Origin of the sequence: Rhizobium sp. 1399 (assembly GCF_031455475.1) — a bacterium.
In the GTDB taxonomy this organism is placed as follows: Bacteria; Pseudomonadota; Alphaproteobacteria; order Rhizobiales; family Rhizobiaceae; genus Rhizobium.
In genome coordinates, this window is record NZ_JAVDSU010000001.1 from 720,688 (window position 1) to 833,930 (window position 113,243).

A 113,243-nucleotide genomic window follows, 5' to 3' on the forward strand; every position below is an offset into this window, starting at 1 on the left:
CGTCCCCGACGACGGCGCGTATTGCGATATTCTATCCATGAAGTATCCGCATGAATGTGGAAGCCGACGGCACTCTGCGCCCGGCAAAACAAAGGCTTTCCGATTTGCCGATCAGAAAGCCTTTTGCCGAGGCGCGGCGCGCCTGGAGGACATTTCGTCCATCCAGGCGCCAACTTCGTCAGACCGCCAGAAATTGTTTTTCGAAACCTGTATGGGCGCGGGAAACTTGCCGTCTCTCACCCAGCGCCAGAGCGTCACGTTCGAAACCGGCGCAATCTTCTGAACGTCGCTGGTACTTAAAAGCGTGTAGGAGATTGCGTTGCCAGTCATGCTCATTCCTCTGTTTTTCAGACTGGAGGCAGTATGCGCGACGACGGTTGTTTATAATAAACGCAATGCATTTCAATGCGATACGCGCCGATGCCGTTACGGTATCGCTATCCGCTGTTTGAGACGACCGTTCGCGGTAACGATCCGGGCGGTCATTGCCGCTGCAGTTCAATACGGCTTGTCACCACGGATCGGCCTGAGGCGGGGTCCCGATCAACGGTTTGCAGACGAAGCCCGTTCTGCCCCAGCTTTTCGATCATCAAGTTTGCTTTTCGGTCGCCATTGGTGATGCGAGCCCAGGTGACATTGAAGTTGAGGATATCGCCTTTCCTGCTGCCGACAAGCATGGAAGGCTGGCCCGATGGTCCCGTGTAGTTGCCGGTGTAGCGTTGACCGGCCGCCTTTACATTTGCCGAAAAGGTTCTCGTGACGATGGCGAGCGCGCGACAACTGCCGTTCATGGACACTGCGGAAGCACTCGCGTTGGATTTCAGATTGCAGGATACATTGACCTTCGTGCCGCCGATCTTGGTCAGGACCATTCCGCCTCCATCCCAGTCGCCTGCCAGCGAGTTCAGAAAGTCCTCGTCGGCCGCATTCGCGTTGGCAGACAGACATGAAAGCGAGAGCAATGTTGCGATCAGAAGAGGACGCATGAGAGCACCCAACGTTTCCCTGGGCTGACAACATCTGGCGTCAGAAATTGTTCCGCTGCGATCCGGAACTTGCGTTCTTACTCATGCCAGTGATCCGCCACCCAAGGTGTCGGGAGGATATAGTGGCGCAGGTAGCGGAAGGGTTGCTTGCCGTCGCGTTTGCTGACGTCGAAGACGCCCTTGATATGATCGAGCCTCGTTTCGGCCCGGCCTCTCGGGCCGAATTTCCCTTCGATGGCGTTCTGCGGGTGGAAGCCGCGCGGGAAGAGGACGACGCGGGCGCTGGATGGCAGGTGCGGTGCGAGAAAATAGTTCAGCGGAAAAGCCCAGTGGCAATCCTGCCGGAAATGCAGAACCCAGTTGCGCGGGAAGAATTTTACGCCTCCGGGCGCATTGCGGGTGACGAAACGCTGTTCATACTGATACTCATCGGCCACTTTCTGCGGGTTGGCCCTGAACTTTTCCTGCAGCGGCAGAAGCTTGCCGACGGGAAAGCGAAAGAGCGAGCTCTGGCCGAGCCTTTCGAAAGGCGTTGTCTGGTTGCGGGCCATGACGACATCATCAGGCCCTCCAACTTTGAAAAAGTCATCAAGGGAGGCAACGACGACCAGATCGAGGTCCAGATAGAGGACCGGCCCGCTCAGGCTTCCGAGCTTCGGTCCCCAAAGCCTCGCCTTTGGCCAGATGCCCCTCGTATTGACGGGCATTTCGACATCCAGAGGCGGCAGATCCTCGCACAGGATGCGGGGATTGAGATTGTCCCGGCAGTCGGTGAAACATGTGAAGGTAAAGGGCGGCGTGATGTTGCGCGCCACCATCGCATAGAGCCGGTTGATGAAAGTCGGCCCGTATCTTGTACCCCAATTGATGCAAATTACCTGTTTAACGCCGCCGCTCGCAGCCAAAACATGCGTCATCATAGCTCGCCATTTCCGTACCCGGAACCGAAACCCTTCGCAGCCGCGATGGAGCGGTTCACAGGCCTGCATCAGGTTTCAATTGGGAATAACCTGGCGGAAATGCAATCCTGACATCCGAGAGCCCTGGCAGCCTGCCAGATCTCTTTTTTCCGGCGGAAACCCACCGAAACTTCCTTCGCAGAATGCGTTGTATTTTAAATCTGCCAGGGCCGGAAGCGGTTTAAAGCGTCGACACAAAAGAAAGCATATCACTTACGCTTTACCTGCTATCAGCAGGAGCATAAAAGACTGCCGACACCACGCGTTGCACTTTGCCCCACTAGAGCGCCGTGCGTCCATTCGGACGCACAAAGGACGCTCTAACTTTTTGAATCTACGCATCAGGCTTTCCGAAAATCGATTCCGATTTTCGGGCCGATGCTGTAGCCGACAGCGGTTTTCCCGTATCACGGAGAAAGCCCGAGAGGTTCATCATGTCCGCTACATCGAAGCAATCCAACCGCACGCTCGTCGTTGCCACGATCATGCTCGCGACCTTCATGGTGGCGATCGAGGCCACGATCGTGGCGACCGCCATGCCGCGGATCGTCGGCCAGCTCGGCGGCTTCACCTATTACAGCTGGGTCTTTTCCGCCTTCCTGCTGGCGCAGTCGACGACGACGGTCATCTACGGCAAGCTTTCCGACATTTTTGGACGCAAGCCGGTGCTGATCGGCGGCATCCTCGTTTTCCTCGTCGGCTCGCTCTTCTGCGGACTTGCCTGGTCGATGGCCTCGCTCATCGTCTTCCGCCTGGTGCAGGGCCTTGGGGCCGGCGCGATCCAGCCGGTGACGATGACAATCATCGGCGACCTGTTCAAGCTGGAGGAACGCGGCAAGGTGCAGGGCGTGATGGCGACAGTTTGGGCGACCTCGGCGGTCGTCGGACCGCTCGCCGGCGGCATCATCGTCGATACGATCTCCTGGGCCTGGATCTTCTGGATCAACCTGCCGATCGGCATCTTCTCGATCATCGCATTCATGATGTTCCTGAAGGAGGATGTGGCGCACAAAGATGCCAAGATCGATTATCTCGGCGCCATCCTGTTTTCGATTTCCATCATCGCGCTTTTGACGATCCTGACGGAAACGGATGCGCGGGCCTGGGTTCTCATTGCGCTGGCGAGCGTCTTCGTCGTGACCGGCATCCTGTTCGTGTTGCAGGAGAAGCGTACGCCGGAACCGATCATTTCGATCGCGCTCTGGAGCCGCCGGCTTGTCGCGACCAGCAATGCCTGCATGCTGCTTGCCGGCATGGCGCTGATCGGCCTTTCGACGATCCTGCCGATGTATGTACAGGGCGTGCTCGGCCGCTCGCCAATCGTCGCCGGTTTCACGCTCACCATGCTCGTCGTCGGCTGGCCGCTATCGGTGATGCTTTCCAGCCGGTTCTTCAGGGCATTCGGCATCCGCAACACGCTGCGGGTCGGCAGCTTCATGTTTCCCTTCGGGGCCTTCTTCCTTCTGTTCCTCACGCCGGAAAGCCACCCGGCGGTTGCGGGCGCCGGCTCCTTCTTCATGGGCTTCGGCATGGGGCTCATCAACCTGACCAGCATCGCGCTGGTGCAGGACAGCGTGGAATGGTCGATGCGCGGAAGCGCCACAGCCTCGATCATCTTTGCCCGCAGCCTCGGCAATACGCTGGGCGCCACCGTGCTCGGCGCGATCTTGAATGCCGGCATCAATCACTATGCGACGGGGGATGCGGCAAACCGCCTGCACGATGTCCTGAACGAGTCGACCGGTCTTTCGGAGCTCGCGGGCGATCCGGCAGTGCGCGGTGTCTTCGATGCGGCGCTGCACTGGAGCTTCTGGGGTGTCGTAGTCGTGGCGGTGCTCACCTTTGCGACCACCTGGCTCATTCCGATCAGCCGCGGCGTGAAAGCCGGGGGCGCGAGCAGCACGGCCAGCGAAGCCGCGTCGCACTGATCAGGTGCCAAGTTTTCAGCCCGGAGCGCCTTCCGTGGAGCTCTGCGGGATGGATTGCAGCAGGGTCTGGCGAGCGGAGCGAAGGTGGATGCGACAGGCCGCCTCAATCTTCGCCTGATCGTTGGCTTCGAGCGCCGCTATATAATCGAGATGTTCATAGATCGCGCGTTCGTTGCGTTCGCGGGCGGCCGCCTTGTTCCACTGGTAGTGATAGTGGAAGATGATGGCGATCGCGTCATAGAAATCGGCGATGAAACGGTTCTTCGAGGCGCGGTGGATCAAGAGGTGGAAACGCTCGTCGAGTGCCGAGAATTCCTTGAAGCGGTTGTTGATGTCTGCGAGCACGGAAAGGTGCTCTTCCTTGATCGTCGCAAGATCGGCCCAGGCCTGATGGTCGGCAGGTAGCCTGCCGAATTCGGCCGCCGAATGCAGCTCGAACATTTCGCGCACATCGGCAAGTTCCAGCGCGAATTCACGGGTAAAGCCCTTCAGCGTCCAGTGGCTGTTCGGTCGTTTTTCGATCAGCCCGAAACGCGAGAAGCGGATGAGGAATTCGCGCACGCTGGTCGTGCCTGTGCCGATCTCGCGGGCAAGCTCCAGCTCGTTGATCTGCATGCCGGGGGCTGCTTCATCCGAAAGAATGCGCTGCATGAAGCTGCGCTCGATGATGTCATGCAGCGAATCCGTTTCCTCCGAGGGGAAGAAGTCGCGGTCGATCGGCTGGCGCAGCACGATCTTCTGGCGCTTGTTCCAGCGGATGATGCCCTCGTCGCTGAGACGGGTCAGAATGGCGCGCGCCGTGCTGCGGCTGACGCCGAGCTGGGCTGCGATTTCCGGCTCCGAAGGCAGCGCGGTATCCGTGCGCAATGCTGCCGCATACCGGTTGTAGGCTTCCTTGAAGACCGTATTCTGCCTTGCCATCAGACCTTGCTTTCTGCCCAAGCGACACGGGCTTTCCGCCCGAGCGACACGGCGATGATACCCGCCCACCAAGAACGGGCACAGCCGGACCAGGAGCCTCTTCAAGCGACCTCTATCTTATTTTCAGTCGCCTGCGGCTGTTTGCCTCCCTCGTCCACAGGATCAATATTCCCGTTGACTTGAAAATGTTTATTGTAGATAAAAAACAAAAGCAATGCGCATTCGTCTATGTAGCGGGCGTTTCGTCAGGGAGAAGAAATTGGACAGACAGCCTTGGATCATCCTGTCGGCCGGAGACAATGTCGCGGTCGCAACGGCGCAGATCGCCGAGGGATCTGATGTTGCGGGTGTGACGACGCGGCAGAAGATCGACCCCGGCCACAAGGTCGCCATAGCGGACATTCCGCTTGGCACACCGGTCGTGAAATACGGCCAGGCGATCGGCCGCACCACGGCTGATGTGAAAGCGGGCGATCACGTTCACAGCCACAATCTGCATTTCGAAAACGACCGCCTTGCTGCGACGGCCAACTCGGCTCCGGAACAAGCAAGTGCCGAGGACAGGGCGCGTACCTTCATGGGTTATCGCCGCGCCGACGGACGGGCGGCGACGCGCAATTATATCGGCATCATCGCCAGCGTGAACTGTTCCACCACGGTCTGTCGGGCGATTGCCGACGAGGCCAACCGTACGATCCTGCCGCATTATGACGGCATCGACGGTTTCGTGCCGATCGTTCACGATCAGGGCTGCGGCATGAGCTCGACAGGTGACGGCATGAACGTGCTGCATCGGACGCTTGCCGGTTACACCCGCCATGTGAATTTCGGCGGCGTGCTGATGATCGGCCTCGGCTGCGAGGTCAACCAGCTGACCCTTTACGGCCAGAGCGGCGCCGGCGCCTCCAAGCGGCACTTCAACATTCAGGACGCCGGCGGCTCCCGCCGCGCAGTCGAGCGCGCCATGGGCGTGCTGCGCGAAATCGCCGCCGATGTCGGCCGTGAAAAGCGAGTTCCGATGTCGGTCAGTGAGATCATCATCGGTCTGCAATGCGGTGGTTCGGACGGTTTTTCGGGTATAACCGCCAATCCGGCGCTCGGTGTTGCAGCCGATCTGCTGGCAGCTGCCGGTGGTACGGCAATCCTTTCGGAAACCTCAGAGATCTATGGCGCGGAGCATCTGCTGCGCAGCCGCGCCGTCAGCGACGATGTCGCCAAAAAGCTCGATGAGAAGATCGCCTGGTGGGAAGACTATGTCGCCCTGCATGGCGCTTCGCTCGACAACAACCCGTCTCCGGGCAACAAGCGCGGCGGCCTGACGACCATTCTCGAAAAGTCGCTCGGCGCCGTCGCCAAGGGTGGCCGCTCGCCGCTGACCGCCGTCTATGGTTATGCCGAGCGCGTCACCGCACCCGGTCTCGTCTTCATGGATACGCCCGGCTATGACCCGGTTTCTGCCACCGGCCAGGTTGCCGGCGGCGCGAACATGATCGCCTTTACGACCGGCCGCGGCAGCTGCTTCGGCTGTCGCCCCGCCCCCTCGCTGAAGCTCGCCAGCAATTCGGCGCTCTTCACCTCGATGGAAGAGGATATGGACATCGATTGCGGCACTATCGTCACCGGTGACGCGACGATCAGCGGCAAGGGCCGCGAGATCTTCGAGTTGATCGTCGATACAGCCTCCGGCAAGAAGACGAAAAGTGAAATTTTCGGTTACGGCGATAACGAATTTGTTCCGTGGCATCTCGGCGCCACGCTCTAAATATGACTTATTGATATCAGGGTCTTCACAAGGAGGAATGATGAAGACGAGGAGGATTGGCAAGACGGCGCTTGAGGTGACCGAAATCAGCTTCGGCGCCGCTGCACTCGGCGGCCTTTACCGCGCCTGCCCGCGCGAGCAGGCAATGGAAACGCTGGAGACGGCATGGAACCACGGCATCCGCTATTATGACGTGGCGCCGTGGTATGGCCTTGGGCTCGGCGAACGTCGCGTCGGCGATTTCCTGCGCGACAAGCCGGAAGGTGACTATGTGCTGTCTACCAAGGTCGGCCGCCTGCTGCGCCCGGTGCCGACGGGCACCGTCCCTGATTATAGCTATGTCGATCCGCTCTCTTTCGATGCCGATTACGACTATTCCTATGATGGGATCATGCGCTCGGTCGATTTCAGCTATGCGCGTCTTGGCCTGAACCGCATCGACATTCTGTTCGTCCATGACATTGGCGCCTATACGCATGGCGCCGCCAGGAATGCCGTGCATCTGAAGAACTTCCTCGATAGCGGCATCAAGGCGCTGGAGCAGCTGAAATCCTCGGGCGCGATCAAGGCTTTCGGGCTTGGCGTCAACGAAGTGCCCGTCTGCCTCGACGTGATGCGCAACGCCGATATCGACACGATCCTGATGGCCGGGCGCTATACGCTGCTCGACCGGTCGGCGGTATCAGAACTGATCCCGCTCTGCCGGCAGAAGGGCACCTCGCTCGTCGTCGGCGGCGTCTTCAATTCCGGCATCCTTGCAACCGGCCCGGTGCCGGGCTCGCATTTCGATTATATGCCGGCAACCGAGGAAGTGCTTGCCAAGGTGGGCGCAATGGAAGAGGTGGCCAAGCGCCACGGCCTGCCGCTTGCCGCCCCTGCCCTGCAGTTTCCGCTGCACGACCCGGTCGTCTCCTCGGTGCTGATCGGCACGGCGAGGCCCTCGAGCCTTACGCGCAACATGGAAAATTTCGAGCCGCGGCTTCCCGCCGATATCTATCCCGAATTCGAACCCTATACACTTGTCGCCGCACCGCTCGGCGAAGAGGCCGTGCGGGTCTGAGGAGACACCATGCTTAGAGGTATTCATCCGCTTCTCGGCCCCGATCTGCTCTATGCGCTGAAGAGCATGGGGCATGGCGACGATATCGTCATTGCCGACGCCAATTTCCCATCGAGCAGCATGGGTCCTGATGTCATCCGCGCCGATGGCGTCAGCGCGACAGCGATGGCCGAAGCGATCCTCACCCATATGCCGCTCGATACGTTCGTGCCGCAATCGGCATGGCGGATGGAAGTTGTGGGCGATCCGAAAGCCGTGCCTGATGTCTGCGCCGAATTTCAGCAGATCGTCACCCGGCGCGCCGGCGATTTTTCCATCGCATCCGTCGAACGCTTCGCCTTCTACGAGATGGCGCGGAAGGCCGCCTATATCGTCGCGACCACCGAGTTCCGGCTCTACGGCAACCTGATTTTGAAGAAGGGTGTCGTCCATCCGCACGAGGTGCAATTCGACTGAGACCGTATTTTAGGTCCTGATGTATTTAAAATAAAAACAATTGCTTGGCAGAGAATTTAGCGGGTAAAAAAGCGAATTGGGCACACTTGCAATTTGCCTGCGCCTCAGCTAGCTTCTGATCGTAAATGTTTTTTATCGATAAAAATCGTCCGCCTGCGTTCAGCGGTCCGGTTTCATTGGAGGAGAACGCACCCTGAGAGGAGAACCCTTATGAGCATCGTGAAATCCATTCTGTCTCGCCGCGCCTTTACGGCACTTGCAGGCGCCGCTGTCATTGCGACGGCAATGCCTGCCACGTCCTTTGCGGCCGAGGTGACGATCCCGATTATCGTCAAGGACACGACGTCCTTCTACTGGCAGATCGTTCTGGCCGGCGCGCGCAAGGCCGGCAAGGATCTCGGCGTCAACGTGCCGGAGCTCGGCGCCCAGGCCGAATCCGACATCAACGGCCAGATCAGCATTCTCGAGAACGCCGTTGCCGGCAAGCCGGCCGCCGTCGTGATCTCCCCGACCGAGTTCAAGGCGCTCGGCAAGCCGATCGATGAAGCCGCCAAGTCCGTTCCGATCATCGGCATCGACTCCGGCGCCGACTCCAAGGCATTCAAGTCGTTCCTGACGACCGACAATGTCCAGGGCGGCCGTATCGCTGCTGACGGTCTTGCCGCCGCCATCAAGGGCGCCACCGGCAAGGAAGAAGGCGAAGTCGTCATCCTGACCAACCTTCCCGGCGTAGGCTCGCTGGAACAGCGTCGCGAAGGCTTCCTGGATCAGGTGAAGACCAAGCATCCCGGCCTGAAGGTGATTGCCGACAAGTACGGCGACGGCCAGGCAACGACCGGCCTCAACATGATGACGGACCTGATCACGGCAAACCCGAACCTCGTCGGCGTCTTCGCCTCGAACCTCATCATGGCGCAGGGTGTGGGCCAGGCGATCGCCGAAAACAAGCTCGGCGACAAGATCAAGGTCATCGGCTTCGACAGCGACGACAAGACGGTCGGCTTCCTCAAGGATGGCGCCATCGCCGGCCTCGTCGTTCAGGACCCCTACCGCATGGGTTATGACGGCGTGAAGACCGCTCTTGCCGTCTCCAAGGGCGAGAAGGTCGCGGAAAATGTCGATACCGGCGCAAACCTCGTCACCAAGGCGAATATGGCTGAGCCGAAGATCGACGCGCTCTTGAACCCGAAGATCAAGTAAGACGACAGGCGGCCGCGCCGATTTCAAAAACCGGCGCGGCCTTTCTCATCCATGGTATGTTTCACCAGGGATGGAGCAGACGTGACAAGAGGAGGAGAGGTCCATGGTCGGACTGGAAGAGGTCAGTCATCGCCACGATGACAGCGCGACGCTGAAAGAAGCCAATCGAATTCCCGCCGGATCGCCCATCCTCGAACTGAAAGGCCTGCAGAAGAATTACGGTCACGTGCAGGCGCTGAAGCCTGCGACGCTGACCTTCCTTGCCGGTGAAATCCACGCCATCGTCGGCGAAAACGGCGCCGGCAAATCCACCCTCATCAAATTGCTCACCGGCGTCATCACACGCACGGCCGGCGAGGTGCTGTGGTGCGGCCATCCGGTGGGGCTGTCGACGCCGAACGAGGCGATCGCCCGCGGCATCAACGCCGTCCACCAGGAAGTCGTGCTCTGCCGGCACCTGACGGTGGCCGCCAATCTCTTCCTCGGCGACGAGGTTAACCGCTTCGGCATCATGCGCAAGAAGCAGATGGAGAAGATGGCGCAGGCCGTTCTCGACGATCTCGGCTTCGGCCTGCCGGCTGGCGCGCTTCTGAGCTCGCTGACGATCGGTCAGCAGCAGCTCGTCGCCACCGCGCGCGCGGCCATGCGCGGCACGCAGTTCCTGATCTTCGACGAGCCGACCGCCTATCTCACCCGCCAGGAATCCGCACAGCTCTTCAAGCTGATCCGCCGCCTGCAAGGCGAAGGCGTCACCATCGTCTATATCAGCCACCGCATGGAGGAAGTCTTCGAGCTTGCCGACCGTGTCTCGGTGCTGCGCGACGGCACGCATGTCGGCACGCGCCTCATCGGCGAAACCAATGACGCCGAGCTGATCGCGCTGATGATCAATCGCTCGATCGAGCAGATCTACCATAAGGAAGAGATTCCGATCGGAGAGACGATCCTCGACGTCAGGGGTCTTACTGGCCCGGGCTTCGAAGACGTGTCGCTGAGCGTCAAGGCAGGACAGATCGTTGGGCTCTATGGCCTGATCGGCGCCGGGCGCAGCGAATTTGCTCTCGGGCTCTACGGGCGCCAGCCGACAAGTGCGGGCGAAATCCACTGGATGGGCAAGCGCGTCGATATCAAGAACGAACGCACTGCGATGGAGCTCGGCATTGCGCTGGCTCCCGAAAGCCGGCGCGACCAGGGGCTCTGCCTCAACCTGCCGATCGGCCTCAACATCAACCTGCCGGTGTTCGGACGCCTCAGCCACGGCCCGGTCATCAATCACGCGCGCGAATCGACGAATGCCGACAAGCAGATCCGCGATCTCAGCATCAAGACGCCGAGCCGGCGCGTTCCGGCCTCCAGCATGTCGGGCGGCAACCAGCAGAAGATCGTCATCGGCAAGTGGCTGAGCCACGGCGCCCGGCTTTTCATTTTCGACGAGCCGACCGTCGGCGTCGACGTCGGCACCAAGGCGGAAATCTACCGGCTCTTCGCCAAGCTTCTGAAGGACGGGGCGGGCATCATCCTGATCTCCTCCTACCTGCCTGAGGTCTACGAACTGGCCGACCGGCTGCATGTCTTCCGCAGCGGCAAGCTTGTCGCGAGCCATGATTTCCACGCGGCGACGCATGAAGAAGTGCTCAGCGAAGCGATCGGTGTCTGAGCAAGAAGAATAAGAGGGAGAAAATTCATGACTGTAACCCCCACCGAAATCGTCGCGCCGCCGCCGCGCCGGAAGATGAACATCCTGTTCGGCCTGACGCTGATCGGGTTGCTGATCTTCCTCTGGGTCGTGCTCGGCTTCTCGACAGCCAGCTTCTGGACGCCGCTCAACATCTCCAACCTGCTGCGCCAAGGCGCGATGACGGCGATCCTGGCGCTCGGCCAGACCTTCGTCATCATCACCGCCGGCATCGACCTTTCTGTCGGCGCAATCGTCGGCTTCTGCACGGTCATCATCGCCTGGCTGCTGCAGGCGGGCGTACCGCTCTGGGCGGCAATCTTGCTGACGCTGGCAATCGGTGTCGCGATCGGCTCCTTCCATGGCTTCGGCATCGTGCATATGGGCCTGCCGCCGTTCATCATCACGCTGGCGACGCTGACATCGCTGCGCGGCATTGGCCTGCTGATCACCAACGGCTCTACGATCAGCATCACCGACGAGGGCTTCAGCAACTTCGCCCGCGCCGATTTCCTTGGCGTCCCAAGCCTGTTCTGGATGGTCATCCTGGTTGCGATCCCCTCCTTCGTCTTCCTGCATCTGAGCCGCTGGGGCCGCTATCTCTTCGCCGTCGGCTCGAATGCCGAAGCGGCGCGCCTTTCCGGCGTCAACGTCAAGGGGATGATCTACCTCGCCTACATCCTTTCGGCTTCGTTTGCGGCTTTCGTCGGCGTGTTGCTCGCCTCGCGTATCGCCATCGGTAACGCGACACAGGCCGACGGCTGGGAACTGCAGGCGATCGCCTCCTCGGTCATCGGCGGCACGTCGCTCTTCGGAGCCGTCGGTTCCGTGCATGGTCCGCTGATCGGCGCCTTCATTCTGGCGACCATCAACAACGGCGCAAATCTCCTGAACGTCAACTCGTTCTGGCAGCGCATCATCACCGGCCTGCTGATCATCGTCATCGTCTACTTCGACCAGCTTCGCCGGCGCCGGACGGGCTGAGCGAGATGCAAAACGAAGCCGGCCCAAAGGCCGGCTTTCTTCTTTTCAGCAATGCGAGAACTGTCATGAAAGCTGTCCTTTGCCGCGAACCCGGTGTACTCGATCTCGTCGAGCGCCCCTCCCCCGAAAAACCTGATACCGGCTGGGTACGGCTTGCCGTCAGCCATGTCGGCATCTGCGGCACGGACTATCATATCTTCGAAGGCAAGCACCCCTTTCTCGAATATCCGCGCGTCATGGGACATGAGATCTCAGCGACGGTGCTGGAGACCGGCGACGGGGTGGCGATGGCCGTCGGTACGCCCGTCATCGTCAATCCCTATCTCTCCTGCGGAAGCTGTGTCGCCTGCCGGCAGGGCAAGCCCAATTGCTGCACCAATATCAAGGTTCTCGGCGTCCATACGGATGGTGCTTTCTGCGAGGAAATCGTAGTGCCCGCGGGCAATCTCTATGCCGCCAAGGGCCTCAGCCTCGAGGCCGCGGCGACCGTCGAATTCCTGGCCATTGGGGCGCATGCGGTACGCCGATCCATGGCGCCTGCAGGTTCCCGCTCGCTTGTCATCGGCGCAGGTCCGATCGGCCTAGGCGCGGCAATCTTCTCGCGTATTGCTGGTCATGACGTGACGCTGCTGGATACGAGTGCGGAACGGCTGCAGATGGCGTCGGAGCGCTTCGGCTTTACATCAGGGATCGTCGCCAATGATGGGACAGCCGATGTCGTGAAAGCCAGGACGGACGGCGATGGTTTTGACGTCGTCTTTGACGCGACAGGCTTTGGACCTTCGATAGAGAAGGCCTTCAGCTTTGTCGCCCATGGCGGCGCCCTGGTGCTGGTCAGCGTCGTGAAAGACGATATCCGCTTCTCCGATCCGGAATTCCACAAGCGGGAAATGATGGTCATCGGCAGCCGCAATGCGACGCGCGTCGACTTCGAACATGTCGCGGATTCGATCGCCAAGGGTCTCGTTCCGGTCGACAAGCTGATCACCCATCGCACGACGCTTGCCGATGCGCCGCGCGATCTCGCCCGCTGGGCGCATGAGAAGAGCGGCCTCATCAAGGCCGTCATCAAGGTCGCCGCTTAAGCCGCGTCGACCGCAGCGCGCATCTGCCTGACGACCGCGACATCGGTGCGGTTCGAGCTCGGCACATCGAAGCCGAAAGAGACGGCGCGCGGATCGGCGCTGGCAACGGCAGAACTGCAGGAGCCGTGAACTTCGTGCGCGCCTGTTGCCCGCAGGATCTCGACGACATTGGCCGGTCGCACGCCACTGCCCGGCATGATGGAGATGCGGCCGGCAGCCTTGACGGAGATACGCTTCAGCGTTTCTAGCCCGTCCATCGCCTTCGGCACGCAGCCTGAGGTGAGGATGCGCTCGCAGCCAAGCTCGACCGCCTGTTCCAGCGCGGCATCCGGATCCGGCACGAGATCGAAAGCGCGATGCAGCGTCGAGCCGAGGCCGGACGCATGGGCCTTCAGGCGATGAATGAGCGGCATGTCGAGCGTGCCGTCCAGTCGGTTGGCGCCGATGACGACGCCGGCAAGGCCAGCGGCCCTGACAGCATCGATATCGGCAAGCATCGCCTTTTCGTCCGTCGCATCGAAGATGAAGGGGCCGGCATGCGGGCGGATCATTGCATAGACGGGGATCGGCGCTTCGGCGGCAATTCGCATCAGGCTCGGCAATGGCGTCAGCCCGCCAAGCTCCAGCGCCGAGCAGAGCTCGATGCGGCCAGCACCGCCCTCGATTGCAGCCACAAGGCCCTGAGCGCTATCGACGCATACTTCCAGCAAAACCGTCATATCCCGAATCCTTCTCGTTCCGCCATTTCGGCCAAAGTAGCCCATGCAGCCCATTTCACGAACGGCTTACCGCCGATAGCCGCCTTTCCCCCCTTCTGACGCTCCCCATCGTAACGTCAGGCGCGGCGGCGTAGGGCTATGGTGAGTCAGCAACACATTGATTGTCGAATAGCGTAAACAACCCTCAAACCCCGATTGGGTCCGCGCATGCCGATGATTGCTGTTCTACAAAGACGCGCCAAATCATGGTTCCCAGATTGGTGGACTTCCGATTGACGTCCGCAGCGCCTCGGTGAAGGCTCGCACCTTGGCACTCGCCTGCGGCAGGGCGCGCAGGAGGTAGATCCCGGCCGGCGCAGCGTTCCAGGGTTCATCGCCCGGCCGCAACCGGACCAGTCTCCCTGCCTTGACGTCCGGTCCGACGACCCAGCTCGACAGGAATGCGATCCCCAGCCCCTCCTGGGCCGCCGCGCGCAGGGCTTCGAAATCGTCTGAACGGAACGTCACCATACCGTTCCCCGCATGGCCCGCCGGGCCGTCGAGCAGGTCCCGCCAACCCAGAAGATCAGCGCCATGCAGCTTGTCGATCAAACGGTGCGATGAGAGATCGGCGACGCTATCGGGCACACCCGCCCGTGCCAGATAGGCCGGGCTTGCGACCAACAGTCGGGTCAGAGGCGCAAGCCTCGTGGCGATCAGCGTGCTATCGGCCAGCGCCCCCATGCGGATGACCACGTCGAGACGCTCGAGAACCGGATCGGCCAGCCGCTCCGTCAGGTCGAGCTCGACCTTGAGCGCGGGGTGCTCAGTTTGCAGCGCTGCGACGACCGGCAAGACATAGCGCTTGCCAAAGGTCGGGAAGCAGGCGATCCGGAGTGTGCCGGAGACGGAACCGTCGAAGGCGGCGATCTCTGCGTGGGTGTCGGCCAGTTCGTCAAGAAGCAGCAGGGCCCGTTCGTGCAGCCGCCGGCCGGCATCCGTGAGCGTGAGGGCGCGGGTCGAGCGGACCAGCAGGGCAACGCCCAGATCCTCCTCCAGCGTGTCGATCTGGCGCACGATCGCCGAAGGCGTCACCGCGCGCCGACGGGCGGCGCCGGAAAAGCTCCCCGCCCTAACGACATCGACGAAAGTTGACAGGAACACGGCGAAATGGGGTCTCATCTTTGCGATCCAGGCAAAGCCGTTTGCAGCAGGCTACGGCTTATCGCTGTCTTTCAATAGACGCACAATCCCCATCGTGAGGTCGGCGAGTTCAACAGCATTCGACGTGACCAAAACAAGGTAAATCTCGTCGAAGGCCCCCGCGCGTGGCGTGGGACTGCAAATATATACATAGGTATGTTCGATTTGACTCTGAATTACTGACCTAACACGAACGTATAATTTTCACGAAACGGTCCGGATAGCAGATTGTACCGGCAAAAACGGATGCTTCGCAGATCAAAAGTTCGAGACTGTCGCTGGATACGGGCCGCAAGGGTGGCGCGCACCGGAGGTGTGGCTGGCTCGTCGTCCGTGGAAAGCAACGTCGTCATCTAATCCGTGACACTCGAAAGGAAAAACCATGAAGATACTGACCGACAAGATCCTCTCCCTGTCCGCCTATTCCGCCGAGATCGACATCCCGCTGGACAAGGTCGATATTGCCGACTGGCTCTTCACCCTGCCGGAAGCCGAATATCTACGCTGCTGCCCGCCCGACCACATCGGTGCCGGCACCACGACCACGGATGACGGCCGACCCATGTCGATTAACGTCGAGATGATCGGCACCGCGCTGGTCGTGCAGCATTACGTCGCCGAGGAAGCAACGCCGAGTTACTGCCGGATGAACTCAATCTCGGACGTGTTCACCCCGGTCGGGCGCACACAGGTCAACGTGATCTGGGAGCTGATCGCCGAGGGGATAGAGGGCGGACGCACCCGCTACACCAATCGCGTCACCTCGCACCCCACCGACGTTTTCATGGACTTCATTGCCGCGCACGGCCAGACCTTCGAACAGGCGGCGGCCGCCCGACAGGAAGCGGGCGGTGACCACAACCGCAGGGAGACGCCACTCTTCGCCGCCAGCATCGCCCGCCGGGCGCTCGGCAAGGTCGCCGCGAAATGAAGGCGATCGCGTTCGATGATTTCGGCAAGGCGGAGGTTCTCCGTCTTGCTGAGGCGCCGATGCCGCAACCTCGCCCCGGTGATCTTCTGGTCAAGGTGAAGGCAGCCGGTGTCAATCGCGCCGACCTTCTTCAACGCCAGGGCTATTACGGCAGGCAGAATTATGGCGAGAGCGATCTGCTCGGGCTGGAAGTGGCCGGCGAGGTGGTCGCTGTCGGCAGCGATGTCGCCGATATCCTCCCCGGCGAGCGCGTGATGGCCATCGTCGGAGGGGGTGCCTATGCCGAATATGCCCGCGTCGACCGCGGCATGGCGGTACGTGTTCCCGATGGCCTTGACCTTATCGGCGCGGCGGCGGTGATGGAATCGTTCGTCACCGCGTGGGAGGCCGTCGTGCATCTTGGTGGTGCCGCCAAGGGCTTGGCCGTGCTCGTCCACGCCGCAGCGGGCGGCATCGGTTCCGCCGGCGTGGAGATTGCGCACGCCCTCAGTGCCAGGGTCTTCGCGACGGCCAATGCCGAGCGCCGGATTGATGTTTTGGGCTTGGGCGCAGAGGCCGTGTTTGATTACCGGTTGGAGGACTTCGAGCAGGGCGTTCGCGATGCCACCGGCGGAAGCGGGGTCGATGTAATCGTCGACTTCGTCGGTGGCGACTATCCCGCCCGCAACCTGCGCAGCCTCGCGCCGGGCGGGCGTCTCGTGCAGGTCGGCCTGCTGGGCGGGCAGGACGATACCGTCATCCCTCTCGCTCTCCTGCTCCACAATCACCTGCGCCTTATCGGCACCGTGATGAAGTCGCGCAGCGCGGTGGAGAAGCGCGCCATGGTTCAGCGCTTCGCCCAAGGAGCTCTGCCAATGTTCGCCGATGGCCGGCTAAAGCCGTTGGTCGGCAAAGTGTTCCCACTGTCCGAGGCAGCCGATGCGCATCGCTATATGGAAGCGGGTGGCGGATTCGGGAAGATCGTGTTGGATGTAGCTGCGTGAGGATGAGCTTTGAGAGTACGTCGCTGATGCTTGAACGCAGTGAGCGACCCCTCGCCAACAGTTAGGAGTTCTGTCATGGCGGACATCTCTACGTCGGCTACCGAACCGATGACCTCACGCTCAAACAGGCGGCTCTCGCCTCGGGCAAGGTGGACGAAGCACTGTTCGACAAGGTCGTCCAGCCGATCGAGATGGTCGGCGTCGGCCTCGGGGGCGCCTGATGGATGCCCAGCTCCGCGATCGACTTCCAGCACTCCATCTGCGTCCTGATCTCCATCAAGCTGGTTCGTGTTGTTGCCATTTTTGCCCTTCTGCGTAAACGGCAGGCAAGGGCTGAGCAATCAACGTGCCGAGCACTTTCCTGTCCTGTAGTCACACAATCGGCGGCGTTAGAGGGCTATAGCGTAGACGTAGTGCTCATCTTCATCGCGCGTGGCCCGCCGCAGCCTGTTTAAGCGAAGGCTTTGTTTTGCGCGACAGGCGCCGGGACAATTTTCGCCGCGGTCGCGATCAGCAGGTCACAAGCGTCAGCCGCGGCTTTCCGATGATTGAAGGCCACGTGATAAGACATGGGCATCGGCTCGGCGAGCTCGACGATGCGCACCCGGTCGGCAATCGGCATCGCGCTGACACGGCCGAGGAAGGAGACATAGCCGTGATTGGCGACGAGATCGACGATGACGGGCAGCGAATCCGCCGCAGTGATATCTCGATCGCGGAGGCGGCGATGCAGGGTGCGGTCATAGCCGAAGGTCATGGCGGCATGGCCGATGCCGGTGCGCGGACTCGGCGTGCAGATCGGATGGCTGGCCACAAGTTCCGTGGCGGTTGCTTCCACGCTGTCGAGTGGGGCGATCGCCACCATATCGGTGCGCAGCAATTCGCGATGACGGAAGCTTTCCAGGCCGAAGACGGAATCGAGGATCGCAACATCGATGCGCCCGGATTTCAGCGCCTCGCGCAGATCGTCGGCAGTCATCGAGACCAGCGATAGAGCATTCTTGTTGCGGCTGGCATTCCACTCGGCAACGAGGCTACCCAGGCAGCGCGCAACCCAGCTTTCCGAGCCCGTAGGGATGATGGCACCGATGCGCAGTGAGCGAGCGGTGCGCTGATAGCGTTCGTCCGCAGCGGATTTCAGTTCGTTCCAGGCGAGGCTGATGGTCGAAAAGACGGTATAGGCGAAGCGGCCATCCTCCGTCAGCGCCGAGCCCTGGGCCTGACGCTCAAAGAGTCTGCCTCCAAAGAATTTCTCAAGATTGGCAATCTGCAATGAAAGCTGCGGCTGACCAAGGCGCAGACGACGGGCGGCTCTGTTGATGCTGCCCTGATCGGCAACCTCCAGGTAACGCTCCATGGTGACGAGCTTGACGGGGATGCGGGCGGCCCATTGTCCGTAAGCTTCCGGTTCACGATGACCAAGCTTGTCGCCGAGCTGCCCTGTTGCGGCAAGGATCGGCGCCAATCCCTCCAGAACTCTGCCTCCGGCAAGCAGAATGACCAGTTCGCCCGAGGAACGTTCGGCGAGCTTCAGGGCGAGTTCCGTCTCCAGGTTATCGATCGCTGCCGACGCGGTCGAGACGGAGATGTTGAAGCGACGCGCCGTTTCGCGCATGGAGCCGGAAGAGAGGACATGGCTTGCGATGAAGAGGGCGCCGAGATGCAAGGCTTTCTCCGGAAACTACTGAAAAGGCGGAGGATATGACGTGTTCGTGAAAAAAGATATCCCTGCCCATAGAGGTGCAGGCTATCGTTCACTCAATAAGAAATCCGGGCGGCGAAAGAACCGACTGAAAGCACCGGAACATCGTGGAAACACGCAAGGGGACAAAAACAAATCGCGCCGCCCTTGGAAAAGGGAATGCAATTCCGCGCACGGACCTGCATTCGCCGCCATAATCGCGTCGCGAGAGCGAATACTGGAGGGGGCTGCTTCGATTTTCGGGCATCGATTTTTCGGGCATGCACACTATTTCCATGACGCACGTATTTCCGGCATGATGGCCTGATGGCTGACCATGCCGGCTGGTTTTATGCGCGCAGGCTTCGCGTCCGGGGCTTTCGCGACGTTTAACGGTGTTCAACCAAGGGGATAATCATGCTGAAGAAATTCGCACTTGCCGTTTCGCTTGCCGCCTTTGCGGCCGGCGCGGCCCACGCCGCAGACGTCGTCGTTTCATCGAAGATCGACACGGAAGGCACGCTACTCGGCAACGTCATCGCGCTCGCGCTGGAAGCCAACGGCATCAAGACGCAGGACCGCATCGCACTCGGCGCAACGCCTGTCGTACGCAAGGCGATCACCGCAGGCGAAATCGACATCTACCCGGAATATACCGGCAATGCCGGCTTCTTCTTCAACAAGGCCGATGACGCCGCGTGGAAGAACCTCGAGCAGGGTTACCAGCTGGCGAAGAAGCTGGACTATGACGCCAACAAGATCGTCTGGCTGACGCCCTCGCCCGCCAACAACACCTGGGCGCTCGCCGTGCGCAATGACGTCGCCGGCCCGAACAACCTCAAGACCTTGTCCGACTTCGGCAAGTGGGTTTCGGGCGGCGGTGCCGCCAAGCTTGCAGCCTCCGCCGAATTCGTGAACTCCGCCGGCGCCTTGCCCGCCTTCCAAACGACCTATGGCTTCACGCTGAAGCCGGATCAGGAAGTCGTGCTTTCGGGCGGTGACACCGCTGCAACGATCAAGGCTGCGGCAGACCAGACCAACGGCGTCAACACCGCCATGGTCTACGGCACGGATGGTGCTATCGAAGCGGCCGAGTTGACGGTTCTCGAAGACGACAAGAGCGTGCAGCAGGTCTATGCACCGACCCCGATCATCCGCGAGGCCGTGCTGCAGGCAAACCCGAAGATCCAGGAAATCCTCACCCCGATCTTCCAGAGCCTGACAGCTGACGAACTGCGCAAGCTCAACGCCAAGATCCAGGTCGATGGCGAGCCGGCAAAGTCCGTTGCCGAAGCCTATCTGAAGGAAAAAGGTTTCCTGAAGTAATTGCCTAGTGCCTAATTCCTTAAATCGGAGCCGATTTAAGGATAAAATTAGGCAGCAGTTTAAAGTGCTACAGCGTCCTTTGCGCGTCTGAAAAGACGCGCGGCACTGTAGTGCCCGCCCGGTATTCGGGCGGGGCTTTTTCCGGACAGGGTTGGATCGATGGAAGAAACCTTAGCGGTCCGCAAGCTGGACCGGCTCGGCGTGGTACTGGTGGCAGGCGGCATTGTGGCGACGGCCCTTCTGCCTTTCATCTATGTGAAGGCAAACCGTATCGCCGCCGGCAAGCCAATGCTGCTGACGCAGCTTCTTCCCCAGCCTTCCGTCGTCATCCTGATGGTCCTCCTTGTTGCCACTGCCTTGGCGACGCTTTTCCTGCGCAACGCTTTCATTCGCCTGGGACTTGGCACGCTCTGCCTTGCCGCACTGATTGTTGCAATCGGCCTTGTGGCGACGGCTGCGACACCACAAGGCAGCACCGTGGCGCGCATGACGCCCGGCGGCAGCTTCTGGGTGCTCCTCGGCGTCATCGGCCTCATCATCTCCGACGCGCTGGTGAAGATAAAGCTGACACCGTGGATGCGTGTTGCAGCACTGGCCGCTTACACAGCCTTGCTCGCCATCTGCCTCTCGTCCGGCCTGCTCGACAGCCTGTCGATCCTCCGGGAATTTTCGACACGCGCCGACCAGTTCTGGACCGAAGCCGTCTCTCACCTGCTCTTGGCGCTCGGTTCTCTCGCAATCGCCATCATTCTCGGGCTGCCACTCGGCATCCTCTGTTTCTGGGTACCGAAACTGCGGGCGATCGTGCTGCGGACGCTGAGCCTCATCCAGACCATTCCGAGCCTGGCACTCTTCGGCCTCCTGATGCTGCCGCTCGGCTATCTCTCGGCAAACGTGCCGCTTGCGGCCGATATCGGCATTCGCGGCATCGGCACCGCGCCGGCGCTGATCGCGCTCGTGCTCTATTCGCTGCTGCCGATCGTCGCCAATACGGTCGTCGGCCTCGAAGGTGTCGATCCCTCAGTGCGTGATGCTGCAGCCGGCATGGGACTGACACGCCAGCAGATTCTCACCGGCATCGACCTGCCGCTCGCCTTTCCCGTCATCCTCACCGGCATCCGCATCGTGCTGGTGCAGGCGATCGGCATGGTAACGATCGCCGCGCTGATCGGCGGCGGCGGCTTCGGCATCTTCATCTTCCAGGGGCTTGGCCAGACGGCCATGGACCTCGTCCTGCTCGGCGCCGTGCCGACCGTTTTCTTCGCCTTCTCCTCGGCCGTCATCCTCGATGCGGTCATCGAAAGCATTCAGGGGCCAGCCGCATGAGCAAGATCGAGATCAGAAACGTCACCAAGCGCTACGGCTCGGCAACCGTCGTCGACAATGTCTCCATGAGTGTCGAGAAGGGTTCGATCACCGTCATCGTCGGCACATCAGGCTCCGGCAAGTCGACGCTGATGCGAATGATCAACCGGCTGGTGCCGATCACCGAGGGACAGATCTTCGTTGGCGGGCAAAACATCATGGACGCGCCGGCGACCGAACTTCGCCGCAAGATCGGCTACGCCATCCAGGGACACGGCCTGTTTCCGCACCGGACTGTGGCGCAGAACATTGCAACCGTGCCGGAGCTTCTCGGCTGGCATACGGCCCGCATCGGCAGCCGTGTGGCGGAACTGCTCGGCCTCTTCAATCTCGACCCGGCGATCTTTGCCGAGAAATATCCGCACCAGCTGTCCGGTGGCCAGCAGCAGCGCGTCGGCGTCGCCCGGGCGCTGGCGGCCGAACCGGAGCTTCTATTGATGGACGAGCCCTTCGGCGCGCTCGACCCCGTTATCCGCGGCAAGGCGCAGGACGATCTGCTGGCGATCCAGAAACAGTTCGGCACGACGGTCGTCCTCGTCACGCATGACATGGACGAAGCCTTCCATCTCGGCAACCAGATCGCCGTCATGAGCGGCGGCAGGCTCCTGCAATGCTCGACGCCAGAGAAGATCCTGACGGAACCGGCCGATCCCTTCGTGCAGCAATTGACCGGCACCTCCGACCGGGCGCTGAAGCTGATGTCGCTCTCGCCACTGAAGGACAGTATGGAGCCCGCCAAGCCGGGCCTGCCCTATTCACTGGCGCAATCTCTGAGCCTTCGCGATGCTCTCGCCGAAATGATCTGGCAGGGTGTCGACGAGGCCGCCGTGCAGGATGCGAACAAGGCGCCTGTCGGTTCGATCTCGATGGGTCGGCTGCTCGAACTGGGCCGCAAGGCATGAAGTTTCTCGTCGCCAACCTTTTTCGCGCGCTGGCGCTGGTGATGCTGCTCATCCTGATCTTCAGGACAGAGTGGCTCTCCTTCATGCTGGTGCCGCTGACCAACAACAATGCACCGCCGGTCTACATGCAGAACAGCCTCGCTTCGCTGGCACTCGGGCACCTGGAACTGGTCTTCATCTCGATTGTCGGCAGCGCGGTGCTTGCCGTGCTTGGGGGCATTTTCGTCACCCGCCCGAGCGGAGCAGATTTCCTGCCACTGTCGCGCGCCATTGCCAATGCCGGCCAGACCTTTCCGCCCGTGGCGGTGCTGGCGCTTGCCGTTCCCGCCACCGGCTTCGGCGCTGCGCCGACGCTGATTGCGCTCTTTCTCTACGGACTGCTGCCGATTTTCGAAAATACGGTCGCAGGCCTCAAGCAGGTGTCGCCGCAGGTGCTGGATGCTGCCGACGGGATGGGCATGAACGGGACGCAGCGTCTCTTCAAGGTTGAGCTGCCGCTGGCATTGCCGCTGATCCTCGAAGGGCTGAAGGTCGCAACCGTCATCAATATCGGCACGGCGACGATCGGCTCGACGGTTGCGGCAAAGGGTCTCGGCGAGGTCATCATTGCCGGCCTGATCTCCGACAACACCGCCTTCATCCTGCAGGGCGGCCTGATCGTCGGCCTGATGGCGGTTCTGATCTATGATGTCGTTGGCATGCTCGAAGGCGTCATCACGCGCAGAATGGGCTTGCGTCCGGCTTGAGAGGACGGCTACCAAGGCTGCCGGAGATATCAGCGATTGGGAGACCGCCTTGGCCAAGATGATCCATTCCATGATCCGCGTTCTGGACGAGGCGCGTTCGGTCGATTTTTACAGCAAGGTCTTCGGGCTCGCGGTTGCCGACCGTGTCGATTTCGAGACCTTCACGCTGATCTATATGAGCAATGAAGAGACCGGCTTCGAGCTGGAGCTGACGGTCAACAAGGGTCGCACGGCGCCCTATAATCTCGGCGATGCCTATGGGCATCTGGCTGTTTCCGTTCAGGAAGTGCAAATCGAACACAAGCGGCTGACGGATCTCGGCCTCAACCCCGGCAAGCTCGTGGAACTCAACCGAGACGGCAAGCTGTTCGGTCTTTTCTTCTTCATCACCGACCCAGACGGCTACAAGATCGAAGTGCTGCAGCGCTACGGCCGTTTTCAATAAACATAAGAGGCTGAAATGATTGGGAGGAGAGACCTTCATAACGGCTGGACGCTTTTCTGTAACGATACAGGAAGAACCAGTCTGCCTGCTTCGATTCCGGCAACGGTGCCAGGCTGCGTGCATCTCGACCTGCTCGCAAACCGGCTGATCCCCGATCCCTATCTCGACATCAACGAAATCACCAATGACTGGATCGGCAAGACGGAATGGATCTACCGGCTGGACTTCGAAGCCGAGCCTGATGCGGGCCAAGTGCAGGAGCTCGTCTTCGACGGCGTCGATACGATTGCGACGGTCCGCCTGAACGGCGAGGAGATCGGCCGCACCTTCAACATGCACCGCACCTATCGCTTCGACGTTTCGTCGCTGCTGCGGGAAGATACAAACGAGCTCAGCATCACCTTCCATTCCGCCTATGCCTATGGCGCGGAGATGGAGAAGCATTACGGCTATCGCCCGAACAACTATCCGGGACCGGGCAACCTGATGCGCAAGATGGCCTGCAATTTCGGCTGGGACTGGGGGCCGACGCTTGTGACGGCCGGACTCTGGAAGCCTGTGCGGCTGGAGAGCTGGGATCGGGCGCGGCTTGCCGATATCAGGGTTTCCGCCGCCCTTGCCGGTGGCGATGGGCTCGTCAAGATGCAAGCGCGGCTGGCAAGGCAAGGCGAGGCAGTGCCGACGACGCTTGTTGCAGAAATCGGTGGCGTCACGCAGACCGTTGCGATCGACGCCGATACGGACGAAGTGTCCTTCGAGGTTTGCGTGCCCTCACCGCAGCTCTGGTGGCCACATCATCTCGGCGCGCAGCCGCTCTACCCGCTGGAAATCCGGCTGGAGGATGCCAGCGGCGATTTACTCGACCTCTATTCGAAAGAGATCGGATTCCGTTCGCTGCGGCTCGACACCGCGCCGGACGCACATGGCTCCGCCTTTACCTTCGTCATCAACGACGTGCCGATCTTTGCCTGTGGCGCCAACTGGATACCGGACGATTGCTTCCCTTCGCGCGTGACGGCGGAACGCTATGCGGCGCGGATCGATGAGGCGAAGGCTGCCAATATCAATCTGCTGCGTGTGTGGGGCGGCGGTATCTTCGAGCGGGACGAGTTTTATGAGGCCTGCGACCGGGCCGGCATGCTGGTCTGGCAGGATTTTCTTTTTGCCTGCGCCTCCTATCCGGAGGAAGAGCCGCTTCGCAGCGAAATCGTCGCCGAGGTGCGGGACAATGTGGTGCGGCTGATGCCGCATGCATCGCTCATCATCTGGAACGGCAATAATGAGAATATCTGGGGTTTTGACGAGTGGGGCTGGCGGCCGATCATCAAGGACGGTGTCAGTTGGGGGCTCGGCTACTATCTCGATGTCCTGCCAAAGCTCTGTGCCGAACTCGATCCCGACCGGCCCTATTATCCCGGCAGCCCCTATTCGGGCTCCATGGAGATCGAGCCGAATGACGACCGGCACGGCTGCAAGCATATATGGGACGTGTGGAACGACGTCGGTTACGAAGTCTACCGTAACTACATTCCGCGCTTCTGCTCCGAATTCGGCTGGCAGGCGCCGCCGGCATGGGCGACGCTGCAGGAGAGCGTGCATGACGAACCGCTGACGCCGGAATCGCGTGGCGTCTTCCATCATCAGAAGGCGACGCAGGGCAATGACAAGCTCATCAAGGGCCTTGCCGGACACCTGCCCGTGCCGCAGACGATGGATGACTGGCATTTTGCGACCCAACTCAATCAGGCACGCGCCATCCGCTTCGCAGTCGAGCACATGCGCTCGCATCGCGATATCTGTAAAGGCGCGGTCGTTTGGCAGTTCAATGATTGCTGGCCGGTTACATCATGGGCAGCACTTGATTCCGCCGGCCGGCGCAAGCCGCTCTGGTATGCGATGCAACAGGCGTTCCATCCCCGCCTGCTGACAATCCAGCCGCGTGGCGAGGGCCTTTCCGCGGTCGCGGTTAACGAGCAGACACTGTTCTGGCGCTCGAAAATCAGCGGCAAGCGCATGCGGCTTGATGGTACGGTGCTGGCGGAATTTGAATTCTGGCGGCTGCTCTGCGACCGGTTCGAAGCGAAGGAATTTCCGTTGCCGCAGGATATCGCGACTTCACGCGCGGCGGATGAAGAAGTCATCGTCGTGCAGATGCTGGACAAGCGCGCCTTCCACTATTTCGTCGAGGATATCGAGCTGAAGCTTCCGGTGCCAGACGTCAACATATCGCTGGCAAGATCGGACGATGGCTGGGATGTCACGGTGAGTGCAAAGAGCTTCCTGAAGGATCTTTGCCTGATGGCGGATCGGCTCGATCCTGCGGCGGTCGTGGATTCCATGCTGGTGACGTTGCTGCCGGGTGAAAGCCATGTCTTCCGTGTTACGACCGACAAGTCCCTGTCGGCCGAAGATATCGTGGTTGGCACAGTGCTTCGCACTGCCAATGATCTCGTCAATAAAAACTGAAAGGCCCCGCTCTCGCGGGGCCTCTACCGGCTCGTCCTCGCGGACGACGTTACATCCAGTAGGGCGGCACGCCATAATAATCATACACGCGGCGGCCATTATCGTTGTACCAGGTGTCATCGTCATCCGCGTAGCTCGGCGCGCCTTCGATCTGCTCCTTGGTGAGATCGATGCGATAGCCGTCCAGCTGGGTATCGTAGGTCAGCTTTTCCCACGGCAGCGGATAGTGGTCATTGCCGATGCCAAGGAAGCCGCCAAAGCTCAGAACGGCGTAAGCGACGCGACCGTCCTGCTTTCCGAGGATGAGACGTTCGATGGAACCGATGTGTTTGCCATCGGCGCCAAAGACACGGGTGCCTTCAACGCGATCGCTGGCGATCAGCGTCGGCGTATCCTTCACATTCGGGTCGCGGCGAGTGACGTCAGAATCCTGATTCAGCATTGTGCACCTCCTTTGTCGTTCCTCGTGGTTCTTCCACATCGAGAAAACGTGCCCTATGCTTCAAAGTTCCCTGTCACATGCTGTTCATATGCGACCACCGCGATATTGACGTTTACGTCAAGGTTATTGTAGCCTCAATCCGCTTGAACCGCTCAAGCAATGGCATAAGCTGCCTTGACGGAGGATGGAGGATCTTCCGATCGACCGGTGTCATCCGGTTTCGGCGGCCGAATGGGAGAGAGACACAATGAGCAGTATTTCCGTCCACCCTGGTGGTGCGAAACCGGAAAAACCATGGCTTGCCACCTATCCTGATATCGTTCCGGCTGAGATTCCCCCGTTGGAATTCGCCTCGCTTCCCGACCTCCTGGAAAAGAGCTGTGCCCGCTTTGCCGATCGCAGGGCCTTTTCGAGCATGGGCAGAACGATGACCTATCGCACGCTCGAGGCACAGACCCGCAAAGTGGCCGCCTGGCTGCAGAGCGTCGGCCTGCAGAAGGGCGACCGCGTGGCCGTGATGATGCCGAACGTTCTGCAAAACCCCGTCGCGGTCTACGGCATCCTGCGCGCCGGACTTGTCGTCGTAAACGTCAACCCGCTCTATACGCCGCGCGAGCTTGAGCACCAGCTTAACGATTCCGGCGCCAAGGCGATCTTCGTTCTGGAAAACTTCGCGCGCACTGTCGAACAGGTCATCAACAAGACGGACCTGCGCCATGTCGTCGTCAGCTCTCTCGGCGAAATGCTCGGCCCAAAGGGGCATATCATCAATTTCGTCGTCCGCCGGGTGAAGAGGCTCGTTCCGTCCTGGTCCATTCCGCAACACAAAAGTTTCAGGCAGGTGCTATCGGCGGGAGCGAACAGGACGCTTGCGCCCGTCGCGCTCACCGGCAGCGACATTGCCTTCCTGCAATATACGGGTGGGACGACAGGTATTGCCAAGGGTGCGATGCTGACGCATCAGAACCTGCTTGCCAACAAGATGCAGCTGCAGCTCTGGCTGAAATCCGCCTTCGACAAAAAGAAGCAGCCTGAGGTCCTGAACTTCCTCTGTGCGCTGCCGCTCTATCACATCTTCGCACTGACGGTGAATTCGCTGATGGGCATGTCGCTCGGCGCCCACAATGTGCTGATCGCCAATCCTCGCGACATTCCAGGGCTTGTTAAGGAATTCCAGAAGTCTGATATCCATATCTTCCCCGGCCTCAATACGCTCTTCAACGCGCTGCTCAACAACGCCGACTTCGCCAAGCTCGATTTCTCCTCTCTCGTCATGTCGCTCGGCGGCGGCATGGCCGTGCAGCGGCCGGTGGCCGAACGCTGGCTGAAGGTGACGGGCTCGCACGTGACCGAGGGTTACGGCCTCTCCGAGACCTCGCCTGTTGCGACCGCCAATCGCTTCGATTCACCCGAATTCACCGGCTCGATCGGCCTTCCCATCCCCTCGACGGAACTCGATATCCGCGACGAGGAAGGCAATTCGCTGCCGCTTGGCGAGATCGGCGAGATCTGCATTCGCGGCCCGCAGGTCATGGCCGGATATTGGAACAAGCCGGAGGAGACGGCGCGGGTGATGACGCCGGATGGTTATTTCCGGACCGGCGACATGGGCTTCATGGACGAGCGCGGCTATACCAAGATCGTCGACCGCAAGAAGGACATGATCCTCGTCTCCGGCTTCAACGTCTATCCGAACGAGATCGAGGAAGTGGCCGCCATGCATGCCGGCATTCTGGAAGCGGCTGCGGTCGGCGTGCCTGACGGGCATTCCGGCGAGGCGGTCAAGCTCTTCATCGTGCGCAAGGATCCTGCTCTCACCGAAGCCGATGTGAAGGCCCATTGCGCGGCCAATCTCACCAACTACAAGCGGCCGCGCTTCATCGAATTCCGCACCGAGCTGCCGAAGAGCCCCGTCGGCAAGATCCTGCGCAAGGACCTGCGCGGCTGAATTTGACGGTCTCATGAAATTGAGGGCCATCCGCTTGTCGCGGGTGGCTTTTTTCATATTTCGTCAGATGGCTGAACTTGATTTGACTGCGGGAAAGAGAATAGTTTCCGCAACCCTCTCCGCCTCCAAAGGAGTCTCCCATGAATGCCATCGTCGAACAACTGAAGAGCACCGCGGCTGCCACCAAGGCCACTGATCTGCGCGCCGCATTCGCTAATGATCCGAAGCGCTTCTCGCGCTTTTCCGTATCGCTTGACGACCTGCTGATGGATTTTTCCAAGACGGCCGTGAACGACGAGATCCTGAAGCTTCTGGTGAAGCTCGCCGAAGAAGGCGGCGTCGAGAAGAAGCGTGAGGAGATGTTCTCCGGCAAGGCGATCAACTTCACCGAAAACCGCGCCGTGCTGCATACCGCGCTCCGCAACCGCTCCAACACCCCTGTCCTGGTCGACGGCAAGGATGTCATGCCTGACGTCAACGCCGTGCTCGCTGCCATGGGCAAGTTTGCCGATGGTGTCCGCTCGGGCGCGCTGAAGGGCGCGACCGGCAAGAAGATCACCGACGTCATCAATATCGGCATCGGCGGCTCGGATCTCGGTCCGGTCATGGCGACACTGGCGCTCGCCCCCTTCCATGACGGCCCGCGCGCCCATTTCGTCTCCAATATCGACGGCGCCCATATCGCCGACATCCTGAAACTTGTGGAGCCGGAAACGACGCTGTTCATCGTCGCTTCCAAGACCTTCACAACGGTCGAGACGATGACCAATGCGCAGACGGCGCGCAAGTTCATCGCCAGCGCGCTTGGCGAAGCGGCCGTTCAGCACCATTTCGCCGCCGTCTCCACCGCCCTCGACAAGGTCTCCGCATTCGGTATCGAGAGCGAGCGTGTCTTCGGCTTCTGGGACTGGGTCGGCGGCCGCTACTCGATCTGGTCGGCGATCGGCCTGCCGCTGATGATCGCGATCGGTCCGGAGAATTTCGGCAAGTTCCTCGATGGCGCGCATGCCGTCGACAACCATTTCCGTAAGGCACCGATTACCGAGAACCTGCCTGTCCTGCTCGGCCTCATCGGCTTCTACCATCGCAATGTACTGGGTTACCCGACACGCGCCGTGCTCCCTTATGACCAGCGCCTGTCTCGCTTCCCGGCCTATCTGCAGCAGCTCGACATGGAATCGAACGGCAAGGGTGTGACCATCGACGGCACGCCTGTCGAAGGCAATTCCGGCCCGGTTGTCTGGGGCGAGCCTGGCACCAACGGCCAGCACGCCTTCTACCAGCTCATCCATCAGGGCACGAGCATCATCCCGGCCGAATTCATGATCGCTGCCAACGGCTTCGAGCCGGAGCTGCGCCATCAGCATCAGCTTCTGATGTCGAACGTTCTCGCCCAGTCGGAAGCGCTGATGAAGGGCCGCACCTTCGCGGAAGCCAAGAAGCAGCTGACCGACAAGGGCATGGAAGACAAGCAGGCCGATTTCATCGCCCCGCACCGCGTCTTTAACGGCAATCGCCCGTCGATCACCTTCGTCTACGACAAGCTGACGCCCTATGCACTCGGCCGCCTGATCGCACTCTATGAGCATCGCGTTTTCGTTGAAGGCGTGCTCTTCCGCATCAACTCCTTCGACCAGTGGGGTGTGGAGCTCGGCAAGGAGCTAGCGACCGGCCTGCTGCCCGTCGTCGAAGGCAAGGAAAGCGCTGCAGGTCACGACTCCTCGACTCAAGGGTTGGTCGCCGCGCTGGCAAAGCTCGCCAAGTAATTCGGCAATTGCGCTGCTATCGAAGCCCATCCGTCACGCGGGTGGGCTTTTTTATTTGACCCTGTCGAATTGCAGGGCATGTCGTCGTCTATAGAAGGACCGACAGAGGAGGAGCCCATGACCGCTGATGATGACGAACTGGTGAACTTCGAGGCAAACGGCGCACCGCCACTGCCGCCCTCGCATGAGCAAGGCCTCGTCGACCACGAAGGCGCGCGCATCTGGTACGCGAGCTACGGCGCAGGCCCGGCTGTCATCCTGCTGCATGGCGGCCTCGGCAATAGCGGCAATTGGGGTTATCAGGTTCCTGCATGCATCGAAGCCGGCCATCGGGTCGTGGTGATCGACAGTCGTGGGCATGGCCGCAGCACGCGTGACGATCGGCCCTATACCTATCAGCTGATGGCTTCGGACGTGCTAGCCGTCATGGATCACATCGGACTTCAGGAAGCAGCCCTCGTCGGCTGGAGCGACGGCGCCTGCACGGCGCTGATCCTCGCTGATCAGCAGCCGGACCGCGTCTGCGGCGTATTCTTCTTCGCCTGCAACATGGACCCCAGCGGTACCAAGGAATTCAAGGCAACGCCCGTCATCGAGCGCTGCTTCAGCCGCCACAGGAAGGACTATCAGGCGCTGTCGGAAACGCCGGACCAGTTCGAGGCCTTTGTCGCCGACGTGTCGAAGATGATGTCGACGGAGCCGAATTATACGGCCGAACAACTGGCAGGCATCAAGGTTCCGATTTCCATCGTGCTCGGCGAACACGACGAATTCATCAAGCCTGACCATGCCGATTATCTGGCAAGGACGATCCCGGATGCGGAATTCGTGCTGCTGCCCGGCGTCAGCCATTTTGCGCCGCTGCAGCAGCCGGACCTCTTCAATCGGGAGGTCCGTGCCTTTCTCGATCGGATCGAATGAGGCTCAGAGACGGCTTTCGTGCGCCCGGGTCCGATTGGCGTCGTCAGCAGAGGTTCCGGATGCGTTGACGCGCTTCAACCCTCGCCTTGGCACAATCGTGTGTGGGAGCTTGATTGCAGAAGCCAGGCCGAGCCTTGCCAGCAGCCGGATGAAATACCAGCCGAGATCCAACTGGCCCGGTTCGATGCCGAGCCGGGCGGAATCCGGAAAGGCGTGGTGGTTGCCGTGGAAACTCTCGCCGAAGGTCACCAGCCCGAAATGCGGCAGGTTATAGCCCTGCACCGCGACATCATCGACACTCCAGCCCTGATGGCCGTCGCGATGGGCGAAATGGCCGACCAGCCAGTGTCCGGTCAGCGACACCGATATCCGCAGGGCAATACCCCAGACCACCCACGGCAATCCGCCGAGCATGAAGAGCACGAGCGCCAGGGGAAGCTGCTGCGCCATCCATGTCGCCTCAAGGAACCGGTAGAAGCGATCGCGCTGCTCCCGCTCCCCGAGGACGAAACGCGGCGGATGGTTGAGCACCACTGCGCAATGCATCTGCCAGAAGGCATCGACGAAGAAGGACCGCCGATGGGCAAAGAGATCATGGCAGTCTCGCTGGCGTTGCGCCCAATCGCGAATATCGTGCGCATAGATCATGCCGAAAGGGCCGGACATGCCGACCAGCGTACCGAGATAGACGAGAAAGTGCTCGATCCAGATATGCGTGCTGAATGAGCGGTGAATCAGCAGCCGGTGCATGCCGACCGAATGACCGAGGCAGATCGTGATGGCGGTCAGGAGGGTGAAGACGGCGAGTGTGCTCCAGGTGAAGGTCAATGGCCCACCCACGATGGCAATCAAGGTCATGGCGGTAATCCAGATCGACTTTGCAGGCATCCAGACCACTCTGCCCTTCAGTGGATCGCTGTTGTCATCGATCATGCGTCCGGTGGAAATACTGTTCATGGCAAACTCCTTCCTCTCGGGCGCATCCAGCACTTGAACATCGTCCGCCAGTTCATTAATTAAGGAATTACCTAATTACTTTGTATCAACCGAGATAATTAAGCAATACGTTAATTGCTTAATTCATTAATGGATCGATGCAACGGAGCTGCAGCACGGAGACCGGACTTGGACGAAGAGACTTTCGATGATGCTGTAGAAGACGGTTCCGTCAGCGCCGCCCAGCGGGTATTCCACGCGCTCTCCAGCGCGCCACGCCGGAAGATTCTTGCCTATCTCTCGGCATCGGGCCTGACCGCCGGCGAGATTGCCGACCGCTTCAGCATGTCCAAGCCAGCCGTTTCACAGCATCTTTCCATTCTTGAGACCGCGGCGTTGATCCGGCGAGAGAAGCAGGGCCAGTTCGTCCACTATTCTCTGATCGAGAACAATCTCGTCAACACGCTCAACGGCTTCGTGCAGGAGGTCTGCCCGGTCGGTCGGCCGATTAAGAAGGAAAGCCAGGCGCGCGCCCGCGCGAAAGAACTGCCTTAAGCACCGGACAGATCCTGCGTTGGACTGGGCGCAAGAAAAGGGTGTTGAGACGTTGAGGCACATCCTCTTCTCCGGCTCGGGGAGAAGAGGAATCGAGAGACTGCAGCTCCGGCCTCAAAGCCCGATCTCTTTCGCCCAGGGCGGATTAGCACCTGCGCGGGAGACGGTGACCGCGGCAGCCTTGGCGCCAAGCGCCAGGGCGTTTCGCAGGGCCTGCTCATCAAGATTGGCGACCTGCGCCTTGGTCAACAGGTTATCCATCTTCAGCGAGGCGAGAACGCCAGCATCGAAGGTGTCACCGGCGCCGACCGTATCGACCACAGTGACGCGCTCGCTCGGGACCGTGACTTTCCGATCTTTCGTGTAACCGGTGGCGCCTTCCGCACCCTTGGTGATGACGACGAGCCTGGCGCCATGGTTCAGCCAATGGGCGGCGAGCGCATCGTGGTCACCTTCCAGGCCGAACCATTCGAGGTCCTCGTCGGAGAATTTCACGATATCGGACTTGGCGGCCATGCGCTTGATGCGGGCCATATGCGCGGCCTTGTCCTTGATGAAACCGGGGCGGATGTTCGGGTCGAGCGAGATGACGCGCGTGGCGGCCTCGCGGTCGAGCAGGGCCTCGTAGGTTTCGCCGCAGGGGCTCGGGATCAGGCTGATCGCACCGAAATGCAAGGCTTCGCAATCATCGCCAAGGGTCGGCAGATCATCTGTGGTGATCATCCGGCCGGCCGTGCCTTCATCGTAGAAGGCATAGGTCGCCTGACCATTGACGAGCTTGACGAAGGCGATCGTCGAGGGGCGCGGCGTGATGGCGCAAGGGCTGTAATCGACATTGCTCGCCTTCAGCGTATCAAGCAGGATTTCGCCCATCATGTCATCGGCAATGCCGGTGAAGAAGGCCGTCGGGATACCCAGGCGGCCAAGCGCAATCGCGGTATTGAAGATCGCGCCGCCGGCATAGGGCGCAAAGCCCTTTTCGCCGAGAGTCGTATCCCTCGGCAGCATGTCGATCAGGGCTTCGCCGCAGCACAAAATCATCGAATTCCTCCCAACAGGACTTGCGCGTTTCTCAATCGATTAAGCGAGCTTTTGTCAAAAGGCTAGAGCGAAAGCTCACTTACGCCACCATTCCTTGCCGACCAGGCGAGCGGCGCATCGAGGAAGGCCTCGACTTCCTGCAGCGTCCTGTCGTCGAAGAGCTTCTGCTGCCTGGCGATTGCCAGAACCTCGCGCCAGGTGGCGATATAATGGAGCTGGACCTTGCCATTCTCAAAGCGCTGATGTGCCTCCGGGAAGATGCCGTAGAAGAAGAGCGCGATGCCGTGATCGACGACACCGCCGGCGGCTCTAATGGCATCGATGAAGGTGAACATGCTGCCGCCGGCCGTCGTCAGATCCTCGATGACGAGAACGCGGGCGCCGTCCTTCATCTCGCCTTCGATCTGCGCATTGCGGCCATGGCCCTTCGGCTTTTTGCGGACATAGATCATCGGCAGGCCGAGACGATCGGCAAGCAGTGCGGCAAAGGGAATGCCCGCGGTCTCACCGCCGGCGATGCAATCGAACTGCTCGAAACCGGCATCGCGCAGCAGGCTGCTGGCGGCAAAATCCATCACCGTCGAGCGGATGCGCGGGAAGGACAGGAGCTTGCGGCAATCGATATAGACGGGGCTCATGATGCCCGAGGCATACTTATAGGGCGTCTCGGCGTTGAAATGCACCGCCTTGATCTCCCAGAGCATCTTGGCCAGCAGCTCTGCCATAACGGCGCGATCAGGGAATGTGGTCTGGATCATGCGGCTTACTCCTTCGGCTGACGTTCCAGCGGCAATAGCAGCAAGAGCGGCCGGTTTCCAGATGGAAGGCAGCCCGTCAGCCGAGCAGACGGTCGATATCCGCAATCTGCATCTTCTTGAAGAGCGCGATCGCCTGCACGCCCTCTTCCTCATCCAGTGAAACAGCATAGCGGACGGCAGCCGCGAGAAGTTGCATCGTCAGCCGGGCGATGGCCAGAAGCTCCGTCTCGGTCCGCTCCGGCCATATCTGTTTTAGCACTGAAAGCAGGGCCTGCGCGTGAAATTCCATGTCTTCGGCATCGACTTCCTGAAGCAGCTTGTCCGTGTGGGTCGCGTGCCAGATATCGTGCATGACAGGCTCGCGGCGAAAGAAGGCATAATATTCATCGGCGATGACGCAGAGAGCCGTTCGCAGATTGTCGGCATCCGTCACCTTGGCCAATTCGTCGGCTACACATTGCCGGCCCTGCTCGTTGAAGCGCTCGGCGAGCGTGCGGATGATCGAGGTTTTGTCCGGGAAATACTGATAGAGGGCGCCAAAGGAAAGCTCAGCCTTTTCAACAATCTCGCTCATCTTCAGGGCATCACTGCCATTCTTTTCGATGAGGTCGGAGGCAACCGTCAGGATTTTTTCGAAGCGCTCGCGGCCGCGCTGCTGGCTCGGGATGCGGCGTGGCTGACCGGTCGACTCCTGCTGGCGCCTACGCCGTGCGATCACTTCTTCTACCATCTTCCGCTTCCTTCGACTGTTGACAAAGAAAATAAGAGAGTTTATCTCATTTTGCAAATGAGAGAGTTTCTCTTGTTTTAAACCGAGGAGGAGTTTCGATATGCAGAATTCCGAAATCGTTCTGATCGGCGGATCGGGAAAAACCGGGGGTCGCATTGCCGACAGGCTGGAAAAGTTGGGACTTAACATGCGCAAGGCGTCCCGCTCCACGATACCGGCCTTCGACTGGGAGGATCGCGCGACCTGGCGCAGTGCGCTCACGGGTGCAACGAGCGCCTATGTCGCCTTCCAGCCGGACCTTTCCGTCTCCTGGGCGGCAGAGGCCATCGAAGTGCTTTCAAAGCTCGCAAGGGAGTGCGGGTTGCAGCATATCGTGCTGCTTTCCGGCCGCGGCGAAGAAGGGGCGCAGCGGAGCGAGGAAGCGCTCAAGGCAGCGGGGATCGACTACACGATTCTGCGCGCCTCCTGGTTCTGCCAGAATTTCAGCGAGGGCGCTTTCGTGGGGCCCCTCATTGCCGGCAGGCTGGAGCTGCCGGCTGGCGATATCAGGGAACCCTTCATCGATGCCGATGACATTGCCGATGCGGCAGTGGCAGCACTCACCGATATCAGGCATCGCAACAAGATCTATGAACTGACCGGCCCTCGCGCCCTGACCTTCCGCGAAGCCGTTGCCGAGATTGCCGCAGCCGCGGACCGTCCGATAGAATATGGGCAGGTATCGATGGCGGATTTCAAGGACGGGCTTGCCGCTGCAGGAATGCCCGAGCCGATCGTGGCACTTCTGGAAGAACTCTTCGGACAGGTGCTCGATGGGCGCAATTCTGAAGTGATGGGTGGTGTGACAGAGATACTCGGCCGCCCGGCAAGGGATTTCAGCCAATATGCGCGGGAGACCGCGGCAACCGGATTGTGGAGCGCCTGACCATGCAGATCGTTCTCGTCATTTCCCTCATTGCGGCAGCGATCGGCAGCGGCCTTGTCGCCGGCATCTTCTTTGCCTTCTCCACCTTCATCATAACAGCCTTTTCGCGCATCCCGGCCGAGCAGGGCATTGCTGCGATGAATTCCATCAACGTGACCATCGTGCGCTCGCCCTTCATGCTACTTTTCGTGCCGACGGCGATCCTCTGCGTCGTGATCGCAGTGCTCGCCTTCATAAACTGGCGCGGCGGCGCCTCTTCTATGATGCTGGCCGGCGCGGCACTCTATGTCATCGCGTCCTTCCTCTCGACCATCGTCTTCAACGTGCCGATGAACGACGCGCTGGCGAAAGTCAGCGGCAACGGGCCAGAAGCGGTGCAGCTCTGGATGACCTATCTCAGGGACTGGACCTGGTGGAACCATGTGCGCACCATCGCCTCGCTGCTGGCCTCGGTCGCGTTCGTCCGTGCGCTGATGCTGATCTGAAAAGGGCGGAGGCAATGCCCTCCGCCCTTCCTTTGTTTTCACGCAATTCCCGACGCAGAACCGCTGCACAGTTTTGCTGTAATTGCTCAGTTCTGTTGGCAGAAGGTGATGCGGTTGTTGAAGGGATCGATGACGCCCATTTCGAGGCCCCAGGGCGCTTCCTCGATGCCCGGGTTCATATAGCGGTAGTTCTTGGCGGCGAGTTCGGCCTGGTAGGCGCTGATATCCTTCACCCGCACGAAGGCTCGGGCGCCGGGGCTGGCATCGCCGGAATGCTCGCTCAGATGTAATTGCATGCTTTCACGCGAGACCTGGCAATAAAGCGGGGAGTTCTCGCCGAAACGGTGCTCCCAGTCGAGCGTGAAGCCCAGGAAGCCGCAATAAAATTCCATGGCTTTTTCGACAGAGAAGATGCGGAAGATCGGCACCGGTGGCTCGATGCCTACAGCCGATTTTACGCCTTTGGTGTCATCCAGTTTTGCGGAGAGAATATTCCACTGGTCGAAGCCGAATTGTCTGGCGACAATCTCCAGGGTTTCGCTATGGGTGAGGGAAATATCGCGGTCGGCAAGCGCCTGACGCAGGGTTTTTGCCATAAGCTTGGCATCGCGAAAATCGCGCATGGTTCATCCTTCTCCGTTGGCGGCAAACAGGAAGATCAGTGCCCGCGTCTGCTGACCCGTTCGCCATCGATTGCCAAGAGCAAGGATGTGAAACTGGATTTGGATGCCTTCACCATAATGCTTGCGCATCGCGGGGCGGCTGGCTGCATCCGGCCGGCTGTGAGCTTACGAAAGGTCAGGAGAAGGATCAAGAGGCCGATCGCGCATCCCCTGACGGTACCGAATGCAGGTGGCTGGCGAGTTCGACACGATTGCGGCCGGCGCGTTTTGCGACATAGAGCGCCTTGTCAGCCTCCCCCAGCATGGCATCGAAATCCAGCGGCTTGGAGCGACCAGGTGCAACACCGACACTGACGGTGCATTTCAGCACCTCATCGTCGATATAGATATCGCGCTCCTCGAAAGCCTTGCGGATGCGCTCAGCGGCAAGCTCGGCGCGGCCGGGCATGATTTCCTTCAGCACGAGCGCGAATTCCTCACCGCCGAGGCGGGCGGCCGTATCGCCGCTACGGCAATTGGCCGAGAGTTCGCCTGCAAAGACCTTCAGGACATGATCACCGGCCGCATGGCCATAGCGGTCGTTGACTGATTTGAAATGATCGATGTCGAAGACGATGACGGCGGTCGAAACGCCCATGGTGCGGACGCCATATTGATCGAACAGAGCGCGGCGGTTCAGCAGGCCGGTCAGCGGATCGGTGATCGCATCCATGCGGTGACGGGCGGCAAGCCGCCATTGATGCAGCGCCAGCGACAGGGCGCCGATGCCGGTCATGCCGGCAATGCATATGGCAAGGCTCAGGTCTTCCGCCCAATTGCTGGGGGCGGCCCCGAGCACCAGTTTGCCATCCCAGATCAACACGGCGGCACAGAGAACGAAGGAAATCGCCGTCAATGTGTAGAGGGCGGTAATGCCTGATATAGGCGCAGGTGCTTCGGCGCGGTCGAGCCAATATTGCCAGGCGGTCGCGAAGAGCAGGAAGGCGATAGCGAGATTATCGGCCATGAAGGCCAGACCATCCAGCCCGGCGATCATCGGCGGAACGGATGTGGCCATGGCGACAAGTGCACGGACGACGATGCCTGATATTGGGAGCCTGCCGGTGCGGAACTGATAGCCAGCGCCCCAGATGGTCGCGAAACCCGCGTGAAACAGCACGAAATTGCCGACACCAAGCATGCGCTCGGGCTGTTCTACATAGAAGGCATAGGCAAAAATGCCGGCGACAACGAGAACGAGGCCGAATGCGCCGGTGAGAAGAAAGGTTTCGGCCCGGCGCGCGAGCCAACTTCCCGTGAGCGTCACAGCAAGGCAGCTTGCTGAAACGCCAAGCGCCAGCAGCAATGAATTATAGTCAAGCATCATGCTTTAAATCTCCGCGGCTCTTGCCGCGCCGATAACGTTCTGAAATCTATCTCGTCATTGCTGACGAATGTCTTACGCATTCCGTTAAAAAAACATGGATTTCGCAGCCGGGCGTTATAAATTCAACATTCGGCAGCAACTATAAGAAGAATAATATTTAAGCCCGCAACGTCTTTTCTCAGGCTTTGATCTGCCAATGCAGTGCAAACATCGGATCGAAGACGGTAACCGGACCGGCGCCGGTCTCAATCCTGGCGGGGAAGACCACGGGTTCGGCCTGCCGCTCCAGCGTGATACGTTCCTCGTTGGGCGCCAGCCCATACCAGGCCGGGCCATTCAGGGAGGCAAAGGCCTCCAACCTGTCGAGCGCACTATCCTGCTCGAACACATGGGCAAGGCAGCTCATCGTATTGATCGAGGTATAGATCCCCGCGCAGCCGCAGGCGCATTCCTTGAGCGGGTCGACATGGGGCGCTGAATCCGTGCCGAGGAAGAACCTAGCATCGCCGCTCGTCGCCGCGGCCCGCAGCGCCAGCCTGTGGTTCTCGCGTTTTGCGACCGGCAGGCAGTAATAATGCGGGCGAATGCCGCCGACGAGGATGGCGTTGCGGTTGATGATCAGGTGATGGGTGGTGATAGAGCCCGCGAGATTGGCCTTGGCCGACTTGATGTAGTCGATGCCATCGGCGGTCGTGACATGTTCCATCGTCACCTTCAGCTCCGGCAGGCGCTTGCGCAGCGGGTCGAGCACCGTCTCGATGAAGACGGCCTCACGATCGAAGATATCGACATCAGGTGTCGTCACCTCGCCATGAACGCAGAGCGGCAGGCCGATCCTGGCCATGCGCTCCAGCACCGGCATGGCCTTTTCCATGTCGCGCACACCACCGTGTGAATTCGTCGTGGCGCCGGCGGGATAGAGTTTCACGGCGGTGATGAGGCCGCTCTTCTTTCCCTCTTCCACGTCATCGGGGCTCGTATTCTCGGTGAGATAGAGCGTCATCAGCGGCTGGAAGCGATGGCCAGCCGGAAGCGCCTTCATGATGCGCTCGCGATAGGCGGTCGCATCTGATGTCGTGACGACGGGTGGCACCAGGTTCGGCATGATGATGGCGCGCGCAAAGGTGCTGCTCGTATCCCCGATCACACCTTCCAGCATGGCGCCGTCGCGCAGATGCAGATGCCAGTCGTCAGGACGGCGGATTGTGATCGATTGCATGGGAGCCTCCGAAGCGATGCGGGTTTCGCCTCGATAGCATCAACACCGGTACGGAAACAACTGTTCAGGCCAGCGCGATTTCCAATGTGATGTCTGCAGGCCGGCGATTTTCGAGGATGAGGCGACCGTTCGGCAGGTCGTTGCCATAGACTTTGGCGCTCGCTTCTTCCTCAGTCAGCTTGTAGCCGCGCCAGCGATCCCAGAGGCGCTCTTCCAGCACCTCCATCGGCGGGGCGAGCATGATCGTGTAATCGAAGATACCGTCGAGTTCGGCCCATTTGCCCAGCGTGAAGAGCAGATAGTTGCCCTCGATGATGATGAAGCGGTCCTGGGGATCGATCGGCCGGGCGGAGGCGATGGCAAGCTCACGCGAACGGTCGAAGACGGGAACGAGGACCTCCTGATCGGCGGGACGCACGGCTTTGACGATATCGAGGAAGCCGCGCACATCGAAGGTTTCCGGAATGCCCTTGCGGGCCAGCAGACCACGCTCGATGAGAATGGCGTTGTCCATATGGAAGCCATCCATGGGAAGCACCGAGACACTCTCGCCCTTGGCCTTCAGGGCGCTGGCGACATTGTCGGCCATGGTGGATTTGCCGGCGCCGGGCGGCCCGGCGATCGCGATGAGAAAGCGCCTCGTGTTGCCGGCGCGGTTTAGAACCTCGCCGACAATTTCGTCTATTCTTGCATTCATGCAGCGACTGGCTCCGCAGGGACCGCCTTGGCGCCGGTCATGAAGGCGACGGCATCGGACATCGTGTATTCCTTGGGGTTGATGACCGTCAAGCGGCGCCCAAGGCGATGGATATGGATGCGGTCCGCCACCTCGAAGACATGCGGCATGTTATGCGAGATGAGCACGATCGGAATGCCGCGGGCGCGCACGTCGAGGATGAGTTCCAGCACTCGGCGGCTTTCCTTGACGCCGAGAGCGGCAGTCGGCTCGTCCATGATGATGACCTTTGAGCCGAAGGCAGCGGCACGGGCAACGGCCACGCCCTGACGCTGGCCGCCGGAGAGCGTTTCCACTGCCTGGTTGATATTCTGGATGGTCATCAGGCCGAGTTCGGAAAGCTTGCTGCGTGCCTGCTTTTCCATCGTCGGACGGTCGAGCATGCGGAACCAGGAGCCGAGCGGACCCGGTTTGCGGATCTCGCGGCCGAGGAACATATTGTCGGCGATCGACAGTGCCGGCGAAAGGGCGAGGTTCTGATAGACGGTTTCGATGCCCGCGTCGCGCGCTTCCATCGGCGATCTGAACTGTACCTGCCGGCCTTCCAGGGTGATCACCCCGTCATCGGGCGTGATTGCGCCCGATATCGCCTTGATGAGCGAGGATTTGCCGGCGCCGTTGTCGCCGATGACGGCAAGGATTTCGCCCGGATAGAGGTCGAAATCGGCGTTATCGAGCGCTGTCACACGTCCATAACGCTTGACGAGGCCGCGGGCGGTGAGAATGGGTTCGCCAGCCATGATCACACCGAAACCTTTCTGATCCACTGATCGATAGCGACGGCGGCAATGATCAGCACGCCTGTCAGCAGGACTTTCCATTGTGGGTCGGCGCCGAGCATGTTGAGCCCCATCGACACGACGCCGACGATCATGGTGCCGAAGAGCGTGCCGAGAATGGAGCCACGGCCGCCGAACAACGAGATGCCGCCGATAACAGTCGCGGTGATTGCCTGGAGGTTATAGTCCGTGACGGCCGAAGACGGAGAAATCGAGCCGTTGCGGCCGATCGAGACCCAGGCGGCGAAGGCAGCGATGACGCCGGATATAGTGTAAACGGTCAGCAGCACCTTCTTGGTCTGGATGCCGGAGAGCTTGGCAGCTTCCGGATCATCGCCGACGGCATAGACATGCCGGCCCCAGGCGGTGTGATTGAGGACATACCAGAGCAGCACGACGAGCAGCACCATGGCGATCACGCCGAGGGTCAGCACTGCGCTGCCAAGCTTGAAGCTTGTGGCGAAGAGATGGAGCAGCGGCGCCTGTTCGTCGACATCGGTATCGCGGATCGTCTCATTGGCGGAATAGATAAAATTCGTCGCCATGACGATATTCCACGTGCCGAGTGTCACGATGAACGGCGGCAGCTTCATGAAGGCGACGAGGAACCCGTTCAGCAATCCGCAGAGGCCACCGACGATGAGGCCGGCGATAACAGCGATCGGTGTCGGGATGCCATAGGTGATGGCCACATTGCCCATGATGACGGCCGAGATGACCATGATGACGCCGATCGACAGATCGATGCCGGCGGTCAGGATGACCAGCGTCTGGCCAGCTCCCAGAATACCGACGATGGCGATCTGCTGCAGGATGAGCGTCAGCGTATAGGACGAGAAGAACCGTCCGCCGATCGCCAATCCGAAGATAACGATCGACAATATCAGCACGATCAGCGGCACGGCGGCCGGTGTCGAGTGCAGAAAATGCTGCGCGCGCTTTATCAGCGAGACACTCTCGTGCTCGAACGAGGCGACGCTCTTGTCGCTTTCGTCGAGGACGCGTTCAAATTCCTGTGCTCCGGTCATTGTTCCTCCTTCGCAGCCGCGCGCCGAACTCACGCGAAAGCCGTCGCCGATCGTTTTCCGGTCTTTGTTCAGCCGGTTTGTCGGGCGACGGCATATGGTCCGCCCAAAACGGCCGGGGATCAAGCCCCGGCCACTCTGCACTTATTCAGGCAGGGCTTAGCCCCAGCACTTGTCCGTGCCTTCCTTCGTGTCGATCGACTTGACGCCGGAGACCGGCTTGTCGGTGACGAGGGAGACGCCGGTGTCGAAGAAGGACTTGCCTTCAGTCGGCTTCGGCTTTTCACCGCTGTCGGCGAACTTCTTGATCGCCTCGATGCCGAGCGACGCCATCAGCAGCGGATATTGCTGCGAGGTGGCGCCGATGACGCCTTCCTTGACCGACTTGACACCCGGGCAACCGCCGTCGACCGATACGATCAGCACGTTCTTTTCCATACCGACGGCCTTCAGTGCCTGATAGGCACCGACTGCAGCCGGTTCGTTGATCGTGTGGATGACGTTGATGCCAGGATCCTTCTGCAGAAGGTTTTCCATGGCCTTGCGGCCGCCTTCCTCGTTGCCGTTCGTCACGTCATGGCCGACGATGCGCTTATCATCTTCATCGCCGATCTTGTTCGGGTTCTTCGGGTCGATGCCGAAGCCGATCATGAAGCCCTGGTCGCGCAGAACGTCGACCGTCGGCTGCGACGGCGTCAGGTCGAGGAAGCCGACCTTGGCGTCCTTGGCCTTGTCGCCGAGCGTTTCCTTGGCCCACTGGCCGATCAGCTTGCCGGCGAGCAGGTTGTCGGTGGCGAAGGTGGCGTCGGCGGCATCGGCCGGCTCGAGCGGCGTGTCGAGCGCGATGACCAGCAGACCTGCATCACGCGCTTTCTTAACCGAAGAGACGATGCCCTTGGTGTCGGAAGCGGTGAGCAGGATGCCCTTTGCGCCGTCAGCAATGCAGCTTTCGATCGCCGCGACCTGGCTTTCGCTGTCGCCATCGATCTTGCCGGCATAGGACTTCAGCGAAACGCCGAGTTCCTTGGCCTTGGCCGTCGCCCCTTCCTTCATCTTGACGAAGAAGGGGTTGGTGTCGGTCTTGGTGATCAGGCATGCAGAAACATCTGCCGCCATCGCCGGAGCGGAAAAGGCGACGCCGAGCGCGAGAGCGCCGAAAGCGAGAACTGATTTCTTCATGAACTCCTCCCAGAGATTAGCCGGCCCGCCCCCAAGGCGGTGCCGGAATTCATGCACGGCGAGACTTGCGGAATGTGACATCAGCCCCCTCCAAAAGCCGTCCCGTGCCCTTGACGCTGGTAATTAAGAGCGAAAGAAAACTGCTTGTCAATAAATAAATCCAATTGAATTATTAATTCGATGTGGCATGCTGGCGGGAAATCGGGCATAGGCCGTTAATCGGGAGGAGTGGCCAATGTCGTCCTTGGATGGTCCGGATTCCATGCCGGCCCCACTGCCAATTCTGAATCCGTCCGGAGGCGCGAACCAGATCAGGGTGCGCGCCTATAACGAACGGCTCGTGCTGTCGCTGGTGCGCCTCTACGGCGCCCTGTCGAAGGCCGATATCGCACGTCGTAGCGGGCTGTCTGCCCAGACCGTCTCCGTCATCATGCGGGTGCTGGAGAAGGAAGGGCTGCTTTCGCGTGGCGAGCCCATCCGCGGTCGCGTCGGCCAGCCATCCATACCCATGCGGCTCAATCCGGATGCCGTCTATTCCTTCGGCGTGAAGATCGGCCGACGGAGCGCCGACCTCGTATTGATGGATTTCGTCGGCAGAATTCGGCTGCAGCTGCACAGAATCTATGCCTATCCCCTGCCCGACGAGATCCTGTCTTTCGTGACCCACGGGATCAAGGAGCTGGAAGGCAAGCTCGACGAGCGTGAGCGCAGCCGCATCGCCGGCCTCGGCATCGCGGCGCCCTTCGAGCTTTGGAACTGGGCCGATGAAGTAGGCGCACCCGAGGGCGCGATGGAGGTCTGGCGCGATTTCGACCTGCAGTCAGAAATCGCCACGCAGGTATCCTATCAGGTCTTCCTGCAGAACGACGCGACCAGCGCCTGCGGTGCAGAACTGGTGTTCGGCATCGGTCCGTCCTATCCGGATTTCGTCTATTTCTTCATCGGCTCCTTCATCGGTGGCGGGATCGTGCTGAATTCAGCGATCTTTTCCGGCAAGACGGGAACGGCAGGAGCCATCGGTCCGCTGCCTGTGCGCGGCAAGAACGGCGAGACACTGCAGCTTCTGGAGATCGCTTCCATCTTCGTGCTGGAAAACATGCTGCGCGAGCGCGACATAGATCCTTCGCCCCTCTGGTATTCAGCCGATGACTGGGTGGATTTCGGCGAGCCGATGGAGGCCTGGATCCAGGATACGGCCAAGGCGCTGGCACAGGCGATCGTGGCTGCCGCCTCGATCATCGACTTCAGTGCCGCTGTCATCGATGGCGGCTTTCCCGACTGGGTGCGCCGGCGCATCGTGCAGGCGACGATCTACGAAGCTGAAAAGCTCGACCTGCAAGGCGTCGTCATGCCCGATATCGTCGAAGGCGTGGTCGGCGCACAGGCGCGCGCCATCGGCGGCGCCAGCCTGCCGATCTTTGCGCGTTATCTCACAGACCAGAATGTGCTTTTCAAGGAGATCGACAATGCTGAAAGGGCTTGACCCGCTGCTGAGCCCGGACCTGCTCGCGACGTTGCGCGGCATGGGCCATGGCGATGAAATCGCCATCGTCGACGGCAACTATCCGGGTATCGAGCATGCGCGGCGGCTGATTCGGCTCGACGGGCACCATCTCATCCCGGTTCTTGATGCCGTTTTGAGCGTGCTGCCGATCGACGACTTTGTGGACGAAGCGATCTTCCGCTCGACCGTGAAGGCCGAGCGCGACAAGCTCGATCCGGTGCACGAGGAAATGATCGCCTGTTGCGCCAAGCACGAGCCGGATCGCGAGGTCATTCCACTCGTCGGGCAGGATTTCTATGGCCGCGTGCGGGCGGCCCATGCTGTCATCCAGACCAGTGAGCCGCGGCTCTATGCCAATATCATCCTGCGCAAGGGCGTAATCTATCCCTCGGCTGATGACGACCCCGTCAAGGCCGAAGTCGATCCCTTCGTCTATTGAGGTCTGCCGCAGAGCAATTCCAGACACAAAACCGCTGCGCGCTTTTGCTGGAATTGCTCTAGATCTCGCCGGCCGACGGCCCCCAGACATCCGTCAGCGCAAAGCCGAGGGGATGCGGATCGAAGGGGTCGAGTGCGACCTGCGACAGGCCGAAGGTGAAGCCGCGGCCGGTGATCGTCGGGATGACAGCCGGTTTGCCGGCGACTTCCGTCACTCCCTGCAGACCGACCTCGAATTCCGAGCCGATGATCGACTTCGACTTGAAGACATCGCCGACCTTGGCCTTTCCGCGGGCGTAGAGGGTCGCGAGATTGGCCGAATTGCCTGTACCGCAGGGCGACCGGTCGGCGCGTCCCGGCCACATGGTCGTGCAGGTGCGCACCGTGCCATCGGTCTCGATATCGCGGAACATGACATAGGCGACGCCCGAGATTGCCGGGATTTCCGGATGCACAACGTGGATATTGCGATTGATCAGCTCTTTGAGGATCATGCCGGCCTGCACCAGTGCTGCGGCATTGGCCTTCTCGATCGTCAGGTTGATCTGGCCGACATCGACCAGCGCATAGAAGATGCCGCCATAGCAGATGTCGGCCTTGATCTTTCCCCAATGCGGGGTGTCGATCTCGACATCAAGCTCGTGGACGAAGGACGGCACCATGGTGAGTTTCACCTTCTCGCAGCGACCGTCGCGGCAAGTGGCCGTCGCCTTCACCAGACCGGCTGCGGTTTCCAGCGTGACGATGGTTTCCGGCTCCTTCATCTCGACGATGCCGGATTCCAGGAGAGCGGTCGTGACACAAATGGAGTTCGAGCCGGAGCTCGCATGTGCCTGATCAGGCTGCAAGATGATGAAGGCCGCATCCGCGTCCGGATGCTTCGGCGGCAGCAACAGGTTGACGGAGCCGATCGGTGCACCGCGCGGCTCGAGGCAGAGGAAGCGGCGAAGCTCCTGCCCCTTGGGGTCGGTGTTCAGCCAGTGAAGCTGGGCGGCAACCGTCTCGCCCGGAATCTTCGGCACGCCGCCGATCGCCACCTTGCCGATTTCACCTTCGGCATGAACATCCAGAAGCTGGATCGTGCGCTTCCATCTCATCTTTCAAACTCCAAATCGGACGTGACGCGCGATGCCGCCATCGACGCGGATATTTTTGCGGGTGACGAAGGCCCCGGCCATGACCAGTCCTTAGTACCTGTTGATGCGGAATGGCTTGATATCAACTGACGTTTTAACGCCTGCCACCATATCCGCGATCAGCCGCGCTGTCGTTGCCGAATAGGTCAGGCCGAGATGGCCGTGGCCAGTGGCATAGAAGACGCCAGGCATTTTCGATGAGGGCGAGATGATCGGGATCGTATCCGGCAGCGCCGGGCGGTGCCCCATCCATTCGCTGGTGTCCTGAACCTTGAGATCGGGCAGGATGCGCTGCGCATGGCGCACGAGCACGCGCGGACGACGGAAATCGGGCGCGGCCGTCAGGCCGGCGAGCTCGACATTGCCGCCGACACGGATGCCGCCCGCCGTCGGCGTGACCATGAAGGCGCGATGCGGCCAGATGACCGAATAGCGCATGGAAATACCGGGTTGCATGATTTGCGTATGATAGCCGCGCTCGGTTTCAAGCGGAATCGGCTCGCCGAGGCCTTCCGCGAGAAAGCGCGTGTGGACGCCGGCTGCGAGGATAACCTTATCGGCTTCGATACGGCTGCCATTGTCGAGAAGGACAACGGTCTTGCCGTCAGCCTTGCGCTCCACGCCCTTTGCCTGACCTGAGACGAAAGTGGCGCCGGCAGCATTGGCGGCATCGGCAAGCTTGACGACGAGCTTATAGGGATCGCGGATCGACTTGTTGTCCGGCATCAGCACGGCTTTGGCGACTTTCGGCGACAGCGTCGGCTCGTAATACTGGATCGCACCATTGCTCAGCACTTCGAAATCCAGGCCGTAACGCCGCATCAGCTCGAGATGGCCGCGATCGGCATCGAATTCGGCTTCCGTCTCGTAGATCGCCAGGCAGCCTTCGTCGGTCATCAGCTCAGGCGCCCCGATGGCATCGAGCATGGCACGGAAATCGCCGAGCGCGATCCTGGAGAGGCTCATACCCGCATCCTCGATCTCCCTCAGGCGCGAGGGACGACCGGCAGCGAGGAAGCGCAGGAACCAGGGCAGGATTTTCGGCGCATAGCCTGGCCGCAGCCAGACCGGGCCTTCCGGATCGATCAACCAGCGCGGCAGCTTCTTCCAGGTCGACGGACCGGATCCGGCTGCAAAGTCGAGCGCGATGCTCGCCATATTGCCGTAGGAGGTTCCCCTGCCCGGCTCACCCTTGTCGATCAGCGTTACTTGAAAGCCGCGCCGCTGCAGTTCGAAAGCAATCGAAGCGCCGATCACACCGGCGCCGACGACGGCTACCGTCTTATTCGTTTCATTCGCCATGTCTTGTCCACCGCACGGCAGAGTCGATGCCGTTGGAGATGTGATATATCACAACGAAGCGAATGCCTATGATTTTTTACTGAGCATCTTCCGGCAGTCCGGCGCCGACGCTATCGCCCACGGAACCCACGGTATTGTTCATTGACTGGCCGAGACGGCGCACCTGGTCGTCATAGTTGCGGCGGGTGCGGGGATCGAAAATGGCGATAGGCGTGCTGACTGCAAGGCTGACCGCGCTGCCGGCGGTCTGGGCCGCGCCGATCGCGACAGCACCGACCGCCTCGCCAAGGCCGACCTCGGAATCGGTGATGGTCTGGCCGGCGATCAGCCGGTCACCGATGAGTTTCACCACTTCAGGGCTTTCGGCGAACTTGCCATGGTTCAGGCGATCGCCGGTCTTCAGCTTGGTAAGGTCAAGCACGGTGATGCCAGCCGCTTCCAGCTTGCTGCGATAGGGTTCGGCGGAAGGATCGATCTGGCCGAGGCGATCGACATTGCCGGAGATGCGGCGCGAAAGCGCCAGCGCCCGGTCATCCTGGGAGACGAAGATGGTGAAATGCGGCTTGTCCTTGCCGAGGCTCATAAACTGGCGGCCGAACACGTCGACATCGAGATCCGGTGAGGCAAGGATCACGTTGTTGATCTTGGAGGCAACGTGGCCGTCGCGGATCGCCATCTGGCGCAGGGCCTCAACCGTCAGCCACGTGCCCATGGAGTGGGCCATGACGGTGATGTCGCCAACGGCCGGATTGTTGGCCGTGCGCCGCAGCAGCTCTTCCAGCGCATCGCGCGAATAGTTGGTGCTTTCCTTGTCGTAGTTATAGTCGAAGATGCTGGCGCGCGAAGGCCAGGTGAAAACGACGGGCGCAACATCGGCATGCGAATCGTGGACGATCTGCGCGAAACGATAGACCGCGTCCTCGTAGCGGTTGTTGAAGCCATGAACGAAGATGAGGACACGCTTGCTCCCAGGCATATGCGTCTTCAGCCAGTTTTCACCAGCCTTCTCGCCATCGAGTGGATCAACCGCCACCGTCACGAAATTCTTGAGCGGGTCGGCAGGCAAGCGGGAGGGCCACTGCACCTGCCCGACCTTACGATTGGCTTCCGGCGGAATGGAGATATCGACAGCATTGACCATCAGGCCGGTGCCACGCTCGCCGGAGAAAAGAACGCCGGGATCCTTGTCCGCAGCGCGGGTTGTGGCAACCAGCAGATCGACGCGAGATGTGCCCGGAGGAACCGTGCCGGCCGCCTGCATGACACCGATCGGCCGCCCGCAGGATGCAAGACTAATACACAGGACGAGCAGGGCTGTGAGGGCTTTGCGCGAAACGCCGCATCCGCCGATCATGACTACTCCGCAGGTTCAGGCGTCATCGCGCCAAGCCACCGACATGCGCTTGCCGCGCGCCTCCAGATAGTCCGAGGCCAGCGAGAGAGTCAATTTTACGAAAGTTTGGGATAGGCATGACCCGGAAAAGAAAAGAGCCCGGCGCGGGAGGAGGTGCACCGGGCTCTTGATCCTGACTGACAACTGGGAGGAGGAGTGTTGTCAGTCCGATGAAGGAGCGCTGGGAGGAGGAGTGCGCTGCCTTCGTGATTATTAATACCCAATTCATTTGATGGGGAACAGCGAAAATACCGCAATGCAGCAATGCATTGGACGCAATGCTTGCCTCCCTGAGGTCACGTCTGCGCCTCATTTTGCGGCATCTTTGATCAGCTGGTCAAATTATTGGGCAAAATGCTCGCGCATGAAGTCGATATAGGCCTGATCGTCCAAGACAAAATGTCGGGACCGATGTCGCAGGACGCCCTCCCCGGGCCTGTGCCTCTATCATTCCGGCCACCGGCAAATGCCACCAACGCTGCGCCTTTCTCGATATCGCGCGGGAAATGACGGCGCGGCGCGAAACGAAAACGGCCGCGGCTGAAACCGCGGCCGTTTCACGACTGATTTTATGTTTATCAGGCAGCCTTGAAGAGCTTCTTGCCTTCGGCATCGAGGGCTTTGAATTCCTCGTCCGACAGCGTGATGTTTACGGCCGCGACGTTTTCTTCCAGATGCTTGACCTTGGAGGTGCCGGGAATCGGCAACATGACGGGGCTGCGCTTCAGGACCCAGTCCAGCGCGATCTGGCTCGGGGCGGCATTGTGCTTCTTGGCGATCGTGTCGAGCAGCGAGCCCGGCTTGGCGAGATCGCCGGCCGCCAGCGGATACCAGGGGATGAAGCCGATATTGTGCTTTGCGCAATAGTCGAGCACATCCTCGCTGGTGCGGTCGACGAGGTTGTAGCGGTTCTGGACCGTTGCGACCTTGAAGACCTTGGAAGCGGCTTCGATATCGGAGACCGAGACTTCGCTGAGGCCCGCATGACGGATCAGGCCGGAATCGAGCAGCGACTTGATGGTGTCGAATTGTTCCTTGGCCGGAACCTTGGGGTCGATGCGGTGCAGCTGCCAGAGATCGATCTGCTCGACGCCGAGATTGCGCAGGCTCTTGTGCACCTGCTGGATCAGATATTCCGGACGGCCGAGCGGCAGCCAGATATTCGGACCGTGGCGCGTGAGGCCGCCCTTGGTGGCGACGACGAGACCCTTCTTATAGGGGTGAAGCGCTTCCTTGATCAGCCATTCGGAAACGTCGGGACCATAGGAATCGGCCGTATCGATGAAGTTGATGCCGAGTTCCGGCAGACGTTTCAGTGTGCGGATCGATTCTGCATGATCCTTGGGATCGCCCCAGATGCCGTCGCCGGTAATGCGCATGGCGCCGAAACCGAGGCGGTTGACCTCCATATCGCCACCAATCTTGAAGGTGCCGGATTTCGCTGCGTTGTAATCAGTCATCGTATTTTCCTCTCTTGGTCAATCAAATCACTCAAAATCGGTGGAGCTGGAGACTTGCTCCCAGGCGTCGAATTCGCTCTTGAGAGAGCCCAGTTTCTCACGAACGAGGCTGATCGCGTCCCGCCCCAGCAAGAGATGGGCCGGCGGATTATCGGATGCAATGAGCGTCAGCATCGCGGCCGCGGCCTTTTTGGGGTCGCCCGGCTGGTTGCCGTTGCGTTCGAGCCGGCGCTGGCGCAAGGGCTCGAAGACCTCATCATAATCTTCGATCGAACGCTCCGCACGCACCATCGAGCGGCCGGCCCAATCAGTGCGGAAACCGCCGGGCTCGACAGCCGTCACATGGATGCCGAAGCTCCTGACTTCCTTGCCGAGGCTTTCCGAAATGCCCTCGAGGGCAAACTTGCTGCCATGATAGAAAGCAATGCCTGGCATGGTGATGATCCCGCCCATCGAGGTGACATTGAGGATATGCCCACTGCGGCGCTTGCGCATATAGGGCAGTACCGCCTGCATGACAGCCACCGGACCGAAAACATTGACCTCGAACTGGTGGCGCAGATCTTCCATGCTCGATTCCTCGACGAGGCCTTCATGGCCATAGCCGGCATTGTTGACGAGAACGTCGATCGGGCCGATCTCTTTTTCGATTTCGGCGACGACAGGCGCGATCGCGGCGGTGTCGGTGACATCGAGTAGTTTGCCGAAAGCAAAGCCGGGCTTCCGCGCCTCGAATGCCTTGCGGGATTCTTCGTTGCGAAGAGTGCCGACCACCTTATGACCTTCGGTGAGGGCAGCCTCCGCAAGGGCGCGGCCGAAACCGGTGGAAACACCTGTAATGAAAAGGATCCTAGCCCTTGTTGTCATGGCCTTCACTCCGTCTGGCTGTTGGTGGAGGGGAAGTTAGGCCGCGGAGATAATTTCGATAAGCTCATTAGATGGCAATGACCTTTTTAGAAAAACTTATTAATCTCGGTCTTGAAAACGGAGAATGGAATGCGCCAGGACATGCTTGACGGCATGGTGACCTTTGTCGTTGTCGCCGAGGAAAAGAGCTTTTCGGCTGCCGCCATTAGGCTTGGCGTATCGCCGTCGGCCATCAGCCAGACGATCAGCAAGCTGGAGAGCCGATTGCGTCTGCCGCTCTTCAACCGCACCACCCGCAGCGTCAGCCTGACGGAAGCCGGCAGCCGCTATCTGGAGCGTGTGCTGCCTGCCCTCAATGAACTTGCTGCCGCCAGCAAGGATCTCGATGCGGATGTCGGCAAGCCGGCGGGCCTTTTACGGCTCAATGTGCTCCGTGCCGGCTACATGATCGCCATCCAGCCGCTGCTCCGTGATTTTCTGGATGCATATCCCGACATTCAGGTGGAGGTGAAGATGGAAGCCTCGATGAACGATATCGTCGCGGAAGGCTTCGACGCCGGCATCCGCTTCGGAGAGACGGTGGCAAAGGACATGGTGGCCATTCCGATCGGCCCGCCTATCAGCGCCCATGTCATCGCCTCGCCGGAATATCTCGGCCGCCGCGGAGTACCGAAACATCCACGCGACCTGCTGCATCACGATTGCATCGGCTTTCGTTTCGTGACGAGCGGCCAGGTCGAACGCTGGGAATTCGAGAAGGATGGCGAACGCATCGATATTACGCTCCATCCGCGGCTGATCCTCAACGATTCCGCTGCACTGACCCAAGCAGCACTCGATGGGATCGGCATTTCCTACATGATCAACGGCTATATCGAGCGCTTTCTCGATGACGGCAGGCTGGTTCGTATCCTTTCCGACTGGAGCCCGCCGCTGTCCGGCCTAACACTCTATTATCCGGATCGCCGGCGGGTGCCTGCAAAGCTGCGCGCGCTCATCGATTTCCTGAGAAAGCATCGATCCGAAGCGCCGCCGGCAACGGAAAGCGTGATTATCTAGCGTATAGAATTGCTTTAGAGGCGGGCTGTCGTCTCTTCGCCGAATTCGGCCAGCATCGTCCAGAGTTCGCCAAAGATCTCGCGTGCGAAGGCTTCCATTGAAACGCCCTCCATCGAAACACCCTGGGTGCGCTCTTGCCAGACCTCGCTGCCAACGCGCAGCACGCCGATGACGATTGCCGAAAGCAAACGCATGTGCGCCCGCGCTTCAAGATCGCCGCCCTTGCGGGTAATCAGCGCCTCGGTCAACTTCTGCTCCAGCTTGGCATATTTGAGCTGATCGCGGGCCTTGAGGGTCGGCGTGCAATGGATGAGTTCGCCAAGCGCCATGGCGCGCTCGTCAGCCGAAGCGGTCACAGTGACGATCAGGGCTTCCTCGACCGCCTTGACGTCAGACTCACCGGCCGGGCGGGCGGCAATCGCCGCCATCAACCGGTCAGCAAAGGAATCCTGCCAGGCGAAGACGACTTCTTCCTTCGAGGGGAAATAGTCAAAGAAACTGCGCTTCGAGACATCCGCTGCTTCGGTGATCTCTTCGATGGTCGTCGCGTCAAAGCCGCGCTTCAGAAAGAGGCTCATCGCTGCTTGCTCGATGCGCTCCCGGGTCTGGCGCCGCTTACGCTCGCGCCTGCCCTCGACGGCTTCAGGCAATTTCTTCTCTGTCATTTCCATCAGATGTTATTCAGTCATCCGCTTCGGAGAAAGCGGTGATCTCCATATCCACTCCGCTGCTGCGATATTTGAAGCGCTCACGCGAGAGCTCCAGCGGCTTGCGACGCGAAATCCGGTAGACGGAAGCCGGCGGCAGGTTGCGGACCGTGCCACCGATGCGCGTCGCCTTCAGGCCGAGGCGATCGAGGATCGGACGTGGCACAGGACAACGCGGTCCGTAGGTAAACTGATAAAAGGCGCCGCCGGCCCGCATATAGACGAAGGCGCCTGCCAGGATCGAGGCGATCTTGCGCGGCGACATGGAAAGCAGCGGCAGGCCGCTGACGACGGCGCCGACAGGTTCACCCTCGAAAATATTGGCCTGCGCCAGTTGGCCGGCGTCCATCTGCAGGATGCGCGCGTCGGGAAAACGCTTCTGAAGCGACCCGATGAATTCAGGACCATATTCGATAAGGGTGAGATCGGCTTCGCTGATGCCGCGCGCAAGCAGCGCGCGGGTAAAGACGCCGGTGCCCGGACCGAGCTCGATGATCGGACCATCCAGAGCGGCAATCTCGCTGGTCATGATCCGGGCGAGCGAGTCGCCGGAGGGTGCAATGGCCGCAACCCTCAGCGGGTTGCTCAGCCAGGAACGGAAAAAATGCAGGAAATCGGAGAATGCACTGTTCGCGATCATGATTATCCCACCTGTCTGAAATGCGATTGACTATCGATGCGACGATCTCTCGCAGCATGGCAATTCCATGGCAGCCTCGTCAATCCATCGTTTTCGCGCATGTCTTTTTCCAACAACATTTCGTGTATTTTTGTATCTATTGCATTTTTGCAGTTAATGCAATAATTCTCATCGCGTGATTTACCGATCGGTCCGCGCCGCCTCACACCGCAAAAGGAAATTTCCATGACTGACTGGACGACGACGAACATACCGGACCAGACGGGCCGCATCGCAGTCATTACCGGCGCGACCAGCGGCATCGGATATGAAACAGCCAAGGCGCTCGCCGGAGCCGGCGCCCGTGTGATCATCGCATCACGCAATGTGGAAAAGGGCAACGAGGTGCTCGCGAAGATCCGGGCGACGCATGCCGGGGCCGAGGTGAGCTTCGAACCGCTCGATCTTGCGAGCCTGACATCGGTCGCAAACTGCGCTGCTCGTCTCTCTGCCTCGCTGCCGCGCATCGACCTGCTCATCAACAATGCCGGTGTGATGGCGATCCCGACGCGCCACGTCACCGAGGATGGGTTCGAGATGCAGCTCGGCGCCAATTATATCGGCCATTTCGCCTGGAGCCTGCGGCTACTGCCCATGGTGCTCTCGGGAAAGGCACCGCGCGTCGTGACCGTGAGCAGCCTTGCGCACCGCTCCGGCAAGATCAATTTCGACGACCTGCAATGCGAGAAACGCTACGGCTACTGGTCAGCCTATGCGCAGTCCAAGCTCGCAACGCTGATGTTCAGCCTGGAACTCGACCGTATTGCCCGGGCGGAAGGCTGGAACCTGACGAGCACGGCGGCGCATCCCGGCTACGCCGTGACCGGCCTGCAGAGCACGGGCCCGCGCATGGGACGCACCGGCCCAAGCTGGCAGGAGCGTTTCGGCAAATTGCTGGAGCCTCTGCTTTCCCAGTCGGCTGCTGCCGGCGCACTGCCGACGCTGTTTGCCGCGACCTCACCGGATGCAAAGGGCGGCGTCATGTACGGCCCCGATGGTTTCTATGAGCTGAAGGGTTCGCCGAGGCTCGCAAAGATTGTTCACGCAGCGCAGGACAAGACGGTCTGGCGAAAGCTGTGGCAGGTCTCTGAAGATCTGACCGGTCTCTCCCTCAACACCGTGACCAAGGCTTCCCTGGAACGAAAAAGGCAGCCATGAAGGCTGCCCTCTTTTCGTGACAGGGATGTCAGTTCCCTCGCCTATGCCTGCAATCCGCCTTCAGTAGTTGCAGCCCGAGCTGCTGGTCGGGTTGAAGCGCAGGCCGCAAGCCATGTTGAGCGACTTCTTTCGGCCATACTGGTAAGATTCGGAGCTGCTGGAAGTACCATTGACCGAACCCGTGGTGTGGGGCTCATTGCGAGCGTTCGTGTTCTTCTGCTGCTTTACGACCTGCTGTTGCTGTTGCGCCGGGGCTGCGTTGGCAGATGCGAAAGCCGAAACGCTGATGATTGCGCCAAAGGCTACGGCCACGAGGCCGTTCTTCATGATATTGATCATTTCTTGTCTCCTTGGGAGGATGATTGGAATTTACGCCAAGGAGCTAGGAAGGGGATTTGTCATATTCTACTGTGCTGCAACAGCGATCACGGATACGTGAGTTTCGATTGCAAACACGAAAAAGGCGGCTTTTGGCCGCCTTTTTCTTTGCCGGCTCAATAGCCGTTGTCGCACGGCATGCTTCCGGGACCGATCGTGCCACTAAACGAGGGGTTGCACATAGTTTTCGGCTCGGGGCGGTTGACGGGTTCTCGGACAATCGAGCCCGTGGTGCCGGCTTCAACGCCGAACGCAGCAAGCGGATACCAGTAGCCGTCGGAGTGACGGCGAGTACCGGGGCGTTCCGTGCGGAATCCATGATAGCCATGCCAATAGCCGGCATGTGCTTTATATTGCACCATTTCTACATTCGAGGGGACCGGAATCCGGGCCTGCTGAACGGGCGCCGCCAGCGCGGGAACGGTAGACGAGAGGGCGAGAAGAGCGCTGAGCGCAAAGGCGGCTGGGGCTAGATTAAGCATTTTCATGATAAACCCTCCTTCTGGATTTACCTATGAAAAATGCGTTCTATACGCGCGAAGTTCCATCACGACACGCAGCTTCCTACACTTGTGATTGCAGGCGATCCGGCGTGACTGAAAGACACAAAAAATCAAAAGTTGCGATTTTGCAAAAGCCGCGAGAGCAGCGCCTGCGACAATTCATCAGCTGTGTGAATTCACCGTTCTCAATTCGCGTACAAAGGACGGTAGCCCTGGCTTGCGACACAGGAGACATATTGCCTGTGAGCCGCGCCGCTTGCATTGGTTTCCCGCTCCATCGCGTCGCGGTGCCCGGTCATCTGCGCACGCAGGTCATACTGCTTGTTTGCCTCATCATACATTGCGTTGGCATCGGACATACAGAGGCTGTGGGTGACACCAGGCGGATTGACGGGTGACGCGACCGGCACGAGCACCGGTGCATTGGCGCGGTCAATGCAGCCTGCCAGAGCAGCCATCATCGCGACGAGACCAACGACACCAACAATTCTCGTCATCATCCAACCCTCCGGCTTCTCGCCTGATACAATCCATTACTTCCGCAGATAGACGCCGAAGGTTGCGCGAAACTAGGCAGGAGGGTGCGGAGCTACGGTGTCGTGGCGCCTATCAAGCTTGCCGCGAGCTCAGAATGGGCGCTGCACTATCTGCACCAGAACTTCAAAATGACAGTTGTTCAGGAAGAAGGGCCTTTGATTGCGGTCCTTCGCATCCTCGGCAAATCAAGTCAGTGTTCGATCTGCGGGTGGGACTAACATTACCTTGCACGCCGTTTAAGAATAAAGGCGACGAGCGTGGTCGGCGCCGGAATTGCGGTCGCCGCAATCGCGCTCGCACGGAATTGTTTTACATCGTCGATGTGGTGGAGAGGCCGGCACTAATCAGGCCCAAGTTGGCCGAAGCCGATTTGCTTGCGACAAGAGCAACGGCGGGCGCAATGAAGAGCCTGCTGCCAAGTCATGTCGATGAACAATTGGAAAATGGCGCACCCGAAGAGATTCGAACTCCTGACCCCCAGATTCGTAGTCTGGTGCTCTATCCAGCTGAGCTACGGGTGCGTCTGCAGTGGCGGCCGTGCCGCTTGCGTGGGCGGTTCTCTAAAGGGTCTTTTCGGGCAATGCAAGAGCAATTCGAAAAAAATCGCGACTTTGGTTCGGCAAGGCTCCCCTGCGGAAATTGCATCACTTTTCGGCGTGCGACCGGCTGCGGTAATCTTCCAGTGAAACCGGGCGATCCGGAATTTCGATGCGGAACTGCGTGCCGACGGAAGGCTTTTCCACAAGTGCGATGGTGCCGCCGTGGGCTAGCACCAGCTCGCGAGCGATGGTGAGGCCAAGACCGGTGCCGCCGGAGCGCGCCGAGCCGCGGAAGGCCGCAAACAGGTTCTGGCGCGCCTTCAGCGGCATGCCGGGGCCTGTATCGTCCACCGTGATGCTGACGACGCTGCCGACGCGCTGGGCGGCGACCGTGATGCGCCGGACGATCCCAGCCCCCTGCTCGCCCGGCGAGGTCAGCGCCTGGAGCGCGTTGCGGCAGAGATTGTGGATGATGCGGAACAATTGCTCGCTATCAGCGTCCACTTCCAGATCCGGCCCCATCTGCTCGATGAACTCGACGCCGCTTTGCGGCTCGATGGCGAGAATATCCTTCACCTCCTGCACAAGCTCGTAAAGGAGGATGCGGCGGCGGCGCGGCGCCGATTCGGTCGCCTTGCCATAGGAGAGGACTTCGGTCGTGTAGCCGACGGCGCGATCGATGGTGCGCAGCAGCTTCGGCGCGAAGCTTTTCACCAAGGGATCGTCGACATCGACGAGGCGGTCAGACATGAGCTGGGCGGATGCCAGGATGTTGCGCATGTCGTGGTTGATCTTCGAGACCGCGAGGCCGAGTGCTGCAAGGTTTTTCTGCTGCTTCAGCGTCTTCTGCAGTTCGAGCTGCATGGATGTAAGATTGCGGCCGGCAACAGCCAGTTCGTCACGGCCGCCATCGCCGACATAGACATGCAACGGATTTTCGGGATCCGAGGCGAATTGCTGCATGCTGCCCGTCAGTCTGCGGATCGGGCGGATGAGAATGCGATTGATGGAGAAGAAAATCAGTGTCGCGGTAAAGAGCGAGATCAGGATCGACAGCAGCAGCACATTACGGGCATAGACGAACATCGCCTTACGCAGAGGCCGGTCTTTCATGACCACCTCGACGCCGGTATTGGTCTCGCCTACCGCACCATAGACGCGGATCATGCGGTTGCCGCCGAAGATCATCGTGTCCAGCGCGTCGCGCATCGCGGTCAATGGCGGGATGTTGCTGAGATCGTAGGATTCGTCGACCGAGGTCGGCATTTCGCTCATGGCAAGCAGGCGGGAGGTGCCGTCCTTGCGCAGCACAATCGCCTTGGTGCCCGTCGCCTCCAGCGTCTCCTTCTGCAGCGCGCGCGGCAGATCCACCGGCTGCAGGCCGTCGATGACGATTGCGGCGGCGGCGGCCGTATTCAGCCGATCCTCCAGCCAACGCACACGCATGCTCGCGATCGAGGGAAAGAAGATAAGGATTTCCGCCAGCATGATGAAGAAGACGGTGAGCCAGAGCAGCTTGCCGGAAAGGCGGCTGAACATGCCGGCACGCGGATAGGAACCCTTGGCAGCCTCACCGGCCACGATGTTTTCCGCCTTGGAAGTCTCGCCCTGGTCTTGAACCGGCATCTCGTCTTGTCCGTGCGGCGAAAGGCCGCCATCAGAATGAGCTCTTATATTAGACGAGAATGCTCCGCTTTCAAATCTTTGCGAGGAGCGGCAAGTCGTCACAAACAAAAACGCCGCCCGCAGGCGGCGTTCCGATCCCGGTCATAAAGGCTATCAGAATTCTTCCCAGCTCTGCTCCGCAACAGCGGCATTGCCGCTGAAGGCGCGGGCGACGCGGCCGATAGCGCGGCGCGCCGGAGAGGCGACTGGCTGGTGATGCTGCTGGCGGGCAACGGCAACCGACGCTTCGTTGGAAACCTTGAAGCGGGAGATGAGGCGCACGAGGCCATCGGCTTCGGCTGACAGCTTGTGGGTCGCAGCCGAGGTTTCTTCCACCATCGCGGCGTTCTGCTGGGTCACCTGGTCCATCTGGTTGACGGCGGTGTTGACTTCCTTGAGGCCGGTGGACTGTTCCTTTGCGGCAGTCGCGATCGAATGGATATGGTCGTTGATGGCGATGACCCGTGTCTCGATCTCCGAGAGCGCCTCGCCCGTCGCCTGAACCAGCTTGACGCCGACCTGCACTTCGTCGCCGGACTTGGTGATGAGCGCCTTAATATCCTTGGCGGCCGTTGCCGAGCGCTGGGCGAGCTCGCGCACTTCCTGTGCGACGACAGCGAAGCCCTTGCCGGCTTCACCAGCGCGTGCGGCCTCGACGCCGGCATTCAGCGCCAGCAGGTTGGTCTGGAAAGCGATCTCATCGATGACATTGATGATCTGACTGATTTCGCGGGAGGCCTGCTCGATACGACCCATGGCGTCGACGGCGTTGCGGACCACGACGCCGGAACGACCGGCATTGTCCTTCGCCTCGGAGACCATGACGGTCGCTTCCTGGGCACGTTCCGTCGAGTTCTGCACAACGGCGGTGATCTCGTCGAGAGCGGCGGAGGTTTCCTCCAGTGCGGCAGCCTGCTGTTCCGTGCGCTTGGAAAGATCGTCGCTGGCGTTCCTGAGTTCGTTGGTATTGCCGTTGATCGCTTCGGTCGTCTCGCGCACTTCGCGCATGGTCGTCTGCAGCGTCACGAACGTGCTATTGACGTTTTTCTGCAATTCGGCAAAGGCACCCTGGAACTGACCGCGCATGGTCTGCGTCAGGTCGCCTTCAGCAAGGCTTGCTATGACGCGGCGGGTTTCGTCGACGCCGGCATCGACGCTCGACAGCAGCGTGTTGATATTGCCGGCGAACTGGTTGAGGCTTTCGTCCTCATAATCCTTGTTGATGCGGTGGCTGAAATCGCCGGCAGCAGCAGCTGCAACAACGACGGACATGCTGGACTGCAGGTCGTCGCTCTTTGCACGCATTGCCGCTTCCTGGGCGTTCATGCGCTGGATGACGAGGCCGTTTTCCTTAAAGATGGCGACGGCAGCTGCCATTTCGCCGATTTCGTCCTTGCGACCGGCGAACGGCACTTCCGCCTGGAAATTGCCATCAGCGACTTCCTTGATCGCCTGCGTCACCTTCTTGATCGGCCGGCTCAGATGGCTGGTGCCGATGTAAAAGCCCATACCGACGCCGGCTGCGATACCGATGCCGGTAATGCTGAGCACCAGCATCAGGACCCAACTGCGGAAATCCTCGATCTGATCATTTACAGCCGTCAGCTCGGCCTTGTCGGTGCTGACGATCGCGTCGATCTCGGCCTGAAATGCCTTACGGTTGGCGCGGTTGGCGTCGTTGTTACCTTGCTCGTTGGCCGCCTGCGGGCTTACCTGTGTACCAAGACGGGCCGTCTCGCTGCGGAAGGTGCGAAATTCCTTGGCGCGGTCGACCAGCTTGACGAAGGTATCCTTCTCGCTGTCAGGCACAAGCGGCGCCCAACCGGCGATGACCTTGTCGATCTCATCCAGACCGGCCATCAGGCCCTTGGCGAAGGCCGGCGTCTGTTCCAGGCTCTTTGCAGCATAGATTCCGCGCGATTCCATGACGACGGCGGTGACGAAGCGGTTGAGACGTTCGCCTGCGTAGGCGCGGGCCGCAGCATGCTCATAAGCAGTCAGGTTCGCGTTGTACTCGCTCATCGCCGACAGCGCGGTGGCACCGATCAGAAGCGCAACGCCACCCATGACGGAGACAAGAAGATTGATTTTGCCGCGAATTTTCACTGAACGCTCCCTCGCTTCGCACAATGGCTGGAAAGCAAATTCCCAGCCGATGTACTGAAAGATCGGGTAAATTCGTTAATGTTGTATTTCGAATATTAACAATATCGACTACAAGAAATTACCCATATTTACTGTTGCGCGCATTATGCTTTGTCTCGGGCCGAGCATCTTCAAGGAATAAAAGTTGCGGCTGAGAGCTTTCGGAAGCTTATGGATGAAATATACAACCATATATTGAAGAACCAAATTCGTTAACACCAGAGTGCGAAATCTTGCCATACGCCCCGCAGCTCCAGGGAATCTGCCAGTCATAATTGACTTTGGCAGGCTTCATTTGTATAAGCCGCCGCACGTCCGGTCATTTCAGGTCTTTTATGACCTCGCCCGTTCGAAAAACCACGCTCCTTGCATTATGCAAATTCAAGAAGGGCCGCACTCCGCGGTGTTTAAATAAATGAAGCGTACCTATCAGCCCTCGAAGCTTGTTCGCAAGCGCCGCCACGGTTTCCGTGCGCGTATGGCCACTAAGGGCGGCCGCAAGGTCATCGTTGCTCGCCGCGCACGCGGCCGCAAGCGTCTTTCGGCCTAAGGCCGGAATTGCCCGATAGCAAATGACGGGCGACTTGAAGACCAAAGAAGACAAACAGATTGTCGGGCGGCTCTTGAGCCGCCCGCAATTTCTTGCAGTCCGCGAAGGCGAAAAGCGCCGCGGCCCTCTCTTCCTTCTCGAGGTCCTGAACCGCAAGGAAGAAGAACGCGAAGCCCGCGTCGGCTTCACAGTCACCAAAAAACACGGCAACGCGGTCGAAAGAAACCGCATGCGGCGGCGCCTTAAAGAGGCGGTGCGGCTTCATGCAGGGTTTGCAATGCAGCCCGGACACGACTATGTGGTTGTCGCCCGCAGGGACGTCTTGACAGCGTCCTTCGATGAACTGGCCGCGGAACTGAAAACCCGCGTGGAAACCAGGCCGAAACACCGGCGCCCGAAAGACGAGCGCCCCAGGAACGTATGATGCAAAACAACCGCAATTACTTCATTGCGATCGCTCTTTCGGTGCTGATCGTCCTTGGCTGGCAGTTCCTCTACATGAACCCACGCATCGAGGCTCAGCGTAAGGCTCAGGAAGCCCAGAAGGCACAGCAGCAGACCGAGCAGACGCAACAGCCTGCCGCCGGCGGCCAGAGCGCGCAGCCGAACGGCGCAGCTCCCACCGGTCAGGCCACGGCGACGGCGACCCGCGAGGAAGCTCTGGCGAAATCGCCGCGTGTTGCCATCGACACGGCTGCCCTTTCCGGCTCCATCAACCTCGCCGGCGCGCGCCTCGACGACCTGAGGCTGAAGGCCTATCACGAGACCGTCGACGACTCGAGCCCGATCATCACGCTGTTCTCGCCGGCTGAAACCAAGGACGGCTATTTCACCGAGTTCGGCTATATCGGCACTGATGCGACAGGCGCCGTTCCCGGCCCGTCTACCATCTGGACCGCGCCCGAGGGTGCGAAGCTCACCGAGAAGACGCCGGTGACGCTGACCTATACCAATGACAAGGGCCTGACCTTCACCCGGACGATTTCCGTCGATGGCCGTTACATGTTCACGGTCGTCGACAAGATCACCAATAGCGGAGACGCCGCCGTATCGCTGTCCAATTATGGGCGCGTGACGCGCTACAACAAGCCGACCACGCCTTCGGTCTACGTACTGCATGAGGGCTTCCTCGGCGTGCTCGGCGCCGGCAGCGGCATTTCCGAGAGCAAGTACACGGCGATCGAAAAGGAAAACCAGTCCAACCCGACGGTCACCGGCGGCTGGATCGGCATTACCGACAAGTATTGGGCTGCGGCTCTCATCCCGAGCCAGACCATTCCCTTCGATTCCCGCTTCTCGCATTTCACGGACGGTCAGCCGCGCTATCAAGCCGATTTCAAGGGTGAAGGCCTGTCGATCGCTCCTGGAGCGACGGTCGACGTCACAAACCTCGTCTTTGCCGGCGCCAAGGAAGTGCCTGTCGTCGATGAATATGAAGCGAAATATTCCATCCCGAATTTCGATCGCCTAATCGACTGGGGCTGGTTCTGGTTCCTCACGCAGCCGATGTTCAAGCTGATGGACTTCTTCTTCCGCTACTTCGGCAATTTCGGCGTGGCGATCCTCTGCACGACCATCGTCGTCAAGGCGCTGTTCTTCCCGCTCGCCAGCAAGCAGTACGCTTCGATGGCGAACATGAAGCGCATGCAGCCGAAGATGGAAGAGCTGAAGGCAAAATTCGGCGACGACCGCATGGGCCTGCAGCAGGCGACGATGCAGCTCTACAAGGAAGAGAAGATCAACCCGATCGCCGGCTGCTGGCCGGTGGCGCTGCAGATTCCGATCTTCTTCTCACTCTACAAGGTGATCTACATCACCATCGAGATGCGGCACGCGCCGTTCTTCGGCTGGATCCGCGATCTTTCGGCGCCCGACCCGACAACGATCGTCAACCTGTTCGGCCTGCTGCCTTTCGAGGCACCGGCCTTGCTGCATCTCGGCGTCTGGCCGCTGATCATGGGCGTCACCATGTTCGTGCAGATGCGCATGAACCCGACCCCGCCCGACCCGACGCAGGCAATGATCTTCAACTGGATGCCGCTGGTGTTCATGTTCATGCTGGCAAGCTTCCCGGCCGGCCTCGTCATCTACTGGGCCTGGAACAACACGCTCTCGGTGCTGCAGCAGTCGGTGATCATGAAGCGTCACGGCGTGAAGATCGAGCTCTTCGACAATCTGAAGGGCCTGTTCAAGCGAAAACCGGCGCCATCGAAATAATCGAAAAGCCCTGCTTCGGCGGGGCTTTTTGTTTCGAGCCGCAGAAGCGCTCAACCGTGCGAACCTTGACAATACGTCTTAAAAACATGAAGCCGGTTTCATTACCGAACCCGGAGATTGCAGAATTCATATGACTGAAATCGCAAAGCCGCTCTTCGGCCACCCCTGGATATTCATCCGCGGCGTGCCTTCCATGAAATTCCTTCCGCCGGAAGGCCCCTTGGAAGTCGCTTTCGCCGGCCGATCGAATGTCGGCAAATCGTCGCTGATCAACGCGCTGGTCGGTCAGAAAGGTCTGGCGCGCACCTCCAATACGCCGGGCCGCACGCAGGAGCTCAACTACTTCGTTCCGGACGGCTATTCCGGCGAGGGCAACGACCTGCCGCCGATGGCGCTGGTCGATATGCCGGGCTATGGCTATGCACAGGCGCCGAAGGAGCAGGTGGATAACTGGACGAAGCTCGTCTTCGACTATTTGCGCGGCCGCTCGACGCTGAAACGCGTCTATGTGCTGATCGACAGCCGTCACGGCATCAAGAAGAACGACGATGACGTCCTGACGCTGCTCGACAAGGCGGCCGTCTCCTACCAGATCGTGCTGACCAAGACGGACAAGATCAAAGCGCCTGCCGTGCCAAAGCTGCTGGCCGAAACATCGGAGAAGATCCGCAAGCGTCCCGCTGCCTATCCGGCCGTGCTTTCCACCTCCTCGGAAAAGAACGAAGGATTGGACGAACTGCGGCAGGCGATTGCCGAAACGGTCGGCGTCAGCAACTGGAAATAAAAAGAGGCGCCCAGAAAGGCGCCTCTGACGGCCGGTATTTGAATTTACATCTTCGGCAGCAGAACTTCGTCGACGACGTGGATGACGCCGTTCGACTGTTTGACGTCGGCGATGGTGACGTGGGCGACACCGCCATTTTCATCCGTCAGCGTGATCTTGCCCATGCTTTCCTTTGCCTTGAGCACGCAGCCGCCGACCGTTTTGATGTCGTGCTCGCCGCCGTCGTCCTTGATCATCTTGGCGACGGTCTTCGACATGGCATCGGCGGCAACGACATGGCAGGTCAGAACCTTGACAAGCGTGCCCTTGTTTTCTGGCTTCAGCAACGTATCGACAGTGCCTTTCGGCAGGGCAGCGAAGGCTTCATTGGTCGGCGCGAAGACGGTGAATGGCCCCTTGCCTTCCAGCGTGCTGACGAGGCCGGCTGCCTTCACGGCAGCAACCAGGGTGGTGTGATCCTTGGAATTGACGGCATTCTCGACGATGTTCTTGTTCGCATACATCGCGGCGCCGCCGACCATCGGGTTCTTTGCCTGAGCGGCGAAGGCGATAGCGGAAAGGGCGGCGGTGAGCGCTGCGGCACGCAATGCGGACTTGATCATGGTTTTCTCCTCTGCACCCGGTCGCAGCCGCGGGCTTTATGCCCTGCGCTGCCCGGATATCAGCAACTACGGAAGGCGCTGCAGAAGAGTTTCAGAAAATGATTTTATTTTACGGCCTGCGGATCGAACCGCTGGCTATGACGGGGCCTGACGGCTGATGTGTGGGCGAACCGCCGAATGGCTCCAGGCTGACGGCCAGCGCCGCACCATCGGAAATCTGGCTGCGCATATCGGTCGGGATCAGCAATTCGCCGTTCATGCCCGGTTGGAAAACGCCGAGAGAATGGGGCGTCCCGCTACCCGGTACGAGCCAGAGCTCCAGAGATTTCTCCTCCGGCTTGCCGGCCGCAACCGGTATGATCTTCAGCCGGCCACTTTGGATATCGTAGGAAGCTGTCAGATTGACCTGATTGTTCTGTCCCGAGAGGTCCGCCACCAGCGGCGGCGATGCCGGAGGCTGGGGCACGAGACCGGAGGCAAAGGCGATGACGCCCAAGGTGACCGCAAGCGAGGCAAATGTCAGCGAGCGCCAGAAACCGGCGGAATTCCAGAGGCTGTGCGAAAAGCGCGGCTCACTTTCTGCATTGGCGAAGAGGCGCGCCTCGATCTGCTTGAAGGTCTCGCTGCTCGGAACAGCCGTGCCATATTCGTCGTTGAAGCTGGAGAGGTTGACCTCCCAGCGGCTGACGATGGCGGCAAACTGCCGATCGCGGCGCATGCGCTCCTCAACGATCCTCCGATCCTGAAGAGAGAGGACGCCCAGCACATACTCGCCGGCGAGAACCTCATCCCGGGAGCGGTCTCCCTTGCTTTTGTCGGGCGATGTCATCGTTCCATGCACTCTCTCAGTTTCAGCAGGCTGCGTCTTAGCCATGTCCGCATCGTATTCAGCGGGACACCAAACTGACCGGCCAGTTCCTGATAGCTTAGCCCTTCGACATAAGCCCGTTTCACCGCGACCGCACGATCAGCTTCCAACTCTTCCATGCAGGTGTCAATCCGCCTTCCTTCATCCTTAATCACGACTTGCGCTTCAGGATCGAGACCGGCATCGGCAAGATCGAGCGCTCTGTCGATTTCGTCGGCGACCGGCTTGCGTGCCCGCAACGCATCGATCGATTGATTGCGGGCAATTGCCGCAAGCCAGGCGACCGATGTCGAGGAGCCGGCCGTAAAGGCACCGGCGCGCTGCCATATCTTGATATAGACCTCCTGAAGCACCTCTTCCGCCTCGTTCCTGCTTCCAAGAATACGAAGGCAGATCGCCAGAAGTTTCGGACTGGTCTGGTTATAGAGTGCGGCGAAAGCCTTGCGGTCGCCGAGCGCTATGCGGCCGATTAAATCTGCAAAATCCCCAGTCATGTCGCCCTCGAATGAACGATTTCCGGTACGATAGTTTCAGTTCGATAGTTTCAATATGCGCTGGCAGGTTCCCAGGTCGGCCTTAGATACGAAAAACTATTGCGTGCCGGATTATTCCATCTGTCAAAAACTTGAGATAAAAGGCCGCGATCAATTCCGCGGGGTCCCACATGAACGAGTCCGAAAGCGAAATCCAGGCACGTCTTCTCGCGCAGGCGCTGCCCTTCATGCAGCGCTACGAAAACAAGACGATCGTCGTGAAGTACGGTGGCCATGCCATGGGCAATCCCGAGCTCGGCAAGGCTTTCGCCAGCGATATCGCACTTTTGAAGCAGTCCGGCGTCAATCCGATCGTCGTGCATGGCGGTGGTCCGCAGATCGGCGCGATGCTGACGAAGATGGGTATTGAATCCAAATTCGAGGGCGGCCTGCGTGTTACCGACCAGAAGACGGTCGAGATCGTCGAAATGGTTCTCGCCGGCTCGATCAACAAGGAAATCGTGGCGCTGATCAACCAGACCGGCGAATGGGCGATCGGCCTCTGCGGCAAGGACGGCAACATGGTCTTCGCCGAAAAGGCGCGAAAGACCGTCAAGGATCCCGATTCCAACATCGAGCGCGTGCTCGATCTCGGTTTCGTCGGCGAAGTTGTGGAAGTCGACCGCACGCTGCTCGACCTTCTCGCCCGCTCCGAGATGATCCCGGTCATCGCCCCGGTTGCTCCGGGCCGCGACGGCGCGACCTATAATATCAACGCCGACACCTTCGCCGGCGCCATCGCCGGCGCGCTGAACGCCACCCGCCTGCTGTTCCTGACGGATGTGCCCGGCGTGCTCGACAAGCAGGGCAAGCTCATCAAGGAGCTTTCCGTCGCCGAAGCGCATGCGCTGATTGCCGACGGCACGATTTCCGGCGGCATGATCCCGAAGGTTGAGACCTGCATCGACGCCATCAAGGCCGGCGTGCAGGGCGTCGTCATCCTGAACGGCAAGACGGCCCATTCCGTGCTGCTCGAAATCTTCACCGAGCACGGCGTCGGCACGCTGATCGTTCCCTGATTGAGAAAGGCGCCCTTCCGGGCGCCTTTTCTCATGCTTCGGCAAAGCTCGTCGAGAGCGTCAGATCTTCCCAGGCATCGATTTCAGCGCTCAGGCGCTTCAGCTTATCGCGGACGAGCGCCAAAGCATCGGCGCCGAGCAAGAGATGCACGGGCGGGTTTTCAGCCTCGACCAGCGCCAATACGGCGGCAGCCGCTTTGCGAGGATCGCCTGCCTGTTTGCCGCTCTTCTCCTCGCGTGCCCTGCGGATAGGATCGAAGAGCGAATCATAGTCGGCGATGCTCCTGTCGGTGCGGATCATCGATCGTCCAGCCCAGTCGGTGCGGAATGAGCCGGGAGCCACCGCGGTGACTGCGATGCCGAACGCTTTCACCTCCTTCGCCAAAACCTCGCTGATGCCTTCGAGCGCAAATTTGCTGCCGCAATAATAAGCGATGCCCGGCATGGTGATGAACCCGCCCATCGATGTGATGTTGATGATGTGACCGGCCCGCCGCTGGCGCATGAACGGCAGAACGGCCTTCATCGTTCCGACGGCGCCGAAGACGTTAACCTCGAATTGCCGGCGCATTTCCTCGATCGGCGATTCCTCTAAAGTCCCTTCATGTCCATAGCCGGCATTGTTGATGAGAACGTCCACCGGACCGATGGTTCTCTCGATACCAGCAACAGCCGGTCCGATTGCCTCTATGTCGGTAACGTCGAGGCGGACTGCCGTTGCGCGATCCGGTGCCAGGTTCTCGAACAGAGACGCGGCTTCCTCATTCCTCACGGTTCCCACTACGCGATGCCCCTTCTCCAATGCGGCCTGCGCAAAGGCATGGCCAAAGCCCGAACTGACACCGGTAATGAGAAACTGCTTTTCGATTGAACTCATCGTGAACTCCTGTCCTAGCGCAACCGCCACAAAGAGGCGGCGCGTTCCGTCATGTGGCGGCGCAGGAGAGGTAGTTCCAATATATTGCACAGGCGAATGCGATACTTTAAAAGTACCTCATGGAGCTTCGTCATCTTCGCTATTTCATTGCTGTCGCAGAAGAACTCAATTTCACGCGCGCTGCACGGAAGGTCGGCATCGGCCAGCCGCCACTCAGCAACCAGATACGTGATCTTGAAAACGAGATTGGCGCGCCCCTTTTCCGCCGCCTGTCGAACGGTGCGGAACTGACGGAGGCAGGCAGGGTTTTCCTGCCGGAGGCCCAAGCGATATTGCATCGGGCGGAACAGGCCAAACAATCCGCCATCCGGGCGGCGCGCGGCCAGAGCGGGCGGCTGCAGGTTGGCTTCACCGGCTCGGCGGTGTTCAATCCGCTCGTGCCCGCCATCGTGAACGCGTTTCGCGAGAAATATGCAGCCGTCGAATTCAGCCTGGAGGAAGCGCCTACCACGCAACTGCTGGAGCGGCTCGATGGGGAAGAGCTCGACGCCGTTTTTATCCGCCCGGGTAGTGGTGACGAGCTGCAGGCCCGATGTCAGCTGCTGGCCGAAGACCCCATGGTCATCGTGCTTCCAGCAAGGCACCCGCTGTCAGAGGCGCAGACATTGCGCCTCGACGCGCTGGCCGGAGAGAGCTTCGTTCTCTTTCCGCGCGAGGCGGGTGCCGGCTTCTTCGACGATATCATGGCCGCATGCCGGCGAGCGGGATTTGAACCACGGCTCGGCCAGTCGGCGCCGCAGATCACGTCGATCGCCAGCCTGATCGCAGTCGGTCTCGGCGTCTCGATCGTGCCGGCGGACATGGCGAAGATCAATGTTCCCGGCGTTCGCTACATTGCAATTGCGGGCGAAGCACCCGCAGCACGGTTGGCGCTCGCCACCCGGCGTGACGAGCGCTCTTCCATCATTCGTAACTTCATAGCTCAGGCCATCGCCACACAGAAAAGCTTCGCCAACAGCAATCAGATCCCCGAATAGATCGCGGCCGCGGCTTCCTTCAGCTTTTCCATCATGGCCCGATACGGTCCGGGGCCATAGCTGATGCGCGAAACCCCGAGCCTTGCGAGATCAGCCGGATCGGGCGCACCTGCCTTCATCATGATATTGACCGGCAGCGTGGATGCAGCGCAGACCTTTTCGATCAAGGCCGGTTCGATCAGGCCCGGCACGAAGAAGCCGCTGGCGCCTGCCGCCGCATAAGCCTTGCCACGCTCGATCGCCGCATCGACCAACCCTGCATGCCTGGAGCCATCGCCTTCCTGAAGGAAGAGATCCGTGCGGGCGTTGATGAAGAAATCGATGCCCCGTGCCTTGACCATTTCCCTGATCGCGCGGATGCGTGCTGCCTGCGCTTCGATGGGGTGAAGGCCGGTCTCGCCGACGCGCTGGTCCTCGAAGTTGATCCCAACGGCGCCGGCCTCGATGAGCTTTGCGACATTGGCCGCGGCGCCGGCGGGTTCCGTGGAATAGCCACCTTCGAAATCGACCGAGAGCGGCAGGTCGTTGACGGCCGTGATCGAGCGCGCCGTCTCGATAAGCACATCCATCGGCAGCTTCTGGCCGTCGCCATAACCATTGGCGGCCGCGACGGACCAGCTTCCGGTCGCAAGTGCCTTCGCACCGGCCTCCGTCACAGCCTTGGCCGTTCCGGCATCCCAGATGTTGTAGAGAATAACGGGATTGCCCTTGCGATGCAGCGTGCCGAAAAGCTCGGCCTTCTCAATCTGGTTCATGCTGTCCTCTCCATCTTATGCGCACTGATCTTTTCCTCGTGCCGAAGCAGCCATTGCTTGCGCCAGAGCCCGCCGCCATAACCCGTCAGTGAGCCGTCCGCGCCGAGGATGCGATGGCAGGGCACGATGATGGCGAGCTGGTTGGCGCCGTTGGCGCGGCCGACGGCACGCACCACCTCCGGCCTTTCCATTTCTCTAGCGAGATCGCCATAGGCGCGCGTCTGACCGACTGGAATTTCAATAAGCTTTGCCCAGACATGCTTTTCGAAGGGCGTACCGCCAAGCGCCAGCGGCGTCTTGAAGGTGGTTAGCCGCCCTTCGAAATACTCCCCGATTTCCGCCTCGATCTGGTCGATAACAGGCGTGCGGCCAATCGCGACCGAGGAGCGGACACGCTTCTGTAGCGCTTCGAGTTCGGTCGGCAAGGCCCTGCGGTCGTGAAATTCGAGGAGATGCAGATGCGTCTTGTCGGCGACTGCTATCATCGGCCCGAGCGGTGTATCGAACCAGTCGGCAAAGAGCAGTTCACGGTTCTGAGAGAGCGCCGGCCCCCTGCCGACTAGCCGCTGGAAAGCCGCTCGGAAGCCGCTTCCCGATTCATATCCCGCTTCGAATTGCACGTCGATGACGCGGGCGCCATCGGCCAGTTGCCGGGCCGCCTCACCCAGCCGGCGATAGCGGACGATATCGTGGAAGGTCATGCCGAGCGCCCGCTTGAAGGCGCGGCGCACCGTCGATGGATCATATCCCCGGCGCACAAGCTCATCTTCGGTCCAGCGCACCTCCGGTTCGCTGTCGAGCCGCGCCAGCAGCATGTCGACGATCGGCTCGCGGCCCGGCTGCTCCAGCGGCTTGCAGCGCTGGCACGGGCGGAAGCCCGAATGCATGCAGGCGGCGATCGTGTCGAAGAAGATGGTGTTTTCCCGCTTCGGCTTACGCGCCGGGCAGGTCAGACGGCAGAAGATGCCTGTCGTCTTCACGCAGACATAGGCCTGGCCCTCATAATCGGCGCTGCGCGCGATCAGGGCATCATAGAGCGTGTCATCATCGGGGCGTTCGAAAAGCATGTCCGCTTTCTAGCACTCCGCGCCTGTGTCGTCCGCCGAAAATCGGGCGTCTATTTTATTCCGCAGCGTCGAGGCTTTTCACATGCCGCTGCGGGCGCAGCATCGATTCCTCCTCCGCATCCTGGGGCGCGCCCCAGAATGTCTCAAGCGTCGGACCTTCCTTGAGATGGTGGCGGCGGAAGAGGAATTCGAAGATCTCGTGAAACCAGACGCGGTGACCCATATGGGTGTACCAGCGCATGGAATGACGCTGTTCCGGATCGCGATGAAAGAGGATGCGCAGCAGCGCCTTCGGCCGCGCCTGGACCGCGACCTCGATCAGCTTGACGCAGGCGACCAGCACGATCGGGTTGAGATACCGCATCTTCAGGACCTGATGCTTGTAGTCCCATTTGCGGATATCGGTCTCGATTACCTGCCGTTCGCGGGCGATACGGAAGAAGGGCGTCCAGCGATGCGGCGTCACATAGAGCGCTTGGATCTGATCAGGATCATAGGAGAGCAGCTGCCGGAAGCCGCGCCAGAGATCGCTCAGCCTCTCCTCCTCGAAACCGACGACCCAGGTCGCCATCGAAAGGATGTCATGCTGGCGCAGAAGGCGGATCGCCTCGCGATCGGTCGTCTTGGCGCCGCCCTTCTTGATCAGGGCAAGCGTCGCCTCATCGGTGTTTTCCATGCCGAGCAGCCAGCGCACGACACCCGCCTTTCGGTAGAGGTGGAGGATATCGGCATCGCGGACGATATCATCCGCTCGCGTCGAGCCGACGATCTGCACGGGCACATTCTCGGCGATCATCGCTTCGAGAAAAGCCAGCCAGGCTTTTCGCGAGGATGTCGGGTTCTCGTCGGCGAGATTGATGAGCTCGACGCCCTCTTCGCGATAGAGCCGTGCAATCTCGCGGGCGAAAAGTTCCGGCGAGCGGTGACGCCAGCGGGTCCAGAAACCGCGCTGGCCGCAATAATTGCAGAGATGCGGACAGCCGCGGGAAAACTGCATGACGACGGCGCGCTTGCCGCCCCAGTAGGTATAGTTGCGATGGTCGATCAGTTCCCAGCCGACGCGATAGGCATCGAGATCGGCGATAGCCTGTGCCGGCTGCGTTGCCAGGATTTCGCCGTGGCCATCGCGAAAGGCGATTCCGGGGATGGTCGCGAGCGGGCGGTTCGTCGCCAGGGCATCGGCTAGGCGCCGCATGGTTTCCTCGCCCTCGCCGCGCACCAGGATATCGAATGCCTCAGTCTCGGCCAGCACCTCCCGCCAATGATAGGTGGGGAACACGCCGCCATAGATGATAGAGATTTTGGGATCGCCGCGCTTGATAGCCTCTGCGATCACGCGGGCAGTCGGATGCGCCGACGTCGAGCCGGAATGGCCGATCAGCACAAGATCCGGACTGCCAGCCACCACCCTGCTGACAATGTCAGTAATGGTCATCGGCCCGAATTCGGCATCGATGAGGCTGACGATGTGACCATCGTCGATCAGCGGACCTGCAACAGAAAGAAGGCCGAGCGGTGGAAGATGATCATCTGGAATACGGCTGCCGATCGCGGTATGCGGTGGATTTATCAGAACAATCTTCATGCGACTTCACCCTTGCGGGTCCCCCTGTCTGACGCAGGCAGAGGTCACCAGCGATCAGTGGCGAAAGTCAGCCAAAATCTCTCTGAAGTTGTGAAAATCTGGCGGCATTTTTGGGAGAGCTTTGGCAGGTCGGACCTGCAAGCAAAAGCCTTTGGTTTCCCGCCGCGACCGTGCCATAAGGGCGGCTATGACAAAGATCGACCGCACGCCTACCAAGAACGATTTCGAGCATGTGACCGAATGGGTCTTCGACCTCGACAACACGCTCTATCCGCATCATGTCAATCTCTTCGCGCAGATCGACAAGAACATGACGGCCTATGTCTCTACGCTCCTGCAAATGGAGCAGGAAGAGGCCCGCAAGCTACAGAAGCAGTACTACTACGATCACGGCACGACGCTGCAGGGCCTGATGATCCATCACGGGGTCGATCCCAACGACTTTCTCGAAAAGGCGCATGCGATCGATTATTCGTCGCTGACCCCGCAGCCGGAGCTTGCCGAAGCCATCAAATCCCTGCCGGGCCGCAAGTTCATCTTCACCAATGGCAGCGTCCAGCATGCACAGGCGACGGCCGGCGCACTCGGTATCCTCGACCATTTCGACGACATCTTCGACATCGTCGCGGCCGACTATCTGCCGAAGCCGGCGCAGGCGACCTATGACAAGTTCACGGCGCTGAAGAAGGTCGAGACGGGCAAGGCTGCGATGTTCGAGGACCTGCCGCGCAATCTCACCGTACCGAAAGCGCTCGGTATGCAGACCGTTTTGCTCGTGCCGCGCAATCTGGAAGAAACTGTCGTCGAATGGTGGGAGAGAACGAGCGGCGAGGACGACCACATCGATTTCGTCACCGACGATCTCGCTGATTTCCTGAAGAAGATTACGACCTAACTTACCAAAATTTCATCCATCTTACAGATGTTTAACTGGGCCGTGGCAGGGTTCGGTCCTACCTTTCGTATCGAGGGACATCCTACGAAAGGACGCACTGACATGTACCGCAACAAGCTTATCCTGACGGCGCTTTCCTCTGTTCTTCTTCTCGGCGCAGCCGCCGGGGCCAGCTTCGCAGCACCAGGCGACCAGGCTGATCATCCAGGCCACCATGGAAAAATGGAGCATGGCATGATGAGCGGTCCGCGTGGCGCGGCCTTCCGCGAAATCCTCTTCGTGCGCATGCTGAAACAGTTCGACACGAACAAGGACGGGCAGATTACCAAGCAGGAGGCGACCGATGGCATGGAGAAGATCTTCGCCGCCATCGACACCAACCATGACGGCTCGCTGACGCCAGGCGAAATCCGCGCGTACCGCGAAGCACAGTTCAAGGCGCGTCGTGAAGCGGTCTCGGCCAAGCAGGGCGATGCGGATCAGAATGCGGTGCCGCAGGCAGGCGACGACAAGGACCATGGCCGTCACGGCCACGACGGCCACCACTGGATGCATGACAATGCCCGCTTCATGGCAATCACCATGATGATGGGGCGTATCGACACCGACCAGAACGGCCAGATCAGCAAGCAGGAAGCGGAAACCGCCTTCAACAAGTTCTTCGATCGCATGGACCGCAACAAGGACGGCGTGATCTCGATCGATGACATGCCTGACCAGCCCTTCCTTTGAAGGGAATAACAAAGCGTTCCCTGGATATCGCGAGGGGTTTGCCCCTCACCCGAAGCCCTCTTCCCGTCCACGGGAGGAGGGGTTTTTCGTTTGTGCCGGGCGTAAAGCCGCTGACCAGTTTGGCTTGAATTGCTCTATTCGCGGTGTTCGTAAAAGTCCTGCACGATCTTCCAGGCCTCATCGGCAGTATCGACGAAGCTGATGAGGTTCACGTCCTCAGGCGCGATCGTCCCGAATTCGGCAAGCGCGTCGAAGTTGATGATGCTGTGCCAGAATTTCGAGCCGAAGAGCAACAGCGGGATGCGTTCCATGCGGCCCGTCTGGATCAGCGTCAGGCATTCGAAGAATTCGTCCAGCGTGCCGAAGCCGCCGGGGAAGACCGCGACCGCCTTGGCGCGCACCATGAAATGCATCTTGCGGATCGCGAAATAGTGGAAGTTGAAGCTGAGCTCGGGCGTCACATAGGCATTCGGCGCCTGCTCGTGCGGCAACACGATGTTGAGGCCGATCGAAGGTGCTCCCTCATCCGCTGCACCGCGGTTTCCCGCTTCCATGACGCCGGGGCCACCGCCGGTGACGACGACATATTCGTGGAAATCGAAGCCGGCTGCATAACGCGAGCAGAGGCGGGCGAATTTGCGAGCTTCGTCATAATAGACCGATGCGGCTTCGAGGTTTGCACGCTGGGTCTCGTTGCGGGCTGCCCAGGCGCTCTGGCCGGGGGCCGGAATGCGGGCGCCTCCGAACATGACGACGGTCGATTTGATGCCGCGCTCGGCCATCATCATCTCGACCTTCAGAAGTTCGAGCTGCAGGCGGATCGGTCGCAGTTCCTCGCGGCAGAGGAAATCCTCATCCACATAGGCAAGGCGATAGGCCGGCGAGAGCGTCTGCGGCGTCTTCGGAACCGCTTCCGCGCGCTGCCTGTCGCTCGAACTGCTCTTCAACGGATCCCAGACACCGTCCTTGCGTCGTCCGCCACCGTTTCTTGCCTTTGCCATATCGAAATGCCTTTCAGTATCACCGGCCACGAATGACCGGATATGTCGCTATAACGCCTTGAATCCAGATATGATCTTGTCCGAAAAATCATTCCATTTTACGGGTGCATGCTATAGATCGGGTGACAACCCGCCAATCGCAATTCCGGAGACCTGCCGTCTCCACGATAAAGATCGAAGTTTAAGGAATTCCCATGAGCGCCACCGACCTCGTATCCCTTGAAAAGACCATCGAAACCGCTTTCGACAATCGCGACAATGTGAACACGTCGACGAAAGGCGAAGTGCGCGATGCAGTCGAGGCCGCTCTAAACCTGCTCGACGGGGGCAAGGCACGCGTGGCCGAGCGCGGCACCGATGGCGTCTGGAAGGTCAATCAGTGGCTGAAGAAGGCCGTGCTGCTCTCCTTCCGCCTCAACGATATGGAAGTGGTCAAGGGCGGTCCCGGCCAGTCGACCTGGTGGGACAAGGTGCCCTCGAAATTCGAAGGCTGGGGCGAGAACCAGTTCCGCGCCGCCGGCTTCCGCGCCGTGCCTAGTGCGGTCGTGCGCCGCTCGGCCTATATCGCTCCGAACGCCATCCTGATGCCGTCCTTCGTCAACCTCGGCGCCTATGTCGGCGAAGGCACGATGGTCGACACCTGGGCCACCGTCGGCTCCTGCGCGCAGATCGGCAAGCATGTGCATCTCTCCGGCGGCGTCGGCATCGGCGGCGTTCTGGAGCCTATGCAGGCCGGACCGACGATCATCGAGGACAATTGCTTTATCGGTGCGCGTTCGGAAGTCGTCGAAGGCTGCATCGTGCGTGAAGGCTCGGTGCTCGGCATGGGCGTCTTCATCGGCAAGTCGACCAAGATCGTCGACCGCGCTACCGGCGAGATCAGCTATGGCGAAGTCCCGCCCTATTCGGTCGTCGTTGCGGGCTCGCTGCCATCAGACAAGACGATGGCAAACGGCCAGCAAGCGCCTAACCTCTATTGCGCCGTGATCGTCAAGCGTGTCGACGAGCAGACCCGTTCCAAGACGGGCATCAACGAACTGCTCCGAGATTGATGACAGCCCGATATTGATTCGGTAAACAATCGGCGTCTTTTAGGCGAGGCCGCCTCGCGCCTTGCCACGCCTTTGCCATTCCCACCGGATAATTCGACCGCCATGACCGCCACGAATCCTGTTGCCAATCTTCAGACCCTGATCCGCTGCCCATCCGTGACGCCGGCAGAAGGCGGCGCGCTTTCCGCGCTGGAAGCGATGCTTTCTCCGCTCGGTTTCAAGGTCGACCGAATGGTCGCGAAGGAAGATGGCACGCCTGATGTCGAGAACCTCTATGCCCGTCTCGGCACCGAGGGACAGCATCTGATGTTTGCAGGCCATACTGATGTCGTGCCAGCGGGCGATGAAGGTGCCTGGAAGCATCCGCCCTTTGCCGCCGAGATTGCCAATGGCGAGCTGTTCGGCCGTGGCGCAGTCGACATGAAGGGCGGCATTGCCTGTTTTGCCGCCGCCGTTGCCAGGCATGTCGAAAAGCATGGCGCGCCAAAGGGCTCGATTTCCTTCCTGATCACAGGCGACGAGGAAGGCCCGTCGATCAACGGGACGATCAAGCTGCTGCAGTGGGCGACTGAGCGCGGCGAGACATGGGATGCCTGCGTCGTCGGCGAGCCGACCAATCCGAACAAGCTCGGCGACATGATCAAAATCGGTCGGCGCGGTTCGCTGTCCGGCAAGATCGTCGTGCACGGCGTGCAGGGGCATGCGGCCTATCCGCATCTTGCCGACAATCCGGTGCGCGGCATGCTGCAACTCACCCAGGCGCTGATGGATCCGCCCTTCGACGCCGGCACGGACAATTTCCAGCCGTCCAACCTCGAAGTGACGACTATCGATGTCGGCAATCCGGCGACGAACGTCATCCCCGCCAGGGCTTCAGCGAGCTTCAACATTCGCTTCAACGACACCTGGACGGCAGATACGCTTCGGGCTGAAATCATCCGGCGCCTCGATACGGCAGCTACGGACGGTGCCTTGCGGCCGGGTCGCGAGCCGGTGAAATACGAGATCATCTGGGCCGACCGCCCGAGCCATGTTTTTCTGACGCGCAACAATGCGCTGATCGCCTCGCTGTCGTCGGCGGTCGAGACCGTTACCGGCGCATCGCCGGCGCTGTCGACGACGGGCGGCACATCGGATGCGCGCTTCATCAAGGATTATTGCCCGGTCGTGGAATTCGGCCTTGTCGGCCAGACCATGCACATGCTCGACGAACGGGTCGCCGTTGCGGATCTGGAGACGCTGACGGTGATCTACGAGACTTTCATCGAACGTTGGTTTGAAAATGCCGGGCTTTAGAGAGGTTCAGTATTATCTCGCCGGCATCTGGCTGCTGATCAAGCTCGATCCGCGCGGTTTCCGCTTCCTCGACATATCGGATCGCGGCGTCAACCGATCCTTCTGGGCAATCATTTGGTGCTTGCCGCCGACAGGCATTTCCTGGCTCTGGTGGCGCAATGCCTATCTGCGCTCCATGCCGCCGGAGACGGACGTCGGACTTCCCTTTTACTTCCGGCTTGGGCTCGTGGAGCTTGCGAACTGGTTCGTGCCGCTGGTCTTTGCCGGCCTGCTGCTGCTTGCCGTTCGTATGGGCGAGCGCTTTGCGCCTGTCGTCGTCAGCGTCAACTGGCTCGGCGTGCCGCTTGCCTATATCAACGGGCTACTGCTGGCGCTCGTCTTCTTCCTGCCGGGTTCGGTCGGCATCGTGTCGATGCTGCTTCTCATCTTCATGCTGGCACAGGTCTTCGTGCTGGCGCGCATCCTCAGGATGATCTGCCATGGTCATGCCCTTATGGTCGGCGCCCTGACGCTGGTGCTCCTGGTGCCATCGATGATGCTGTCGGAATATCTGCAGAACTTCCTCGGCATCTATCCGGCTTGATCTGCGTAGATTGACGACTTCGCCATCGCGTCGGCGGCGTCTTCAGATATTCGATGACTTCGGATTCTTCGCCGGATTAGTGGATCATGGCCAGCGTGTTGCGCGACGTGCCGCAGGCCGGATTACGATAGATCGTCACCATCATCGTTTTCATCCACCGGTTTGCGGCGATCGATGATCACCTGGGGATAATCCACCTGCATGAAATAGAGCCCGTCCGGTGGGGCCACGGGGCCGCAGGCCTTGCGGTCACGCGCCTCAAGTGCTGCCCGCACATCGTCAGGCGTCCACTTGCCTTCGCCTGCGAGCTTCAGAGTTCCCGCGAAGGAGCGGATCTGATTGTGCAGGAAACTCTGGGCGGTGGCACGGATCTCGATCAGTTCGCCATTACGGGTCACATCCAGCCGGTCGAGCGTGCGCACGGGGCTGTTTGCCTGGCAGTGAGCCGAACGGAAAGTTGAGAAATCATGCTTGCCGACGAGGATCTGGGCTGCGGCATGCATGACTTCATGATCGAGCGTCTTCGGCACCCACCATGCCTTGCCCGCCTCCAGCGCCAGCGGCGCGCGGCGGCTGATGATGCGGTAGAGATAATGCCGGCGGAGCGCGGAGAAGCGCGCGTCGAAGAATTCGCTCGCGGCCTCGACATCAAGGATCGCCACTTTCTCACCCGCAAGCTTCAGATGGGCATTCAGTGCATTCTGCAGCTTGAAGGGCGACCAGTCCTTCGAAAGATCGGCATGGATGACCTGCCCCATGGCGTGGACGCCGGAATCGGTGCGGCCCGCGCCGCGGACGGACACGGTATCGCCGCTTGCCGAGAAGATCGCCTTTTCGATCGCGCCCTGCACCGAGGGTCCGTTGTCCTGTCGCTGCCATCCGACATAGGGGCCGCCGTCATATTCGACGATCATGCGGTATCGCGGCATCAGACGAGCCTCGTGCCCGCAGTAAGCGGTGTTCCGCGCAGGAAGTCGGCAGCGGCGAGCGGTTTACCGCCGGCCTTCTGAAGTTTCGTGAGGCGGACGGCGCCCGCCCCGCAGGCAACCACGAGATCACCGGTCAGAAGCGCGCCGGCTGCTCCCTCACCCGCCGCAAGTTCGGAGCCGAGCACCTTGATGCGCTCCGCCTTGCCATTGCTCTCGAGCTCGAACCAGGCGCCCGGGAAAGGTGCGAGGCCGCGGATATGATTGTGAACGTCTTTGGCGTCGCGGCTGAAATCGATACGCGTTTCCGCCTTGTCGATCTTGGCGGCATAGAGCACGCCTTCGACCGGCTGCGGGGTCAGTGGCAGATCGTCCATCTCCAGCTTCACCATGGCCTCGGCCATGGCCTTCGCGCCTGTTTGCATCAGGCGGTCGTGCAGTTCGCCAGCCGTCATGTTCGGGCCGATCTCGACCTCACGAGTCAAGGCGACATCGCCTGTATCGAGGCCCTTGTCCATCTTCATGACCATCATGCCGGTCTTCTCGTCGCCGGCCATGATCGCCCGCTGGATGGGCGCAGCACCGCGCCAGCGCGGCAGCAGCGAGGCATGGCCATTGTAGCAGCCGTAGCGCGTGCCGGTCAGGATAGCCTCGGGCAGCAGCAGGCCATAGGCAACGACGACGCCGACATCGGCACCGAGCGCACGGAAGCGCTCACGCTCTTCAGGATCCTTAAAGTTGACCGGCGTGAAGACCGGGAGGCCGAGCAGCTCGGCCGCCTGGTGCACCGGCGATTTCTGGAGATCGAGCCCACGCCGTCCGCCCGGCCGCGGCGGCTGGGTATAGACGGCCACGATCTGATGGCCGGCTTCGACAAGCAGGCGCAGCGTCGGGACGGAGAAGTCGGGCGTTCCCATGAAAACGATACGAAGAGACATTCTATCTCGCCAATTGAGGATCAGCCGTCTTCAAACGGGTTTACGAGCTTGAGATCAAGCCCTTCGAAATCTTTTGTGTTGCGGGTTGCAAGCGTCGCACCGTGCACAAGGCAGATGGCCGCGATCATGGCGTCTTTCGTCTCCATTCTTCGACCCCGCTTTTCACGCGCCGCCCTGAGTGCACCGTAACGACGCGCTGCGGCAAGGGTGAACGGAATTATCCTGCCCGAAAAGGCCTCCTCAAGACGAAGATAGTCCTGCATCAGCGCCTCTCGCCGCTTGCCTTCTGGCAAGAGAGCCAAACCGTAGTGGATTTCTGCAACACTGATAGTCGTCAGATAAAGGTCGGCTCTGTCAAAGCTGTTCAACCAATGCAGCAATCGCTCGCTATATTTACGGCCTTCCAACTCGGAGATGATGTTCGTATCTAGAACGAAGCTCATTCGTGGAATTTCGGTGGAGCACGGTCCGCTTCATGCCGTGCAGTTTCTATCGCTGATAGCTCGTCATCGGTCCAGCGTTCAGCCCCGAGAAGACCACGCAGCCATTCTCCTGCCGGCTGCCGATCTTCGCGCAAGGTGCTGAGTGAGCGACGCAGATGAATGATCGCTTCCTCCGAAAGGCTGCGTCCGTTCTCCCGCGCGCGATCTTGAAGCTCGTGCTTCAGGGCATCATCCAAGTTTCGGATCAGAAGATCACCCATTAACAGCTCCTATGATATCATCGATATCATAAGGCGCGGCCGCAACATTTTCAATGCTGCAACTCAGAGCGCCTTGGACTTGGAAGCCTTGGTGAACTTCTTGATGACCATTTCGCGCTTCAGCCGCGAGATGTGATCGATGAAGAGCACGCCGTTCAGATGATCGATCTCATGCTGGAGACAGGTAGCGAGCAGACCGTCGGCCACCACACTCTGTTCCTTGCCTTCACGGTCGAGATATTTGACGGTGACCTGCGCCGGCCGCTCCACTTCCGCATAATAGTCGGGAATGGAAAGGCAGCCTTCCTCATAGACGGAACGGTCATCCGAGGAGCTGACGATCTCCGGATTGATGAAGACGAGCGGCTGTTTTTCCTCGCCTTCCTTCGAAAGATCGATGACGAGCATGCGGCGTGGAACGCCGACCTGGATTGCGGCAAGGCCGATGCCCGGTGCGTCATACATTGTTTCCAGCATATCGTCCGTAAGGCGCTGGAGATCGGCGTCGACCCGCTCGATCGGCTTGGAAACCTGACGGAGAACGGGATCGGGAAGAATGATGAGTGGCTTGATGGTCATGGCGTTCCCATAACCCATCTTTTCAAACTAGGGAATTATCCGCCGGGCAGGGATTGCGGTTTTTTGCAGCGCCTGCCCGGATTTTGCCTGGATTATTCAGGCTGCGCGGCGGGCGGTACCGGCAACCTGCCGACCTTCAGCACGAGCGCGGAAACGCTGCAGCAGTTCGATGAGGTTCTCGACCCCATCCTTCAGCCTGCGGGTTTCGGCAGACGTACGCTCGACCATGCCGGAATTCTGCTGGGTGATCGTGTCCATGTTGCGGATCGCCACGCTCACCTCGTTGACGCCGGTCGCCTGATCGCGGGCGGCAGCCGCAATATCGGCGACGAAGCTGTTGATGATGTCGATACGGCTGATCATGTCGCTCAGCGCCTCACCGGTGCTGCTGACGATGTTGACGCCCTCGTTTACCTGCGTCGAGCTTTCGGAGATCAGATTCTTGATCGCTTTGGCGGCATCGGCCGTGCGCTGGGCAAGCTGACGGACTTCCTGTGCGACGACCGCAAAGCCCTTGCCGGCATCACCAGCACGCGCAGCTTCGACGCCGGCATTCAGTGCCAGCAGGTTGGTCTGGAAGGCGATCTCGTCGATGACGCCGATGATCTTGGCGATTTCGGTGGAGGACTTCTCGATACCCGCCATGGCCGAAACGGCGCTGGTGACGAGTTCGCCGGAATTCTTGGCTTTCTCCTGCGTTTCGCGCACGGCGCCGGACGCCTTTTCGGCGTTGGCGGCGGTCTGGCTGACGCTGACGGAGAGCTGTTGCAGCGCAGCCGAGCTCTCTTCGACGCCAGCTGCCTGCTGCGCGGTGCGCAAGGCGAGATCGTCCGTCGCCTTGGACATCACATCGGCACCTTCGAGAATGTGGCCGGACGTGGTGCGGACAGACGTGAAAGATTCGCGAAGAGCGTTGACGGCCCTGTTATAGTCTTCAGCCATTTGGCGAAAATTCCCGGGCAGATCGGCAGGAAGGGTCGCTTCGAGATCGCCACGCGACAGTGCTTCAAGGCCGCGGCGCAGATGTTCCAGTGCCAGCGCTTGATCGGCTTCTGAGCGGGCGCGTTCTTCTTCCAACGCGTGGCGCTTTTCCTCGAGCGCTTCCAGATAGACGGAGATGGAATAATCCATGTCGAGCATCGCCGCCTTGATGACGGCGGTCAGCTTTTCGGCAAGCGCCTTTCCCTGCTGACGGGCAAAGAGCGATGGCCACTGCTTTTCCATGAGGCCACGGACGAGCTCCGACATGACAAGCGCATAGCCGCCGATATACCAGCGCGGCTCCAGGCCGATGCGGGCATGGGTGCGGCCGACGGCAGTAACACCATTCACATAGCTTTCGTCGAAATTGCCGCCCGAAAGATTGCCCCAATGTTCCTGCTGGCGCTTCTTGGCGTGGCCCATATGGGCCTTGTTGGAGAAGAAGCCTGCGACCGCCGGGGTCTTTGCGAGCTTGCTGTAGAACTTGTCGAGTGCGCCGCCGAGAAGCTCCGAGATCGCCGGCCGTAGCTCCCGCAGGTTCTTGCGCGCCTCATCGTCAAGCTCAATGAAGTCAAGGCGCTGCCTGAGGGCATTGTCGGTCTGGTGGGAAGTCATGGGGGATCTCTATCTGGCGAATGCGGAGGGAAATTGCAGCGCCAGATTTGGTGAATATGGTTTAGCAATCGTTAAGTGCGCGACCGATTTTTCTTCCGTTACAGTAAATTAGCGTCGTTAGCATTAGTAATACGGCGTGGATTGTTCACGTTTTGATCTGGATATTGCCGCTTATTTTGTTATGGTGCGGCATGACCGTGACATCCGACTCACTCACCATTTCCCTGCCGATACTGAGCCCCGGCGTGCTTGCACTTGCCGGCGGCGCACTCGCCGTTCTCATTCTCGTGACAATCGTGTTTGCCTTGCGCAATGCGGGCATCCGTCGCGAGGAAGCTGAAGAGGCCAATCTTCGCGCCGCGGAAAGCGAGGCGCGCATGGCAGAACTTCTGAAAATACAGGCGGAGATGCAGGGACGCATCTCGACCATGACGGAAGTCTTCGGTGCACGGCAGGCCGAACTCAATCAGGCGATCAACCAGCGGCTCGACGGCATGTCACAGCGCATGAGTTCGACGCTGACCGAGCAGACGAAATCAACGCATGACAACCTGCAGAAGCTGCAGGAGCGCCTTGCGGTGATTGATGTCGCCCAGAACAATATCCAGACGCTCGCCAAGGATGTCGTCGGACTGCAGGCCATTCTCTCCAACAAGCAGACGCGTGGGGCTTTCGGCCAATCGCGCATGGAAACGATCGTCGCAGATGGTCTACCGATGGGCGCCTATGCCTTCCAGCAGACGCTTTCCAACGGCTCGCGACCCGACTGCACGATCAGGATGCCGAATGGCGCACCACCGCTCGTCATCGATGCCAAATTTCCGCTCGAGGCGTGGAACGCGATCCGCGATGCAAGCGGCGCGGACGCCGGTAAGCTTGCTGGTCAGCAGTTTCGCCGTGACATGGAAGTTCACATCAAGGATATTTCCGAGAAATATCTGATCCAAGGCGAGACGCAGGAGACGGCTTTCCTCTTCGTTCCCTCGGAATCGATCTTCGCTGAAATTCACGAAAATTTCGAAGGGATCGTGCAGAAGGCGCACCGCGCACGCATCGTTATCGTCTCGCCTTCGCTCTTGATGCTGTCAATCCAGGTCATTCAGGCCGTGCTCAAAGACCAGCGCATGCGGGCGCAGGCGCATGTCATCCAGGGAGAAGTCGCCCTCCTCATGGACGATCTCGGCCGGCTCGACGAGCGCGTACGCAAGCTGCAGGGACATTTTTCCCAGACGCAGCGCGACGTGGACCAGATCATTACCTCAGCGGACAAGCTCACCAAGCGCGGCGCGAAGATCGAGGCGCTGGAATTCGAAGCAGGCGGCGACGGCAAGCCAACCCGCGAGAACGAGCCGTCGGCGAAATCCGTCGAAAGCCGAACCGGGTTGCTCAAGCTCAGGGTGGTTGACGAGGAGTGATCGCTTCGGCAGTGTCGCGGCCCGAAGCAAGGGACGGACATGCCATGATCACAGTTTTCGGCTCCATCAATATGGACCTTATCGCCACGACCAAGCGCCTGCCGAAGCCCGGCGAAACAGTTGCCGGCAACAGCTTTGCAACGGCTGCCGGTGGCAAAGGCGCCAATCAGGCGCTCGCCGCCCGGCGAGCAGGCCGCTATGTCCATATGGCGGGCGCTGTCGGCAAGGATGCCTTTGCCGAGGGCGCCCTTGAACTGCTCGACGGCGCAGGCACCGACCTTTCCCGCGTCAGCCATGTCGAGGGGCCGACGGGCACAGCTCTCATTCTTGTCGGCGGCGACGGCGAGAACATGATCGCGGTCATTCCCGGCGCGAACGGCAAGGTGAGCGGCGACAACGCCGAGGCTGCCGTCAACGCCATGAACGAGGGCGATATACTCATGCTGCAGCTCGAAATTCCTGTCGAGGCGGTCGAGCACGCGCTTGCTGCCTCTCGCGCCAAGGGCATCACCAGCATTCTCAATCTTGCCCCGCTCATTCCGGATGCGCCGCGACTCGGCCGGCTGGCCGATATCGTCATTGCCAATGAAACCGAGTTCGAGCGGCTGGCGGGACAGGAAAACATGAGTGCCGGTGACCGCGAGGCGGCGTTGGAGCGCCTGCATGCCGAGACCGGCCAGACGCTGATCGTCACGCTCGGCGGCGATGGCGTCATCGCGATCCGGGATGGCCAGATTTCCCGGGCGCAGGGCCTCGTCATCGAACCCGTCGATACTGTCGGCGCCGGCGATACGTTCTGCGGTTACTTCGCAGCAAGCCTCGATGAGGGGCTGGATTTCAACTCGGCGCTGCGCCGTGCAGCGGTCGCCGGCTCACTTGCCTGCCTGAAGCCGGGGGCACAACCCTCCATTCCGCTCGCAGCCGAAGTCGCAGACAGAATATAGTCCAGTCCAGCCGCGAACAATCGATAGAAAGCCACCCCTAGTTTTGGGGTGGCTTTCCGGATTTGCTGCCGAAACATAGCGAATTTCATTCAAATTTAAGAGGTTTCTGGCGATCCTTCGGGCGATCGCCACCTCGTTCATCTTCGAGGCGGTCAACCCCATGGCTGCTCCATGATAGAGCGTGCCTTACCCGCTGTGCCGGAGAATGGCCCTTCGGTGCGTCCTTGCCCCAAGGAATCTATGTTCATTTTCAGAATGAAATCGCTTGCGGCGAAGCTCATCGTCATTACCGGTGCCGCCATTGCACTGGTGCTTGTCGTTTCGAACCTCTTCCTCATCGACCAGACCCGTAACCGCGTCCAGACCCTGACGCTGGATCAGGCCAACTCGGAAGCCAAGTCGATCGCCAACGAGATTGCAGCCAATGTCGGCGAGCTTGCGAGCGCTGCTCGCACCATGTCGGGCGTCGTTGGACGCGGACATGAAGGCAAGATCCTCGATCGCAAGGGTATCATCAGCATTCTGAAGGCCAATCTCGAACAGAACGCTTTCGCCTTCGGCAGCTGGTTCTGCGAGCAGCTTGGCGCCTTCGACGGCAAGACCACGGAAATCGCCAACAACAATGACGAAGGCACCAACAAGGTCGGCGCCTTTACGCCTTACTGGTCGAAGAACAGGACTGGCGACATCCAGTTCTCGACCTTCGACAACGATTACACCGCCGAATGGTGGAAGCTTGCTGCCGACAGCGGCAAGGGCGCGATCACGGCGCCCTACCTCGCAGAAGGCACCGACGTCCCGACGCTGCTGACTTCGATTGCCTATCCGGTCATGTCCGGTGGCAAGATGATCGGTGTGGAAGGCGTCGATATTTCGCTGAAATCGCTTACCGACAAGGTGCAGGCGCTGCGCCCCTTCGGCTCCGGCCGTGTGACGCTGATCGCCCAGAACGGCAACTGGATCGTCGCTCCGACCCCCGACCTGATGTCGAAGCCCTATGGCGACAATCCTGGCTCGGCTGACGTAAAGGCTGCGCTTTCGTCCATGAAGGTCAGCCTCGTCAAGAACCTCAGCTTCGACGGCCTCGATCCCTTCGACCGCGTCGTCTATCCCTTCGCAGTTCCCGGTCTGAACGCCAACTGGGTTGTGCTGGTTGACGTCCCGCACACGGCGATGAATGCTCCGGTCCAGGACCAGACCTTCATGATGGTCATCAATGGCATCATCGTGCTCGGCGCCGTGCTGCTTGCCCTCTACTTCGCCGTCCGCTCGCTTGTTCAGCGTCCGCTCGCTGGCCTCGTTTCCAGCGTCAAGGCACTGAGCGACGGAAAATATGACGAAACGGTCGCCGGTCAGAACCGCGCCGACGAAATTGGCTCTGTCGCCAAGGCTCTCGAAGGCTTCCGCTTCGCGCTTGCCGATACGCGGCGTCTCGAAACCGAGGCTGACAACCAGCGCCTTGCCGCCGAAACCGAACGCGGTCGCTCGGAATTGGAACGCCAACAATCGGTCAATCTGCAGCGTCACATCGTTTCGATCGTCGGTGCAGGCCTTTCCGAACTGTCGCAGGGCAATCTCGGCCACCGCATTACAGAGGAATTCCCCGGCGAATACGGCAAGCTGAAGCAGGACTTCAATGCTGCTCTCGCAAGCCTCGAGGAAACCATCAACACGATGAGCCTCAGTGTCGTCAATATCGGCTCCGGTACGGGCGAGATCAGTAACAGCGCCTCCGACCTTGCCAAACGCACCGAGCAGCAGGCGGCAAGTCTGGAAGAGACGGCAGCGGCGCTCAACGAGCTGACCGCCCAGGTCAATTCCAGCGCCGAGAACGCCCGCACCGCAGCTGACAACGTCAATCTCGCCTGCGAAGACGCCGAGAAATCAGGAGAAGTGGTGCAGAAGGCGATTGCCTCCATGCACGGTATCGAACAGTCCTCGACGGAAGTTTCGCGCATCATCGGTGTTATCGACGAGATCGCCTTCCAGACGAATCTTCTGGCTCTGAACGCCGGTGTCGAAGCGGCCCGCGCCGGTGAAGCAGGCAAGGGCTTTGCAGTCGTCGCACAGGAAGTCCGGGAGCTCGCTCAGCGTTCGGCGAATGCCGCCAAGGAGATCAAGACACTCATCAACACCTCGGCCGCCCAAGTCAAGGAAGGCGTCGATCTCGTCGGCCGCGCCGGCGACACGCTGCACAAGATTGCCGAGCAGGTGATGGGCATCAACGGCCTTATCCGTCAGATCTCGGCCTCGGCCAGCGAACAGGCCATCGGCCTGAAGGAGATCAACCAGGCCGTGAACCAGATGGACCAGGTCACGCAGCAGAACGCCGCGATGGTGGAAGAAACCACTGCTGCCAGCGTGACGCTGAACGACGAGGCCCAGACGTTGAAGAGGTTGGTCACCCGCTTCCGCGTCTCCGGGCAGGGAAATGCCGCGGCAACACTGCGCTCCACCGCACAGCAGATGCGCGCACCGGCTGCGCCGGCACCACGCGCGGCCGCTCCGGCACCGCGCCGAGCCGTTGCCCAGTCTCGCGGCTCAGCGGCTGTTGCCCAGGATAATTGGGAAGAGTTCTGATCGCTGATCGCATGACAAGAAAAAGGCGCCTGAGCGATCAGGCGCCTTTCTTGCATTCCGGGTAGATCGTCGACCGTCAGGCAGCGTTCGACGTCTGCTCTTCATTGAGGAAGGCATAAATCGCCGAAGCGGAATCGGTCGCGCGCAGCTTGGCGACCAGATCATGGTCGCGCAGGACACGGGCGATGCGCGAAAGCGCCTTGAGGTGATCAGCACCGGCGCCTTCCGGCGCCAGAAGCAGAAACACCAGATCGACTGGCTGGTCGTCCAGCGCTTCGAAATCGACGGGCTGTTCCAGCCGGGCGAAGATACCGACGATGGAGTGGATATTGACGAGCTTGCCGTGGGGGATGGCGATGCCGTTGCCGACACCGGTCGAGCCCAAGCGTTCGCGCTGCAGGATCACATCGAAGATTTCCCGTTCGGAAAGCCCCGTAGTCCTGGAGGCTTTTGCTGCCAATTCCTGAAGCAACTGTTTCTTGGAATTTACCCTGAGGGCGGGAATGATCGCATCCTGGTGCAGCAAATCTGCCAATGCCATTTCTTTTTCCTTCTGTCGCCGAGAGCACGGGTCCGGGGGAGCGGCGCCCTGCGCCGCTCCCCCGCCCTGATCTCAGCCTTTGATATTGGCCGAATCGATCCAGCCAATATTTCCGTCGTGACGACGGTAAACGATGTTGAGCTGTTCCTTGCCGGGGCTGCGGAACAGGAGAAGCGGCTCGTCGGTCATGTCGAGCGCCATGACGGCGGTTGCAACAGACATCGTCTTGAGCTGCTTGGTGCTTTCGGCGACGATGGCCGGAGCGAAATCGTCCGGAACCTCGTCTTCATGATCGGGAACCGCATCCATGACGGTGTAGGCGACTTCTGCAAAGCCGTTACCGTTCAGATGATTTCCGGCGTGGTGATCCTTGAGCTTCCGCTTGTAGCGGCGCAGCCGCTTCTCGATACGCTCGGATGCCGCATCAAAGGCAATCTGCGGATCCATGGCCTCGCCTGCCGCATGCAGCACGACGCCGCTATCGAGATGAAGCTTGCAATCGGCGGAAAAACGAGAGTTCGACTTTTCCACGATCACCTGACCGGAATATCCCCCGTCGAAGTATTTCGTGACGGCCAAACCAATTTGGTCCTCGATCTTTTGACGGAAGGAGTCACCAATTTCCATATGTTTACCGGATACACGCACACTCATGGAGTTTCCCTTCTTATGGTAGTTTGCGAGTATCAGTTTACGCCAAGCCTTAACCTCATCCAAGCACTTCGCGCAATCTCAAGCAAGATGAGCTCAAGTCTGCGTGTCCCTGGTGCCTTGAGGATGATGGGGATAATGCCCGGATGCCCTTCGCTGCTCCGATTGCGGCGGGCTTCTAGCGACAGCCTCCCGGAAAGTCAATAGCCCGGCACAGCGAGGTCTAGCATACGCGGAAAACGTGCATTGAAAATCCCATGAAATTGGGATGTCTCCGCCATCAACGGTTCCAGGCGGCGATCATTGGCTCGCCCCAACGTTGCAAGTCAGAAACCGGCGACCTTGGCCAGTGCGCGCTTTTCCCTGCGGCGCTGGACGGAAGAGGCGATGTTCATCGCCTCGCGGTATTTGGCGACCGTACGACGAGCGAGATCGATGCCGCCCTTTTTGAGCATATCGACGATATCATCATCGGAGAGTACCGTATCCGGGCTTTCCTGCAGGATCAGCGTGCGGATCTTGTGGCGAACTGCTTCAGCCGAATGACTGTCACCGCCCTCGACGGCGCTAATCGAAACCGTGAAAAAGTATTTCAGTTCGAAGAGGCCGCGCGGCGTCAGCATGTATTTATTCGACGTGACACGGCTGACCGTCGATTCATGCATCTTGATCGCCTCGGCCACCGTCTTCAGGTTCAGCGGCCGCAGATGATCGACGCCGTGCAAGAGGAAGGCATCCTGCTGGCGCACGATCTCGCTTGCGACCTTCATGATGGTCTTGGCGCGCTGATCCAGGCTGCGCGTCAGCCAGTTGGCGGTCTGCAGACATTCGGAGAGGAAGGCGTGATCCTCGCCGTTCTTCGCGACGCGCGAAAAATAGGACTGATTGACGAGGACCCGCGGCAGCGTATCCGGGTTGAGCTCGACCAGCCAGGCGCCATCCGAGGAGGGGCGGACCACGACGTCAGGCATGATCGCCTCTGAAACGCCAGGCTCGAAACCGCTGCCGGGCTTCGGATTGAGTTGGCGGATTTCGGCGAGCATGTCGAGCAGGTCTTCCTCATCGACGCCGCAGAGGCGTTTCAGGGTGACGAAGTCGCGGCGCGCCAGTAATTCGAGATTTTCGACCAGCGCCTGCATGGCGGGATCGAAACGATCCTTCTGGCGAAGCTGGATCGCCAGGCATTCGGCAAGGCTACGGGCGAACACGCCGGGCGGATCGAGCGTCTGCAGCGCTGAGAGCACGCGCTCGATGTCGTCTGCATCGGTACCGAGACGCTCGCCGGCTTCCGCGACATCGGCCTGCAGATAGCCGGCATCGTCGAGCTGATCGACCAGATTCTGGGCAATCAGGCGATCGGCCATATCGGGCAATATGAAGGGTATCTGCTGGGCAAGGTGGTCGCGCAAAGAGACCTGACCGGCGACGAACTCATCGAGATCGTAATTGCTGTCAGCACCTTCGGCGCTGCCCGGCATGGATTTCCACTGGCTGATGAGTTCGGGGGCGTCGAGGCGCTGCGGTGCGCCGTCATCGGGGAAGACATTGGTGTAATTGGCATCCAGCTCGTCACTCAGCCGGCTTGAGCTCCCATTATCGTACCAGTCGCCGGACAGCGTTTCGCCGCGATCCTCATATTCGCCGTCCCCCGCATCATCCGTTTGCTGCGGGTATGGTTCGTCCGCAGCCTCGCCGCGTTCCCCGGCCTCGCCCTCGTCCGACGGAAGTTCCAGAAGTGGGTTCTTCTCCACTTCCTGGGCGATGAACTGAGTGAGTTCGACATGCGTCATCTGCAGCAACTGGATGGATTGCATCAGTTGCGGTGTCATCACCAGGGACTGGTTCTGTCGCAGAAAAAGATTGGCAGACAGGGCCATGGCGGACGCGAAACTCCCTCGACTCCTCCAGGAAACCGCGTCTGATGAAGATTTCAGGCCACGGAATTCCGAGTTGGCCCAAAAATTGCTTTTTTATCCTACTTGGTCAAGCGGAACCTATGCCGCAGCCGCAATTTTCTGTCGTGCAGGACCGGTTCAGAGACTGAAATTGTCGCCCAAGTAAAGCCGGCGCACTTCCGGATTGTTGACGATGTCGTTCGCGCGTCCGTGGGTCAGCACTTCGCCAGCATGGATAATATAAGCCCGGTCGATCAGCCCCAACGTCTCACGCACATTGTGGTCGGTGATGAGAACGCCGATGCCGCGTGCCGTCAAATGATGCACGAGGTTCTGAATATCGGCAACCGAGATCGGATCGACACCTGCAAAGGGCTCGTCGAGCAGCATGAAGGTCGGGTCGGTCGCAAGTGCGCGGGCAATTTCTAGGCGTCGGCGTTCACCGCCCGAGAGAGCCACGGCGGCACTCTTGCGGAGCTTCGCGATGTGAAACTCCTCAAGCAGTTCGTCGAGCTTGTGCTCACGCGCCGCCTTGTCCTTTTCATGGACCTCGAGAACGGCGCGGATATTCTCCTCCACCGTCAGGCCGCGAAAGATCGAGGCTTCCTGCGGGAGGTAGCCGACGCCGAGGCGCGAGCGACGATACATAGGCATCGTCGTCACGTCGTTGCCGTCGATTTCGATCGTTCCCTCATCAACAGGCACGAGGCCGGTGATCATGTAGAAACAGGTCGTCTTACCGGCACCGTTAGGCCCCAGCAGACCCACAGCCTCACCACGCCGCACGACTAGCGAGACGCCATTGACGACACGCCGCGTCGCATAGGTCTTGGTCAGACCGCGTGCGATCAGCGTTCCCTGATAACGAGCCTTGTCGACAGGAGCCGCGGCTTCCGTCGCGGCTCTGCCGGACTTGGTGGATAAGGAGAATAGCTTCACGTGAAAGGTCGACTTCTCAGTTCTGCTTTGGCTGCTGACTCGGCTGCGATTTTGGATCGAGCTGAATCTGGACACGACCACCGCAGCTTTCAAGCTCCGCCTGACCGGTCGCCATGTGAACCGTGAGCTGGCAGCCGGTAAAGACGTTCGGGCCATCGGTCAGCACGACCTTCTTGCCCGTGAGGATAAAGACCTGCGAGGTCATATCGAAATTGCCATCATCGGCGGTCGCCGTCTGCGTGCCCGACGTCAGGTAAACCTTGTCGGTCACCAGGATCTTATCGATATCGGCACTACCCGAGGCAAGCGAGCTCGACTGTTCTGCAGCGACCGGAGCCGTCTCGGCAGCAGGTGCCGGCTTGGTGGCAGCATCGCCCGCTGCCGGCTGCTTCGCCTTGTCCTTGTAATAGACCGTCATCTTGCCGGCCTGCAACGTCGTCGTGCCCTGAACAACCTTGACGTCGCCAGTGAAGAGCGCCGTGTGTTCCTGGTCATGGATTTCCAGCTTGTTGCTTTCAATCTGGATCGGCTGATCGCTGGAAAGCTTCATGCCAGGCATCGTCGTCGACTGGGCGGCCGCGCCCGCGACCGACAGGACGAAGGCAAGCGCGCCTGTGATAAAAGCTACGCCCGTCTTGCGAGTTGAAATGCGACAATCTTTTGTCATGTGACCCGGCTCTTTAGGTGCCCTGTTTATGGATGGTGGATGAATCAACATTCATGCGAACGTTCCCCTCGAATGTGATCACGCGCCCCTTATCGGTTATATTCATCGACCGCGCAACAATCGAAGCATTGTCCTTGGTAATTCTGACGGGATCATCCGTCGTCATGTTTCCACCCTTGATATCAAGGTGTGCAGACTGAAAATTCGCAACGAGACCGCTGCTCAGAACAAGCGTGAACGGCGCCGTCATATGCAGATTGTCTGTGGCGCGATTGAAATCTGCCGTCGCCGCGGTCACGCGGGCCATCAGGCCGTCATTCATCGGCACGGCGGCCTTGATCGTCTCCAGCGTGATGAGATCTGGATTGCGAATATCCTGCAGTGCGCGTTCGGCGAGCATCGAATAGTTGATGCCGTCGGAGTTGCGGCCGGCGATTGCCGGCTTTTCCATCACGACCTTGCCGTTCTCGATTTTGGCGCCCTCGATCTTAATGGTTTCCGGCAGGTAAGTGCGGATCACCGAGACGGCGATGAAGATGAGGGAAATGATGAGGGCTGCGCCCGGCAGCAAGAACTTCAGGCGGCGGACACGCGCGGAATGGAACCGGGCAAGGCCATAGGCACTGTCCTTTGGCCCCGCGTATGCGGGCTTCCCGTTGTTCCTGAGGGTATCGAGCATATGCCTGGTCCGTGTGTGATGATCGTGCCGCTTATATAGCAATGCCGGGCGCCAATCACAGTTCGTTTCGCATTATTACATTGGCTTGCCAATATGGATTTTTTTCTGCAACAAGCAACTAAACCGAAAATAGCAGGTTCCCGAGGCATTTTCTCGCGGCAGCGTGCGCCTTATCTCCCCAGCGGCGGAGTACCGCCGTTGGGTTTCGTCTCTGGAGGTTGGAATGGACAGCTCGATCATCGCAGACCGCCGGCTGCTGCGCCGCAGGCTTGGCTTCTGGCGCCTTGCCGCGGTCGTGCTGCTCGTCGCGCTCGGCTTTGCGCTTTATAATTTTGCCTTCAGCGAAGGCAGCACCGCGCGGCCCCATATCGCCCATGTGACGATCTCCGGCCTGATCACCGATGATGACGAGTTGCTCGAGCGACTGGAAAAGATCAAGGACAATGATCAGGTCAAGGCAGTCGTGATCTCGATCTCCTCGCCGGGCGGCACGACCTATGGCGGCGAAAAGATCTTCAAGGCGATCCGGGCGATTGCGGAAAAGAAGCCCGTCGTCTCCGACGTCAGGACGCTTGCAGCCTCCGCAGGCTATATGATTGCGACGGCCGGCGATACGATCATCGCGGGCGAAAGCTCGATCACTGGCTCGATCGGCGTCATCTTCCAGTACCCGCAGATCCAGCCACTGCTCGACAAGCTCGGCGTCTCGCTGCAGGAGATCAAATCCTCTCCGCTCAAGGCCGAGCCCTCGCCGTTCCACGACACCAGTGAAGAAGCCAAGGCCATGATCCGCAACATGGTTCTCGACAGTTACGACTGGTTCGTCAACCTCGTTGCCGACCGGCGCAAATTGCCGCATGACGAAGTGCTGAAGCTTGCCGACGGAACGATCTACACGGGCCGGCAAGCGCTGAAGGTGAAACTCATCGATGCGGTCGGTGGACAGCCGGAAATTCGCGCCTATCTGACCTCCCGAAACGTCAGCGACAAACTGCCGGTCGTCGACTGGGACAAGAAGAGCAATACGCCCTTCTTACTCGCTGGAGCTGTTTCCCGGTTGATTACGATCCTTGGTTATGGTGATCTTGTCAAAAGTCAGGATCTCAACGGCATCCTGCCCCCAAAGTTGCTTCTTGACGGGCTGCTTTCAGTTTGGCAGGTTGGCCAGGATTGAACAAGAAATCAATAATTTAAGGGGGCGACCGTGATCAAGTCCGAATTGGTGCAGATTGTTGCGGCACGCAATCCGCATCTCTACCACCGCGATGTTGAAAATATCGTCAATGCGGTCCTCGACGAGATCACTGATGCGCTTGCCGCCGGCAACCGCGTCGAACTGCGCGGCTTCGGTGCATTTTCCGTAAAGAACCGCCCTTCCCGTTCCGGCCGCAACCCGCGCACCGGCGATACGGTCTTCGTCGAGGAGAAGTGGGTCCCCTTCTTCAAGACCGGCAAGGAACTGCGCGAGCGCCTGAACCCCGGACAAGCCGACGAAGAGGATTGATCCTCGGCATCAGGCATCAAACCGCACTTGAACTTCTCCGCGGCACTTCTATTCTGGCGTCAACGAAGCTTGCCTTCGCTAAACAGGCGCGGAGACCGACATGACCAAGAAGATCATCAATCTTTTGATTTTGCTGCCGCTTGGCGTCATCCTGATCATCTTTTGCGTCGCCAACCGGCAGAGTGTAACGCTTGCCTTCAATCCGTTCCGGCCGGAGGATCAGGTTCTTTCTCTGGCCGCGCCTTTCTTCGTTTTCCTGCTGATCGCTTTCATCATCGGCATGCTGGTGGGCTCTGCTGCGACCTGGTTCAACCAGGGCAAGCACCGCAAGCGCGCACGCGTCGAAGCCAAGGAGGCTATCCGCTGGCAGGGCGAAGCAGATCGTCACAAGACGCGCGCAGAAGAGATCGTCGGGCAATTGCCCTCGCGATGACTGCCGCTATTCCACTGGCGCCGGAGTGAAACTCAGCTCTTCATAATCGCCTTCGGGTGAGGCACCTCTGCCGGTGACCTGAAAGCCATGTGCCAGATAGAAGGCCTTGGCGTCGCGGTTGTTGACGAGGCATTTCAGCCGATAGTTATGCTCTGGCCAGCCCGGGAGCGATTGCAGCAGGGCGGTTCCCGCGCCTTTGCCCTGGAATTCAGGCAGGATATAGAGCATGTGGATGAAATCATCCGCCGCCCAGATCGAGATAAAACCGGCGATCTTCCCGTCGAGTCCCTCGCAGACGGAAACGACCTCGCCGTTGGTATGAGCGGCAAAATCCTCCCGATGAAACTTGCCGGGATCAACCCAGGTGAAGGTCTGGCGCCGGACAGACAGGTAGATGTCGGCAAGCTGCGTCACGTCTTCGGCGCAATTGGGTCGGATTTTCCAGGTCATCGGTCTTGCGTAAAAGGGATTAAGGAGGATGCCAAGCCCATGTGCCTAGCCTGCGGCCTTTTCGATGACGGCCGCATTGAAGCTCCCCCAGAAGCGTCGCGCGAGCTTTTCCAGCGTGGTGCGGATCAGCCGGCCGCCGAGCTCGGCAATCCGGCCACCCGTATCGCCGTCCGCACTATAACGCAGCAGGGTGTGCAGCCCCTCATCCACCAAGGTGACATCGGCTTCGCCCCTTGCAAAGCCAGCAATGCCGCCCCGCCCTTCCGCGGCGATGGTGTAACTGCGCGGCGCATCGACATTCGAAAGCTTGATCTCGCCGTGGAACGTCACAGAAAACAGGCCGAAGCCGACTTTGACGGTTGCGAGGAATTGCGTGGGCGACAGCTTTTCCACGCTCTGGCAGCCGGGAATGCATTGCCTGATGATATTCGGATCGTTTATGGCCGCCCATACAACATCCCGCCGCGCGGCGATGCGTTCCTCCCCGATCAGATCCATCAGCAATTCCCCATTTCCATGGTCTGACCATATCATAACGGGAAAGCGCTTTGCCAAGGTCGGACGGGATGCTATTTGCACTGGCTCAATTGAATTTAAGACGCGGAAGACCACGTTGAAACAAAGAGAACGCCGGCCTGGCGCGAGGGTAGCGACAGGCCCTTCGGGCGGACGCCGCTCCGATGCGCGGCCTGCAAAGCCGGAGAAGACGAAGGCGGCACCAGCGCGCGAACAGCGCCCGCCGGCAGCCGTTCCAGCGGTAATAGAACGCCCGCTGACGGCGCGCCACGGCGAGCTGCCTGCAGAGCGCGTGCCTGTCATCCTGGAATCGACGGGTGCCGGCGATTTCCATCTGATCGACAGCGGCAGCGGTCAGAAACTTGAACAATACGGCCCCTATCGGGTCGTGCGGCCGGAGGGACAGGCACTTTGGCAGCCGTCGCTGCCCGCCCATGTCTGGGAGAAGGTCGATGCTGCCTTCACCGGCGATACGGATGAAGAAGGCACCGGCCGCTGGCGTTTTCCGAAGGAAGCGCTTGGCGAAACCTGGCCGCTCAACCTGCTCGGCGTCGACTTCTTCGGCCGCTTCACCTCTTTCCGGCATGTCGGGGTCTTTCCAGAGCAGATCGTTCACTGGAGCTGGATGAAACAACAGGTGGAAAGCGCCGGACGGCCGCTGAAGGTGCTGAACCTTTTCGGTTATACGGGCGTTGCCTCGCTGGTCGCCGCGGCTGCCGGTGCGGAAGTCACCCATGTCGATGCCTCGAAGAAGGCGATCGGCTGGGCGCGTGAAAACCAGGCGTTGGGACGCATGGAAAAGCTGCCGATCCGCTGGATCTGCGAGGATGCGATGAAATTCATCCTGCGTGAGGAACGGCGCGGCAGTCAGTACGACATTATCCTCACCGACCCACCGAAATTCGGCCGCGGTCCGAATGGCGAGGTCTGGCACCTTTTCGAGCACCTGCCGTTGATGCTGGATATCTGCCGCGAGATCCTGTCACCGAAGGCCGTTGGCCTCGTGCTGACGGCTTATTCGATCCGCGCGAGCTTCTATTCCATTCACGAGTTGATGCGCGAGACGATGCGCGGGGCCGGCGGCGTGGTCGAATCCGGCGAACTCGTCATCCGCGAGGCCGGTCTCGACGGCAAGACGCCGGGCCGCGCACTCTCTACCTCTCTCTTTTCCCGCTGGGTGCCAAAATGAACGAATTCCACGATCGCGGCCCCCGCAAGGTCGGACAGGTGAAGGAAGTCACCTCGCTTGCCAATCCGATCATCAAAGACATCAAGGCGCTGACCAACAAGAAGTCGCGCGAAGAGAGCGGCACCTTCATGGCTGAAGGGCTGAAGCTCGTCATCGATGCAATTGAGCTCGGCTGGACGATCCGCACGCTTGTCTACGCCAAAGCTGCCAAGGGCAAACCGCTCGTCGAGCAGATGGCAGCAAAGACCGTAGCCTCCGGCGGGCTCGTGCTTGAAGTTAACGAGAAGGTGATCTCCTCGATCACCCGGCGCGACAATCCGCAGATGGTGGTCGGCATTTTCGAAACACGCTGGACGAAGCTGAGGGATGTCAAGCCGAAGGATGGCGAAACCTGGGTAGCGCTCGACCGCGTGCGCGATCCCGGCAATCTCGGAACAATCATCCGCACGGCCGATGCGGCCGGCGCTTCCGGCGTCATCCTTGTCGGCGAGACGACCGATCCCTTCTCGCTGGAAACAGTGCGGGCCACCATGGGCTCGGTCTTTGCCGTTCCGGTTGCCCATGCGACGGCAGAGGAATTCACCGCCTGGAAGAAGCATGCTGGCGTTTCCGTCGTTGCGACCCACCTTGCCGGCTCGGTCGATTACCGCACGATCGATTACAAGAAAAAACCGGTCGTGCTGTTGATGGGCAACGAGCAATCCGGCCTGCCGGAGCAGCTTGCCAACGAAGCCGATGCGCTTGCCCGCATTCCGCAGCAGGGCCGCGCCGATTCCCTCAATCTCGCCGTTGCCACCGCCGTCATGCTTTTCGAGGCACGCCGCCACCTCCTCTTACTGTCCGAGGGCAAATGACCGATCTTGCGACCGCACGCCCGGCGCTCTTTTCGCGACCGCTGCCGATCCTGATCTTCATCGTGATCGCCGTCATCCTCGACCAGATCGTCAAGATCGCCGTCGATCATTACCTGCCGCTGCAGGAAGCCATTCCCGTCATTCCGATGCTGGCGCTCTACCGCACCTACAATCTCGGCGTCGCCTTCTCGATGCTGTCGGGCATGGACGGCTGGTTCATCGTGGGGATGCGTCTGATCATCGTCGCCTTCGTGCTTTATCTCTGGCATCGCACCGCGAAGGACCGCTGGCTGGCGCATTTTGGTTATGCGCTCATCATTGCGGGGGCGATCGGCAATCTCATCGACCGTTTCGCCTATGGCCACGTGATCGACTACATCCTCTTCCACACGGAAACCTGGTCTTTCGCCGTATTCAATCTCGCTGACAGTTTCATCACTGTCGGCGCCGGCTGCGTCATTCTCGATGAGATGCTGCAGAAGCCGAAAAAGGCGGATCACTAAATTTTTAGCGGATTCCTGAAAACATTCGGAACGGGCAATATGTTAGCTGAACTGCATGCAGAGTATGGCGCAGCTACAGGAACGATTGTCCGCCGCATTCGGCGGAGCCGCCGTTAGGGCCTATCGAGGCCGGACGGCGGGTGAATTGACGTCGCCGGCTACCCTTCGCTCCGTGCATCCATTGCTCTTTCATTGGCTCGGCGGAGCAGGTCTCATTTCGGCGATCCTGCTGCTATTGCTTTCTCATTGGGGCGGTCCGCTCATGGCAGTCCTCGGCCTCATCCTGATCGCCGCGATTGCAGGCTATCTTGCCGTTCTTTTCAGGAACGGAAACCGGCCCGGTGGCCGTAGCCCGGAGACGACGGAACGCGTCGATGCAACCGGCCTGCTCGGCACGGTCCATGACGTGCTCGGCGATATCGTCGTCACCCGCATGATGGACCGGCGCATCATCGGCACCAACGAGACGTTCCGCAGCCTCACCGGGCGCGCCAAACCCGAAGGCCAGACCTGCGAAGAGATCGGCCTTGCCTTCCGTCCCGGCCCGCAGCCACATCGATACGATGTGGAGATTTCGACACCAGCCGGACAGCGCATCTTTCTCTGGCAAGATGTCGTGACCCGTGATCCGGCAAACGGACGCTTGCTTCTGCAGAGCATCGCGCGCGACGTGACTGAAGAGCGGCTTGCCGCCGAAAGCCGCGAGGAGGCACGGCAGAAGGCAGAATATAACAGCGCCGCCAAATCGCGGCTGCTCGCCACGGTTAGCCACGAAATCCGCACGCCTCTGTCAGGCATTCTCGGCATGGCGCATCTGATTTCCGAAACGAAGCTGACGCAGGAACAGCAGAACTATCTGACCAGTATCCGCCAGTCCGGCCATGCGCTGACGCAGCTGGTCGAGGATCTGCTCGACTTCTCCACCATCGAGGTCGGCCGTTTCGAACTCCGCCCGAGATCGGAATCGCTGCGCAAGCTCGTCGAAAGCGTCGTGGAAATGCTGGCGCACCGCGCCCATGAAAAGGGTATCGAGATCGGCGCTACGGTCTCTGCCGATGTGCCGGAGCTGATGAGCTTCGATCCGGCGCGGCTGCGGCAGGTGCTTTTCAATGTCATCGGCAATGCGGTGAAATTCACGCAGACCGGCGGCGTCTTCATCCGTGTCTCCAGGGCAGCTGGCGAGCTGTCGATTACCGTCAACGATACCGGGCCTGGCATGACGGCGGAGGAACAGGCGCGCATATTCGGGGAATTCGAACAGGGCGGCTCGCTTGCCCAGAAGAGCAACGGCACAGGCCTCGGCCTTGCAATCTCCGCCCGCATCATGCGTGAATTCGACGGTTCGCTGACAGTTGCAAGCGAGAGGGGCAGGGGCAGCCAGTTCACCATTCGCTTCCCCGTCGAACTTTCGGAAGAGGATAAAGCCACCAGGAATGCACTGCTGGCGGGAAACAGCATCGTGCTGCTTGCCCCGGCGGGTGCAGCGCGCACGGCGATTGCCGAGACGATCACGACGCTCGGCGGGCGCTGCCACCTCGTCGCTGGCGGCGAGGCGGCGCGCGAGAGCCTGCTGGCCCTCGCCTGCAGCGGCGACCGGCCGACCGATATCATCGTCGATCACCGCATGTCCGAGGAATTCTCGCTGCATATCGCCGATCGCACGGAGATCGCGGCACTCGGCCTGCGCAAGGTGCTGCTCGTCAATCCGGAAGAGCGTAACTCCTATTCGCTCGACCTCTTCGATGCGTGGCTGATCCGGCCGCTGCGCGAGCAGTCGCTGATCGACGTGCTGCGCGGACGCATGCGTGGCATGGAGAAGCGCGATGCTCTGAACGACAACCAGCCCGGCCTCGGCCCGTCCATTGCAGAACGGACGGCGGTGGGCAACGGCCTTTCCGTCCTCCTGGGCGAGGACGATCCGATCAACGCCATGCTGGTACGCGTCATGCTGGAAAAAGGCGGCCACTCCGTCAGGCATGTGGATGATTTCGAAACTCTGCTCGATTGTGCGCTTGGTGACGACAGGCCCGATATTATCATCAGCGATCTCTCCATGCCCGGCGGCAACGGTATCGACATGCTCGGACGCCTGCGCGGGCACGAACGAAGGCTCGATCTTCAGCCGGTTCCGGTCATCGTTTTGACTGCGGACAAGAGCGACGAATCGCGGCGACAGGTCTTGCTCAACGGCGCCAATCGCGTCATGGTGAAACCGGTGGATCCGGTCAGGCTGCTCACCGAAGTACAGGCGGTTGTTGCTCTTTCAGCCCGTCGGGCTGAGGCGCGCTAAAGCTGGGGAAAACGGCACGTTTCTTGCGTGCACAAATTCGGTATGTCACTTTCCTGTCGTACATAAGTGTTTTATGGCGTGTGATAGGCCGGAGACGGGAGAATCGCCATGTCTGTTGACATCCTTAATTGTGACGCCACTGCCGAGGCCGCTCGGCCATCGACGGCCGCACCGAAGGAAGGCGATATTCTCGGCCGCATCGGCAATTTAGAGACCCGCCTTGCCCGCAGCGCGCGTGAGATCGATGCCTCGCAGGCCGTGCGCTACCGCGTTTTCGTCGAGGAAATGAAGGCTCAGCTGCCAGCGGACGCCATGCGCCGCGAGCGGGACTTCGATGCCTATGACGCCTTCTGCGACCATCTCCTCGTTCTCGACCGCTCGATCGAGGGCGATGCCGAAGACCAGATCGTCGGTACCTACCGCCTGCTCAGACAGGACGTCGCCATGGCCAATGGCGGTTTTTACTCGGCTTCGGAATTTGCGATCAACGAGCTCATTGCCCGCCACCCCGACAAGCGCTTCATGGAGCTCGGTCGCTCCTGCGTTTTGCCGGAATACCGCACCAAGCGCATCGTCGAACTGCTCTGGCAGGGCAATTGGGCTTACGCGCTGAAGCACGGCATGAGCGCCATGTTCGGCTGTGCTTCCTTCCCGGGTGTTCAACCGGAAAGTCATGCGCTGGCTCTCTCCTTCCTCTATCACAACGTACTCGCCAAGGATGAATGGGCCGTCGGCGCACTGCCGCATCTGGCGCGCGACATGGATCTGATGCCGGCTGAAGGTGTCAACCCGAAAAGGGCGCTGATGGCGCTGCCGCCGCTCATCAAGGGTTACCTGCGCCTCGGCGCAATGGTCGGCTCCCACGCTGTCGTCGATCAGGCGTTCAACACGACCGACGTGCTGATCGTGCTGCCGATATCAAGCATTTCCGACCGGTATCTCAATTATTACGGTGCGGATGCAGGCCGTTTTGCAAGCTGATGGCTGCCGCTTGACGGCGGTGCCTCGCCAATTCATTCTCTTTCGGCGTTTTCAGTAGGGCGCATCGGCAATGGTGCCGGCTGGGCTATGCCCGCCTACAACATCAAAACCTTGCGCCATGCCGAATTTCGAAAATCTCAGGAAGAAAGCTAAGCGGTTCAAACGGTGGCATCAGGATCGTTATTATCCTGTTGCAGCGGAAATCCGCTATTGGCTTGCCCGCTACCGCCATCTCAGTGACCGGCAAATCCTCGAGCTTGAGTTCAAGCTTGCGGATGCGCAGGAACTGGTGGCGGCGCAGCAGGGATTCGAAAGCTGGGCGGCGCTGAAAAAGGGTCTCGCCGACATGAGTGCAACAGCCGAACAAAAATCCACATCCCAACCGACGCTGCTCGATGCCCAGCCGCAGCTTTTCGTGAGCGATATCCAGGCCGCCTGCGATTTCTACACACAGAAGCTCGGCTTCGCCCTCGCCTTCATTTATGGCGAACCGCCCTTTTATGCGCAGGTCGTTCGCGGTGCGGCGAGGCTCAATCTCCGGCACGTTGACATGCCGGCCTTCCATCCGGAGCTTCGCCAGCGCGAGAGGGATATCCTCTCGGCGACGATTACGCTTGATGACGTGAAGGCGCTTTTTCTCGAATACACCGCAAACGGCGTTCCGTTTCATCAGCCGCTGAGGCTGGAACCCTGGGGCGCGCGAACATTCATCGTATGCGATCCGGATGGAAATCTGATCGCTTTTGCAGGCTAAGCTCGTCTGAGGCGGACCACACTAGCGGTCCGCCTCTATTACTTATCAGGAACCGGCAGCATAGGCCGCAATCGCAGCCATGTTGACGATATCGCTGTCCTTGGCGCCCATCGAGGTGATCTGCACCGCCTTGTCGAGGCCGACGAGGATGGGTCCGATGACCGTCGAGCCGCCGAGTTCCTGCAGCATCTTCGTCGAGATCGATGCCGAGTGGAATGCCGGCATGACGAGGACGTTGGCCGGACCGGAGAGGCGGCAGAAAGGATATTGTTCCATCACCTTACGGTTCAGGGCAACGTCGGCGGCCATTTCGCCATCATACTCGAAATCGACGCGACGCTTGTCGAGGATCTTCACAGCTTCGCGGACGCGCTCGGAACGCTCCCCCGAGGGATGGCCGAAGGTGGAATAGGCGAGCAACGCGACGCGCGGCTGGTAGCCCATGCGACGCGCGAGACCTGCGGCCTCCTCGGCAATATCGGCAAGCTCCTCGGCCGTCGGCATATCGTGAACCGCAGTGTCGGCAACGAAGACCGTGCGGCCGCGGCAAAGCGCGATCGACACGCCGATCACTCGATGGCCCGGCTTATGGTCGATGCAGCGGCGCACATCTTCGAGTGCCGTCGAATAGTTGCGGGTGATGCCCGTCACCATGCCATCGGCATCGCCAAGCGCCACCATGGTGGCAGCAAAATGGTTGCGGTCATTATGGATCAGGCGCTGCGCGTCGCGGTGCAAATAGCCCTTCCGCTGCAGGCGGGCATAGAGATAATCGATATAGGCCTCGACGCGGGTCGAGATACGGGCGTTGACGATCTCGAGGCCTGGACGATTGAGGTCGATGCCTGCGCGTTCGGCCGTTGCACGGATCAGATCCTCGCGGCCGAGCAGGATCGCGGTGCCAAGCTGCTGATTGGCGTAAGACATGGCGGCGCGCATCACCTGCTCTTCTTCGGCCTCGGCAAAGACCACGCGCTTCGGATGGCGGCGCACGCGCTCATAGAGGCTGGCAAGCGTGGAGGCGATCGGGTCGCGGCGGGCCGACAGTTCTCGCTTGTAGCCGGCCATGTCGGTGATGATCTTGCGGGCGACGCCGCTTTCGATCGCCGCTTCGGCAACGGCGGCCGGAATGGCGGATATCAGGCGCGGATCGAAGGGAACCGGGATGATGTATTGCGCACCAAAACGCGGACGATTGCCCTGATAGGCAGCCGCAACATCATCGGGCACGTCTTCACGGGCAAGGCTGGCGAGTGCCTTCACAGCGGCAATCTTCATCGCATCATTGATGGTCGAGGCGCGGACATCGAGGGCGCCGCGGAAGATATAGGGAAAGCCCAGCACGTTGTTGACCTGGTTCGGATAGTCCGAACGGCCGGTCGCCATAATGGCGTCATCACGAACACGAGCAACTTCCTCGGGCGTAATTTCCGGGTCGGGGTTGGCCATGGCGAAGATGACTGGCCGGTCGGCCATGGAGCGGATCATCTCCTCGGAGAAGGCGCCCTTCTGCGACAGGCCGAAAACGACGTCTGCGCCCTTCATGGCTTCTTCGAGCGTGCGGGTATCGGTCTTTGCCGCATGCGCCGATTTCCACTGGTTCATGCCTTCGGTACGACCCTGATAGATGACGCCCTTGGTATCGCAGAGGATGATGTTCTCAGGCGCAAAGCCCATCGACTTGATGAGCTCTACGCAGGCGATGGCGGCGGCGCCCGCGCCGTTGCAGACGAGCTTGGTGGTCTTGAGATCGCGGCCGGTCAGTTCCAGCGCGTTGATAAGGCCGGCGGCGGCAATGATCGCGGTGCCGTGCTGATCGTCATGGAAAACAGGAATATCCATCAGTTCGCGCAGTCGGCTTTCGATGACGAAACAGTCCGGCGCCTTGATGTCTTCCAGATTGATGCCACCGAAGGACGGCCCGAGGAAACGCACGCAGTTGATGAATTCGTCGACATTTTCCGTATCGACTTCAAGGTCGATGGAATCGACATCGGCGAAACGCTTGAAGAGTACGGACTTGCCTTCCATGACCGGCTTGGAGGCAAGCGCGCCGAGATTGCCGAGACCGAGAATGGCCGTGCCATTGGAAATGACGGCAACCATATTGCCGCGGGTCGTATAATCATAGGCCGTGGCCGGATCGGTGGCGATGGCTTTGACCGGCACCGCGACACCGGGAGAATAGGCCAGCGAGAGGTCGCGCTGCGTCGCCATCGGCTTGGTCGGGTTGATCTCCAGCTTGCCGGGCCGACCCATCGCGTGAAATTCGAGCGCTTCCTGATCGGTAACAGAGGTCACCGGCCGTTCTTTCTTCTCCATCTGGGACATGCCTCCTCCAAACGTCTGTGGGTGACGTTTTCCTCTTCCCCAATTGCTGTTGTCATCTATAGCGGCGCGCGGATAGGGTTGGCACCTGTTTTTTTGGGAAAAACTGCACCTCCGTGAACGCACGAATAGACATCAGAAACGAAGCCTTCTCGGCAGCCGAGCTCGCGACTGAAGAAAGCCGCGCCTCGGCGACGCCGATGATGGAACAGTTTATCGAGATCAAGGCGAACAATCCGGATTCGCTGCTCTTCTATCGCATGGGCGATTTCTACGAGCTGTTCTTCGAGGATGCGCTCGAGGCTTCGCGCGCGCTCGGCATCACGCTCACCAAGCGCGGCCAGCATATGGGGCAGGATATTGCGATGTGCGGCGTGCCTGTGCATGCGGCCGACGATTATCTGCAGAAGCTGATTGCGCTCGGCTATCGCGTCGCCGTCTGCGAGCAGGTGGAAGACCCGGCGGAAGCCAAGAAGCGGGGGGCGAAATCCGTCGTCAAGCGCGATGTCGTCCGCCTCGTCACACCGGGCACTATTACCGAGGAGAAGCTGCTTTCGCCCTCGGAATCGAACTATCTGATGACTCTGTCGCGTATCCGCGGTTCTTCCGAGCCGGTGCTGGCGCTTGCCTGGATCGATATTTCCACCGGCGTCTTCCGGTTGGCGGAAACCGATGCATCGCGACTGCTCGCCGATATCCTGCGCATCGATCCGCGCGAACTCATCGTACCGGATACGATGTTTTATGACGGCGAACTGAAATCGGTCTTCGATGTACTCGGCCGCACCGCCGTTCCACAACCGGCTGTGCTTTTCGACAGCGCGACGGCAGAAACCCGTATAGCGCGCTACTTCGACGTTTCGACGCTCGACGGTTTTGGAAGTTTCTCGCGCGCCGAGCTTGCAGCCGCGGCAGCCGCCATCGCCTATGTGGAGAAGACGCAGATTGCCGAACGGCCGCCGCTCGGCAGACCGGAACGGGAGAGCGGCGCCTCGACGCTGTTCATCGATCCGGCCACTCGCGCCAATCTGGAACTTGTGCGCACACTCTCCGGTGATCGCAACGGTGCGCTGCTGAAGGCGATCGACCGCACGACCACCGGTGGCGGAGCGCGGCTGCTTGCCGAAAGACTGATGTCGCCGCTCACCGATCCCGCCCGCGTCAACGAGCGCCTGGATTCGATAAGCTTCCTGATGCAGGAACCCTCGCTCTGTGGCGACCTGCGCGATGCACTGAAACACGTACCCGACATGCCGCGGGCGCTCTCGCGCCTGGCGCTCGACCGCGGCGGTCCGCGTGATCTCTGGGCGATCCGCCAGGGGCTTGGCGCTGCGGCGCATATTGCCGATCTGCTGGGAAGCGCGATGCTGCCGGAGGAGTTGGAACAGGCGCGTACGGGACTGCAGGCTCTACCGTGCGAGCTCGAAACCTTGCTTGCCGAAAACCTCGCCGAGGAACTGCCGCTCTTAAAACGCGATGGCGGCTTCCTGCGCGACGGCGCCAATGCCGGCCTCGACGAGGTTCGGGCGCTGCGCGACCAGTCGCGCCGGGTCATTGCAGGCCTGCAGCTGCAATATGCCGAAGAGACCGGCATCAAATCGCTGAAGATCAAACACAACAATATCCTCGGTTACTTCATCGAGGTCACCGCCGGCAATGCCGGACCGATGACCGATACGGCGGAGGCGAAGGCCCGCTTCATCCACCGCCAGACGATGGCAAATGCCATGCGGTTCACCACGACGGAGCTTGCCGATCTCGAAAGCCGCATCGCTAACGCCGCCGACCGCGCGCTGCAGATCGAGCTCGAAGCTTTCGACCGGATGGCGGAAGCGACCGTTGCCGAGGCTGAAGCGATCAAGGCTGGCGCACGGGCGCTTGCCGTCATCGATGTCGCTGCAGGTCTGGCACTCCTTGCCGAAGAGCAGGCCTATTGCCGGCCGCTGGTCGACGGCTCGAAGATGTTTGCGATCGAGGGTGGGCGCCATCCCGTCGTCGAACAGGCACTGCGGCGCCAGTCCATCGGTCCTTTCGTCGCCAATAATTGCGATCTGTCGCCCGTCTCCGATGGTAAGGATGGCGCGATCTGGCTGCTGACCGGCCCGAACATGGGCGGTAAATCGACGTTCCTGCGCCAGAATGCGCTGATCGCCATTCTTGCGCAGATGGGCTCCTTCGTGCCGGCGACGTCAGCGCATATCGGCATCGTCGACCGGCTGTTCTCGCGCGTCGGCGCATCCGACGATCTGGCGCGCGGGCGTTCCACCTTCATGGTGGAGATGGTCGAGACTGCGGCGATCCTCAATCAGGCGAGCGAGCACTCGCTGGTCATTCTCGACGAGATTGGCCGGGGTACTGCGACCTTCGACGGTCTTTCCATCGCCTGGGCTGCTGTCGAGCATCTGCATGAAGCCAACCGCTGCCGCGGGCTTTTCGCGACGCATTTCCATGAGCTGACCGTGCTTTCCGAAAAGCTTGCCCGGCTATCGAACGCAACGATGCGCGTGAAGGAATGGGACGGCGACGTGATCTTCCTGCATGAGGTCGGTCCAGGGGCAGCCGACCGGTCCTACGGCATTCAGGTCGCGCGGCTCGCCGGCCTGCCGGCCTCGGTCGTGGCGCGGGCGCGGGACGTGCTGACCCGTCTTGAGGATGCCGACCGCAAGAACCCGGCAAGCCAGCTGATCGACGACTTGCCGCTCTTCCAGGTCGCAGTGCGCCGCGAGGAGGCGACCCGCGGGCCGTCCAAGGTCGAGGAGGCCCTGAAGGCGATGAGCCTCGACGATATGACACCGCGCGAGGCGCTCGATGCGCTCTACGATCTCAAGAAAAAGATGAAGTAGGAATTCCCCGATGTTCATGGAAAAACTGCTTCAGGAAACCCAGCGCCTCTCCGTCATCGTCTCGATGCTGGAGATTATGAAACAATCTGATGGTAATCTGGAGGCGCGCGGCTGGAATACGCCGATCGGCATGGCGAAGATTACCGGCTCCTGCTTGAAGATCGGCGAGCTCAGCAGTGCAATCATTGACGCCGGATACCGCGAATGCGACAAGGCGACGCTCAATGGCATCATGAGTGAAACGCGGCAGGTTCTCGATACGCTGCTGACGCAGGCTTCAGCCTAAGGACTTGCGGCAAAGCGTCCGCGGCCGACGGCTTGCCAACACCATTTCGCCAAATTTAAAGGTTCATGGAATATGGAGACCTGTGTCAATCCGCGGGCAAAGAGGCTATAGCGCATGCAGATCAAACAAGAGGCGCGCCATGAGCAAGCGACCCGGACCGAAGAGGTAAGCCCCCGGCCGATGGCGACGCACGACATCGATTTCTCCGAAATCCTAGATGTGGAATTGCTGCAGGGGCAATGTGACGCCATTGCCGAAGCCAACCGCAACCGTCCCGACGTGCTGCGAAACGATCTTCTTGCCGCTCTGAGGAAAGCCAGCATCGAGGGACGCAAGAAGGCGCGTGAACTGCTTGACGCCCAGGGCGGCGGGCTTGATTGCGCCCACCGCATTTCCTGGCTGCAGGACCAGATCATCACCATTCTCTATAGTTTCGCCACGGCGCATGTCTTTCCGAAGCAGAAGGACAAATTCGCGGTCACCGCAGTCGGCGGCTACGGGCGCGACACACTGGCACCGGGTTCCGATATCGATCTGCTCTTTCTCTTCCTGCCGAAGCCAGCGGAAGAGACGCATAAAGCCGTCGAGTTCATGCTCTACATGCTGTGGGACATGGGCTTCAAGGTCGGCCATGCGACCCGCACCATCGAGGAATGCATCGCGCTTTCCAAATCCGACATGACGATCCGCACCGCCATCCTGGAGATGCGCTACATCTGCGGCCTGAAGTCGCTAGAGACGGAGCTGGAAGCCCGCTTCGACAAGGAAATCGTCACCGGCACGGGGCCGGAATTCATTGCCGCCAAGCTTGCCGAACGCGACGAACGCCACCGCAAGGCCGGCGACACGCGCTATCTCGTCGAGCCGAACGTCAAGGAGGGCAAGGGTGGCCTTCGCGACTTGCATACGCTCTTCTGGATTTCGAAATATTATTATCATGTTCGCGACCCGGCGGATCTGGTGCCGCTCGGCGTGCTGTCGAAGCAGGAATACCGGCTTCTGGAGAAGGCCGACGACTTTCTCTGGGCCGTGCGCTGCCACATGCATTTCCTGACCGGGAAAGCGGAGGAACGTCTTTCCTTCGATATCCAGCGCGAGATCGCCGAGGCGCTCGGCTATCATTCCCGCCCCGGCCTTTCGGCCGTCGAGCGTTTCATGAAACACTACTTCCTGGTGGCTAAAGATGTCGGCGACCTGACGCGCATCCTCTGCGCCGCGCTCGAAGACCAGCAGGCGAAGTCAATCCCCGGTCTGACGGGCGTCATCAACCGCTTTACCCACCGCAATCGCAAGATCCCCGGCAGCGTCGAGTTCGTCGAAGATCGTGGCCGCATTACGCTTGCCAATCCCGATGTCTTCAAGCGCGATCCGGTCAGCATCATCCGCCTGTTCCATGTGGCCGATATCAACGGGCTGGAATTCCATCCCGATGCGCTGAAGCGCGTCACGCGTTCGCTCGGCCTCATCAACAACGACCTGCGCGAGAATGACGAGGCCAACCGGCTTTTCCTGTCGATCCTCACCTCCAAGCGCGACCCCGCCCTCATCCTGCGGCGCATGAACGAGGCTGGCGTGCTTGGCCGGTTCATTCCCGAATTCGGCAAGATCGTCGCGATGATGCAGTTCAACATGTATCATCACTACACAGTCGACGAGCACCTGATCCGCGCCATCGATGTTCTCTCGGAGATCGACAAAGGCAAGGCGGAGGAGCTGCATCCGCTCGCCAACAAGTTGATGCCGCATATCGAGGATCGCGAGGCGCTTTATGTCGCCGTACTGCTGCACGATATCGCCAAGGGCCGCCAGGAAGACCATTCGATCGCCGGCGCGCGCGTCGCCCGCAAGCTCAGTGCCCGCTTTGGCCTGTCGCAGAAGCAGACCGAGATCGTCGTCTGGCTGATCGAAGAACATCTGACGATGTCGATGGTCGCCCAGACGCGCGACCTGACGGACCGCAAGACGATCACCGACTTTGCCGACCGTGTTCAGTCTCTCGACCGCCTGAAGATGCTGATGATCCTGACGATCTGCGACATCCGCGCCGTCGGGCCGGGTGTGTGGAACGGCTGGAAGGGCCAGTTGCTGCGCACGCTCTATTACGAGACGGAACTGCTGCTTGCCGGCGGCTTCTCGGAAGTGTCCCGCAAGGAGCGCGCCCAGGCTGCCGCCGAAGCGCTTTATGCGGCGCTTGCCGACTGGCCACAGAAGGATCGCCGCACCTACGCCAAGCTGCATTACCAGCCCTATCTGCTCTCCGTGCCGCTGGAAGACCAGATCCGCCATGCGCATTTCATCCGCCAGGCGGACAAAGCCGGCCAGGCGCTGGCAACCACAGTGCGCACCGACAGCTTCCACGCGATCACCGAAATCACCGTTCTCTCGCCCGACCATCCGCGCCTGCTCGCCGTCATTGCCGGGGCCTGTGCGGCAGCCGGCGCCAACATCGTCGATGCGCAGATCTTCACGACCTCGGATGGCCGGGCGCTCGATACGATCCATGTCAGCCGCGAGTTTCCGAACGACGAGGACGAGCTTCGCCGCGCCGGCACGATCGGCCGGATGATCGAGGACGTGCTGTCAGGCCGCAAGCGCCTTCCCGATGTGATCGCCACCCGCGCGAAGAACCGCAAGAAGAGCAAGGCCTTCATCATTCCGCCGTCGGTGGCGATCACCAATAGCCTGTCGAACAAGTTCACGGTCATCGAGGTGGAATGCCTCGATCGGCCCGGCCTGCTGTCGGAAATGACTGCCGTCCTGTCCGATCTGTCGCTCGACATCCAGTCGGCCCGCATCACCACCTTCGGTGAAAAAGTGATCGATACTTTCTACGTCACCGATCTTGTCGGCCAGAAGATCTCCGGTGATAGCAAGCGCGCCAATATCACTGCCCGTATGAAAGCGGTCATGGCCGAGGAGCAGGACGAACTGCGCGAACGCATGCCATCAGGGATCATCGCCCCTGCCGCTACCGCCGCCGAAAAGAAAGCCGATTCCCCCGCATGAGCCTCGTCAAGAAATTCGCCACGGTCGGCGGCGCCACGCTCGGAAGCCGCATCTTCGGTTTTGCCCGCGAAACGCTGATGGCAGCCGCTCTCGGCACAGGGCCGATGGCCGACGTCTTCTATGCCGCCTTCCGTTTCCCGAACCTCTTCCGCCGGCTCTTTGCCGAAGGCGCGTTCAATGCCGCCTTCGTGCCGCTCTTCGCCAAGGAGATCGAGGCGAACGGCATCGATGGTGCCAAGCGCTTTTCGGAAGAAGTCTTCGGCGTCCTGTTCTCCGTCCTGCTGCTCATCACCATCGTGATGGAGCTCTCCATGCCGCTGCTGGTGCGCTTCGTCATCGCGCCGGGCTTTGCTGACGATCCCGAGAAATTCGGCATCACGATCCGCATGGCGGCAGTGATGTTCCCTTATCTCATGTGCATGTCGCTGACGGCGATGATGAGCGGCATGCTGAATTCGCTGCATCACTTCTTCGCCGCGGCCGTCGCGCCTATCTTCCTCAATGTGGTGATGATCGGCGCGCTGTTCTACGCGCTCTATACCGGCGCCGAACCGTTGACGACGGCCTGGTATCTTTCCTGGGGCGTGCTGGCAGCCGGCGTTCTGCAGCTCGCCGTCGTCTATCTCGGTGTCCTGCATGCCGGCATGAGCATCGGCTTCCGCTTCCCGAAGATGACACCGAACGTCAAGCGGCTGCTGATCCTTGCCGTTCCCGCGGCCGTCACAGGCGGTATTACGCAGATCAACCAGCTCATCGGCCAGGCAATCGCCTCTTCGCGCGAAGGCGCTATTGCAGCCCTGCAATATGCCGACCGAATCTACCAGCTTCCCCTCGGCGTCGTCGGCGTCGCCGTCGGTGTGGTGCTGCTGCCCGAACTCGCCCGCGCACTCAAGGGCGGGGCGTTGCGCGAAGCGGGCTATCTGCAGAACCGCTCGATCGAATTCGTGCTGTTCATGACGATTCCTGCCGCCTTCGCGCTCTGGATTCTCTCCGACGAGATCATCCGCGTGCTCTATGAGCGTGGCGCCTTCCACCAGGAGAACACGTTCATCGTCGGCTCGATTCTCGCCATCTACGGCATCGGCCTGCCGGCTTTCGTGCTGATCAAGGCACTGCAGCCGGGCTTTTATGCCCGCGAGGACACCAAGACGCCCATGCGTTTCTCTGCGGTTGCCGTCGCGGTCAACTGTGCAACGGCGCTGACGCTCTTTCCCTATATCGGCGCGCCCGGCATCGCGGTGGCCGAAGCCACGGCCGGCTGGATCAGCACCGTCCTGCTCTTCACGACACTTCTGCGCCGCGGCCATCTCACATGGGAATGGGCGCTTGCCAAACGCGCCGTCCTGCTGGTCGTCGCCTCTGCCGTCATGGGCGCGGTCATCTTCTACCTCAAGCAGCACTGGGCGCCCTGGCTTGCCTCGGGCGCACCGCTTCTGACCAAGGTCGGCACGCTTGGTCTGCTGATTGCGATTTCGATGGTCGTCTATTTCGCGACCGCCTTCCTCATCGGCGGGGCGGACCTCGGCATGATCCGCCGCAACCTCAACCGCAAGCCGGCGCCGGCGAAAGATGCCTAGCGCCCTTTTTTCGCAATTCCGGACGCGAAATCGCTGCGCACTTTTGCTGGAATTGCTTTAGCAATCCACCCATCGTCGTTGCGGCCCGACATCGACGTGGACGATGCCATTGCAATAGGTGCCGATCCCTCCGATGCCGGGTGCGGTTTTCGCAGCGGCGACGATCGTGCGCTCTGACACGCCGGGAATCCGGATATCAGCCGCAAGGCATTTCCCGTGCATGGAACCGTGGCGGCGGGGATGTGGCCGGAAGCCCGAAGTTATCATCGGCCGTCGTCCGGTCTTTGCCGCGATGTGCGACAAGACCACCCGCAATCGCTCCGGGAAGCAGCCGGCGCGAACGCTGACGGTCTGCATCGTGTAAGCAATACGCGTCTCGTATTTGGGAAGTTGACTGGTCTGCCGTCGATTATCTTGACCGACGGCCGTCGTTGCTGATTGTAGGGCGAAAAGGCCTGCCATGGCGAGCAAACTAGCGTTCTGCATGGTCCCTCCGATCGGTTGTCCCGACGGCCCCTTGGGCCGCCAGCCCGGCGAGAGGATTTTCAGTTCAAAGA

At 60.3% G+C, this 113,243-nt stretch carries 109 protein-coding genes, 1 tRNA gene and 1 pseudogene (1 of these 111 running past the window's edge); 53 read left to right on the top strand and 58 right to left on the bottom strand.

The features are described 5' to 3' along the window. The 4 genes from J2X71_RS03755 to J2X71_RS03770 form a co-directional block, all read right to left on the bottom strand. Positions 1–39, bottom strand: the 5' portion of a protein-coding gene (locus tag J2X71_RS03755; RefSeq protein ID WP_310379049.1) for a VapE domain-containing protein. Its footprint begins 2,439 nt before the window's first position; 39 of the gene's 2,478 nt are visible here — the first part of the coding sequence; its start codon is at positions 37–39; the stop codon falls past the left edge of the window. 72 nt (positions 40–111) lie between these two features. Continuing rightward, on the bottom strand, positions 112–330 hold the full coding sequence (locus J2X71_RS03760) for an AlpA family phage regulatory protein (protein ID WP_310379051.1): 219 nt from the start codon (positions 328–330) through the stop codon (positions 112–114). A gap of 152 nt (positions 331–482) precedes the next feature. Further along, complete coding sequence (locus tag J2X71_RS03765; protein WP_310379053.1) at positions 483–986, bottom strand: hypothetical protein; 504 nt, start codon at positions 984–986, stop codon at positions 483–485. A gap of 77 nt (positions 987–1,063) precedes the next feature. Then, positions 1,064–1,906, bottom strand: a complete 843-nt coding sequence (locus tag J2X71_RS03770; protein ID WP_310379054.1) for a glycosyl transferase — start codon at positions 1,904–1,906, stop codon at positions 1,064–1,066. A 473-nt stretch (positions 1,907–2,379) separates the two neighbouring features. Between J2X71_RS03770 and J2X71_RS03775 the strand changes: the two genes are divergently transcribed. Next, the gene (locus tag J2X71_RS03775; protein ID WP_310379056.1) at positions 2,380–3,873 is read left to right on the top strand and encodes an MDR family MFS transporter; all 1,494 of its coding nucleotides are present in this window, start codon (positions 2,380–2,382) and stop codon (positions 3,871–3,873) included. 15 nt (positions 3,874–3,888) lie between these two features. Here the strand turns inward: J2X71_RS03775 and J2X71_RS03780 are convergent, their stop codons facing one another. Continuing rightward, on the bottom strand, positions 3,889–4,794 hold the full coding sequence (locus J2X71_RS03780; protein ID WP_310379058.1) for a GntR family transcriptional regulator: 906 nt from the start codon (positions 4,792–4,794) through the stop codon (positions 3,889–3,891). A 259-nt stretch (positions 4,795–5,053) separates the two neighbouring features. Here J2X71_RS03780 and J2X71_RS03785 point away from each other — a divergent pair, with 259 nt between their 5' ends. The 7 genes from J2X71_RS03785 to J2X71_RS03815 all read left to right on the top strand — a co-directional run bounded on the left by J2X71_RS03785 (position 5,054) and on the right by J2X71_RS03815 (position 13,016). After that, positions 5,054–6,556 (top strand): altronate dehydratase family protein, encoded by a 1,503-nt coding sequence (locus J2X71_RS03785; RefSeq protein WP_310379060.1) that lies wholly within the window; start codon positions 5,054–5,056, stop codon positions 6,554–6,556. Between the two features lie 40 nt (positions 6,557–6,596). Then, entirely contained in the window at positions 6,597–7,616 is a 1,020-nt protein-coding gene (locus J2X71_RS03790) for an aldo/keto reductase (protein WP_310380058.1), read from the top strand. A 9-nt stretch (positions 7,617–7,625) separates the two neighbouring features. After that, positions 7,626–8,072, top strand: coding sequence for an RbsD/FucU domain-containing protein (locus J2X71_RS03795; RefSeq protein WP_310379062.1), 447 nt, complete (start codon positions 7,626–7,628; stop codon positions 8,070–8,072). Between the two features lie 210 nt (positions 8,073–8,282). Continuing rightward, entirely contained in the window at positions 8,283–9,272 is a 990-nt protein-coding gene (locus J2X71_RS03800) for an ABC transporter substrate-binding protein (RefSeq protein ID WP_310379064.1), read from the top strand. Positions 9,273–9,375: 103 nt separating this feature from the next. After that, the gene (locus tag J2X71_RS03805) at positions 9,376–10,929 is read left to right on the top strand and encodes a sugar ABC transporter ATP-binding protein (RefSeq protein WP_310379066.1); all 1,554 of its coding nucleotides are present in this window, start codon (positions 9,376–9,378) and stop codon (positions 10,927–10,929) included. A 27-nt stretch (positions 10,930–10,956) separates the two neighbouring features. After that, on the top strand, positions 10,957–11,931 hold the full coding sequence (locus J2X71_RS03810; protein ID WP_113322900.1) for an ABC transporter permease: 975 nt from the start codon (positions 10,957–10,959) through the stop codon (positions 11,929–11,931). Positions 11,932–11,996: 65 nt separating this feature from the next. Continuing rightward, positions 11,997–13,016, top strand: coding sequence for a zinc-binding alcohol dehydrogenase family protein (locus J2X71_RS03815; RefSeq protein WP_310379069.1), 1,020 nt, complete (start codon positions 11,997–11,999; stop codon positions 13,014–13,016). On the opposite strand, the gene J2X71_RS03820 is transcribed toward J2X71_RS03815, so the two are convergent. Then, entirely contained in the window at positions 13,013–13,735 is a 723-nt protein-coding gene (locus J2X71_RS03820) for a copper homeostasis protein CutC (RefSeq protein WP_310379071.1), read from the bottom strand. The genes J2X71_RS03815 and J2X71_RS03820 overlap by 4 nt on opposite strands. A gap of 243 nt (positions 13,736–13,978) precedes the next feature. Further along, the gene (locus J2X71_RS03825; protein WP_310379072.1) at positions 13,979–14,896 is read right to left on the bottom strand and encodes a LysR family transcriptional regulator; all 918 of its coding nucleotides are present in this window, start codon (positions 14,894–14,896) and stop codon (positions 13,979–13,981) included. 403 nt (positions 14,897–15,299) lie between these two features. Between J2X71_RS03825 and J2X71_RS03830 the strand changes: the two genes are divergently transcribed. Together J2X71_RS03830 and J2X71_RS03835 are read left to right on the top strand one after the other, a co-directional pair. Further along, entirely contained in the window at positions 15,300–15,848 is a 549-nt protein-coding gene (locus J2X71_RS03830) for a hypothetical protein (RefSeq protein ID WP_310379074.1), read from the top strand. Beyond that, the gene (locus tag J2X71_RS03835) at positions 15,845–16,831 is read left to right on the top strand and encodes an NAD(P)H-quinone oxidoreductase (protein ID WP_310379077.1); all 987 of its coding nucleotides are present in this window, start codon (positions 15,845–15,847) and stop codon (positions 16,829–16,831) included. Before J2X71_RS03830 ends, J2X71_RS03835 begins: the two co-directional genes overlap by 4 nt. Positions 16,832–17,282: 451 nt before the next feature. Here the strand turns inward: J2X71_RS03835 and J2X71_RS03840 are convergent, their stop codons facing one another. After that, positions 17,283–18,497: a LysR family transcriptional regulator gene (locus tag J2X71_RS03840; protein ID WP_310379079.1), complete on the bottom strand. Its 1,215-nt coding sequence runs from the start codon at positions 18,495–18,497 to the stop codon at positions 17,283–17,285. Between the two features lie 432 nt (positions 18,498–18,929). Here J2X71_RS03840 and J2X71_RS03845 point away from each other — a divergent pair, with 432 nt between their 5' ends. From J2X71_RS03845 to J2X71_RS03870, 6 genes are all read left to right on the top strand, one after another. Further along, on the top strand, positions 18,930–19,838 hold the full coding sequence (locus J2X71_RS03845; protein WP_310379082.1) for an ABC transporter substrate-binding protein: 909 nt from the start codon (positions 18,930–18,932) through the stop codon (positions 19,836–19,838). Between the two features lie 159 nt (positions 19,839–19,997). Next, the gene (locus tag J2X71_RS03850; RefSeq protein WP_310379084.1) at positions 19,998–21,164 is read left to right on the top strand and encodes an ABC transporter permease; all 1,167 of its coding nucleotides are present in this window, start codon (positions 19,998–20,000) and stop codon (positions 21,162–21,164) included. Then, the gene (locus tag J2X71_RS03855; protein WP_310379086.1) at positions 21,161–22,105 is read left to right on the top strand and encodes an ABC transporter ATP-binding protein; all 945 of its coding nucleotides are present in this window, start codon (positions 21,161–21,163) and stop codon (positions 22,103–22,105) included. Before J2X71_RS03850 ends, J2X71_RS03855 begins: the two co-directional genes overlap by 4 nt. Beyond that, a complete protein-coding gene (locus J2X71_RS03860; protein WP_029868609.1) occupies positions 22,102–22,851 on the top strand; it encodes an ABC transporter permease in 750 nt (249 codons plus the stop codon). Before J2X71_RS03855 ends, J2X71_RS03860 begins: the two co-directional genes overlap by 4 nt. Before the next feature lie 49 nt (positions 22,852–22,900). Then, positions 22,901–23,296, top strand: coding sequence for a VOC family protein (locus J2X71_RS03865; protein ID WP_029868610.1), 396 nt, complete (start codon positions 22,901–22,903; stop codon positions 23,294–23,296). Positions 23,297–23,311: 15 nt separating this feature from the next. Then, entirely contained in the window at positions 23,312–25,762 is a 2,451-nt protein-coding gene (locus tag J2X71_RS03870; RefSeq protein WP_029868611.1) for a glycosyl hydrolase 2 galactose-binding domain-containing protein, read from the top strand. Positions 25,763–25,811: 49 nt separating this feature from the next. Here J2X71_RS03870 and J2X71_RS03875 read toward each other — a convergent pair whose 3' ends face one another. After that, positions 25,812–26,204, bottom strand: coding sequence for a PRC-barrel domain-containing protein (locus J2X71_RS03875; RefSeq protein WP_310379090.1), 393 nt, complete (start codon positions 26,202–26,204; stop codon positions 25,812–25,814). 247 nt (positions 26,205–26,451) lie between these two features. On the opposite strand from J2X71_RS03875, the gene J2X71_RS03880 reads away from it, so the two are divergent. From J2X71_RS03880 to J2X71_RS03890, 3 genes are all read left to right on the top strand, one after another. Then, a complete protein-coding gene (locus tag J2X71_RS03880) occupies positions 26,452–28,152 on the top strand; it encodes a long-chain fatty acid--CoA ligase (protein WP_310379092.1) in 1,701 nt (566 codons plus the stop codon). Positions 28,153–28,292: 140 nt separating this feature from the next. After that, positions 28,293–29,918, top strand: a complete 1,626-nt coding sequence (gene pgi, locus J2X71_RS03885) for a glucose-6-phosphate isomerase (RefSeq protein ID WP_310379094.1) — start codon at positions 28,293–28,295, stop codon at positions 29,916–29,918. A gap of 117 nt (positions 29,919–30,035) precedes the next feature. Further along, a complete protein-coding gene (locus J2X71_RS03890; RefSeq protein ID WP_310379095.1) occupies positions 30,036–30,839 on the top strand; it encodes an alpha/beta hydrolase in 804 nt (267 codons plus the stop codon). 3 nt (positions 30,840–30,842) lie between these two features. Here the strand turns inward: J2X71_RS03890 and J2X71_RS03895 are convergent, their stop codons facing one another. Further along, positions 30,843–31,796, bottom strand: a complete 954-nt coding sequence (locus tag J2X71_RS03895) for an acyl-CoA desaturase (RefSeq protein WP_310379097.1) — start codon at positions 31,794–31,796, stop codon at positions 30,843–30,845. 168 nt (positions 31,797–31,964) lie between these two features. On the opposite strand from J2X71_RS03895, the gene J2X71_RS03900 reads away from it, so the two are divergent. After that, on the top strand, positions 31,965–32,330 hold the full coding sequence (locus J2X71_RS03900) for a metalloregulator ArsR/SmtB family transcription factor (RefSeq protein ID WP_310379099.1): 366 nt from the start codon (positions 31,965–31,967) through the stop codon (positions 32,328–32,330). A gap of 114 nt (positions 32,331–32,444) precedes the next feature. On the opposite strand, the gene J2X71_RS03905 is transcribed toward J2X71_RS03900, so the two are convergent. The 3 genes from J2X71_RS03905 to J2X71_RS03915 form a co-directional block, all read right to left on the bottom strand. Beyond that, on the bottom strand, positions 32,445–33,371 hold the full coding sequence (locus J2X71_RS03905) for a carbohydrate kinase (protein ID WP_310379101.1): 927 nt from the start codon (positions 33,369–33,371) through the stop codon (positions 32,445–32,447). A 62-nt stretch (positions 33,372–33,433) separates the two neighbouring features. Further along, positions 33,434–34,129, bottom strand: coding sequence for an orotate phosphoribosyltransferase (locus J2X71_RS03910; protein WP_113322884.1), 696 nt, complete (start codon positions 34,127–34,129; stop codon positions 33,434–33,436). Positions 34,130–34,205: 76 nt separating this feature from the next. Next, entirely contained in the window at positions 34,206–34,859 is a 654-nt protein-coding gene (locus tag J2X71_RS03915; RefSeq protein WP_310379104.1) for a TetR/AcrR family transcriptional regulator, read from the bottom strand. A 100-nt stretch (positions 34,860–34,959) separates the two neighbouring features. Between J2X71_RS03915 and J2X71_RS03920 the strand changes: the two genes are divergently transcribed. Continuing rightward, positions 34,960–35,784 carry an NmrA family transcriptional regulator gene (locus J2X71_RS03920; RefSeq protein WP_310379105.1) on the top strand — a complete coding sequence of 275 codons (825 nt, stop codon included), beginning with the start codon at positions 34,960–34,962 and terminating at the stop codon, positions 35,782–35,784. A gap of 2 nt (positions 35,785–35,786) precedes the next feature. Beyond that, a complete protein-coding gene (locus J2X71_RS03925; RefSeq protein ID WP_310379110.1) occupies positions 35,787–36,269 on the top strand; it encodes an anthrone oxygenase family protein in 483 nt (160 codons plus the stop codon). A gap of 86 nt (positions 36,270–36,355) precedes the next feature. Here the strand turns inward: J2X71_RS03925 and J2X71_RS03930 are convergent, their stop codons facing one another. From J2X71_RS03930 to J2X71_RS03960, 7 genes are all read right to left on the bottom strand, one after another. After that, complete coding sequence (locus J2X71_RS03930; protein WP_310379112.1) at positions 36,356–36,892, bottom strand: glyoxalase superfamily protein; 537 nt, start codon at positions 36,890–36,892, stop codon at positions 36,356–36,358. Positions 36,893–37,079: 187 nt separating this feature from the next. After that, positions 37,080–38,258: a GGDEF domain-containing protein gene (locus tag J2X71_RS03935; protein ID WP_310379114.1), complete on the bottom strand. Its 1,179-nt coding sequence runs from the start codon at positions 38,256–38,258 to the stop codon at positions 37,080–37,082. 178 nt (positions 38,259–38,436) lie between these two features. Continuing rightward, positions 38,437–39,477, bottom strand: a complete 1,041-nt coding sequence (gene pyrC / locus J2X71_RS03940; RefSeq protein WP_113322878.1) for a dihydroorotase — start codon at positions 39,475–39,477, stop codon at positions 38,437–38,439. A 64-nt stretch (positions 39,478–39,541) separates the two neighbouring features. After that, the gene (locus J2X71_RS03945; protein ID WP_113322877.1) at positions 39,542–40,174 is read right to left on the bottom strand and encodes a nucleoside triphosphate hydrolase; all 633 of its coding nucleotides are present in this window, start codon (positions 40,172–40,174) and stop codon (positions 39,542–39,544) included. Further along, a complete protein-coding gene (locus J2X71_RS03950; RefSeq protein ID WP_113322876.1) occupies positions 40,171–40,953 on the bottom strand; it encodes an ATP-binding cassette domain-containing protein in 783 nt (260 codons plus the stop codon). Before J2X71_RS03950 ends, J2X71_RS03945 begins: the two co-directional genes overlap by 4 nt. A 2-nt stretch (positions 40,954–40,955) precedes the next feature. Beyond that, positions 40,956–42,020: an ABC transporter permease gene (locus tag J2X71_RS03955; protein ID WP_113322875.1), complete on the bottom strand. Its 1,065-nt coding sequence runs from the start codon at positions 42,018–42,020 to the stop codon at positions 40,956–40,958. Positions 42,021–42,176: 156 nt separating this feature from the next. Continuing rightward, positions 42,177–43,196 carry a sugar ABC transporter substrate-binding protein gene (locus tag J2X71_RS03960; RefSeq protein ID WP_037071865.1) on the bottom strand — a complete coding sequence of 340 codons (1,020 nt, stop codon included), beginning with the start codon at positions 43,194–43,196 and terminating at the stop codon, positions 42,177–42,179. A 235-nt stretch (positions 43,197–43,431) separates the two neighbouring features. On the opposite strand from J2X71_RS03960, the gene J2X71_RS03965 reads away from it, so the two are divergent. Continuing rightward, positions 43,432–44,679, top strand: a complete 1,248-nt coding sequence (locus tag J2X71_RS03965; protein ID WP_310379122.1) for an ROK family transcriptional regulator — start codon at positions 43,432–43,434, stop codon at positions 44,677–44,679. Next, entirely contained in the window at positions 44,663–45,139 is a 477-nt protein-coding gene (locus J2X71_RS03970) for an RbsD/FucU domain-containing protein (protein ID WP_113322873.1), read from the top strand. The genes J2X71_RS03965 and J2X71_RS03970 overlap by 17 nt, the downstream gene beginning before the upstream one ends. A gap of 58 nt (positions 45,140–45,197) precedes the next feature. Here J2X71_RS03970 and J2X71_RS03975 read toward each other — a convergent pair whose 3' ends face one another. The 5 genes from J2X71_RS03975 to J2X71_RS03995 form a co-directional block, all read right to left on the bottom strand. Further along, on the bottom strand, positions 45,198–46,235 hold the full coding sequence (locus tag J2X71_RS03975) for a 4-hydroxyproline epimerase (protein ID WP_310379127.1): 1,038 nt from the start codon (positions 46,233–46,235) through the stop codon (positions 45,198–45,200). A 90-nt stretch (positions 46,236–46,325) separates the two neighbouring features. Further along, positions 46,326–47,576, bottom strand: a complete 1,251-nt coding sequence (locus tag J2X71_RS03980) for an FAD-binding oxidoreductase (RefSeq protein WP_310379129.1) — start codon at positions 47,574–47,576, stop codon at positions 46,326–46,328. A gap of 76 nt (positions 47,577–47,652) precedes the next feature. After that, positions 47,653–48,930, bottom strand: coding sequence for an alpha/beta hydrolase (locus J2X71_RS03985; RefSeq protein ID WP_310379132.1), 1,278 nt, complete (start codon positions 48,928–48,930; stop codon positions 47,653–47,655). A 617-nt stretch (positions 48,931–49,547) separates the two neighbouring features. Further along, complete coding sequence (locus J2X71_RS03990) at positions 49,548–50,429, bottom strand: aldo/keto reductase (RefSeq protein WP_310379134.1); 882 nt, start codon at positions 50,427–50,429, stop codon at positions 49,548–49,550. Positions 50,430–50,456: 27 nt separating this feature from the next. Continuing rightward, positions 50,457–51,296, bottom strand: coding sequence for an oxidoreductase (locus J2X71_RS03995; protein ID WP_310379137.1), 840 nt, complete (start codon positions 51,294–51,296; stop codon positions 50,457–50,459). Between the two features lie 129 nt (positions 51,297–51,425). Between J2X71_RS03995 and J2X71_RS04000 the strand changes: the two genes are divergently transcribed. Then, a complete protein-coding gene (locus J2X71_RS04000) occupies positions 51,426–52,355 on the top strand; it encodes a LysR family transcriptional regulator (protein WP_310379139.1) in 930 nt (309 codons plus the stop codon). A gap of 14 nt (positions 52,356–52,369) precedes the next feature. Here J2X71_RS04000 and J2X71_RS04005 read toward each other — a convergent pair whose 3' ends face one another. Then, on the bottom strand, positions 52,370–53,020 hold the full coding sequence (locus tag J2X71_RS04005) for a TetR family transcriptional regulator (RefSeq protein WP_310380060.1): 651 nt from the start codon (positions 53,018–53,020) through the stop codon (positions 52,370–52,372). Between the two features lie 16 nt (positions 53,021–53,036). Continuing rightward, positions 53,037–53,702: a methyltransferase domain-containing protein gene (locus J2X71_RS04010; RefSeq protein WP_310379141.1), complete on the bottom strand. Its 666-nt coding sequence runs from the start codon at positions 53,700–53,702 to the stop codon at positions 53,037–53,039. Positions 53,703–53,927: 225 nt separating this feature from the next. Here J2X71_RS04010 and J2X71_RS04015 point away from each other — a divergent pair, with 225 nt between their 5' ends. Further along, positions 53,928–54,899: an oxidoreductase gene (locus J2X71_RS04015; RefSeq protein WP_310379143.1), complete on the top strand. Its 972-nt coding sequence runs from the start codon at positions 53,928–53,930 to the stop codon at positions 54,897–54,899. 60 nt (positions 54,900–54,959) lie between these two features. Here the strand turns inward: J2X71_RS04015 and J2X71_RS04020 are convergent, their stop codons facing one another. The 6 genes from J2X71_RS04020 to J2X71_RS04045 form a co-directional block, all read right to left on the bottom strand. Beyond that, positions 54,960–55,238 (bottom strand): hypothetical protein, encoded by a 279-nt coding sequence (locus tag J2X71_RS04020; RefSeq protein ID WP_310379145.1) that lies wholly within the window; start codon positions 55,236–55,238, stop codon positions 54,960–54,962. Positions 55,239–55,393: 155 nt separating this feature from the next. After that, a complete protein-coding gene (locus J2X71_RS04025; RefSeq protein ID WP_310379147.1) occupies positions 55,394–55,765 on the bottom strand; it encodes a cell surface protein in 372 nt (123 codons plus the stop codon). A 200-nt stretch (positions 55,766–55,965) separates the two neighbouring features. Then, positions 55,966–56,280 (bottom strand): hypothetical protein, encoded by a 315-nt coding sequence (locus tag J2X71_RS04030; protein ID WP_405049679.1) that lies wholly within the window; start codon positions 56,278–56,280, stop codon positions 55,966–55,968. Between the two features lie 481 nt (positions 56,281–56,761). Next, positions 56,762–56,838: transfer RNA gene (locus J2X71_RS04035), tRNA-Arg, on the bottom strand. A 123-nt stretch (positions 56,839–56,961) separates the two neighbouring features. Continuing rightward, positions 56,962–58,482 carry a HAMP domain-containing sensor histidine kinase gene (locus J2X71_RS04040; RefSeq protein ID WP_310379148.1) on the bottom strand — a complete coding sequence of 507 codons (1,521 nt, stop codon included), beginning with the start codon at positions 58,480–58,482 and terminating at the stop codon, positions 56,962–56,964. A gap of 153 nt (positions 58,483–58,635) precedes the next feature. Beyond that, the gene (locus J2X71_RS04045) at positions 58,636–60,627 is read right to left on the bottom strand and encodes a methyl-accepting chemotaxis protein (protein ID WP_310379150.1); all 1,992 of its coding nucleotides are present in this window, start codon (positions 60,625–60,627) and stop codon (positions 58,636–58,638) included. 454 nt (positions 60,628–61,081) lie between these two features. Here J2X71_RS04045 and rpmH point away from each other — a divergent pair, with 454 nt between their 5' ends. The 4 genes from rpmH to yihA all read left to right on the top strand — a co-directional run bounded on the left by rpmH (position 61,082) and on the right by yihA (position 64,217). Continuing rightward, positions 61,082–61,216, top strand: a complete 135-nt coding sequence (gene rpmH / locus J2X71_RS04050) for a 50S ribosomal protein L34 (protein WP_016552555.1) — start codon at positions 61,082–61,084, stop codon at positions 61,214–61,216. A 22-nt stretch (positions 61,217–61,238) separates the two neighbouring features. Continuing rightward, on the top strand, positions 61,239–61,640 hold the full coding sequence (rnpA, locus tag J2X71_RS04055) for a ribonuclease P protein component (protein WP_310379167.1): 402 nt from the start codon (positions 61,239–61,241) through the stop codon (positions 61,638–61,640). Next, a complete protein-coding gene (gene yidC / locus J2X71_RS04060) occupies positions 61,640–63,433 on the top strand; it encodes a membrane protein insertase YidC (protein ID WP_310380063.1) in 1,794 nt (597 codons plus the stop codon). The genes rnpA and yidC overlap by 1 nt, the downstream gene beginning before the upstream one ends. 130 nt (positions 63,434–63,563) lie before the next feature. Continuing rightward, positions 63,564–64,217, top strand: coding sequence for a ribosome biogenesis GTP-binding protein YihA/YsxC (gene yihA, locus J2X71_RS04065; protein ID WP_007815033.1), 654 nt, complete (start codon positions 63,564–63,566; stop codon positions 64,215–64,217). Between the two features lie 44 nt (positions 64,218–64,261). On the opposite strand, the gene J2X71_RS04070 is transcribed toward yihA, so the two are convergent. The 3 genes from J2X71_RS04070 to J2X71_RS04080 all read right to left on the bottom strand — a co-directional run bounded on the left by J2X71_RS04070 (position 64,262) and on the right by J2X71_RS04080 (position 66,181). Then, the gene (locus J2X71_RS04070) at positions 64,262–64,819 is read right to left on the bottom strand and encodes a fasciclin domain-containing protein (protein ID WP_310379170.1); all 558 of its coding nucleotides are present in this window, start codon (positions 64,817–64,819) and stop codon (positions 64,262–64,264) included. Positions 64,820–64,928: 109 nt separating this feature from the next. Then, positions 64,929–65,648, bottom strand: a complete 720-nt coding sequence (locus tag J2X71_RS04075) for an anti-sigma factor domain-containing protein (protein WP_310379172.1) — start codon at positions 65,646–65,648, stop codon at positions 64,929–64,931. Then, complete coding sequence (locus J2X71_RS04080) at positions 65,645–66,181, bottom strand: sigma-70 family RNA polymerase sigma factor (RefSeq protein WP_310379174.1); 537 nt, start codon at positions 66,179–66,181, stop codon at positions 65,645–65,647. The genes J2X71_RS04075 and J2X71_RS04080 overlap by 4 nt, the downstream gene beginning before the upstream one ends. Positions 66,182–66,351: 170 nt before the next feature. Here J2X71_RS04080 and argB point away from each other — a divergent pair, with 170 nt between their 5' ends. Beyond that, positions 66,352–67,239: an acetylglutamate kinase gene (gene argB / locus J2X71_RS04085; RefSeq protein ID WP_037100983.1), complete on the top strand. Its 888-nt coding sequence runs from the start codon at positions 66,352–66,354 to the stop codon at positions 67,237–67,239. A 31-nt stretch (positions 67,240–67,270) separates the two neighbouring features. Here the strand turns inward: argB and J2X71_RS04090 are convergent, their stop codons facing one another. Further along, the gene (locus tag J2X71_RS04090) at positions 67,271–68,116 is read right to left on the bottom strand and encodes an oxidoreductase (RefSeq protein ID WP_310379176.1); all 846 of its coding nucleotides are present in this window, start codon (positions 68,114–68,116) and stop codon (positions 67,271–67,273) included. Positions 68,117–68,235: 119 nt separating this feature from the next. On the opposite strand from J2X71_RS04090, the gene J2X71_RS04095 reads away from it, so the two are divergent. Then, positions 68,236–69,153 carry a LysR family transcriptional regulator gene (locus J2X71_RS04095; RefSeq protein ID WP_310379178.1) on the top strand — a complete coding sequence of 306 codons (918 nt, stop codon included), beginning with the start codon at positions 68,236–68,238 and terminating at the stop codon, positions 69,151–69,153. Here J2X71_RS04095 and J2X71_RS04100 read toward each other — a convergent pair. From J2X71_RS04100 to bchE, 3 genes are read right to left on the bottom strand one after another with little or no spacing between them, the layout of a single operon-like run. Then, positions 69,138–69,908, bottom strand: coding sequence for an isocitrate lyase/phosphoenolpyruvate mutase family protein (locus J2X71_RS04100; RefSeq protein WP_310379180.1), 771 nt, complete (start codon positions 69,906–69,908; stop codon positions 69,138–69,140). The genes J2X71_RS04095 and J2X71_RS04100 overlap by 16 nt on opposite strands. Further along, the gene (locus tag J2X71_RS04105; RefSeq protein WP_310379182.1) at positions 69,905–70,975 is read right to left on the bottom strand and encodes a trifunctional transcriptional activator/DNA repair protein Ada/methylated-DNA--[protein]-cysteine S-methyltransferase; all 1,071 of its coding nucleotides are present in this window, start codon (positions 70,973–70,975) and stop codon (positions 69,905–69,907) included. The genes J2X71_RS04100 and J2X71_RS04105 overlap by 4 nt, the downstream gene beginning before the upstream one ends. Before the next feature lie 55 nt (positions 70,976–71,030). Further along, positions 71,031–72,560: a magnesium-protoporphyrin IX monomethyl ester anaerobic oxidative cyclase gene (gene bchE / locus J2X71_RS04110; RefSeq protein ID WP_310379184.1), complete on the bottom strand. Its 1,530-nt coding sequence runs from the start codon at positions 72,558–72,560 to the stop codon at positions 71,031–71,033. Positions 72,561–72,747: 187 nt separating this feature from the next. Here bchE and J2X71_RS04115 point away from each other — a divergent pair, with 187 nt between their 5' ends. Together J2X71_RS04115 and J2X71_RS04120 are read left to right on the top strand one after the other, a co-directional pair. Next, positions 72,748–73,455: a pyrimidine 5'-nucleotidase gene (locus tag J2X71_RS04115; RefSeq protein WP_310379186.1), complete on the top strand. Its 708-nt coding sequence runs from the start codon at positions 72,748–72,750 to the stop codon at positions 73,453–73,455. Positions 73,456–73,557: 102 nt separating this feature from the next. Continuing rightward, on the top strand, positions 73,558–74,187 hold the full coding sequence (locus tag J2X71_RS04120) for a calcium-binding protein (protein WP_310379188.1): 630 nt from the start codon (positions 73,558–73,560) through the stop codon (positions 74,185–74,187). A 134-nt stretch (positions 74,188–74,321) separates the two neighbouring features. Here the strand turns inward: J2X71_RS04120 and J2X71_RS04125 are convergent, their stop codons facing one another. Next, a complete protein-coding gene (locus J2X71_RS04125; RefSeq protein ID WP_113182119.1) occupies positions 74,322–75,188 on the bottom strand; it encodes an LOG family protein in 867 nt (288 codons plus the stop codon). Between the two features lie 194 nt (positions 75,189–75,382). On the opposite strand from J2X71_RS04125, the gene dapD reads away from it, so the two are divergent. The 3 genes from dapD to J2X71_RS04140 all read left to right on the top strand — a co-directional run bounded on the left by dapD (position 75,383) and on the right by J2X71_RS04140 (position 78,119). After that, positions 75,383–76,240, top strand: a complete 858-nt coding sequence (dapD, locus tag J2X71_RS04130; RefSeq protein WP_113325080.1) for a 2,3,4,5-tetrahydropyridine-2,6-dicarboxylate N-succinyltransferase — start codon at positions 75,383–75,385, stop codon at positions 76,238–76,240. A 102-nt stretch (positions 76,241–76,342) separates the two neighbouring features. Continuing rightward, positions 76,343–77,536: a succinyl-diaminopimelate desuccinylase gene (dapE, locus tag J2X71_RS04135; RefSeq protein ID WP_310379193.1), complete on the top strand. Its 1,194-nt coding sequence runs from the start codon at positions 76,343–76,345 to the stop codon at positions 77,534–77,536. After that, positions 77,523–78,119: a hypothetical protein gene (locus J2X71_RS04140; RefSeq protein WP_310379194.1), complete on the top strand. Its 597-nt coding sequence runs from the start codon at positions 77,523–77,525 to the stop codon at positions 78,117–78,119. Before dapE ends, J2X71_RS04140 begins: the two co-directional genes overlap by 14 nt. 79 nt (positions 78,120–78,198) lie before the next feature. On the opposite strand, the pseudogene J2X71_RS04145 reads toward J2X71_RS04140, so the two are convergent. The 7 genes and pseudogenes from J2X71_RS04145 to J2X71_RS04175 form a co-directional block, all read right to left on the bottom strand. Further along, positions 78,199–78,264 (bottom strand): annotated as a pseudogene (locus tag J2X71_RS04145) (arsenate reductase (glutaredoxin)); the annotation flags it as partial. Continuing rightward, complete coding sequence (gene truA, locus J2X71_RS04150; protein WP_310379196.1) at positions 78,242–79,048, bottom strand: tRNA pseudouridine(38-40) synthase TruA; 807 nt, start codon at positions 79,046–79,048, stop codon at positions 78,242–78,244. The pseudogene J2X71_RS04145 and the gene truA, both read right to left, overlap by 23 nt. Continuing rightward, a complete protein-coding gene (gene fmt / locus J2X71_RS04155; protein ID WP_310379198.1) occupies positions 79,048–79,983 on the bottom strand; it encodes a methionyl-tRNA formyltransferase in 936 nt (311 codons plus the stop codon). Before fmt ends, truA begins: the two co-directional genes overlap by 1 nt. A 20-nt stretch (positions 79,984–80,003) precedes the next feature. Further along, positions 80,004–80,426 (bottom strand): type II toxin-antitoxin system VapC family toxin, encoded by a 423-nt coding sequence (locus J2X71_RS04160; RefSeq protein WP_310379200.1) that lies wholly within the window; start codon positions 80,424–80,426, stop codon positions 80,004–80,006. Continuing rightward, positions 80,423–80,686 (bottom strand): FitA-like ribbon-helix-helix domain-containing protein, encoded by a 264-nt coding sequence (locus tag J2X71_RS04165; protein WP_310379203.1) that lies wholly within the window; start codon positions 80,684–80,686, stop codon positions 80,423–80,425. Before J2X71_RS04165 ends, J2X71_RS04160 begins: the two co-directional genes overlap by 4 nt. A gap of 63 nt (positions 80,687–80,749) precedes the next feature. After that, positions 80,750–81,265: a peptide deformylase gene (gene def / locus J2X71_RS04170; protein ID WP_113325084.1), complete on the bottom strand. Its 516-nt coding sequence runs from the start codon at positions 81,263–81,265 to the stop codon at positions 80,750–80,752. A 96-nt stretch (positions 81,266–81,361) separates the two neighbouring features. Next, positions 81,362–82,861: a globin-coupled sensor protein gene (locus tag J2X71_RS04175; protein ID WP_310379205.1), complete on the bottom strand. Its 1,500-nt coding sequence runs from the start codon at positions 82,859–82,861 to the stop codon at positions 81,362–81,364. Positions 82,862–83,052: 191 nt separating this feature from the next. Here J2X71_RS04175 and J2X71_RS04180 point away from each other — a divergent pair, with 191 nt between their 5' ends. The 3 genes from J2X71_RS04180 (at position 83,053) to J2X71_RS04190 (ending at position 87,800) form a co-directional block, all read left to right on the top strand. Then, the gene (locus tag J2X71_RS04180) at positions 83,053–84,276 is read left to right on the top strand and encodes a DNA recombination protein RmuC (protein WP_310379208.1); all 1,224 of its coding nucleotides are present in this window, start codon (positions 83,053–83,055) and stop codon (positions 84,274–84,276) included. 44 nt (positions 84,277–84,320) lie between these two features. Then, positions 84,321–85,220, top strand: a complete 900-nt coding sequence (locus tag J2X71_RS04185) for a ribokinase (RefSeq protein ID WP_310379210.1) — start codon at positions 84,321–84,323, stop codon at positions 85,218–85,220. Positions 85,221–85,460: 240 nt separating this feature from the next. Then, positions 85,461–87,800: a methyl-accepting chemotaxis protein gene (locus J2X71_RS04190; protein WP_310379212.1), complete on the top strand. Its 2,340-nt coding sequence runs from the start codon at positions 85,461–85,463 to the stop codon at positions 87,798–87,800. Between the two features lie 76 nt (positions 87,801–87,876). Here J2X71_RS04190 and ptsN read toward each other — a convergent pair whose 3' ends face one another. The 6 genes from ptsN to lptC all read right to left on the bottom strand — a co-directional run bounded on the left by ptsN (position 87,877) and on the right by lptC (position 93,172). Continuing rightward, the gene (gene ptsN, locus J2X71_RS04195; protein ID WP_029868958.1) at positions 87,877–88,341 is read right to left on the bottom strand and encodes a PTS IIA-like nitrogen regulatory protein PtsN; all 465 of its coding nucleotides are present in this window, start codon (positions 88,339–88,341) and stop codon (positions 87,877–87,879) included. Positions 88,342–88,413: 72 nt separating this feature from the next. Beyond that, complete coding sequence (hpf, locus tag J2X71_RS04200) at positions 88,414–88,995, bottom strand: ribosome hibernation-promoting factor, HPF/YfiA family (RefSeq protein ID WP_007814977.1); 582 nt, start codon at positions 88,993–88,995, stop codon at positions 88,414–88,416. 323 nt (positions 88,996–89,318) lie between these two features. Next, a complete protein-coding gene (gene rpoN / locus J2X71_RS04205; RefSeq protein WP_310379217.1) occupies positions 89,319–90,869 on the bottom strand; it encodes an RNA polymerase factor sigma-54 in 1,551 nt (516 codons plus the stop codon). A 156-nt stretch (positions 90,870–91,025) separates the two neighbouring features. Further along, positions 91,026–91,826, bottom strand: coding sequence for an LPS export ABC transporter ATP-binding protein (gene lptB, locus J2X71_RS04210; protein ID WP_037100928.1), 801 nt, complete (start codon positions 91,824–91,826; stop codon positions 91,026–91,028). Between the two features lie 16 nt (positions 91,827–91,842). Then, entirely contained in the window at positions 91,843–92,493 is a 651-nt protein-coding gene (locus tag J2X71_RS04215) for an LptA/OstA family protein (protein WP_113325067.1), read from the bottom strand. A gap of 13 nt (positions 92,494–92,506) precedes the next feature. Further along, positions 92,507–93,172, bottom strand: coding sequence for an LPS export ABC transporter periplasmic protein LptC (gene lptC, locus J2X71_RS04220; protein ID WP_113325066.1), 666 nt, complete (start codon positions 93,170–93,172; stop codon positions 92,507–92,509). A gap of 223 nt (positions 93,173–93,395) precedes the next feature. Here lptC and sppA point away from each other — a divergent pair, with 223 nt between their 5' ends. From sppA to J2X71_RS04235, 3 genes are all read left to right on the top strand, one after another. Next, positions 93,396–94,346, top strand: coding sequence for a signal peptide peptidase SppA (gene sppA, locus J2X71_RS04225; RefSeq protein ID WP_113325065.1), 951 nt, complete (start codon positions 93,396–93,398; stop codon positions 94,344–94,346). A gap of 30 nt (positions 94,347–94,376) precedes the next feature. After that, positions 94,377–94,676: an integration host factor subunit beta gene (locus J2X71_RS04230; protein WP_003544934.1), complete on the top strand. Its 300-nt coding sequence runs from the start codon at positions 94,377–94,379 to the stop codon at positions 94,674–94,676. Positions 94,677–94,776: 100 nt separating this feature from the next. After that, positions 94,777–95,109: a LapA family protein gene (locus tag J2X71_RS04235; RefSeq protein ID WP_037100920.1), complete on the top strand. Its 333-nt coding sequence runs from the start codon at positions 94,777–94,779 to the stop codon at positions 95,107–95,109. Between the two features lie 6 nt (positions 95,110–95,115). Here J2X71_RS04235 and J2X71_RS04240 read toward each other — a convergent pair whose 3' ends face one another. Both J2X71_RS04240 and J2X71_RS04245 read right to left on the bottom strand, forming a co-directional pair. After that, positions 95,116–95,559 carry a GNAT family N-acetyltransferase gene (locus tag J2X71_RS04240; protein ID WP_310379414.1) on the bottom strand — a complete coding sequence of 148 codons (444 nt, stop codon included), beginning with the start codon at positions 95,557–95,559 and terminating at the stop codon, positions 95,116–95,118. 45 nt (positions 95,560–95,604) lie between these two features. Next, entirely contained in the window at positions 95,605–96,057 is a 453-nt protein-coding gene (locus J2X71_RS04245; protein WP_310379416.1) for a carbon monoxide dehydrogenase subunit G, read from the bottom strand. 115 nt (positions 96,058–96,172) lie between these two features. Between J2X71_RS04245 and J2X71_RS04250 the strand changes: the two genes are divergently transcribed. From J2X71_RS04250 to J2X71_RS04275, 6 genes are all read left to right on the top strand, one after another. After that, on the top strand, positions 96,173–97,264 hold the full coding sequence (locus tag J2X71_RS04250) for a class I SAM-dependent methyltransferase (RefSeq protein ID WP_310379418.1): 1,092 nt from the start codon (positions 96,173–96,175) through the stop codon (positions 97,262–97,264). Next, positions 97,261–98,118 (top strand): RNA methyltransferase, encoded by an 858-nt coding sequence (locus tag J2X71_RS04255; RefSeq protein WP_310379420.1) that lies wholly within the window; start codon positions 97,261–97,263, stop codon positions 98,116–98,118. Before J2X71_RS04250 ends, J2X71_RS04255 begins: the two co-directional genes overlap by 4 nt. Further along, positions 98,115–98,621, top strand: a complete 507-nt coding sequence (lspA, locus tag J2X71_RS04260; RefSeq protein ID WP_310379422.1) for a signal peptidase II — start codon at positions 98,115–98,117, stop codon at positions 98,619–98,621. Before J2X71_RS04255 ends, lspA begins: the two co-directional genes overlap by 4 nt. A gap of 55 nt (positions 98,622–98,676) precedes the next feature. Beyond that, complete coding sequence (locus tag J2X71_RS04265) at positions 98,677–100,911, top strand: ATP-binding protein (protein ID WP_310379424.1); 2,235 nt, start codon at positions 98,677–98,679, stop codon at positions 100,909–100,911. A gap of 108 nt (positions 100,912–101,019) precedes the next feature. Further along, positions 101,020–101,892 carry a GNAT family N-acetyltransferase gene (locus tag J2X71_RS04270; protein WP_310379426.1) on the top strand — a complete coding sequence of 291 codons (873 nt, stop codon included), beginning with the start codon at positions 101,020–101,022 and terminating at the stop codon, positions 101,890–101,892. A 118-nt stretch (positions 101,893–102,010) separates the two neighbouring features. Continuing rightward, a complete protein-coding gene (locus tag J2X71_RS04275; RefSeq protein ID WP_310379427.1) occupies positions 102,011–102,646 on the top strand; it encodes a VOC family protein in 636 nt (211 codons plus the stop codon). A gap of 45 nt (positions 102,647–102,691) precedes the next feature. Here J2X71_RS04275 and J2X71_RS04280 read toward each other — a convergent pair whose 3' ends face one another. Further along, positions 102,692–104,977: an NADP-dependent malic enzyme gene (locus J2X71_RS04280; protein ID WP_310379429.1), complete on the bottom strand. Its 2,286-nt coding sequence runs from the start codon at positions 104,975–104,977 to the stop codon at positions 102,692–102,694. Between the two features lie 113 nt (positions 104,978–105,090). Here J2X71_RS04280 and mutS point away from each other — a divergent pair, with 113 nt between their 5' ends. The 4 genes from mutS (at position 105,091) to murJ (ending at position 112,686) form a co-directional block, all read left to right on the top strand. After that, positions 105,091–107,817 carry a DNA mismatch repair protein MutS gene (mutS, locus tag J2X71_RS04285; RefSeq protein ID WP_310379431.1) on the top strand — a complete coding sequence of 909 codons (2,727 nt, stop codon included), beginning with the start codon at positions 105,091–105,093 and terminating at the stop codon, positions 107,815–107,817. A 10-nt stretch (positions 107,818–107,827) separates the two neighbouring features. Next, a complete protein-coding gene (locus tag J2X71_RS04290; protein ID WP_113325054.1) occupies positions 107,828–108,103 on the top strand; it encodes a hypothetical protein in 276 nt (91 codons plus the stop codon). A gap of 114 nt (positions 108,104–108,217) precedes the next feature. Continuing rightward, positions 108,218–111,109 (top strand): [protein-PII] uridylyltransferase, encoded by a 2,892-nt coding sequence (locus J2X71_RS04295; protein WP_310379434.1) that lies wholly within the window; start codon positions 108,218–108,220, stop codon positions 111,107–111,109. Continuing rightward, positions 111,106–112,686 carry a murein biosynthesis integral membrane protein MurJ gene (murJ, locus tag J2X71_RS04300; RefSeq protein ID WP_310379436.1) on the top strand — a complete coding sequence of 527 codons (1,581 nt, stop codon included), beginning with the start codon at positions 111,106–111,108 and terminating at the stop codon, positions 112,684–112,686. Before J2X71_RS04295 ends, murJ begins: the two co-directional genes overlap by 4 nt. Before the next feature lie 57 nt (positions 112,687–112,743). On the opposite strand, the gene J2X71_RS04305 is transcribed toward murJ, so the two are convergent. After that, positions 112,744–113,172 (bottom strand): D-Ala-D-Ala carboxypeptidase family metallohydrolase, encoded by a 429-nt coding sequence (locus J2X71_RS04305; protein WP_113323570.1) that lies wholly within the window; start codon positions 113,170–113,172, stop codon positions 112,744–112,746. Positions 113,173–113,243 lie beyond the last annotated feature (71 nt).

Coding starts and splice junctions, on each gene's coding strand:
- J2X71_RS03760 (WP_310379051.1), bottom strand. CDS start 330: ATGACTGGCAACGCAATCTCCTACACGCTTTTAAGTACCAGCGACGTT.
- J2X71_RS03765 (WP_310379053.1), bottom strand. CDS start 986: ATGCGTCCTCTTCTGATCGCAACATTGCTCTCGCTTTCATGTCTGTCT.
- J2X71_RS03770 (WP_310379054.1), bottom strand. CDS start 1,906: ATGATGACGCATGTTTTGGCTGCGAGCGGCGGCGTTAAACAGGTAATT.
- J2X71_RS03775 (WP_310379056.1), top strand. CDS start 2,380: ATGTCCGCTACATCGAAGCAATCCAACCGCACGCTCGTCGTTGCCACG.
- J2X71_RS03780 (WP_310379058.1), bottom strand. CDS start 4,794: ATGGCAAGGCAGAATACGGTCTTCAAGGAAGCCTACAACCGGTATGCG.
- J2X71_RS03790 (WP_310380058.1), top strand. CDS start 6,597: ATGAAGACGAGGAGGATTGGCAAGACGGCGCTTGAGGTGACCGAAATC.
- J2X71_RS03795 (WP_310379062.1), top strand. CDS start 7,626: ATGCTTAGAGGTATTCATCCGCTTCTCGGCCCCGATCTGCTCTATGCG.
- J2X71_RS03800 (WP_310379064.1), top strand. CDS start 8,283: ATGAGCATCGTGAAATCCATTCTGTCTCGCCGCGCCTTTACGGCACTT.
- J2X71_RS03805 (WP_310379066.1), top strand. CDS start 9,376: ATGGTCGGACTGGAAGAGGTCAGTCATCGCCACGATGACAGCGCGACG.
- J2X71_RS03810 (WP_113322900.1), top strand. CDS start 10,957: ATGACTGTAACCCCCACCGAAATCGTCGCGCCGCCGCCGCGCCGGAAG.
- J2X71_RS03815 (WP_310379069.1), top strand. CDS start 11,997: ATGAAAGCTGTCCTTTGCCGCGAACCCGGTGTACTCGATCTCGTCGAG.
- J2X71_RS03820 (WP_310379071.1), bottom strand. CDS start 13,735: ATGACGGTTTTGCTGGAAGTATGCGTCGATAGCGCTCAGGGCCTTGTG.
- J2X71_RS03825 (WP_310379072.1), bottom strand. CDS start 14,896: ATGAGACCCCATTTCGCCGTGTTCCTGTCAACTTTCGTCGATGTCGTT.
- J2X71_RS03830 (WP_310379074.1), top strand. CDS start 15,300: ATGAAGATACTGACCGACAAGATCCTCTCCCTGTCCGCCTATTCCGCC.
- J2X71_RS03835 (WP_310379077.1), top strand. CDS start 15,845: ATGAAGGCGATCGCGTTCGATGATTTCGGCAAGGCGGAGGTTCTCCGT.
- J2X71_RS03845 (WP_310379082.1), top strand. CDS start 18,930: ATGCTGAAGAAATTCGCACTTGCCGTTTCGCTTGCCGCCTTTGCGGCC.
- J2X71_RS03850 (WP_310379084.1), top strand. CDS start 19,998: ATGGAAGAAACCTTAGCGGTCCGCAAGCTGGACCGGCTCGGCGTGGTA.
- J2X71_RS03855 (WP_310379086.1), top strand. CDS start 21,161: ATGAGCAAGATCGAGATCAGAAACGTCACCAAGCGCTACGGCTCGGCA.
- J2X71_RS03860 (WP_029868609.1), top strand. CDS start 22,102: ATGAAGTTTCTCGTCGCCAACCTTTTTCGCGCGCTGGCGCTGGTGATG.
- J2X71_RS03870 (WP_029868611.1), top strand. CDS start 23,312: ATGATTGGGAGGAGAGACCTTCATAACGGCTGGACGCTTTTCTGTAAC.
- J2X71_RS03875 (WP_310379090.1), bottom strand. CDS start 26,204: ATGCTGAATCAGGATTCTGACGTCACTCGCCGCGACCCGAATGTGAAG.
- J2X71_RS03880 (WP_310379092.1), top strand. CDS start 26,452: ATGAGCAGTATTTCCGTCCACCCTGGTGGTGCGAAACCGGAAAAACCA.
- pgi (WP_310379094.1), top strand. CDS start 28,293: ATGAATGCCATCGTCGAACAACTGAAGAGCACCGCGGCTGCCACCAAG.
- J2X71_RS03890 (WP_310379095.1), top strand. CDS start 30,036: ATGACCGCTGATGATGACGAACTGGTGAACTTCGAGGCAAACGGCGCA.
- J2X71_RS03895 (WP_310379097.1), bottom strand. CDS start 31,796: ATGAACAGTATTTCCACCGGACGCATGATCGATGACAACAGCGATCCA.
- J2X71_RS03905 (WP_310379101.1), bottom strand. CDS start 33,371: ATGATTTTGTGCTGCGGCGAAGCCCTGATCGACATGCTGCCGAGGGAT.
- J2X71_RS03910 (WP_113322884.1), bottom strand. CDS start 34,129: ATGATCCAGACCACATTCCCTGATCGCGCCGTTATGGCAGAGCTGCTG.
- J2X71_RS03915 (WP_310379104.1), bottom strand. CDS start 34,859: ATGGTAGAAGAAGTGATCGCACGGCGTAGGCGCCAGCAGGAGTCGACC.
- J2X71_RS03920 (WP_310379105.1), top strand. CDS start 34,960: ATGCAGAATTCCGAAATCGTTCTGATCGGCGGATCGGGAAAAACCGGG.
- J2X71_RS03925 (WP_310379110.1), top strand. CDS start 35,787: ATGCAGATCGTTCTCGTCATTTCCCTCATTGCGGCAGCGATCGGCAGC.
- J2X71_RS03930 (WP_310379112.1), bottom strand. CDS start 36,892: ATGCGCGATTTTCGCGATGCCAAGCTTATGGCAAAAACCCTGCGTCAG.
- J2X71_RS03935 (WP_310379114.1), bottom strand. CDS start 38,258: ATGATGCTTGACTATAATTCATTGCTGCTGGCGCTTGGCGTTTCAGCA.
- pyrC (WP_113322878.1), bottom strand. CDS start 39,477: ATGCAATCGATCACAATCCGCCGTCCTGACGACTGGCATCTGCATCTG.
- J2X71_RS03945 (WP_113322877.1), bottom strand. CDS start 40,174: ATGAATGCAAGAATAGACGAAATTGTCGGCGAGGTTCTAAACCGCGCC.
- J2X71_RS03950 (WP_113322876.1), bottom strand. CDS start 40,953: ATGGCTGGCGAACCCATTCTCACCGCCCGCGGCCTCGTCAAGCGTTAT.
- J2X71_RS03955 (WP_113322875.1), bottom strand. CDS start 42,020: ATGACCGGAGCACAGGAATTTGAACGCGTCCTCGACGAAAGCGACAAG.
- J2X71_RS03960 (WP_037071865.1), bottom strand. CDS start 43,196: ATGAAGAAATCAGTTCTCGCTTTCGGCGCTCTCGCGCTCGGCGTCGCC.
- J2X71_RS03965 (WP_310379122.1), top strand. CDS start 43,432: ATGTCGTCCTTGGATGGTCCGGATTCCATGCCGGCCCCACTGCCAATT.
- J2X71_RS03970 (WP_113322873.1), top strand. CDS start 44,663: ATGCTGAAAGGGCTTGACCCGCTGCTGAGCCCGGACCTGCTCGCGACG.
- J2X71_RS03975 (WP_310379127.1), bottom strand. CDS start 46,235: ATGAGATGGAAGCGCACGATCCAGCTTCTGGATGTTCATGCCGAAGGT.
- J2X71_RS03980 (WP_310379129.1), bottom strand. CDS start 47,576: ATGGCGAATGAAACGAATAAGACGGTAGCCGTCGTCGGCGCCGGTGTG.
- J2X71_RS03985 (WP_310379132.1), bottom strand. CDS start 48,930: ATGATCGGCGGATGCGGCGTTTCGCGCAAAGCCCTCACAGCCCTGCTC.
- J2X71_RS03990 (WP_310379134.1), bottom strand. CDS start 50,429: ATGACTGATTACAACGCAGCGAAATCCGGCACCTTCAAGATTGGTGGC.
- J2X71_RS03995 (WP_310379137.1), bottom strand. CDS start 51,296: ATGACAACAAGGGCTAGGATCCTTTTCATTACAGGTGTTTCCACCGGT.
- J2X71_RS04000 (WP_310379139.1), top strand. CDS start 51,426: ATGCGCCAGGACATGCTTGACGGCATGGTGACCTTTGTCGTTGTCGCC.
- J2X71_RS04005 (WP_310380060.1), bottom strand. CDS start 53,020: ATGACAGAGAAGAAATTGCCTGAAGCCGTCGAGGGCAGGCGCGAGCGT.
- J2X71_RS04010 (WP_310379141.1), bottom strand. CDS start 53,702: ATGATCGCGAACAGTGCATTCTCCGATTTCCTGCATTTTTTCCGTTCC.
- J2X71_RS04015 (WP_310379143.1), top strand. CDS start 53,928: ATGACTGACTGGACGACGACGAACATACCGGACCAGACGGGCCGCATC.
- J2X71_RS04020 (WP_310379145.1), bottom strand. CDS start 55,238: ATGATCAATATCATGAAGAACGGCCTCGTGGCCGTAGCCTTTGGCGCA.
- J2X71_RS04025 (WP_310379147.1), bottom strand. CDS start 55,765: ATGAAAATGCTTAATCTAGCCCCAGCCGCCTTTGCGCTCAGCGCTCTT.
- J2X71_RS04030 (WP_405049679.1), bottom strand. CDS start 56,280: ATGATGACGAGAATTGTTGGTGTCGTTGGTCTCGTCGCGATGATGGCT.
- J2X71_RS04040 (WP_310379148.1), bottom strand. CDS start 58,482: ATGCCGGTTCAAGACCAGGGCGAGACTTCCAAGGCGGAAAACATCGTG.
- rpmH (WP_016552555.1), top strand. CDS start 61,082: ATGAAGCGTACCTATCAGCCCTCGAAGCTTGTTCGCAAGCGCCGCCAC.
- rnpA (WP_310379167.1), top strand. CDS start 61,239: ATGACGGGCGACTTGAAGACCAAAGAAGACAAACAGATTGTCGGGCGG.
- yidC (WP_310380063.1), top strand. CDS start 61,640: ATGCAAAACAACCGCAATTACTTCATTGCGATCGCTCTTTCGGTGCTG.
- yihA (WP_007815033.1), top strand. CDS start 63,564: ATGACTGAAATCGCAAAGCCGCTCTTCGGCCACCCCTGGATATTCATC.
- J2X71_RS04070 (WP_310379170.1), bottom strand. CDS start 64,819: ATGATCAAGTCCGCATTGCGTGCCGCAGCGCTCACCGCCGCCCTTTCC.
- J2X71_RS04075 (WP_310379172.1), bottom strand. CDS start 65,648: ATGACATCGCCCGACAAAAGCAAGGGAGACCGCTCCCGGGATGAGGTT.
- J2X71_RS04080 (WP_310379174.1), bottom strand. CDS start 66,181: ATGACTGGGGATTTTGCAGATTTAATCGGCCGCATAGCGCTCGGCGAC.
- argB (WP_037100983.1), top strand. CDS start 66,352: ATGAACGAGTCCGAAAGCGAAATCCAGGCACGTCTTCTCGCGCAGGCG.
- J2X71_RS04090 (WP_310379176.1), bottom strand. CDS start 68,116: ATGAGTTCAATCGAAAAGCAGTTTCTCATTACCGGTGTCAGTTCGGGC.
- J2X71_RS04095 (WP_310379178.1), top strand. CDS start 68,236: ATGGAGCTTCGTCATCTTCGCTATTTCATTGCTGTCGCAGAAGAACTC.
- J2X71_RS04100 (WP_310379180.1), bottom strand. CDS start 69,908: ATGAACCAGATTGAGAAGGCCGAGCTTTTCGGCACGCTGCATCGCAAG.
- J2X71_RS04105 (WP_310379182.1), bottom strand. CDS start 70,975: ATGCTTTTCGAACGCCCCGATGATGACACGCTCTATGATGCCCTGATC.
- bchE (WP_310379184.1), bottom strand. CDS start 72,560: ATGAAGATTGTTCTGATAAATCCACCGCATACCGCGATCGGCAGCCGT.
- J2X71_RS04115 (WP_310379186.1), top strand. CDS start 72,748: ATGACAAAGATCGACCGCACGCCTACCAAGAACGATTTCGAGCATGTG.
- J2X71_RS04120 (WP_310379188.1), top strand. CDS start 73,558: ATGTACCGCAACAAGCTTATCCTGACGGCGCTTTCCTCTGTTCTTCTT.
- J2X71_RS04125 (WP_113182119.1), bottom strand. CDS start 75,188: ATGGCAAAGGCAAGAAACGGTGGCGGACGACGCAAGGACGGTGTCTGG.
- dapD (WP_113325080.1), top strand. CDS start 75,383: ATGAGCGCCACCGACCTCGTATCCCTTGAAAAGACCATCGAAACCGCT.
- dapE (WP_310379193.1), top strand. CDS start 76,343: ATGACCGCCACGAATCCTGTTGCCAATCTTCAGACCCTGATCCGCTGC.
- J2X71_RS04140 (WP_310379194.1), top strand. CDS start 77,523: ATGCCGGGCTTTAGAGAGGTTCAGTATTATCTCGCCGGCATCTGGCTG.
- truA (WP_310379196.1), bottom strand. CDS start 79,048: ATGCCGCGATACCGCATGATCGTCGAATATGACGGCGGCCCCTATGTC.
- fmt (WP_310379198.1), bottom strand. CDS start 79,983: ATGTCTCTTCGTATCGTTTTCATGGGAACGCCCGACTTCTCCGTCCCG.
- J2X71_RS04160 (WP_310379200.1), bottom strand. CDS start 80,426: ATGAGCTTCGTTCTAGATACGAACATCATCTCCGAGTTGGAAGGCCGT.
- J2X71_RS04165 (WP_310379203.1), bottom strand. CDS start 80,686: ATGGGTGATCTTCTGATCCGAAACTTGGATGATGCCCTGAAGCACGAG.
- def (WP_113325084.1), bottom strand. CDS start 81,265: ATGACCATCAAGCCACTCATCATTCTTCCCGATCCCGTTCTCCGTCAG.
- J2X71_RS04175 (WP_310379205.1), bottom strand. CDS start 82,861: ATGACTTCCCACCAGACCGACAATGCCCTCAGGCAGCGCCTTGACTTC.
- J2X71_RS04180 (WP_310379208.1), top strand. CDS start 83,053: ATGACCGTGACATCCGACTCACTCACCATTTCCCTGCCGATACTGAGC.
- J2X71_RS04185 (WP_310379210.1), top strand. CDS start 84,321: ATGATCACAGTTTTCGGCTCCATCAATATGGACCTTATCGCCACGACC.
- J2X71_RS04190 (WP_310379212.1), top strand. CDS start 85,461: ATGTTCATTTTCAGAATGAAATCGCTTGCGGCGAAGCTCATCGTCATT.
- ptsN (WP_029868958.1), bottom strand. CDS start 88,341: ATGGCATTGGCAGATTTGCTGCACCAGGATGCGATCATTCCCGCCCTC.
- hpf (WP_007814977.1), bottom strand. CDS start 88,995: ATGAGTGTGCGTGTATCCGGTAAACATATGGAAATTGGTGACTCCTTC.
- rpoN (WP_310379217.1), bottom strand. CDS start 90,869: ATGGCCCTGTCTGCCAATCTTTTTCTGCGACAGAACCAGTCCCTGGTG.
- J2X71_RS04215 (WP_113325067.1), bottom strand. CDS start 92,493: ATGACAAAAGATTGTCGCATTTCAACTCGCAAGACGGGCGTAGCTTTT.
- lptC (WP_113325066.1), bottom strand. CDS start 93,172: ATGCTCGATACCCTCAGGAACAACGGGAAGCCCGCATACGCGGGGCCA.
- sppA (WP_113325065.1), top strand. CDS start 93,396: ATGGACAGCTCGATCATCGCAGACCGCCGGCTGCTGCGCCGCAGGCTT.
- J2X71_RS04235 (WP_037100920.1), top strand. CDS start 94,777: ATGACCAAGAAGATCATCAATCTTTTGATTTTGCTGCCGCTTGGCGTC.
- J2X71_RS04240 (WP_310379414.1), bottom strand. CDS start 95,559: ATGACCTGGAAAATCCGACCCAATTGCGCCGAAGACGTGACGCAGCTT.
- J2X71_RS04245 (WP_310379416.1), bottom strand. CDS start 96,057: ATGGATCTGATCGGGGAGGAACGCATCGCCGCGCGGCGGGATGTTGTA.
- J2X71_RS04255 (WP_310379420.1), top strand. CDS start 97,261: ATGAACGAATTCCACGATCGCGGCCCCCGCAAGGTCGGACAGGTGAAG.
- lspA (WP_310379422.1), top strand. CDS start 98,115: ATGACCGATCTTGCGACCGCACGCCCGGCGCTCTTTTCGCGACCGCTG.
- J2X71_RS04265 (WP_310379424.1), top strand. CDS start 98,677: ATGCAGAGTATGGCGCAGCTACAGGAACGATTGTCCGCCGCATTCGGC.
- J2X71_RS04270 (WP_310379426.1), top strand. CDS start 101,020: ATGTCTGTTGACATCCTTAATTGTGACGCCACTGCCGAGGCCGCTCGG.
- J2X71_RS04275 (WP_310379427.1), top strand. CDS start 102,011: ATGCCGAATTTCGAAAATCTCAGGAAGAAAGCTAAGCGGTTCAAACGG.
- J2X71_RS04280 (WP_310379429.1), bottom strand. CDS start 104,977: ATGTCCCAGATGGAGAAGAAAGAACGGCCGGTGACCTCTGTTACCGAT.
- J2X71_RS04290 (WP_113325054.1), top strand. CDS start 107,828: ATGTTCATGGAAAAACTGCTTCAGGAAACCCAGCGCCTCTCCGTCATC.
- J2X71_RS04295 (WP_310379434.1), top strand. CDS start 108,218: ATGCAGATCAAACAAGAGGCGCGCCATGAGCAAGCGACCCGGACCGAA.
- murJ (WP_310379436.1), top strand. CDS start 111,106: ATGAGCCTCGTCAAGAAATTCGCCACGGTCGGCGGCGCCACGCTCGGA.
- J2X71_RS04305 (WP_113323570.1), bottom strand. CDS start 113,172: ATGCAGAACGCTAGTTTGCTCGCCATGGCAGGCCTTTTCGCCCTACAA.